The following is a 90,697-nucleotide window of genomic DNA, read 5'->3' as shown; positions in this document are numbered from 1 at the left end:
TTATCCATGGTGACTATTGTCTCCTATTACGGATGTCCACGAAACCCGGGATACCTCAGAGTAGAATTGTTGGGCAATTACCCAAAGTTGCCAAACAATTCGACTCTGACCCTAATTATTTTTAGGGCTTTTCCGACGGTGCGCGGCGTTTCTGATGCCGTCAGTAATTGAATTTTTTCGGAGCATCAAATTACACGCCAAACTGGCAAAAATTAATGAGGGTCAGAGTCGATTTATTGGGCAATTCCTCAAAGTTGTCAAACAATTCGACTCTGACCCTAATTGTTTTTCAAGGGTTTTTGGGCATGGATTTGTGTTGGTGACTGCGGACTCAGGCGGGGATTGGGGATGCGATCAGCGTTGCCGATCGCGGGATGATGCGTCGTCTCAGACTTTCGTCTGAGACAAACCTGCTTCCGTTTGCTCAAGCGTTGCAGTGCTTGAGCCGGTGGCGCGGCGGGCGATCAGGTCGTGGTAGAGGGCGGTGTAGTTGGCGGCCATTTGCTCGGAGGTGAACAGCTCCTCGAAGCGTGCGGCGGCGCGGCGGCCCATCGTGCGTGCCAGTTCGGGGTTGTCCCATAGCGTGCGCATGGCGGCGCGCAAGGCCAGCGCGTCCGATGGCGGCACCACCAGGCCCGTGTCGCCATCGATGTTGATGTACGTGGTGCCGGTGCCGATCTCGCTCGAGATCATGGGCTTGCCGTACATCGCACCTTCGAGCAGCGAGATGCCGAATGCTTCCGAGCGCAGGTGCGACGGGAACGAGACCGCGTAGCACAGCGTCAGCAGCGCGGCTTTATCGGGTTCGTCGATTGCGCCGACGAACAGTACGTTTTTTAAGCCCAGGCGTGCGGCTTGTTCCTTGAGCTCGTGCTCGATCGGTCCCGCGCCGACGATGACGACCGGGTAATCGGTGCCGGCCGCCGCTTCGAGCAGGATGTGCAGGCCCTTGTAGTAGCGCAGCACGCCCACGAACAGGAAGAACTTGGGACCCACGCGCTCGCGCCAGTGCGCCAGGCGATCGGGATCGGGCTGCGGGTAGGTGGTGCGGTCCAGGCCGAACGGGATCACGCTGGTCTTGCCCGGATACCGCGCCAGCACGGTGGATGAGCCCAGGTAATTGGGCGAGGTCGCGACGATGGCGTCGACGCTGCGCAGGAAGCGGTGCTTCAGCGGCTGGTACAGGCGCAGCAAGTGGCGCTGGCGCACGATGTCGGAGTGGTACGTGACCACGGTCGGCTTGTTCACGCGTGCCATGAAATGCGCCAGGTCCATGAACGGCCACGGGAAGTGGTAGTGCACGACGTCGGCTTCACGCGCCAGGCGCGCCAGCGCGCCGATCGACTGGACCGAGATGGCGTTGGACGCGATCTCGGCATTGAGCGGGACCCGGTGCACCATATGGCCTTCGAACTCGAACGGTGCGAGGTTCTGGTGGCGCGACAGCGACAGCACGGTATTGGTCACGCCAAGGCGCCCGGTGCCCACGGCCATCTGGCGGATCACCTGTTCGACGCCGCCGACCGAATCCGGGTGGTAGGTCTTGTAAAAATGAAGGACGCGCATAATCAACTCAGCTTACTGCGAAAGTACGGCTCGGTACACATTTGCCGTCAGGCGTGCGGTGTTTTGCCATGTCAGTTGTTCGGCACGTGCACGCCCGGCGGCGACACAGCGCGTGCGCGCCACGCTGTCCTGTGCCAGCGTGCGCATGGCCTCGGCCAGTTCGCCCGCCGACAGCGGATCCACCAGCAAGGCCGCATCGCCCGCCACTTCGGGCAGCGAGGTCGTGTTGGACGCCACCACCGGCACGTTCGACGCAAACGCTTCAAGCACCGGGATGCCATAGCCCTCGTACAGCGAAGGAAAGACGAATACGCCGGCGCCGGCATACAGGTGGCGCAATTGTTCCTGGTCGGTCAGGCGATCGAGCCAGACGAGGTTTTCGCCCGCCGCGCGCGCCGCTCCCATGCTGGCCACCAGGGCGTCGCTGCGACTGCCCGGCGCGCCGACGATCACGAGCGCGCGCTCGGCGCGCACGGCCGCCGGCAGCATCAGCCAGGCGGCCAGCAAGCGCTCGACGTTCTTGCGCGGCTGCAGCGTACCTACAAACAAAAAATACCCCGGCTGCAGTTTGTGGGCCGCCAGCGTGGCCAACGTCGCCTCCGGCGCGGGCGGCGTCAGCCAGCTTTCGTCGACGCCGCACGGCACCACCGTTACGCGCCGTTCGTCGACGCCAAAGCACTCGACCAGTTCGGGAATGGCAAAGTGAGACAGCGCGATCACGTGGTCGGCCTTGCGCGCAGCCCTGGCCTGCAGCTGGTTTTTCAGCCCGCGCAAGCGCGGATTGCACCACTCCGGGTGCTTGATCGGCAGCGCGTCGTGCAGACTCGCCACCACCGGACAATCCATGCGCACCACGCGATAGTCGGTCACATGGAACACGTCGAGCGGCATATGCACGCGGTGCGCCGCCGGCGTCACCAGGTCGAGCAGCGTAGCGGCTTCGAATGAATAGGGGAATGCCCGGCCAACACTGATGCCGCCAGCACCACCGCGTGCACGCGGCCAGGACCACGGCGTCACGGTGCAGCCGGTGGCCGGCAGGTGGCGCAGCAGTGCATTGGTGTAGACACCGATGCCATCGAGGCGTCCGCCCGTCAGCCCCGGTTCGATCATGGTCGTCCCGAGGCCGACGTTGATCGCTGCGGCGTTCACGCCAGGTACATCCAGCGCAAGGTCTCGTACAGCGGCGTCGGGGCCAGGTCGCCCACCACGGCAGTCAGCTTGCGGTTGCTGCCAGTCAGTTGCAGCACGTCGTTGGCGCGCACGAAGGCCGGATTGACCTGCACGTCGATGCGGTAGCCAGCGATCTCCTCCATCATTTCGATGACGTTCGACAGCGAATGCGGCGTCCCCGAGCAGACGTTGAACGCTTCGCCGGCCGGCGCTGCTGCCAGGATGCGGCGGTAGGCACGCGCCACCATGCGCACATCCGAGAAATCGCGCGCGATCGCGAGATTGCCCAGTTCGATGCGCGCCTCGTTGCGGCGGAAATGCGAAACGATTTTCGGCAGCAGGAAATTGTCCGCCTGCCCCACGCCGGTGTAGTTGAACGGCCGCACGATCGTGATCGGCAATTTGTCCATCCACAGGCGCGCCATGTATTCCATGGCCAGCTTGCTCACCGCGTAATCGTTGGCCGGTGAAGGCGTCACGTCTTCATCGATGACAGGCACGCTGGCATTGCCATAGATGTTGGCCGACGACGCCAGCAGCACGCTGGTTGGCCGATGACTGCCGACAGCAAGCGCCTCGAGCAGATTGCGCGTGCCCACCACGTTGACGCGGTAAATCGCTTCGACGTTGGCGTGGCCGACAAACGCGATACCAGCCAGATGCGCCACGACATCGGGCTGCACCTCGGCCACCATGGCAGCGACCGCATCGCGGTCGCACAGATCCACCGCGACCATGTCGGGGCCGACCTCTTCGCCCGGCATCACGGTGCCGAACACGCGGTAGCCGGCGGCCGTCAGTTCCTGCGCCAGGTAGAACCCGGTAAAGCCGCGCAGGCCCGTGATCAGGGCGCGCCGCCCTTCCCCTTCACGCAGCAGGGTGTCGTCCGTGGCCAGGCGCGTCATATCAGAACGAGAAGCCCAGTTCGTTGCGACGCAGGTCGGCATCGACCATCATCTGGCACAGCTCTTCGAGCGTGGTCTTCGGTTCCCAACCCAGCTCGCGTCTGGCCTTGGCCGGATCGCCAATGAGCAGCTCGACTTCGGCCGGACGATAGAACTTCGGCGAGACGCGCACCAGTTGCTTGCCGCTGGCGGTGCAATGGGCCACTTCGTTGTCGCCGCTGCCGCTCCAGTCGAGCGTCACGTCGACCGCCTTGAAGGCCATGTTGACGAAATCGCGCACGGTCTCGGTGCGGTTGGTTGCCAGCACATAGGTGTCAGGCTTGTCGGCCTGCAGCATGCGCCACATGCCTTCGACGTATTCCTTGGCAAAACCCCAGTCGCGCTTGGCGTCCATATTGCCCAGCTCGAGCACGTCTTGCTTGCCCAGCTTGATCTTGGCGACGGTATCGGTGATCTTGCGCGTGACGAACTCACGGCCGCGCAGTGGCGACTCGTGGTTGAACAGGATGCCCGACGAACCGAAGATGTCATACGACTCGCGGTAGTTGATCGTCATCCAGTGCGCGTACAGCTTGGCCACACCGTACGGGCTGCGCGGGTAGAACGGGGTTTCTTCGATTTGCGGGATCGCCTGCACCTTGCCGAACATTTCCGACGTCGACGCCTGGTAGAAGCGGATCTTCGGGTTGACGATGCGGATCGCCTCGAGCAGGTGGACTGCGCCCAGGCCGGTAATCGATGCGGTGGCCAGCGGCTGGTCGAACGACACGCCGACGAAGCTCTGCGCGGCCAGGTTATAGACCTCGCCCGGCTGCGCGGTTTCGAGCAAGCGGATGCTCGAGGCCAGGTCGGTCAGGTCGTATTCGACCAGCGACAGGTTCGGATGCGTGGTAACGCCGAGCTCATCCATGCGCCAGAAATTGACCGAGCTCGAACGGCGATAGGTGCCGGTGACGTGGTAGCCTTTTTCGAGAAGCAGTTGCGCCAGATAGGCGCCGTCCTGGCCGGTGATGCCGGTGATGAGGGCTCGTTTGTTATGCATAAGATGGATGATTTGAAATTGGTCTTGCAGGCGCAGTGTGATGAAAAAGGCGCCCGGCCAAACGAAGATTGTAACAGAGGAGGTCGCCAGACTGGCTCGCGATCCGGAGTTTCGTGCAATTCAGACAACGCTTATCCGGATAATTATGACGCGAAAATGACGCGGCAAACTGGGCGCTTACGGTTTGTTACGTGTGTCCCGGTGGGGCGACAAACACGCGACAAAGCGGTGACAGCCCGCGACAAAGTGTGTCAACCGCGACGCGTGGACGGCACTGCCATCCACGCGTTCCCATCATCCTCAGCGCGGCGACACGGCCTCGACGACAGCCAGCGCCGTCATGTTGACGATGCGGCGCACGGTCGCTGACGGGGTCAGGATGTGCACCGGCCGCGCGCAGCCCAGCAGGACCGGGCCGATGGCGATGCCGTTGCCGGCCGCCGTCTTGACCAGGTTGTAGGCGATGTTCGCGGCGTCGATATTCGGCATCACGAGCAGGTTCGCATCGCCCTTGAGCGGCGAATTCGGCATGATCTTGGCGCGCATCCTGGCGTCGAGCGCCGTGTCGCCATGCATCTCGCCATCGATTTCGAGGTCGGGCTTCTTTTGCTGCACGAGGGCCAGCGCAGCACGCATCTTTTGCGCCGATTCCGAATTGGCGCTGCCGAAGTTCGAGTGCGACAGCAAGGCTGCGCGCGGGACGATGCCGAAGCGTTCCATCTCTTCGGCCGCCATCACCGTGATCTCGGCCAGTTGCTCGGCGTTCGGGTTTTCGTTGACGTGGGTATCGACCATCGCCAGTTGGCGCTCCGGCGTGATGACGAAGTTCATCGCCGCATACACCTTGGCGCCGGCGCGCTTGCCCAGCACCTGGTCGACGAATTCCAGGTGCATCTGGGTGGTGCCGTAGGTGCCGCAGATCATGCCGTCGGCTTCGCCCTTGTGGATCATCATCGCGCCGATCAGCGTGTGGCGGCGGCGCATGGCCAGCTTGGCCAGGTCCTGCGTGACGCCCTTGCGCATCACCATCTGGTGATAGCTCTGCCAGTAATCGCGGTAACGCTCGTCGAAATCGGGATTGATGACATCGAAGTGCACGCCGAGTTTCAGGCGCAGGCCGAATTTCTCGATGCGCTGCTCCAGCACGGCCGGGCGGCCGACCAGGATCGGGCGCGCCAGTTTTTCGTCGACCACCACCTGCACGGCGCGCAGCACGCGCTCTTCTTCGCCTTCGGCGTAGACGATGCGCTTGAGCTCATCCGGCGCGCTCTTGGCAATCGTAAACAGCGGCTTCATGAAGGTGCCGCTGCGGTACACGAACTGCTGCAGGTTCTCGGCGTAAGCCGCCAGGTCCTCGATCGGGCGGGCCGCAACGCCGCCGTCCATCGCGGCCTTGGCCACGGCCGGCGCGATGTGGGTCAACAGGCGCGGGTCGAACGGCATCGGGATCAAGTATTCCGGACCGAACGACAGGTTCGAAATGCCATAGGCCGACGCCACGATGTCCGACTGCTCGGCGTGCGCCAGATCGGCAATCGCGTGGACCACGGCAATTTCCATTTCGCGCGTGATCGTCGTCGCGCCGCAATCGAGCGCGCCGCGGAACATGTACGGGAAGCACAGCACGTTGTTGACCTGGTTCGGATAATCCGAACGGCCGGTGGCGATGATCGCATCGCTGCGCACGGCCTTCACGTCTTCGGGCAGGATCTCGGGGTTCGGGTTGGCCAGCGCCAGGATCAGCGGGCTCGGGCCCATCGACGCGACCATTTCTTTCTTGAGCACGCCACCAGCGGACAGGCCCAGGAAGATGTCGGCGCCCGGGATGACTTCGGCCAGACTGCGGTGCGGCGTGTCCTGGGCAAAGCGTTCCTTGTCCGGGTCCATCAGTTCGACGCGGCCCTTGTAGACCACGCCGGCCAGATCGGTGACATAGATGTTTTCGATCGGGAAGCCCAGGTCGACGATCAGGTCGAGGCAGGCCAGCGCGGCCGCACCGGCGCCGGACACCACCAGTTTGCACGACGTGATGTCCTTGCCCACGACTTTCAGGCCATTCATGATCGCGGCGCCAACGATGATCGCCGTGCCGTGCTGGTCATCGTGGAAGACCGGGATCTTCATGCGCTCGCGCAGCTTGCGCTCGATGTAGAAGCACTCGGGCGCCTTGATGTCTTCGAGGTTCACGCCGCCAAAGGTCGGCTCGAGCGAGGCGATGATGTCGACCAGCTTGTCGGGATCGGTTTCGTTGATCTCGATGTCGAACACATCGATCGCGGCGAACTTCTTGAACAGCACGCCCTTGCCTTCCATCACCGGCTTGGAAGCCAATGGGCCGATATTGCCCAGGCCCAGCACGGCGGTGCCGTTGGTGATGACTGCCACCAGGTTGCCGCGCGCCGTGTACTTGTAGGCGTTGGCGGGATCCTTGACGATTTCTTCGCATGGCGCCGCGACGCCCGGCGAGTACGCCAGCGCCAGGTCGCGCTGGTTCAGCAGGCCCTTGGTGGGCGTGACGCTGATCTTGCCGGGACGTGGGAACTGGTGATATTCGAGCGCTGCTTGGCGCAATTGCTGACGCAATTCTTCTTTTTTGTCAGATGACGAATCCATGCTGAAAGGCCTTCCTGGTGCGAAACGGGGCTTTCGATTCTATCAGAGAGGGTCTTGGCAACGACTACGTATTTTCAACATGATTATGTGCGGTTGCAGCAAATCGCCCGGGCTGGCTGGCCATTGGCGCCACGGTACAATCGCCGCCATGCTCTCCGAATTCGACCTCATCAAGCGCTACTTCAAGCGCGACCAGCCTGGCCGCGCACCCCTCGGTATCGGCGACGACTGCGCCCTGCTCGCCATCACGCCGGGCCGCCAGCTTGCCATCTCGTCCGACATGCTGGTCGAGGACCGCCACTTCTTTGCCGGCGCCGACCCGCGCATGCTGGGCCACAAGGCGCTGGCCGTGAACCTGTCCGACCTGGCCGCCATGGGCGCGCGTCCCGTCGCGTTCACGCTGGCGCTGGCACTGCCCGAAGCCAACCCGGACTGGCTCGCCGGTTTCTCGCAAGGCCTGTTCGCACTGGCCGACGTGCACGGGTGCGAGCTGATTGGCGGCGACACGACCAAGGGTCCGCTGAACATCTGCATCACCGTGTTCGGCGAACTTGCGCCCGGCCACGCGCTGCGGCGCGATGCGGCGCAGGTGGGCGACGATATCTGGATCTCGGGCACGCTGGGCGACGCCCGGCTGGCGCTGGCGGGGTACTGGAACGAGCTCGAACTCGACCCGGCATTGCACGCACAGGCGGCCACGCGCATGCACCTGCCGACGCCGCGCGTGGCCCTCGGCCTGGCGCTGGCCAGCCTGCCGGTCGCCCATGCAGCGCTGGATATTTCGGACGGGCTGGTGGGCGACCTTGGCCACATCCTGCAAGCTTCGCGGGTGGGCGCGACACTCGACGTCGATGCGCTGCCGGCCGGTCCCGTGCTGGCGCAGCAGGCGCCGGCATTGCGGCGGCGCTTCACGGCAGCCGGTGGCGACGATTACGAGTTGTGCTTTACCGCGCCGCGCGCCGCGCGCGAGGCCGTGCTGGCGGCTGGGGCGCAGGCCGAAACACCGGTGACCCGGGTCGGCAGCATCGACGCCGCGCCAGGCTTGCGCCTCGTCGATGGCAACGGCGCGCCACTGGAACTTGGCGTGGGCGGCTGGGACCATTTCAAGGTTGGCTGAGCCAGAATACGCATGAATGAAGTTGCAAAAAAGCTATAATTAACGGTTTTTGCAATGTTGAAACCGTCTCCTTCATGAGCATCCAACCGGTTAACCGCCTTACCTGGAAAAGCGCCAAATGAGTTTTGTGCAGAATGTTCTTGCTGGTTTGAAAACGCGCTCCCGGCGCTACAGCGCCATGCTGGCGCATCCCCGCGCGCCCGGCATTGCCGTCTGGCTGGTGCCTGTGCTGTATGGCTTGTTGTCAATCGCTCTCGGCCAGGACGACAATTGGGACCTGAGGAACTACCATTGGTATAATGCCTACGCCCTGCTCAACAGCCGGCTCGACCTCGACATGGCGCCGGGCCAGTGGCAAAGCTACTTCAATCCGCTGATCGACGTTCCCTATTATTTGCTGACCATTTCGCTGCCCGGCCCGCTGGTCGGCTTCCTGATGGGCTTTGTTCATGGCTTGAACTTCGTGCTGCTGCTGGCCATCGCGCGCCAGTTGCTGGGCGAGCGCAGCCACGGCGCGCGCCTGCCCATCCTGCTGGCCGCTGCCGGCGTGTGCGGCGCCGGCTTCCTGTCGCAACTGGGCAATACCATGGGCGACAACCTGACCGCGCTGCTGGTGCTCGGTGCGCTGTACCTGGTGCTGCGCGGCTGGAACGCCCTGCACACCGCCTCCGGCCACGTGTTCGCGCTGATGCTGTTGTCCGGGCTGGCGATGGGCCTGGGCACCGGTCTGAAACTGACCAACGCGCCTTACGCGGTGGCCCTGTGTGTTGCTTTGCTGACGGTGCCGGCGTCGTGGGGCGTGCGCCTGGCCCTGGCCTTCACCCAGGGCTGCGCGGTGGCTGTCGGCATTTTGATGGCGGCAGGCTACTGGTGGATGACGATGTGGGAACGCTTCGGCAATCCGCTGTTCCCGCAATTTAATAATATTTTCCGCAGCCCGATGGCACAGCAACTCGGGGTGATCGACAACCACCACATGCCGCAGAATGTGCTCGAAGCACTGGCCTGGCCACTGGTATTCATGGTCCAGACCGTGCGGGTGTCGGAAATTCGGCTTACGCTGGCCGTCCTGCCGGTACTGTACGTGCTTGCGCTGCTGTTCGTGGTGCTGTGGATCGCGCAGAAAATGCGCAACCGTGCGGCGCCGTCTTCCCTGTCGCCACGTGCATGTTTTCTCATGGTGTTCGGCCTGGTCGCCTATCTGCTGTGGATGAAGCTGTTTGGAATCTACCGCTATCTGGTGCCGCTCGAATTGCTCGCACCACTGATGGTCTGGATTCTGGTCGAACGCATGGCTCCCCCCGTCCATGCTGCACGGATCGGCGGCTGGCTGCTGGCGGCCACCACGCTCGTAGCATTCCCGTTCAACTCGTGGGGTCACGCTCGCTGGGCATCGCCGAATATCAGCGCCCAGGTGCCGCCACTGGCGCGGCCGGCCGACACGATCGTCTTCACTGCCCATGGTGACCCACCGATGGGCTGGCTGGCCACGTTCTTCCCGCGTGATGTTCGCGTGATCGCGCTGGCCGGCGGCTTTCCCGAGTCACCGGCCTGGCTTGAACGGATCCAGTCCGCCATCGCGGGCAGGCCCGGACCGCATTACGTGATGCTGGTTGCCGCCCGGGTCGACGCGCGGCACAAACGCAAACCCGAGAACGGCTCTGCCCAATTGCGCGAGCGCCTGATCGCCGATGCGCTGGAAAAGGATCGCGTGACGATGGCGGCCGCGAAGACCAGTCTGGCGCCCTATGGACTGGCCATCAATGACAGCGCCTGCAAGACCTATGTCGCTTCGATTGGCACAACGCCGTTCCCATTCCGCTTCTGTCCCGTCGTCGTCGTCAAGCCGTAATGCTGCCGGGGCGGCCCTGCGGGGCCGCCTCTTGCCCCTCGCCCTCACGCGGCGCCTTGCGGTCGTCATACGGCCCGTGCGTCATCCAGTAATGGCGAAACGCCAGCCGGATATTGTCGCGCAGTTCCATGTCGTCCCAGGGCTTGGTGTAGAAGCGGTAGATCGCGCCCCGGTTGATGGAATCGAGCACCGCCTCCACGCCCGTGTCGCCCGACAGGATGATGCGGATCGTGTCCGGATACATTTCCTTGACCTTGCTGAGGAACTCGGTCCCGCTCATCACCGGCATGCGCTGGTCGCACAGGATCACGTGCACGTGGTACAGCGCCAGCAGTTCGAAGCCTTCGGCGGGCGAGCCTGCGGTCAGCACGCGGTAGCCATCGCGCCGGAACAACCGGTGCAGCGCGGCCAGCACGTTCGCATCGTCGTCGACGATGAGCAGCGTCTGCACATTGTCGACCACCTCCGGCAGCTGGTCGGGACTGGCACGGTTCGACACCACGAGCGTGGCCAGCTGGGCCGCCGGCAGCGCGCGTGAAAAATAGAAACCCTGGATTTCGTCGCAGCGGTTGCGCCGCAGGTAGGCCATCTGGGCGCGCGTCTCGACGCCTTCGGCGACCACCTGCATGTGCAGGCTGTGCGCCATGCTGATGATGGCCAGCGCGATCGCCGCGTCGTCCGGGTTGGTGACGATGTCGCGCACGAACGCGATATCGATTTTCAGTTTGTCGATCGGAAAACGCTTCAGGTAGGCCAGGCTCGAGTAGCCCGTGCCGAAGTCGTCGATCGCGATGCGGATTCCCAGCGCCTTCAGGCGCGTGAGCACCTCGGTGGTGCGCTCGGCACTTTGCATCAGCGCGCTTTCGGTCAGCTCCAGTTCGAGCAGGCCCGCCTCGATGCCGTGGCGTTCGAGGGCATTGCGCACCACCTCTTCGAGGTCGCCCTCAACGAACTGGCGGCTCGAGACGTTCACCGCCACCCGCACGTCGCGCACACCATCCGCGTTCCAGGCCGCGATCTGGCGGCAGGCTTCGTTGATGATCCAGTCGCCCACGCGCACGACCAGGCCCTTCTCTTCCATCACAGGCACGAATTCGGCCGGATACACGAGGCCATAGCCGGGCCGGTTCCAGCGCAGCAGCGCTTCGCTGCCGGCGATGCGGCCGGTATTGAGTTCCATCTTGGGCTGGTAATGCAGCACGAACTGGTTGTCCGCCAGTGCGCCGCGCAGCGCCAGTTCGAGATCCAGGCGCGCCAGCACCTGCACGTTCATGCCGGCGGTGAAGAAGCGGTAGCCGTCGCGCCCTGCTTCCTTGGCCCGCACCATCGCCGTGTCGGCGTACTTGACGAGCGTGCCCGGGTCGATCGTGTCGTCCGGGTACATCGCGATGCCGATGCTGGCCGTGAGCGCGGCCTGCTGGCCGTGCAGGTCGAACGGCAGCCGCAGCGATTCGCGCACTTCGTTGGCCATGTTCACGGCGTCCTGCTGCTCGCGCGGCATCGTCAGGATCAACGCGAATTCATCGCCGCCCAGGCGCCCGACCGAATCGCGTACCTTCACGCAGCGCACCAGGCGCGTGCTGAACTGGCGCAGCAATTCGTCGCCCGGCGCCGTGCCGAGCGAATCGTTGATCACCTTGAAGCGGTCGAGCGTGATGCACAGCACCGCCACGCGCCAGTTCTTGTCCTGGGCCAGCTCGATCGTGCCGCGCAGGTTTTCAAAGAACAGCGTGCGGTTCGGCAGGCCGGTCAGCGCGTCGTAGCTGGCCGCGTGGCGCAGCCGCTCCTGCGCCAGCAGGCGCTCGCTGATGTCACGCGCCACGGCAATCAGCATGCGCTGGGCGTTGCGTTGTCCTTGCGGATCCTGCAGCTTCCAGCTGATTTCCACCGGCACCGAGCCTTCGCCGCCCGCGCGCAGCAGGTCGGTCTCGACGATGTCGGGCTCGGGCGGCCCGCCCTGCGCGGCCGCGCCGATATGGCGTTCGAGCTGCGAGCGCGAGGCCAGGCCCAGCGCCACCGGGTCGATCCGCAGCAGCGCCTCGCGCGAAAAGCCCAGCATGCGGCAGGCGCCTTCGGACACATCGACCATCGCCATATTGGCCGTATCGATCAAAAACAGCGCATCGGGCGTGGCGTCCATCGCACCGCGAAAGCGCGCCAGTTCGGCGGTGCGCTCGCGCACCTGGCGTTCGAGTTCACTGCCGTAGTCGAGGGACTCGCGGTGCAGCAGGCGCACCTCGAGCAGGTTGCGGATGCGCGTCATGACCTCGACCGTGTCGAACGGCTTGCCAATGAAGTCGCGCGCACCGGCTTCGAGCGCCGCCAGTTTCTTGTCCGGTTCGGCCGTCACCACCAGCACCGGCAGCCACGAATCGCTCTCCAGGGGTTTCAATGCCTCCATCACGTCGAAGCCGTCCATGCCGGGCATGTGCAGGTCGAGAATGATCAGGTCGAAGCGGTGCTTCAGGTGCAAGGCCACGACCTGGCGCGGATCGAACGTCGAGGTGACGTTTTCGTAGCCGGTGGTCTTCAGCAGATACTCGAGCAGTTGCACGTTGACCGGTTCGTCATCGACGACCAGGATGCGGGCCCGTCTGATGTCGGACAGGGAAATCATGGGTGGTTCCTTTCGCCTGACGCGGCCAGGTCTGGCCCTTCGGCCAGGGTGCTGTTGATCGCTTCAGTGAATTTCTCGATGTCGATCGGCTTGGTCAGGTAGCGGTGGAAGCCCGCAGCCACGCCGCGCTCGATATCGCGCGGCATGGCGTTGGCGGTCAGCGCAATCACCGGGATGTCCGCGGTTTCCGGGTCCGCACCCAGCTGGCGCAGCACCTCGAAGCCGCTCATGCCGGGCAGGTTCAGGTCCATGAGGATGATGTCGGGACGGTGCGCCCGCGCCAGTTGCAGGCCCAGGTGGCCGTCGTGCGCCGACAGCAGGCGCAGGTCGCGCCGGAACGCCACGATCTCTTCGACCAGGCGCAGGTTGGCCGGATTGTCCTCGACGTACAGCAGCAGGCGCGGCGCGATGTCGGATTCGGAAGCGGATGCCGTGGACCCACTGCCGGCGGGTGCGGCGCGTTCGGCCAGGCTGGACGTGCGCGGCGCGGTGCTGGCCAGCTCGATCCAGAACACGCTGCCCACGCCCGGGCTGCTGGTCACGCCGATCTCGCCGCCCATCAGCTCCACCAGGCGTTTGGTCACCACCAGGCCGATACCGGTACCTTCCTGGGCACCCGACTCCTGGCCCAGCCGGTTGAACGGCTGGAACAGGCTCGCGACCTGCTCGGGATTGAGCCCGTTACCGGTGTCCTGGATCGACAGGCGCATGCGCGTGGGCGTGGTCTGGTCGCACGTGAGCACCACGGCGCCCTCATCGCGGTTGTACTTGACGGCGTTCGACAGCAGGTTGAGCATCACTTGCTTCAGGCGCGTGCGGTCGGCCATGACCACGGCGCCGTCGACATCCGGGAACAGCACCCGCACCTTGCGCGTGGCGGCGATCGGCTCGATCATTGTGCGGCACTCGAGCAGGATGTCGGCCAGCGCGACCGGCTCCATCGACAGCGTGATGGTGCCCGATTCGACCTTGGCCAGGTCGAGGATCTCGTTGATCAGCGTGAGCAGGTGACGGCCCGACTTGAGGATGTGGTTGGCAAATTCCTTCTTTTGCTCGAGCGTCGACGGCAGCGTGTTGGAAGTGAGGATCTGGGCAAAGCCCAGGATCGCATTGAGCGGCGTGCGCAGCTCGTGGCTCATCGATGACAGGAAGGCCGACTTGGCCTGGTTGGCGCTGCGCGCTTCTTCGTTGGCGTTGGCCAGTTCGGCGTTGGCCAGCGCCAGCTGCAGCGTGCGCTCATCGACGCGCTGCTCGAGCTGCTCGTTCAGGCGCATCACCTCTTGCTGGGCGTGCGAGCGTTCGGTGGCCGAGCGCAGTGTGGCGTTGTGCGAGTCTTCGAGCTCGCGCGTGCGGCCTTCGATTTCGGTGAGCATGGCATTGAACGAATCGGCCAGCTCGGCCGCCTCGTCGTCGCCGATGCGCGGTGCGCGGCGCGAATAGTCGCGCGTGGCCACCACGTCGCGCGCCACCTCGGTGATCGCGATGATCGGCGACGTGAGCACGCGTCCGAAGCGTCGCATCATCAGGTAGGCGATCGCCATCGCGATCAGGGTCACGCCAACGGCGATGGCAAGGTAATCGATGAAGCGCGCGAGTATGCGGTTCTCGGCGCGCATCACGACGGTGCCGACCGTCTCGCCATTTTCGACGATCGGCTGGCTGACGACCATGATGCCGTTGCCGCTTTCGTCGATCTGGTCGAGCCGCTCGGGCACGGGCTGCTTTTCACCGGCGGCCGAATACGACGCGAACAGCTGGCCACGCGCATCGTAGATGGCGGCGCCGCGCACCAGGGGACTAGCCCGCAGTAGCAGCAGGTCTTCGTTGGCAAGGCGCGGGTCGTCGAACGTGAGTGCGGCAGACGTCATGTGGCCGACCAGTTCGGCGTCGGTCGACAGGTCATTGACAAGCGTGTGGTGATAGCTGCGCAGGTCGTAGGCCACCACCAGGGCGATCGAGACCAGCAGTGCGACCAGTGTGGTCGTCATCACCATCGCTACCAGCTTCTTGCGAATCGAGCGCTGGCGGCTCATGCTTCCTCCACGAACCGTTTCACGAAACGGCTACGCGTGTGCGCGGGGCGCTGACCCGGTTGGGCTGGCGACTTCACGATCGGGCCAACCCTGGCTGGCCACATGCGATGCGTCCGTACGGCATTGTAAGATCTACGTAAAACAAAAAAGAGGCATCCAGCCACAGAGGCCAGCTGCTTTCCAGCATAGCAGTCCGGCCAAGCCGCATGTCGCACGGAACATCTGTCAGGGTTCGACGATGACTTTGCATACGATGCGTCCATGCCGAGAGCATAGCATCTTTACGCATGGCAACATCCAACCCGTCGCTGCTCTGCAGCCAGCATGCCGTACCGGCGCACTGCGCGCTAGAATGGAATCACCCGGACAGCCCGTCCGCCGACTGCACAAGGAGACGCACGTGACGCATGAACTTACCGATCTTGCAAATCAGGTCAGCCAGACGCTTGGCGCCAAAAAAATGATGCTGGCCACGGCCGAATCCTGTACCGGCGGCGGCATCGCGCAGGCACTCACCGATATTCCCGGCTCGGGCGACTGGTTCGATTGCGGTTTTGTCACCTATTCGAACACGGCCAAGAACGACATGCTCGACGTGTCCGACGCCGTCATCGCGCAATTCGGCGCTGTCAGCGAAGAAGTGGCCGCCGCCATGGCCACAGGCGCCGTCGCCAACAGCAGCGCCGATGTGGCCGTCTCGACCACCGGCATCGCCGGCCCGACCGGCGCCGTGCCCGGCAAGCCGATCGGCACCGTGTGCTTCGGCTGGGCGCAGGGCGACCGCGTGCAGACCGAGCGCCTGGTGTTCCAGGGCGACCGCCAGGCCGTGCGCGCGCAGGCCGTGGCGCATGCGCTGCGTGGGCTGCTGCGCTTCGTCGAATAGCCGGGCAATGGCGGCGCCGGCCCACGCCTTTGCTGCGTATCCGCGATAATAGCGTGTTGTGCGAGGCCAGTTCGACGGTGTCCTGCAGCCCCCCGCCCTGCCGGCTGGCCGGGGCGTCGCCTGGCCGACACCGGCGTCGTTGCCAATGAATTATCTGGAGAATGCTTGAATATTCCTACCCTGATGGTCCCGCTGATGCTGGCCGCTGCGCCGGCCTCCGGCCCGGCCCAGGCGCAGCCCCCCGCCCCTGCATCGTCATCGGCGTCGGCGCCCGTGCCGGCGATCGCCTTTGACAAGCTGGTGCTGCCCAACGGCCTGCAAGTCATCCTGGTCGAAGACAAGCGCCTGCCGATCGTGGCCGTGAACCTGTGGTACCACGTCGGCCCGGCCAACGAGGCGCCCGGCCTGACGGGCTTTGCCCACCTGTTCGAGCACATGATGTTCGCGGCCACCGCGCACATCCCGCGCGGCATGGCCGACCGCCTGCTCGAAGGCGCCGGCGCGACCGACAGCAATGGCGGCACGGGTTACGACAGCACCAGCTACTACGACACCGTGCCGTCGAACCAGCTCGAACTGGCGCTATGGGTGCACGCCGACCGCATGGGTTACCTGCTCGACGTGCTCGACCAGCAGGCGCTGACCAACCAGCAGGACGTGGTGCGCAACGAGCGGCGCCAGACCGTCGAGGGCGAGCCGTACGGCATCGTCGAGGAAGCGCTGGCGCGCACGCTGTTCCCGCAGGGACACCCGTACGCGGCCTCGATCATCGGTTCGCACGCCGACATCCAGAGCGCGCGCCTGGAAGACGTGCGCGCCTTCTTCACCCAATACTATGGCCCCAACAATGCCAGCCTGGTGATCGCCGGCGACATCGACAAGCAGAGCGTGCGTGACCTGGTCACGCGCTACTTCGGCGGCCTGCGCCGTGGGCCGGACGTGGTGCGCCCGCACGTGGTCACGCCCCCGATCACGGCGGAACGCCGCGCCGTCGTGCGCGACCGCGTCGAGCTGCCGCGCGTGTTCATGGGCTGGCTCACGCCGCCCGCGTATCAACCAGGCGACGCCGAACTGATGGTGGCGGCCACGATTCTGGGCGGCGGCAAATCGAGCCGCCTGTACAAGTCGCTCGTCTACGAACGCCAGATCGCGCAGGATGTCTCGGCCTCGCAAGGCTCGCTGGGCCTGGCCTCGACCTTCGTCATCGACGTGACGGCGCGCGCCGGCCACACGCCGCAAGAGATCGAAGCGGCGATCGATGCCGAACTGGCCCTGCTGCGCACCGAAGGCCCGACGGCGCGCGAGGTCGAACGCGCGCGCAACAGCCTGGAAACATCGCTGCTGGCGTCGCTGGAAAAGCTGGGCGGCGATGGCCTGGCCGAGCAGCTCAATCACTACAACCTGTACACGGGCGACCCGGGCTACCTGGACAAGGACCTGGCACGCCTGCGCCGCATCGACGCCGCCGCTGTTCAGCGCGCGGTGCAGACCTGGCTGCCGCAGCAGGCACGTGCGGTGGTCACGGGCGTGCCGGGCAAGCCGAAGGTGGACGATCCGCGCATTGGCAAGGCCGCCCGGACCGCCGCCGCGCCGACACCGGTAGCTCCGGTCAACGTGGCCGAAGCGTGGCGTGCGACGCCGCCCAAGGCCGGCCCGGCGCCGCGCTTCAGGCAGCCGCGCGGCGAGACCTTCACGCTGGCCAATGGCCTGACCGTCATCCACTACCGCAATCCGGCGCTGCCGCTCGTGTCGAGCCAGCTCGTGGTGCGCAGCGGCGGCGCCGCCAACCCACCCGACCTGCCCGGCCTGGCCGGCTTTACCGCCCAGATGCTGGAAGAAGGGACGGCCACGCGCAGCGCGCCGGCCATTGCCGACGACATCGCCCAGCTGGGCGCGTTCATGGACACGGGCAGCAGCGACGACGTCTCCACCGTCTCGCTGCTGGCCCTGACGTCCACCTTTGCGCGCGCGCTGGAAATCGTCGCCGACATCGTCCAGCGCCCGGCGTTCCCTGCCGCCGAGATCGAGCGCCAGCGCCAGGACCGCCTCGGCGCGCTCACGCAGCAGCGCGACGACCCGGAAACCGTTGCTGCGCTGGCGGCGGCAGGCGCGCTGTTTGGGGCCGGCCACCCGAAAGGCTATGGCCAGCTGGGCCTGGAGCCGGCCATCCGGCGCACGACGCGCGACGACATCGTCGGCTTCTGGCGTCGCCATTACGTGCCGTCGAACGCGGCGCTGGTGGTCACGGGCGACATCACGCGCGCCGAACTGGAAGCACTGGCGCAGGCGCAGTTCGGCGGCTGGACGGCGGCCGAGACACCAGCGGCTGCGGTTGGCCCGGCCAGACCGACCGCTGCACGCCTGGTCCTGATCGACCAGCCCGACGCCGGCCAGACGGCGCTGCAGGTGGCGACCATGGGCCCGGCGCGCGACACGCCTGATTTCCCGGCCCTGCAAATCATGAACGGGGTGCTGGGCGGAATGTTCTCGAGCCGGCTCAACAACAATCTGCGCGAGACGCGCGGCCTGACCTACGGCATCCATTCGCACTTCGACTACGACCGCCAGCCGGCGCCGTTTTCGGTGGAAGCCAGCGTGCAGCAGGATGCGACCGGCGAAGCGGTGCGCGAAATCCTGCGCGAAGTCGCGCTGCTGCGCGAGCAGCCGATCTCCAGCGACGAGCTGACAGCGGCGCGCAATGCGCAACTGCTGTCGCTGCCGGGGCAGTTCGAGACGAATGCCGACATCGGCGCGAGCCTGACGGAGTTGTTCGTCTATGGCCTGCCGCCCGATTACTACGACAGCCTGGCCGCGCACCTGGCCAATGTCGGCGTCGACGACGTGCAGGCAGTGGCTCGCCGCTGGCTCGATCCGGACCGAATGATCGTGGTCGCGGTGGGCGAACGGCGCAAGATCCTGCCGCAGTTGCAGAAGCTGGGGCTGGGGCAGCCGGAGATTCGGGATGACGATGGGCAGGTGAGCAACAAACCTCGTCACTGAACCGGTATTGCGCCACACCGTGCACCACACCGTGCTTGCCCGGCACACCTCTTTGCCCTAACATGTGAACACCTATTCACATGTTAGGGTCGCATGCACGAACATCTTCACACGCATCCGGCCGCCCAGCCGATCGCCCCGCCGCCCGAGGAAGCGATCGGCCAGCTGGCCGACCTGTTCCACCTGCTGGGTGACGCAACGCGCCTGCGCATCGTGCTGGCCTGCCTGACGCAACCGACCGCCGTGGGCGACATCGCCAGCACGCTGTCGCTGTCGAGTTCACTGGTCAGCCACCACCTGCGCCTGCTGCGTGCAGCCCGCATCGTCAAGGCCGAGCGCCAGGGCAAGCAAGTCTTTTACGCAGCTGCCGACGCCCACATCAGCAGCCTGCTTTCCACCATGTTCGAGCACATCGCCGAACCCGCCACCGGAATGGACGCATGAGCCAACATCACCAGCACGATCATGACCACGACCACGACCACGATCATGGTCACGACGACAAGCACGACGGCCATGACCATGGCCACGGCTTCGGTCATCACCATCACCACATGCCCTCTCCTGAAGGCAACGGCCGCGCTTTCGCGCTGGCGATCGGGCTCAACATGGCCTTCGTCATCATCGAATTCGCCTACGGCTTCATCGCGCACTCGACGGCGCTGATGGCCGACGCCGGTCACAACCTGTCCGACGTGCTGGGCCTGGTGCTGGCCTGGGGTGCGGCGGTGCTCGCCAAAAGCGTACCCACCGGCCGCTACACCTACGGCCTGCGCGGCTCGTCGATCCTGGCGGCAATGGGCAACGGCCTGCTGCTGATGGTGGCCTGCGGCGCCATCGCCTGGGAAGCGGTGCAGCGCTTCGCCGAACCAGCGCCCGTGGCCGGGGCCACGGTGTCGATCGTGGCCGCCATCGGCGTGCTGATCAACGGTTTCTCGGCCTGGCTGTTCCTGGCTGGCAGCAAGGGCGACCTGAACATCCGCGGCGCCTACCTGCACATGGCGGCCGATGCGGCGCTGTCGCTGGGCGTGGCGGTCTCGGGCCTGATCATCATGTTCTGGGGCTGGACCTGGATCGACCCGGCGGTGAGCCTGGCGATCGTGGTGGTCATCGTGCTGGGTACATGGTCGCTGCTGCGCGAATCGGTGCAGCTGTCGATGGCGGCCGTGCCGCCTGGCGTGGATGCCGACAAGGTGCGCGGCTTCCTGCTCGCGCAGCCCGGCGTGGCTGATCTGCACGACCTGCACATCTGGGCGCTGAGCACGACCGAAACGGCGCTGACGGCACACGTCGTGATGCCCGCCGGGTATCCTGGCGATGCGGCGATCGATGCGATGGTGGACCGGTTAAGCGCGCAATTCGCGATTCATCACTGCACGCTGCAGGTCGAGGAAGGCACGACCCATCATCACTGCACGCTGCACGGGCACCACTAGACTGTTTGCGTTCATTACGGCTGGGTGCATGAGGATTCACGTACTTATGTACATCGCATGCTACCAATCCACGGTGACGATGGGACATTTCACCGTATAGAATTTAAAATTTCAGAATATACGGTGAATTGCTATCGTGAACTACTTTCTACTTTCCGACAACGCAGCCCGACAGTACATGGACTCGGTCACGATTTTTTCCGAGCATGCTCGTACCGCTGAGCGAGCCCGGCAGTACAAAGGCGGGATGTATTGGAAGGTCGAAGGCAAATACGAATATCTCGTCAAAACGACACCAGACAATCGACAGCAGAGGATTGGCCGGCGGTCTGCTGAAACCGAAAAAATTCATGCTGACTTTACGACCTGCAAGCATCAGGTTGAAGAGCGACTAAGGTCACTCAATGAAGCACTACAAGAAGCGGAACGACTGAACAAAGCCTTGAAGGTTGGTCGTACCCCCGCTACTGTCGTATCGGTCCTTCAGGCTCTTCACGAATCGCGCGTGCATGACTACTTTACGGTCGTGGGTACCCACGCACTCTATGCCTATGAGGCTGCGGCGAGCGTACGCATTCAGCAAGGTGCGTTGGCAACGATGGACGTCGATTTGCTATGGGACGCGCGTAAGCGAATGCAGTTCTTGACAACAATGGCGCGTACCCAGACATCGATGCTTGCAGTACTTCAGCGCGCTGACAAAACCTTTCAACGCAAGGAGTCGCAGCTTGAAACTGCCATTAACGAAAAAGGTTTCGAAGTCGATTTTTTGCGCCGTCAGCCCATCCAGCAAGACCCACACCCGTTTCGGTTCACCGATGACGAGGAAGACTTGTGGCGGGTTCAAGCGGAAAGAGCCGGCGTGTTGACGGACTCTCCCCGCTTTGAACAAGTCGTTGTCTCAGTGACCGGGAAGATGGCGATGATGAGAACGATTGCGCCCGAAAGCTTCGTCCAGTTTAAGCTTTGGATGGCCGAGCAAGCCAAACACCGTGACCCTGTAAAGCGACGCCGCGATGTGCTTCAGGCGAGGATTGTGCAGGAATTACTGTCCGAGGCTCTGTTGCTGCCTTCTGCGCCGTGAAACGACCAGCATGCTACCGGCTTGGGGGCGGGCAGCAGCTAGTCCAGCACCATGTAGCTGACCAGCCGTGCCTTACTTCACGTTGAGCAGTTCGACGTCGAAGATCAGGTCCGAGTCCGGCGGAATCATTCCGCCGCCCGCGCCACGCTTGCCGTAGGCCAGCGCGCTCGGGATGATCAGGGTGCGCTTGCCGCCGACCTTCATGCCGGCTACGCCCTGCTCCCAGCCCTTGATCACACGGCCTGCGCCCAGCTGGAATTCCAGCGGATCGCGGCCGTTGTCGAGCGACGAATCGAACTTGCGGCCGCGCTGCTGCTTGGCCAGCGGCTTGTGGAACCAGCCCGTGTAGTTGACGACGACATTGCTGCCGAGCGACGCTTCCTTGCCGGTACCGACCACGCGATCGACGATCTCGACCTGCGGTGCCTGGGTTGCAGCGGCGACCGGCGGCGTGACCGGGGTAGCAGCAGGCGCATTAGCTGGCTGCTGCGCTTCCGGCGGCGGCTGGGTCGCGGGCTTGCTGGCGTCCTGTGCGCCTTCCTGGGCCTGGGCGCTGCCTGCCACCAGGAGCAGGGCGATGACTGCGGATCGACGAATCATGTGTGCTCTTCCATCAAAAGGTCGCAACCGGACGGTTGCATCTGGCACCTATGATAGCAAGGCAGCCTCAGCTTGCACAGTTTGCCCGGCAGCGGCATTGGCAGCCGCAGCAGCCTGGGCATTGGCCGCCTCGGCCAGCCGGCGCAGCACCTGCCCCGCCGTCACCATGCCGAAGGTGGCGGTCACCACCATGCACGAACCGAATCCAGCGCAGTTCAGGCCCGTGATGCCGTTGTCATCGATCTCGCAGGCGTCCCCTGTCTCCGGATACCGCAACGGTTCCATCGAAAACACGGCGTCGATATGGTACTTCTGCTTTTCGCCACGCGAAAAACCGTATTGGGCGCGCAGCAGCTTGCGCACTTTTTTCAGCAGCGGTTCCTGCTCGGTGCGCGCCAGGTCGCGGATCTCGACCTTGGTCGGATCGATCTGGCCGCCTGCGCCGCCCACCACCACGAGCGGCATCCGGTTGGCGCTGCACCAGGCGATCAAGGCGGCCTTCGGCTTGACGCTGTCAATCGCATCGACCACGTAGTCGAAGCCCTGATTGGCCACCAGCGTCTCGATGTTCTCCAGGTCGATGAAGTCCTCGACCAGCGTCACCTGGCAGAACGGATTGATTTCGGCAATGCGCTGGCGCAGCGCTTCGATCTTCGGCATGCCGATGGTCGACGACAGCGCCTGGATCTGGCGGTTGATGTTCGATTCGGCGACGTTGTCGAGATCGATCAGGGTCAGGTGGCCGATGGCGCTGCGCGCCAGCGCCTCGACCACCCACGAACCGACGCCGCCGACGCCGATCACGCAAACGTGCGCCGCGCGGAAACGTTCCAGCGCAGGCTCACCGTACAGGCGTCCGATGCCGCCGAAGCGGCGCGCAAAGTCGATATCATCCGTGGGCGTTGCCGCCGCCCCTTGCTCAAGTAATTGATTCATCCCGATATTGTAGCGGACAGGTGTTTCGCGACTACACTAGAATAATCGTTCGTCAACCAAATAACCTGCGTGTCTCCCACAGAACAATGACCTCTCCCCTGCCCGACACCGCCCCCGATTTCTCCCAGCCAATCGCCGTGCTCAAGCATTGCCATGGCCGCATCCGCAAACAACTGTCGACACTCGAAAAGCTGCTGCCGCACCTGGCCGAACATGGCGTCGACAAGCAGGCACGCGACGCCGCCGGCGCCGTGCTGCGCTACTTCGACAAGGCGGCGCACCTGCACCACGACGACGAAGAACAGGACCTGATCCCGATGCTGCGCGCCACCGCGCAGGGCGACGACGCCGCCACGCTGCAGGCGCTGGCGCCGACGATCGTGCAGGACCACAACGACATGGACGCCCTGTGGCAAGACCTGCACGAGCAACTGACCGCCATCGAAGCCGGCACCGGCACCATGCTCTCCAGCACGGCCGTCGAGCGCTTCGTCGCCCGCTACACGGCGCACATGGAGCGTGAGGAAAGCACGCTGGCGCCGATGGCGATGCGCCTGTTCTCACCCGAGCAGATGGCGCAACTGGGCCAGGCGATGCAGCGCCGCCGCGGCCTGCTGGCGCCCGAGGCGTTTGACCAGCCGGTGGCATCGGCCATCGTATCGGCCACAACATCGGCCACAACAGCGGCCAAGACAGCCGGTGTCGGCCAGGCAGTGGCCGATCTGCGCCAGGATTACGGCCAGGCCAGCCTGAACGAAGACGATGTGCTGGACGACCCGATCGCGCAGTTCACGGCGTGGTTCGAGCAGGCCCTGGCCGCGCAGGTGAACGAGCCGAATGCGATGACGCTGGCGACCGTCGGCCCGGGCAACCGGCCGAGCTCGCGCATCGTGCTGATCAAGCAATTCGATCCGCGCGGTTTTACCTGGTACACCAATTACGACAGCCAGAAGGCGCAGGAACTGCGCGGCAACAACCAGGCCGCCCTGCTGTTCTTCTGGAGCGAACTCGAGCGCCAGATCCGCATCGAAGGCCGCGTCGAGATGACGTCAAGCGAAGAAAGCGACCATTATTTCCGCAGCCGGCCGCTCAAGAGCCGGGTGTCGGCCATTGCTTCGCAGCAGAGCAGCCCGATTGCCAGCCGCGCCGCACTCGAAGCGAATTACGAGGCCGTGGCACAGGTGGCCGGCGACGATCCGGCGCGCCCCGACAACTGGGGCGGTTTCCGTCTGGTGCCGGAGCGCATCGAGTTCTGGCAAGGCCGCCGCTCACGCTTTCATGACCGGATCGTCTACCAGCGCCAGCCGGACGGCAGCTGGACGCGCAGCCGCCTTCAGCCGTAGGGTGGGCGGCTACGCCGCCCACGCGGTGATGGTTGGCAGACAGATCATCCGGCACGAATACGGCGCCGCCAACCATCAACGCGTGGATGGCGAAGCCGACTACGCGTCCGATCCACCCTACCTTAGCCGTTCAGCAAACGTAGTACGAAACTTGGCAACTTTCGGCGCCACCACGAACGCGCAATACCCCTGCAACGGGTGTTGCGCGAAGTAATTCTGATGGTAGTCCTCGGCCTTGTACCAGGTTTCCTGCGGCAATACCTGCGTCACCAGCGGCGCATCCCACACCATGGCCATCTCGGCCATCACGGTGCGCGCAACGGCGTCCTGCTCCGGGGACGTGGTAAAGATCACCGACCGGTATTGCGTGCCGACGTCATTTCCCTGGCGATTCAATGTCGTCGGATCGTGGATCGTGAAAAAAATCTCGAGAATGTCGTGGTAGCTGATGACCGACGGATCGAATTCCAGGCGCACGACTTCGGCGTGGCCGGTGGTGCCGTTGCAGACGGCCTCGTAAGTCGGATGGTCGACATGGCCGCCCATATAGCCTGACTCCACGCGCGTGACGCCGCGCGCTTCGAGAAACACCGCCTCGATGCACCAGAAGCAGCCGCCCCCGAGGATGGCGACGTCGCCCGCTGTTTGCTCACTCATGATGGCCCTTGTATTCGTAAAATTTCGATAAGCTTAATGTAGCGCAAAGCTCGGCTGCCCGCTGTATTGACCCGCTGCCGATGCAGCCAGAGAGCATGGCGCGGCAAGCTTGCACGGGACGGTGGCATAATGAGCGCCACAGTTCCAGGAACGCCATGAATACACTTTCTGCCCGCGCGACCACGCGCGGCTTCGATACGACCCATTTCCGCCAAGCGCTGTCGCAGTTTGCGACCGGCGTCACCGTCATTACGACCCGCCTGGCCGACGGCACCTTCCGCGGCCTGACGGCCAGCTCGTTCAACTCGGTTTCGCTCGACCCGCCGCTGGTGCTGTGGAGCCTGGGCGCCGGGGCGAACAGCATGCCGATCTTCAGCGGCAACTCGCACTACGTAATCAATGTGCTGTCCGCCGGTCAGGAAGACCTGGCGATGCGCTTTGCGCGCCGCGGCGAAAACCCGTTCGAGGGCGTCGACTACGAACTGTCGCGCACCGGCCTGCCGATCCTCAAGGGCGTGTCGGCCTGGTTCGAATGCCACAACCGCAGCCGCTACCCGGAGGGCGATCACGTCATCTTTGTCGGCGAGGTGGAAGAGTGCCAGTTGCAGCCGCAGCCAGCGCTGATCTTCCACGGCGGCAAGTTCGGCAGCACCGCCAGTCAAAAATGAAAATGCCTGTCGCAGTTTGAAAAGATCGGGCTGCGCCACGTTTCTATAATGGTCAGGTAACTTCTAACCAGAATTCAGAGACAGGATTTCCGATGACCCGTACCGACTCGCCCAAGAAAGCCGCTTTTCACTGGGATGACCCGCTGCTGCTGAACAGCCAGCTGACTGACGAAGAGCGCATGGTGCGCGACGCCAGCGCCGCCTATTGCCAGGACAAGCTGCGCCCGCGCGTGCTCGAAGCGTTCCGTCACGAGTCGATGGATGTCTCGATCTTCCGCGAAATGGGCGAACTGGGCCTGCTCGGCCCGACCATTCCTGAAGAATACGGCGGCCCCGCGATGGGGTATGTCGCCTATGGCCTGATCGCGCGTGAAGTCGAGCGTGTCGATTCCGGCTACCGCTCGATGATGAGCGTGCAGTCGTCGCTCGTCATGGTCCCGATCTTCGAATTCGGCAACGAAGCGACCAAACAGAAATACCTGCCGAAACTGGCCACCGGCGAATGGATCGGCTGCTTCGGCCTGACCGAGCCGAACCACGGCTCCGACCCTGGCTCGATGATTTCGCGCGCCCGCAAGGTCGAGGGCGGCTACAGCTTGAGTGGCGCCAAGATGTGGATCACCAATTCTCCAGTGGCCGACGTGTTCGTCGTGTGGGCCAAGGACGATGAAGGCGCGATCCGCGGCTTCGTACTCGAAAAAGGCTGGAAGGGTTTGTCGGCCCCGGCGATCCACGGCAAGTTCGGCCTGCGCGCGTCGGTCACGGGCGAAATCGTCATGGACAATGTGTTCTGCCCGGAAGAAAACGCGTTCCCGGACGTGCGCGGCCTGAAAGGTCCGTTCACCTGCCTGAATTCGGCCCGCTACGGCATCGCCTGGGGCGCGCTGGGCGCGGCCGAAGATTGCTGGCACACGGCGCGCCAGTACACGATGGACCGCCAGCAGTTCGGCAAGCCGCTCGCGGCGAACCAACTGGTGCAAAAGAAGCTGGCCGACATGCAGACCGAAATCACGCTTGGCCTGCAGGGCTGCCTGCGCCTGGGCCGCATGAAGGACGAAGGCACGGCAGCACCCGAAATCACGTCGATCATGAAGCGCAATTCGTGCGGCAAGTCGCTCGATATCGCCCGTATGGCGCGCGATATGCTGGGTGGTAACGGCATTTCGGACGAGTTCGGCATCATCCGCCACATGGTCAACCTCGAGGTCGTCAACACCTACGAAGGCACGCACGACATCCATGCGCTGATTCTCGGCCGCGCACAGACCGGCATCGCCGCGTTCTGATCAGGTAGCGCCCACGGCGCGGCCATCGCTGCGCCGTTCAAGAACCTTCCGCAATCTGCTCCTGCAACAGGTTCAGCATCGCCTGCGCGGCGGGCGTGGGCGCGCCTTCGCTGCGCCGGACCACGCCGATCGAGCGGCGGATGACGGGATCGACCAGCTCGCGCCGTACCAGCGCGGCGCTGGCAATCACATCGGCTGCCAGGCTCGGCAGGGCCGCCACACCCAGCTCCTCGACCACCATGGCGCCAATCGTGGCCAGGTGGTCGACTTCAAACGCCGGATAAAAATTGATCCCTGCCTGCAGCGCAGCCGCGTCCACGTACTGGCGCACGCTGGTGTGGCGCGACATCGAAATATGTGGATACGGCAGCGTCTCGGGCAGGCGGATCGGGCTGCTGTCGCGGCCCAGCGGATGCCCAGGCGCCGCCAGCAGCACGAATTCGTCGGTCGTCAGCGGGATGTATTCCAGATCCTGGTAGGCCGGATTGGCGGCAGTGATGGCGAAGTCGACGCGCCCCTGGCGCACCAGCTCGAACGCAGGTTCGGACAGCGTATCGGCCAGCGACAGCGCGATGTCGGGATGGCGCGCATGAAAGACGCGGAACAGGCGCGGCACGAGCCGCGCCGCCAGCGACGGCATCGCGGCCAATGCCACCCGGCCCCGGTGCAGCGCCGTCACGTCGCGTACCGCCGCGGCCGAGCGCTCGATATCGGCCAACAATTGCTGGGCGTGCACAACCAGCACCTCGCCGGCAGCACTCAGGGCCACCGAGCGCGTGGTGCGCGAGAACAGGCGACTGCCAAAGCCCTCCTCCAAACGACCGATGAGGGTCGACAGGGCTGACTGCGACAGGCAGACCTGCTGCGCCGCCTTGCTGAAGCTGAGCGTGTCAGCCAGGGCGAGGAAGGCACGCAACTCACGTGCGGATAGATTTATTTCCATAATCGATAAGTTTATAGAAAAAATGTGTTTCTCAGATAATTTGATGAAGCGCAAACTAAGTTCATTCTCTTTTCGAAAATGATCATGGAAAACTTGATACTTCCCAAGCCTTCGCAAGCGCTGGCCCTCGTTGCAGGCGGCGGCACGATGGGCGCCGACGTGGCGATCGTGCTGGCGCGCGCTGGCTGCCGCGCGATCGTGCTCGAACCTGGCGCCACGCGCCGCGACGCGCTCGACACCTATTTTGGCGATACCCTGCGCAAGCTGGGACTGGAACACAAGCGCGAGCGCATCACGACCTGCGCCAGCCTCGATGAACTCGACTGGCAGGCCATCGACCTGGTGATCGAGTGCATTCCAGAGAAGCTGGCGCTCAAGCAGGCACTGTTTGCCGAGCTGGTCCAGCGCGCGCGTCCCGATACTCTGCTGTGCAGCAACAGCTCGAGCTTTCCCATTTCGGCCATCGGCGAACACCTGGAAAGCACCGAGCGGATGCTGGGCCTGCACTTCTTCATGCCGGCGCATCTGGTGCCGCTGGTCGAGGTGGTGCTCGGCGCGAACTCATCAAGCAAGCTGGCCGAGTCGTTGATGGCCTTCATGCGTGCCTGCGGCATGGTGCCGGTGCTGGTCCGCAAGGACCTGCCGGGTTTCCTGGCGAACCGCCTGCAGCATGCCCTCGCGCGTGAAGCGTTTGCGCTGATCGATGCCGGCATTGCAACGGCCGAGGATGTCGACGCTGCGGTGCGCTTCGGCTTTGGCTTCCGCTTTCTTGCGGCCGGCCCCGTGCTGCAGCGCGACCATGCCGGCATCGACGTGCACTGCCCGGCCGCGACCACCATGTACCCGTCGCTGGCGGCCAACACCACGCCGGGCCGGGTACTGGCGCAGCGCTACGACGCCGGCCATTACGGGATGAAAACGGGCGAAGGCTTTTATCGCTGGACGCCGGACACCATTGCTGCCGAGCGCGCGCGTTACGATGGCCTGTTGATGGCCGGTTTGCGCCTGCTGGCACCCGAACTGCCACGGATCGAGGACCAATGATCATGTCTGCCCCCCCTTCAGCGGCGAAGCGCCCGGCGCCGCGCATCGCCCTGATCCATGCGCTGAGCCATTCGGTCGAGCCGATCAATGCCTTCATGGCCGAGCAATGGCCCGAAGCCACGCGCATGAATCTGCTCGACGATTCGCTGTCGGCCGACCTGGCGCGATCCGGCCGTGGCCTGGACGCTGCGATGCACAAGCGCTTTGCCGATCTGGCGGACTATGCGCTCGGCAGCGGGGCCGAGGCCATCCTGTTTACCTGTTCGGCCTTCGGCCCCTGCATCGAAGCGGTGGCGCAGCGCTATCCGCACATTCCCGTGCTCAAGCCGAACCAGGCCATGATTGCCGATGCCGAGGCGGGCCAGGCGGCCGGCCCGGTGGGCCTGATCGCGACGTTCGGCCCCACGCTGGCCTCGATGCCGCCCGAATTTCCGGCGCGCGTGGCACTGCGCTGCGCGCTGGCCGAAGGCGCGCTCGATGCGCTCAACCGGGGCGACGTCGAATTGCATGACGAGCTGATTGCCGACAGCGCACGGCGGCTGATCGACGATGGCTGCGCGACGATCGCACTGGCCCAATTCAGCATGGCGCGTGCACATGACGCCTGCGTCCGCGCCGCAGGTGCGCCGGTGCTGACCACGGTGCACAGCGCCGTGCATGAACTGAAACGGCGCCTGGCGCAGCAGGCACCCTGAACGACAACGTACCACCCCACCAAAACAAAACAAGACAACCCGGAGACAAAGCATGCTCAAGAAGGTACTTCTCGCAACGCTGTTCATGACCCAGGCGCTCGTCGCCGGCGCCGCCGACGTCTATCCGTCGAAGCCGATCCGCTTTGTCGTGCCCTACCCGCCAGGCGGGCCGACGGACGCGATGGCGCGCCTGATCCAGGGACCGCTGCAGGCAAAGTTCAAGGTACCCGTGATCATCGACAACCGGGGCGGCGCCGGCGGCAATATCGGCACGGGCATGGTGGCCAAGTCGGCACCGGACGGCTACACGATCCTGCTGGCGGCCAGCGGGCCAATGGCGGTCAACAAGACGCTGTACAAATCGATCCCGTTCGACCCGGACAAGGATTTCGCCCCGGTGATCCAGATCTCGGCGTTCCCGCTGGTGCTCGAAGTGCACCCCTCGGTCACGGTCAAGAACGTCAAGCAGTTCGTTGCCATGGCAAAGGAGCATCCCGAGACGTTGAGCTTTGCCTCGGCCGGCAACGGCACCCCGCAACACCTGGCGGGCGAACTGTTCAATACTGCGGTGGGCACCAGGCTGCAACACGTTCCCTACAAGGGCGCCGGCCCGGCGCTGAACGATGTGCTGGGCGGGCACGTCAAGGTCATGTTCGACATCCTGGGCAGCTCGGTCCAGTACATCAAGACGGGCAAGCTGCATCCGATCGCCGTGACGACGGCCACCCGCGTGCCGAGCTTGCCGGACGTGCCGACGCTGGCCGAATCGGGCTTGAGCGGCTACAACTTCACGGGCTGGCACGGCATCGTGGCGCCGGCCGCCACACCCAAGCCGGTGGTGATGCGCCTGAACGGGGCGCTCAACGAGATCTTCGCCGACCCGGCCTTCCGCAAGAAATGGGAAGAGCTGGGCACGCCGGTCGTCGGCGGCACGCCGGACGCGTTCGGCACCCTGATGCGCACCGAATCGGTCAAGCTGGGCAAAGTGGTCAAGGACGCCGGTGTGACGGTCGACTGACGCGGGGCAGCGCCCGATCACCGCTACCTACCGCCGGTGATCGGAAGCAACCGACCGCGCGTCATCATGACGTCACACGCACTTCTTATCATCCCTTCAATTTTTCGCCTCACCACCATTGAAGGGTCCACATGCATCACGTCGTTCTCCGCCGTCTTCCGCTTGCCGTCGCCATTGGCGCTGCACTTGCCCTGTCCGCCTGCGGTGGTTCCGACCACCATGACGACGCCGCCGCTGCCGATGTCGCCATCGTCATCCCGGCCGCGCCAGCGGACCAGGGCGCGGCCGACACGGCGCCGGCACCGTCCGTGCTCGCTTTTGTCGACACCGCCGCCACCAACCAGCGCGGCGATGCCCGCTACGCCACGCTGGCCACGAATGCCGGCGTGCGCGTGCTGGGCGGCATGCTCGCCATCTGGAAGCCGGTCACTGAACTCGTCGATGCAGGCCAGACGGCCCCGGCCGTCGACGGCTTCCCGGCCGTTGCCGCATCGACCTGGACCGGCGTGCCGAACGACGGCACCAATGGCGGCACGATCGTCAACGCCGCCGTGCACAATGCCAACATCGACTACGTGGTCAAGGCCACCGCGAGCCGCACCCCCGAACAGGCCCTGCTGGCCTACCTGGACGACCGGCGCAGCAAGGGCTACAGCGTCACCGGCGGCATGGGCCCGCTGACCGATGCGTGGCGCAGCGCCACCCGCCAGACCACCACCATCAATGACATGCCGGCGGATGCCATCAAGGTCAAGTATGAAGATGGCGGCAACAACAACGGCGTCGGCGGCGCCGCCAATGCCGAGTTCGGCAAAGTCGTCGACCTGGTCAATGCGATGGGCGGCAACGGTTCGACCGAGCCAGCCAAGCGCTTCTACAAATACGCGCGCCCTTACCGCTGGAGCAGCGCAGTGCAGGTCGTGCCGCAGCTGGAACCAGCCAAGAGCGCGACGCCGAACACCGACGGCGGCTTCACCAGCGGCCACTCGGCCGAAGCCGTACGCAACGCCGTCGCGATGGCCTACGTGCTGCCGGAACGCTACCAGGAACTGGTCGGCCGTGGCCTCGAACTGGGCGAGAGCCGCATCTATGCCGGCATGCACTCGCCACTGGACGTGATCAGCGGCCGCGTGCAGGCGCAAGCCGTCGCCACCGCCAACCTGATCGCTGCCGGCGCCACCACGCGCGCCGCCGCCCGTGAGCAGGCGCAGACCACGCTGATGAAGCTGACCGGCACGACCGCCAGCACCTTCCCGAGCTACGCCATCTCGGGCACACCGGCCAACGACCGCTTTGCCGACTACGCGACCAGCAAAGCCAACTACCTGCGCCGCATGACCTTCGGCCTGCCACTGATCGGCTCGACGACCGCCCCGGCTGTGGTGCCGAAAGGCGCCGAAGTGCTGCTGGAAACGCGCCTGCCGTACCTGACCGACGCGCAGCGCCGCGTCGTGCTGAAAACCACCGCGATTGGTTCCGGCTATCCGGTCCTGGACGATGCTGAAGGCTGGGGCCGCCTGAACCTGTTTGCTGCGGCCGAAGGTTATGCAGTCTTCACCGGCAACGTCGTGCTGAACATGGACGCGAGCAAAGGCGGCTTTCATGCAGCAGACCGCTGGCGCAACGACATCACCGGCAGCGGCAAGCTGGTCAAGCAAGGTTCGGGCGCGTTGAAGCTGGGCGGCAAGAATGCCTGGACTGGCGGCACGCAAGTCGACGCTGGTAGCCTCGAAGCGCTGTCGACAACCGCCTTCGGCAAGGGTGACGTGTATGTCGCTGGCGGCGGCACCGTGATCAGCAACGCACCGGCCACGCTGGTCGTGGGCGGCAAGTACACGCAGCTGACCGGCGCGACGCTGGAACTGCGCCTGGGCGCGGCCCAGGGCGGGCGCATGAGCGTGACTGGCGCGGCCACCATCGGCGGCGGCACCTTGCGCATCAAGTTCCAGGATGGCGTCAAGCCGGCCGTGGGCGACACGCTCACCGTCATCAGCGCGGCGAGCCTGAAGGGCAAGTTCAGCACCATCACGGTCGACGGCTTTACCGTGACGCCGACCTATACCGACACCGGCCTGCAACTGCGCCTGGGTTCGTAAGCGCAGCGCAGGTTCTACAAAGAATGGGGCCGGGTTCGCTGACGAACCTGGCCCCATTGTTTTGCCACGTTGCTGCTGCAGCTTATTCGTCGAACTCTTCGGCCAGATTCTTCCAGCCGCGGCTCTTGGCAAACGCGGAAAATTCTTCCGGCGCCTCGAGCACGATCAGGCGGCTCTCTTGCAGGCCCGGGTCGCTGTGGCCGAAGTCTGGCCCCTTGTACCCGAGCGTGCGCAGGCGCTCGACGAGTTGACGCACCAGGACGGTGTCCTTGTAGGCATCAGGATCGAGCTTGGCAGCAAACTCCACGTACACATCGATGATCCCGTAACCCTCGTCGAAAATGCGGATCTCCTTGACGTCGAGGGTACGGCCGTTGCTGTCCTTGGCCTGGAAGGCGCCGGACAGTTCAATATCGGTATCAGTAGTCATGGTGAAAGCATAGCACCGAGCCGCAGGTTGCGTAGCGCACGTCAAAATCCCAAAGCGGGGTCAGGTCTGACATTCGGACACGGCCTCTGCACTGGCATCTGTTTTTTGATTTCCTGAGCGCGACAATTCCGGGCGGATCATTTAATACCGCCCTCGAATTTCAAGGCGATTCGTCAGTCAAGCAATTAAGGTTGAGGTCGTGTCCGAATGTCAGACCTGACCCCGGCTTTTGACAGCGGCTACACTTCCCATTGCAGCTTGAAGGTCAGCGATCTGCTCCGTTCATCCACCAGCGGCAGCTTGTCATCGACAATGCCCAGCGACACTGTGCGCCCGTGCCGCCACTGGTAGCGGTACAGCAGCGAGCGGTGTACCTGGCGGTCGTTCCATGCTTCGAGTTGCGTTACCCCATCGTCGCGCCGTGCGGCCCACGTGTTTTGCGCCAGCAGCCGCACCGAGTCGCGCGGGCTGAAATGGACGATGGCCAGCGCGCGCCAGGCCGTGTCGGAAAATGCCGGCTGGCCCAGCGTGCCCTGCACCCAGGCGCGATTAACGTGGTTGTCGAGCTCCAGAGACCACCCGCGTGGCAAGGGAAAGCGCAGGCCGACGTCGAGGATCACGTTCCCGCCCGGTCCCACGCGGTCGGCATCGGCGTCCAGCTGGCGCCCGAGCGCCGCTTCCAGTGCGATCTTCGAGATCCATGGTGCGGGCGTTGTCTCGATGCCGACATTGACGACGCGCGTATCATGCAGGCGCCCCAGCGGCCGCGCGCGCTGGCGGTCGAAGCCCAGTTCGGCCCACACATTCGTGCGCCGGGTCGCGGCCAGCCAGACGCCCGGGCGCAACTTGCGCTCGACCGTTTCGCCGCCGGCCTGCCCAGTCACCCGGTCGGCCAGCGTGCGCATCTCGTGCAGGACCAGGTAAGTCTCGAACTCGTACAGCTCGAGCCCTCCCAGGGATTGCGGCCCCAGGATGCGGTTGATCGAGCCGGTGGCGCGGGCGATGCCTGCTTGTGGCACGAAGCCGTTGTCGTTGACGAAGCCGGGCGCGATCGCTTCGACTTCAGCCTCGTACCACCAGCGTTCGGTCTTGTGCAGCGACTTGCCCCACAGGTAGCCGCCCGAGCGCCCCGCCACCCGCGCCGGCACGTCGTCGTCGACAAAGCCCGCCGTCGTGCGCGACACCATCGCCACGCCGGACAGTTGCTGCTGCTCGCCATCCGCCCCTTCGCCGCGCCACTGGGCATCGACGCCGACGACGTCGTTGCCGCCGAAACGGTGGTAGTCGCGCTGCGAGGCAAATGCGCCCAGCAACAAGCCTTCCCCGTGCCAGCGCGCGCGCACGAGGCTCGCGACCGTCCGCTTGGTCTGCCCGTATTCCAGCGTTTCGTACGGCTTGCCGCGCAGGATCAGGCCACCCGGCTCGTCGCGCAGGCTCATCGCCGTGGCGTCGGCATGCGCCGCGCGCCAGGTTGCGCGCAGGCCGTATTCAGGATCGTTCACGGTGCGCGAATAAAAGGCCGGCAGCGGCAGGCCCAGCACGTCCGCACTCTCCAGAAAGAAACCGCGCTTCTCGGGCAGCGACAGCGCGATATTGCCGGCACCCTGCGACACCGGCTCGTCGATCTCGACCTGCGAGTAATCGGGATTGATGGTGGCATTGAACACCCAGTCGGCGCGCGGACGGGCGTTGATCTCCAGGCCCAGTTCGGCCTGGCTGCCGCGCGTGCGCGTCCCCGGCATGGCGGCGCGTTCGCTGCGCACCGTCAGTTCGGGCCGCAGCTCCAGAAAGCTGCGGTCGCGCACTGCCTGCACGGTGGCCTCCATGCCATCGATCTCCTGCAGAAAGCTCAGGTGGCTGAGCGCGTCGATCCTGAATGGCGCCGTCACCAGCAGCATGCCATCGGCATGGGGGATGCTGCGCTCGACCATCAGGCGCCAGTTGCGGCCATCGGCGTATGGGAAGCGCAGGCTCGACAACGGCCAGCGCACTTCCATGCTGTAGCCGTCGGGCAGGATGGTCACGGCTGTCTCGACCGGAAAATCCGGCCCGAGATCCGATTCGTCATCCTCGGCGCGGTGGATGCCGTCGCTGACCACGCCGGTGGTGTTGATGCGTACGAACTGGGCATTGCGGCCATGGCCGGCCGGGTCGATCCAGATGCCGATGAAGTCCTGGTCGACAGCGACCTTGTCGCGCCGCGCCAGGAGGCCCCGGCGCAGGTGCGGCGCGTCATCCCAGGCGCGGATGCCGAACACCAGCGCACCGTCGTCGACCAGCACTTGCACGCTGGTCTTCAATGCATTAGGGGCAGGTGCGCCGTCGCGCGGCTGGTGCTTGTGGAAGTCCTGGTAGACGGGCGCGCGGCGCCATGCGGGATCATCCAGGGCGCCGTTGATCGCCGGCGTGTCGCCCGCCGCGATGCGCAGCGCGCGCAAGCCACTGCCATGCGCATCGCACGCTTGCAGGACAGCACAAAGCAACAAGCCGAGACAGGCGAACGAGGCGGGGGACATGCGTAGCACCATGAAAATCAGCCGTCCAGTCTAGCATGCGACTTGCCAAAGAGAACACTTTTTGGGGCCTGGGATGCCGCGTCTGGATGACATGTGGCGCCAGTCAATTGTGACACCTTGCCAATGCCGCTTTACCTTGCGTGGCATACCGAATGCATCTGATGACGATTCGTCTGGTCACCCGTACTTGGGACTTGCGAGCGGCCCGATTTGCGCTACCATCGAATGCATGTTGCATGGCCTGCACAGGCTGGCGCATTTCACGGCAGAGGCATGATGAGCTTGACCCACCCCGTATCCGATCCATCCGCATCCAGCCGCAGCGATGCCTTGTCGCTCGACCTGCTGCTGAGTAATTTGCCGGGCGCTGCGTACCGCTGTCGCAATGACAGCGAATGGAGCATGGTGTTCATCAGCGACGGCGTCGAAAAAGTAACCGGCTACTCGGCCGCCGCGTTCACCGGCCGACCGGGCCTGTCGTTTGCGAGCATTATCCTGCCAGAAGACCGCGACCAGATGCATGCGGCGGTGGCGATCGCACTGGCCCAGAACCAGCCCTTCCAGGTCACGTACCGGATTCGTACTGCCAACGGGCAAATCCGGTGGATCTGGGAACAAGGCGCCCTGAACCGGCAGGCCGGCACGCTCGAAGGTTTCCTGGCCGATTTCACGCGGGTCAAGCATGCCGATCTGGTCATGCTCGAGCAGGCGTCGTTCCTGCAGCAGGCGCGTGATGCGATCATCGCCATGGACATGGCCTCGCGCATCAGCTACTGGAACCATGGCGCCGAGCGCCTGTACGGCTGGAGTGCGCACGAAGCGATCGGCAAGCGCTTTTGCGAGCTGCTGTGCGACGAGCAGGCCCACTACGAAACCGCGTTCGCCCACACGCTGGCCGATGGCGAATGGTGCGGCGAACTGGCGCACATGCGGCGTGACGGCTCGAAGGTCGACACCGACACGCGCTGGACCTTGCTGGCGCCCGACGCCGTGCCGGGCGCGAGCCAGAAGATTCTGGTGATCGGCACCGACATCAGCGAGCGCAAATCGAGCGAAGCGCGGATCTTCCGGCTGGCGTTCTTCGACCATCTCACCGACCTGCCCAACCGCGCCAACCTGCTTGATCAGCTACGCCGCGCCCTGCTCGGCAGCGCCCGCAGCGGCAAATGCGGCGCGCTGATGTTCTGCGACCTCGACAACTTCAAGTACCTCAACGACAGCCAGGGCCACGCCGCCGGCGACCTGCTGCTGCAGGCCGTGGCGCGCCGGCTCGAAGGCTGCGTACGCGAAGCGGACATGGTGGCGCGTCTGGGCGGCGACGAGTTCGTGGTACTGATCCGGCCCGTCGAGGATTCGCGCGATGTGGCTGCGGCGCAGGCCGAGACGGTCGCCAAAAAGGTGGTCGCAGCGCTGGCGGCGCCGTTCCAGCTGGGCGAACTGCATTACACGCTGTCGGTGAGCGTCGGCGTGGTCACGCTGTGCGGCCTGCACGACACGGTCGAATCGACCTTGCGCCAGGCCGACGCCGCGATGTACCAGGCCAAGGCGGCCGGGCGCAACACGTTTCGCTTCCACGACCCGGCAGTCCAGGCCGCGTGGCTCGCGCGCGCCGAACTCGAAAGCGGCTTGCGCCGCGCGCTGCAGCACCACGAATTCGTGCTGCACTACCAGCCGCAACTCGACCGCTCGGGTCGCGTGATCGGGGCCGAAGCACTGCTGCGCTGGCGCCAGCCCGATGGCAAGGTCGTGCTGCCGTTTGACTTCATCCGCATCGCCGAAGAAAGCGGGCTCATCATCGAAATCGGCGCCTGGGTCATGCGCACCGCCTGCCTCGAACTGGCGCGCTGGCAGCGCCAGCCGGCAACGGCCGGCCTGACGCTGTCGGTCAACGTCGGCGCGCGCCAGTTCACCGAACCGGATTTCGTGACGCTCCTGGCGACGATTTTTGCCGAGACCGGCGTGCAGCCGTCAGGGCTGCGCCTGGAGCTGACCGAAAGCCTGGTCGTCACCGATTTCACGCTCACTGCGCAGACGATGGCCACGCTGAAACGGCAGGGTGTCTCGTTTTCGCTGGACGATTTCGGCACCGGCTACTCGTCGCTGGCCTACCTGCGCAAGCTGCCGCTGGACCAGCTCAAGATCGACCGCTCGTTCATGCGCGAGGTCCTCACCGACCAGAACGACGCCTCGATCGTGCGCTCGATCATCGGGCTAGGCGACAGCCTGGGCTTGCAGGTGATTGCCGAAGGCGTGGAGACGGCGGGCCAGCGCCAGTTTCTGGCCGATGCCGGCTGCCATCTCTACCAGGGCTTCCTGTATCAGCCGGCAATGAGTGCCGAACTATTCGTGCAGTACGCAACCGGCGCGCATTAAAAAAGCCCGCACACGGCGGGCTTGTATCACGCACATCACGTCACGCCGTAGGGTGGACGGCTATGCCGTCCACGCGGTGATGGTTAACTGCAAGATCATCTGGCAAGAACGCAGCGCCGGTGATGGTTAGCTGCAAGATCATCTGGCAAGAACGCAGCGCCGCCAACGATCACCGCGTGGACGGGGAACCCGTCCACCCTACGGCATTGCTGCGCATTGTGCTTAAAACTTGTAACCCACCGCCAGCACGATCGCCACCGGATCCAGTTTCATGAACTGGGTCTGGCCGGTCGAGAAGTGCACGTCGGTGCGCAGGCGCGTCTTGATGACCGTTGCGTCGGCGAACCAGCGCTCGTCGAAGTTCATCGCGATACCCACTTGCGCGCTGTAGGTCAGCTTGTTGTCGATCTTGAAGGTGGTCGGCACGTCGCTGCCAGGATTGGTGATCGAGGTCAGCTTGCCGTTACCGCGTTCCTTCATGAAGTACGCATAGGTCGGGCCCACGCCGATGAACGGACGGAAAGCCGCGGTCGGCGCGAAGAAGCGGTACTGGAAGAACGCGGTCGGCGGCAGCGCCTCGACCGTGCCCACCGAACCCACGCCGGTGATCGCGCCCGCACCGTAGATCTGGTGCTTGTATGGCGTGCCGAGGGCGCCCTCGACCGACAGGTTGTCGGTGAAGCTGTACGACAGGATGACCACTGGCTGCATGTCGTTGCCGACGTCGGCCTTGGTGCCTGGCAGTGCCGGCGCGCTGATGTCACCGCTTTCGACCTTCGGCATCAGGCGGTTGAAACCGACCTTGGCGGTGATCTGGCCGGCCGATTGCGCCGATGCGCCGGTGGCGAACGCCAGTGCGGCAGCGACACCCGCAACCTTGGCGATACTGCTAAAACGAACTTTCATGACTTCTCCTGATAGATGTGTGAGGGCCCGCCGCCAGGGCAGGCCCGCCGCTCGTTGCTGAGAACCTGCTTACAGCCAGCCCTTGATAGCCATGTCCTTGAAGACGTAGCGGGCGATAAGGTCGTTCTCGAACGGGGTCGGATGGATCCCGTCGGCGAACATGTAGCGGCTCACATCACCTGCCACCGTGTTGTTGGCGGTGCAGATCAGCGAGGTCCCACCCAGCGCGTTGTTGGCGCACGCCGGGGTGCTGGTGTTGGTCAAGCCATACGGGCCAGGATTTTTCACCTGGTCGTTGCTGACCGAGTACAGATCGGAGTACAGCACGCGCGCATCGTCGGCGCCCAGGCCGGCCTTGAGCTGTGTGTTGAAGGCATTGACCATCGCGGCGACCAGCGACTGGATTGCAGCCGGACGCGATTTCGCGGTCGGCGTGCTGGCCACGTCAGGCAGGTTGGCAACGATCACGTACTTCGCGCCCTTGGCCAGCAGTTCGTTCTTGACCAGGCCAGCCATCTGCGCACCGGCGGTGCCCAGCGCCGTCACCATCGCCGTGGCGTTGGCAGTAGCGTAAGCGCCGGCGGCGGTGTTGCCGGCAGCGGTGCCGTCCGCTTGCGCGGCGGTCACGAGCGGACCGTACACGGCAGGTGCAGCAACCGCCGAATTGCCCGGCTGGGTGGCGGCAGCGCGCACGGCGGCAGCGACCAGCGTTGCATCGGTCTTGCCTGGGCGGGCATTCTCGGTGGCGATCGCGGCCAGGATTGCCTGGGTGGCGGCTTGCGGGTTGGTGGCGGTGGCGCCCAGGCGGGTGGCCAGGGCGCCGGCGAAGGCTTGTGCACCGGCGGCGGTGCCGGCGCTGGTCACGGCTGCCAGTTGCATCAGCACATCATTGCCGCCCGACAGGACCGTCACGAGCTCGGTGCCGGTGAACTTGTTGCCAGACCGGGCCAGGTGGTTCGCGATCTGGGTAACCATCGGGGTGGTCATTTCGCCGATCGGCGAGCCGGTCGCAGCATTGCCCGGGCCGATCGGGTTGACCACGCGCGAACCGCCCTGGGCGTAGTTGAAGCAATTCGGGTTATTGACGATCGGAACCGAGAAGCCAAGCGATGCGTCGCCTTGCAGGCCGGTCTGCGCAGCGCATGGCGCCGGCAGTTTCAGCTGGGCAGCCATGAAGTCGAGCCAGATCTTGCCGTTCAGGTCTTCGCTCTTGGCAGTGCTGTCACCGTTGATGGTGAATTTGCCGCCACCAGCTGCCGCCACGGCGCCGACGCGGTAGGTACCGACGTCCGACAGGCTGTCGCCGAACGAGACCTGCTTGGTGAACGTGACCTTGGTCGCCTGGTCGCCGCCTGCCGGGCTCGTGCCGCCGCCGCACGCGGACAGCAGCGCTGCCGTCAGCACGGCCAGCGCAAATTTGGTTTGACGCATTGTGTCTCCTGAGTTGAATTTTTTTCTAAACGAACGCTCGTGCTATTCGCTGCCTGCTTACTATGCCAGCGTTCATTACCCATGTATAGCAAAATCCATTGCTTAATGGCCGTTGCGATACGTACCTATCAGATGCGATGGGTCTGGCTGTCGGGGTCGGATTATAACCAGCCTTTACTCGGCAGAAAGTGGGGAATTTGTAACGGGTGGGGCGGCAAGTTGCGGCGTACTTACGCCCCATCAATCGATTCGTTGACGTGAATTAAACGTTTGGGCGATTGTTGAGCAATCCGTGGACGATGCCCGTCGATCCATGCGCAGCGCGGCGCAGGCGATCGTTGACGCCCAGCCACTCGCCCTGCTGTGGCGGGGATTCGACCAGGATGACGTTAGCGCCCTGCCCGTCCATTGCGCGCAGCGCGGCGTACAGCGCGTGGGCGAATCCTGCAGGCTGGGGCGGCAGGCGCTGCGCGGCGTGGGTTTCCGGCATGGTGCTGACGTGGATCAGCGCGACCTTGCGCCCGGCCGCGTGCAGCTGTTCGATCGTCTCGAGCAGCACCGCGCGCTCCTGCATCGCCACCGGCGTGTGCGGCGCGTAATGCGATTCAAGGGTACCCGAGGCGCGCGGCGCGGCTGCATCGGCTGCGGCCGGCATGCGGTCGATCACGGCCGCGATCGCCTCGGCGCTGATGTGGCCAGGGCGCAGCAGCACGGGGCCGAGCGTGGCCAGGCGCGACAGGTCGACGATGGTCGACTCGATGCCGACCTGCGACGCTCCGCCATCGAGCACCATCGCCACCGTGTCGTCCATCGCGAATTCGTCGACGACGTGATCGGCCAGGGTTGGGCTGACGTGCCCGAACTTGTTGGCCGACGGCGCGGCAATGCCGCCCTTGCCGCCCTTGAACGCGCGCAGCAGCGCCAGCGCCACCGGGTGCGACGGGCAGCGCAGGCCAACCGTGTCCTGGCCACCACTGACAGCATCGGGGATATTCGGCGCGCGTTTCAGGATCATCGTCAGCGGGCCGGGCCAGAAGGCCGCGGCCAGCGCGCCAGCCTCTGGCGGGATGTCGCAGGCCCAGTAATCGAGCGGGGCTTCCGGCGCCAGGTGCACGATCACGGGATGGTCTTGCGGCCGGCCCTTGGCAGCGTAGATGGCGGCCACTGCGGCCGGGTTCTCGGCGTCGGCGCCCAGGCCGTACACGGTCTCGGTCGGGAACGCGACCAGCTCACCCGCTTCGAGCAGGCGGGCGGCGGTGTCAATGACCGACTGGTCGATCTGCAGGTCGGTCATGATCAGGGTGCGATGCCGAGGATGGCGCAGGCGGCGCGCAGATTGGCCTGCGCTTCGTCCAGTGTGGGCGCAACGAAGGTCACGTGGCCCATCTTGCGGGCGCGGCGCGGATCGTCCTTACCGTACAGGTGCAGGTTGGCGCCGGGCAGCGCCAGCACGCGGTCCCAGGCCGGTTCGCGCGTCTTGTCAGTGTCACCGTCAAACCAGACGTCGCCCAGGATATTGAGCATGACGCTCGGCGAATGCTGGCGCACGTCGCCCAGCGGCAGGCGCGCCATCGCGCGCACCTGCTGCGCGAACTGGCTCGTGATGCAGGCATCTAACGTGTAGTGACCGCTGTTGTGCGGGCGCGGCGCCATCTCGTTGACGACCAGCGTGCCGTCGTCAAGCACGAAGAACTCGATGCACAGCACGCCGACGTAACCCAGCTGGTCAACGATGGCGCGCGCCGCATCCTGGGCCTGACGCGCGCATGCCGGCGACACGTTCGGGCCCGGCACGGTGGTGGTAAACAGAATGCCGTCACGATGCACGTTTTCGGCGATCGGGTACACGACCGAGGCGCCGTCATGGCCGCGCGCGGTCAGCACCGACACTTCATAGGCCAGCGGCAGCATCTTTTCGAGCATGCAGGTCACGCCGTTCATGTCGTCAAACGCCGCGCGCACGTCGTCGCGCGTGCGCACGCGCACCTGGCCCTTGCCGTCGTAACCCATGCGCACGGTTTTCAGGATGCCCGGCAGCAGGTCGTCACCGATGGCGTCGATGTCGGCGTGCGAGGCGATCGTCTTGTGCGGCGCCGGCATCACCTTCGAGGTTGGCGCGCACTCGACAAAGAAACGCTTTTCGGCGATGCGGTCCTGGGCAATCGACACGCACGACGCACCCGGTGCAACAAAGCTGCCTTCGGCCAGCAGTTGCAGGCTGTCGGCCGGGACGTTCTCGAACTCGGTCGTCACGGCGGCGCACAGCGCGCGCAGTTCGGCCAGCGCCGCCGCATCGTCGTAGTTGCCTTCGATGGTGCGATCGGCAACCTGCCCGGCCGGGCAATCGGTGCTTGGTTCGAGCACGGCAACCTGGTAGCCCATGCTTTGCGCGGCATGCGCGAACATGCGGCCAAGCTGGCCGCCGCCCATCACGCCGAGCCAGGTGGACGGATCGGCCGATGGAAGAATTGGAGAAGTCTGCAGCGCTTGGGTCATCGGATCAAACAGGTAAGGTCATGGCCTGGGCCGCGGCAGTCTGGTCGCGGCGGAACTGCTCCAGCTTGTCGGCCAGCGCCTCGTCATTGGCAGCCAGGATCGCCACGGCGGTCAAGGCTGCGTTGGCGGCGCCCGCTTCACCGATGGCGAACGTCGCCACCGGCACGCCTTTGGGCATCTGCACGATCGACAACAGCGAATCTTCGCCACGCAGATACTTCGATGGCACGGGCACGCCCAGCACCGGCACGATGGTCTTGGCGGCCACCATGCCAGGCAGGTGCGCCGCGCCGCCGGCGCCGGCGATGATCGCGCGCAGGCCGCGCGCGCGGGCTGTCTCGGCGTAGGTGAACATTTCGTCCGGCATGCGGTGGGCCGAAATCACCGACGCTTCGAACGGCACGCCGAACTGCTTCAGGATCGCGACCGCGTTCTGCATCACGTCCCAGTCGGACGACGAGCCCATGATGACGCCGACGAGCGGCTTGGATTGCTCGGTCATCACTTATGCCTTCAGCTTTTCGCCGGTCAGGCGTTCGATGGCCTCGAAATACTTGGCCTGGGTTTTGTCGATGACGTCCTGCGGCAGGTTCGGCGCCGGTGCGGTCTTTGGCCACTCGGTCAGCGTTTCGAGATAGTCGCGCACGAACTGCTTGTCGAACGACGGCGGCGACATGCCCGGCGCGTACGAGTCGGCTGGCCAGAAGCGCGACGAATCGGCGGTCAGCACTTCGTCCATCAGGTGCAGCACGTTGTTGTCGTCCAGGCCGAATTCGAACTTGGTGTCGGCGATGATGATGCCGCGCGTGGCCGCGTATTCGGCAGCGGTCGTGTAGAGCTTGATGCTGATGTCGCGCATTTTGGCGGCCAGCTCGGCGCCAATTTTTTCTTCCATTTGGGCGAACGAGATGTTTTCGTCGTGCTCGCCCAGGTCGGCCTTGGCGGCCGGCGTGAAGATCGGCTCCGGCAGCTTTTCAGCCTGCTGAAGACCGGCTGGCAGCGCGATGCCGCAGATGGCGCCGCTGTGCTGATAATCCTTCCAGCCCGAACCGATGATGTAGCCGCGCACGACGGCTTCGACCATGATCGGTTTCAGGCGCTTGGCCACGACCGCGCGGCCGGTTACCTGCTCGACCTCGTTCGGCGCGACCACGCTTTCGGGCGCAACGCCGGTCAGGTGGTTCGGCACGATGTGGCCAAGCTTCTCGAACCAGAAATCGCTCATCTGGTTCAGTACCTTGCCCTTGCCGGGAATCGGCTCGTTCATGACCACGTCGAAGGCCGACAGGCGGTCGGTGGTGACGATCAGGATCTTGTCGTCGCCAACGGCGTAGTTATCGCGCACCTTGCCGTGACCGAGCAGTGGCAGGGACTGAATGGAGGATTGGTAGAGGCTGTTCATAGATGGGGTATCAGGAAAGCGGAACCGGCGGAACGGGCCGCCGGTTGTGAAAGTCAGGCGGTAAAGCCTGGTCAATGCGATATTTTACGTCAAAAGCTGGTGCAGGCGGCCTATCACAGGGCGATGCAGCCAACGATCAGACGTAGGGTGGACGGCTACGCCGTCCACGCGGTGATGGTTGGCGTCAACATCATCCGGCGCAAAACCGGAGACGCGCACGATCACCACGTCAGCGGCAACGCCGCCAACCCACAGAGCCGTTCGAGATTTATTGAACGATCTGCGCCAGCTCGCCGGCCTTGTAGCGCTCGGCCATCTTGTCCAGCGGGATCGGCTTGATCTTGTCAGCCTGGCCTTCGCAGCCGAACGACAGGAAGCGCGCCTTGCACACGTCCATTGCCGCTTCGCGCGCCGGCTTCAGGTAGTCGCGTGGATCGAACTTCGACGGATTCTGGAACATGTACTTGCGAATCGCTGCCGTCATCGCCAGGCGAATGTCGGTGTCAATGTTGATCTTGCGAACACCGTGCTTGATGCCCTCCTGGATCTCTTCGACCGGCACGCCGTAGGTCTCTTTCATGTCGCCGCCAAATTCGCGGATGATCGCCAGCAGCTCTTGCGGCACCGACGACGAACCGTGCATCACCAGGTGGGTGTTCGGGATGCGTGCGTGGATTTCCTTGATGCGGTCGATCGCCAGGATATCGCCGGTTGGCTTGCGCGTGAACTTGTACGCGCCGTGCGAGGTACCGATGGCGATTGCCAGCGCATCGCACCCGGTGCGCTTGACGAAGTCGGCGGCCTGGTCGACGTCGGTCAGCAGCTGCTCGCGGGTCATGGCGCCGTCGGCGCCGTGGCCGTCTTCCTTGTCGCCCATCATCGTTTCGAGCGAACCGAGCACGCCCAGTTCGGCTTCGACGGTCACGCCGATCGAGTGCGCAAACTTGACGACTTCTTGCGAGACAGCGACGTTGTATTCATAGCTGGCGACGCTCTTGCCATCGGCCTCGAGCGAACCGTCCATCATCACCGACGAGAAACCCGAACGGATCGCGGCCATGCAGACGGCCGGCGACTGGCCGTGATCCTGGTGCATGACGACCGGGATGTGCGGATACGCTTCGACCGCAGCGTCGATCAGGTGACGCAGGAAGGCTTCGCCCGCGTACTTGCGCGCGCCGGCCGAGGCCTGCATGATCACCGGGCTGTTGACAGCGTCGGCGGCAGCCATGATGGCCTGCACCTGTTCGAGGTTGTTGACGTTAAATGCCGGCAGGCCGTAGCCGTTTTCGGCGGCGTGGTCCAGCAACTGACGCAGTGATACGAGTGCCATGGTAGTACTCCAAAACAATAAAGAAACTTGTCGGGAAGTGGCGCGCGCCGAGCGCGGCATGCCGAACTACCGGCATGCCGTGAACGCATCAGGCGCGGCGCCCCATCCCGTTAATCATATTCGCCCACACGCACGATCTTGAGCGCATTGGTGCCGCCGGCCTCGCCCATCGGCGAACCCCACGTCACGACGATCAGGTCGCCCTTGCGCACGTAACCTTCGTTCATCAACAGCTCTTCGGCCTTGCGCAGCACGGCGTGGCTGCCGCCTTCCTGCTCGAGGTGGAAGGCGCGCACGTTGCGGTACAGCGAAGCCTTGCGCTCGGTGGTCTTGAGCGGAGTCAGCGCCAGGATCGGCGTGTCGATGCTGTGACGGCTCATCCACAACGCGGTCGAGCCCGATTCAGTCAGCGCCACGATCGCCTTGACGCGCAGGTGGTGCGCGGTAAACAGCGTACCGTACGCGATGGTCTGGTCGATGCGCGTGAACTGTTTGTTGAGGAAGTCGACGTCGACCTTGTTGTATTCGGACATCTCGGCTTCGAGGCAGACCGCCGCCATCATCTCGACGGTTTCGATCGGGTACTTGCCCGATGCAGTCTCGGCCGAGGTCATGACAGCGTCGGTGCCATCGAGTACGGCGTTGGCGACGTCCGACACTTCGGCGCGGGTCGGCACGGCGTTGACGATCATCGACTCCATCATCTGGGTCGCCGTGATGGCCAGCTTGTTCGAATCGCGCGCCATGCGGATCATGCGCTTTTGCAGCGCCGGCACGGCGGCGTTGCCCACTTCGACGGCCAGGTCGCCACGGGCGACCATGATGCCGTCCGACGCATCCAGAATCTCTTGCAGCAGCGGAATCGCTTCGGCGCGCTCGATCTTGGCGATCATCATCGGCTTGTGGCCGTATGGCTCGCCGGCGATATTGGCCAGCTGGCGCGCCATTTCCATGTCGGTTGCGCTTTTCGGGAACGAAATGGCCAGGTAGTCGGCCTGGAAGCTCATCGCGGTCTTGATGTCTTCCATGTCCTTCGACGTCAGGGCCGGCGCGGTCAGGCCGCCGCCCTGGCGGTTGATGCCCTTGTTGTTCGACAGCTCGCCGCCCACTTTGACGGTGGTGCAGATTTCGTGGCCCGCGACGCGGTCGACGATCAGCACGATCAGGCCGTCGTTGAGCAGCAGTCTGTCGCCCGGCTTGACGTCGCGCGGCAGCGCCTTGTAGTCGAGGCCCACGCGCTCCTGGTTGCCCAGTTCACCGTTCTCGCCCCACTTGGCGTCCAGGATGAACCGGTCGCCATTGTTCAGGAAGATTTTGCCTTCTTCAAACTTGCCGACGCGGATCTTCGGACCCTGCATGTCGGCCATGATGGCCACTTCACGGCCGCACTCGGCGGCGGCGCGGCGTACCAAGGTGGCCCGGTCGATGTGATCCTGGGCCTTCCCGTGCGAAAAATTCAGGCGTACGACGTCGACGCCGGCGCGGATCATTTTGACGAGAATATCGAAGTCGGTCGATGCTGGGCCGATGGTTGCGACGATCTTGGTGCCACGGTACATGAAGTGTCCTTGTAAAAAACAAAGCGCAGCCACGGCTGCGCTAGGGTCTCATTTATGCTGCAGACTGCGCGCTGCGTTGCAGCAGGATATCCACCGCTGGCAGCGTTTTTCCTTCCAGGAATTCCAGGAAGGCGCCACCGCCGGTCGAGATGTAGCCGATCTGATCGGCAATTTTGTATTTTGCGATCGCGGCCAGGGTGTCGCCGCCACCGGCGATCGAGAAGCCCCTGGAACCTGCGATGGCCAGCGCCAGGGTCTTGGTACCCTCGGCAAACTGGTCGAATTCGAACACGCCGACCGGACCGTTCCAGACGATCGTGCCAGCCGTGGCAACCTGCTCTGCCAGCATGGCGGCGGTCTGCGGGCCGATGTCGAGGATCATGTCGTCGTCTTGTACGTCAGCCACCAGCTTGACGGTGGCGGCGGCCGTTGGCGCGAATTCCTTGGCGCACACGACGTCGACGGGAATCGGCACTTGCGCGCCGCGCGCGGCCATCTTGTCGATGATGGCCTTGGCTTCGTTCACCAGGTCGTTTTCAACGAGCGACTTGCCGATGTTCAGGCCGACGGCCTTCATGAACGTGTTGGCGATGCCGCCGCCGACGATCAGGTTATCGACCTTGTCGGCCAGGCTTTGCAGGATGGTGAGCTTGCTCGAGACTTTCGAGCCGGCGACGATCGCCAGCAGCGGACGCTGCGGCTGACCGAGGGCCTTACCCAGCGCGTCGAGTTCAGCGGCCAGCAGCGGACCTGCCGCGACGATTGGTGCAAACTTGGCGATGCCGTGCGTGGTGGCTTCGGCGCGGTGCGCGGTGCCGAACGCGTCGTTGACGTACACATCGCACAGCTTGGCCATTTTCTGGGCCAGTTCGTCGTTGTTTTTCTTTTCGCCCGCATTCACGCGGCAGTTTTCCAGCAACACAACCGAACCCGGCGCGACATCGACGCCGTCGACCCAGTTTTGCTTGAGTTCGACCGGCTGGCCGAGCAGCTCGGACAGGCGCGCGGCGACCGGCGCCAGGCTGTCTTCCGGCTTGAACGCGCCTTCGGTCGGCCGACCGAGGTGCGACGTCACCATCACCGCCGCGCCCGCCTTGATGGCGGCCTGGATCGCCGGCACCGAAGCGCGAATGCGCGTGTCTTCGGTGATATTGCCAGCGTCATCTTGTGGCACATTCAGGTCGGCGCGAATGAAGACGCGCTTGCCCTGCAGGGCGTTCTGATCGATCAGGTCTTGCAAACGGGTGAAACGGCGGGAAGCGTCCATTGGTCAGCGTGGCAATAGTGAAAAAACGTCATTGTACATTAGCCAGGGGCGCCAAAAACGTGCAGGACGCGCAGTGCGGTAAACACAAGCATGCCGAATAAAATCGTCAGCAACATGTTACGGCGCCACACATAGAACGCAAACGCGGCCAACCCCGCCAGCAGCTTCGGATTGGCCAGCGTGAACTGCAGCCCACCCTGCGGATCGATCAGAAAATCGGGGCCGATGATGGCCGCCAGCGCGCAGGCGGGCGCATAGCGCAGCATTTCCTGCACCCGTGGCGGAATCGATACGCGGTGCCCGATCATCCAGAACGAACTGCGCGTGGCGGCCGTGGCCACGCACAGCACGCCAATCACGACCCAGATTTCCCAATCAGCCACGGCGCGCCTTTATCTTGTCCATTGTTTCTTCGATGACCATCGCCGTCACCATCCCGACCAGCACCGCCAGCAGCAAGCCCAGCTTGTAAGGCAACTCATAGGCCAGCACCGAGACCGTGCCCGCCACCAGCACGCCGCACAAGGCGGCGCGGTTGATCATCAGGGGCACCATGATGCAGAGGATGGCCAGCGTGCCGGCAAAACCCAGGCCCCACTCGGCTGGCACGGTGCTGCCCAGGAACACTCCGATCACCGAACCAATTTGCCACGCGCCCCAGTTCGGGAACATCAAGCCCTTCAGGTACGACAGCTTGCCCACCGCCGGCGTCGGACTCGGATATTTCTGCAAGAACAAGGCCACAGAAATATCGCCCGAGATATAGCCGAGATACAGGCGCTGACGCCACGGCAGGTGGGCAAAGTGTGGCGCCAGCAGCGCCGAAAAGATCACGAAGCGCAAATTGACGACCAGCGCCGTGGCGAAGATCACCCAGATCGGCGCCTGCGCGGCGATCAGCGGCAGCGACGCCAGTTGCGCCGAGCCGGCGAACACCAGCAGCGTCATGCCGAGCGCCTGCGGCACGGACAGCCCGCTCTTGACCATGGCGATGCCCACCACCAGGCCCCAGGCGGCGATGCCGAACAGCGTCGGCAGGCCGGTCTTGAAACCGTCACGGAATGCGTCGCGATCGGGCGCGTCGCCAATCGTGACCGGGAGCTGGCCAGCCGGCTCGCCCGCGTTCACGGACATGGAAGTGTGGCGTTCGTGCAACTTCCCAGCAGCGAAATGACGGCTGGGACGACAGCGGCGGTCTGGAAACAGAGGGGCATGAAACGCATGGAATGGGTCGTGGCCTCTTGAGAAAGGGCACTTGGGCTCAATATGTTGAGCGCATTATTTTACGGTCATTTCGACAATAGAGCGAATCCGTTAGAATCCTGTCTTTGCCCACCTGCCAGACGGAGACACCAGATGACCCAAAAGACGATGCCAATCGTGGAACTCACGGCGAAAGACTTGCCGGCGCACTGCCCGAATCCGGCCATGCCGCTGTGGTCGTCGCACCCGCGCATCTTCCTCGATTTCGACCACCACGGCGAGGCGAAGTGCCCGTACTGCGGTACCGGCTACCGCCTGGCGCCAGGCACGGTGCTCAAGAACCACTGATCTTTCGGGGCGTACGCGACTGCGCGCGCCCCTCTCCTCACTTCTTCATGCCCTACCGCGCACCACGCTGGCTGCCTGGCGGCCATCTCCAGACCATCTACCCGGCGACCTGCATCGCCAAGCCGCCCGTTGCCTACCGCCGCGAGCGCTGGACGAGTGCGGACGGTGACTTTGTCGACCTTGATTTTGTCGATGGTCAGCCGGGCCAGCCGCTGGTGGTGCTGTTTCACGGCCTGGAAGGCTCGTCCGACAGCCATTACGCACGGGCGCTGATGGCAGCCCTGGCCGCGCGCGGCTGGTCGGGCGTGGTGCCGCATTTTCGCGGCTGCTCGGGCGAGCCGAATCTGGCGCCCCGCTTCTATCACTCGGGCGACGCCGCAGAAGTCGAGTGGATCGTGCGCTCGTTGCGCGCGCGGCATGACGGCGTGTTCTACGCAGCTGGCGTATCGCTGGGCGGCAACGCGCTGCTGCGCTGGCTGGGCGAATCGGGCCATGGCGCATCGATTGTCGATGCGGCGTGCGCGGTGTCGGCCCCGCTCGACCTGGCGCGCGGCGGCGCAGCGCTGTCGTCGGGTTTCAACATGATTTACACCCGGATGTTCCTGCAGACGCTCAAGCCCAAATGCCTGGCCAAGCTTGATCAGTTTCCGGGCCTGTTCGACCGCGCCGCGCTGCTCGCCGCGCGCGACCTGTACGCGTTCGACAATGTGGTAACCGCGCCGCTGCACGGTTACCGCGACACCGATGACTACTGGCACCGCGCCAGCGCGCGCCACGTGCTGGACGCCATCACCGTGCCGACTCTGGTGCTCAATGCACGCAACGATCCGTTCCTGCCGGGGATGTATTTACCGGCGACGGCATCGGCTGCGGTGACACTTGAGTATCCGGCCACGGGTGGGCATGTGGGCTTTCCGACCGGACCGTTTCCGGGGCGGATCGACTGGCTGGCGCAGCGCATCCTGCAGCATTTCGATGGCGTAGCGGGCACCCGCGCGCTGACCGGCGCCGAACTGTGCGATGCTGGCTGACACTATGGACGATATCGTAAAACAGGCAATGGCCAAGTGGCCAAACGTACCGCACTGCTACGGCTGGCTCGCGCTCGACGCGCGCGGCCACTGGCGCATGCGCGACGAAGCGACCCAGCAGGCCGGCTTGCCCGGTGACCGGCTCGAAAACGAGAAACTGGTGGGGTTCATCAACCGCAATTACCTGCACGACGAGCGGGGCAACTGGTATTTCCAGAATGGCCCGCAGCGCGTGTACGTGAATCTGGAGGCCGCGCCGTTCATTGCACGCACTGATCCGCAGCAGGGTTTGTTGTTGCAGACCGGGCAGGCACTGACGGCTGTCGAGCACGTGTTTCTGAGCGATGCCGGCGCCGTGCTGTTTGCCGCCGGCGAAATCGTGGCGCAGCTCGATGACCGCGATGTGGCGCAGGTGCTGGGCCAGTTCACACTGGATGGCCGAAGCGCATCGGACGACGCCGTGATGGCGTGGCTGGGCGGCGGGGCTGGCACGCTGGCGTTGCCGTGGCAGGGCAAGGTCTTCACTGTGGAACGGGTGGCGGACGCCGACCTCGCGCAGCGGTTCGGGTTCAACAGGATGCCGGCGCCATAAGCAGGTGATGGTGACCAGGTGATCTGGCTGCCAATCCGCCCGCGCCACGTAGGGTGGAAGGCTCCGCCTTCCACGCGGTGATTGTTGCCGGGGCCGCTTCCGGGCCGGATGATCTCGCTGCCAACCATCACCGCGTGGACGGGGAACCCGTCCACCCTACCGTGATGGTCATTACCGGCTCCACGTTCAGGCCGGCTGATCTGGCTGCCCGTCAATCGTCCTTCTCTTCCTTGTCCTTCTTTTGCTGCGCCTCGAGTTCGCGGGCGCGCGCGTCGATCACGGCCTGGTCGTAGAACGATGCGTCACGCGCCTTGCGCGCCAGCTCGAGCTGCGCCATCGCTGCCGGCGTGGCGCCGGCCAGCACATACGATTCGGCCAGCGCCATGTGCTGCAGCGCGATCTTGCCCTGCTTTGCGTAGGCCTTGGCCAACAGATCCTGCAGCTTGTATTCCTCGCGGTATTGCTGCGACTGGTCACGCAGAAAGCGCGTGGCCTCATCGAGTTTGCCGGTGGCGATCATGGCGTCGGCATACTGGTGCGCCAGCGAGCGCGACAGTGGGAAGCGCGCGTGCATCGTCTCGGCTTCCTTCACGGCCTCGGCCAGCACCGACGCCGGCTGGCCCGGCGCCATTTTGATCTCGATCGCCAGACCCGCGTACATGGTCGCGCCATCGCCAACGTTCGACGCCACCGACAGCACGCCTTCGCGTGGCTTCATCGTCTCGCGCGACTTGTCGAGCCAGCTCTGCGCGTCAGCCAGGTTGCCCTGCTTGAGCGCCAGATAGGCCAGGCCATACTGCGCGCCGGCCTGCTGATGGCGGTGCGTTTCCCTGAGCTGCGTGTTGAACGCACTGCGCGTGTTGCGCTGGCCCTGCTCGCTTGGCTCCTGCAGCACGCGGATGCGCGCGCGCACCAGGTGAAAGTCGAGGCTGTCGACGCGCTGCTTCTTGGGCATTTCGCGGATGCGCGCCTGCATGTCGCTGATGCGCTCCTGGGTCAATGGGTGGCTGCTCAGGTTGCTCAAACCTGTCGGCAGTTCGCCATACAACTTTGACGCATTTTGAAGGCGCCGGAAAAACGCGACGATACCGGTGGTGTCGTAGCCGCCCGCCTCCATGATCTGGAAGCCCACGCGGTCGGCCTCGCGCTCGGCGTCACGGCTGAAGTTCAGCTGGCGCTGCACCACCAGGCCCTGGCCGCCCATCAGCACGCCCATCGCCGCATCCGAGCCGGCCTTGGCGGCCAGCGCCGCCAGGATCATCGACGCCAGCGGCAGCAGGATATCCTGGCGCTGCTGGCCCAGCATGCGCGCGATGTGGCGCTGCGTGACGTGGCCGATCTCGTGCGCCACGACGCCGGCCAGTTCGGATTCGGTCTGGGCTGCGATGACCAGGCCCGAGTGCGCACCGATGAAGCCGCCCGGCAGCGCGAACGCGTTCAGCGCCGCATCGCGCACCGCAAAGAAATGAAAATCGGCATTGGTCTCGCCGCGCGCACCGGGCGCCGCAGCCACGAGGCCATTGCCAAAATTATTCAGGTATTCGGAGATCGGTTCGTCGTCGAGGTAATCGCGGTCGCGCCGGATGTCGCGCATGATCTCTTCGCCCAGCTTGCGCTCGACGACCGGCGACAGGTCGACGCGCGCGGTGTCGCCCAGCGTCGGCAAGTGGATGTGGTCGGGGCGCTGGAGCGGATCGGACTGGGCGGCCACGGCAAACGCTGCCGTCGTGCACAGGGCGACGGCGGTCAGGACGGGGCGCCAGCGGCGCACGGATGCTGGTCGGACGACAGATTTCACGGTGCTATCATAACCGTATCCGCACGCACCCTGCTGCTCCCAGAACACTTTGTTACCCAACGATACCAAGCCATTCATGACGCCTTCCACCCCGACCGCAGACCATCTGACCCACTTCGACGCCACCGGCCAGGCCCATATGGTCGATGTCGGCGCCAAACAGGACACGCACCGCATCGCGGTGGCCGCCGGCACCATCCGCATGCAGCCGGCCACGCTGGCCCTGATCACGTCAGGCAGCGCAAAAAAAGGGGACGTGATCGGCATTGCCCGCATCGCTGCGATCATGGCCTCCAAGCGCACGAGCGACCTGGTGCCGCTGTGTCACCCACTACCGATCACGCGCGTGGCGGTCGATTTTGAGATTGATGAGGCTGCCAACAGCGTCCATTGCCGTGCACAGGTGGAAACCATCGGCAAGACCGGCGTCGAGATGGAAGCGTTGACGAGCGTGCAGGTGGGCCTGCTCACCGTGTATGACATGTGTAAGGCAGTCGACCGCGGCATGGTCATGACCAATGTGCGGGTGCTGGAAAAGCATGGTGGCAAGAGCGGTGACTGGACGGCGCAGCCCGAGGACTAACGCTCGGGGGCGCCTCGTTCCAGCGTGTTCAGACTACTGAAACAGTCAGGGTTACGGAGCGGACAAAGTCAGTTTGCGGCCGATCTGCAGTTCCCGTGGATCGTTGATGTTGTTCCACTTCGCCAGATCGCCATGCTGGATATTGTTTTTCTCTGCGATGCTCCACAGCGTGTCGCCCTGGTCGACCACGTACGTGCCCTCGCCGCCGGATGCAGTCATCCCTGCCGCCGATGAGCCCGATGCGGAGGATGACGCCGCCGGCGTGGTTTCGGTAGCCGGCGTCTCGGGCACCAGGACCGCTGCCGGGGTAGGTGCCTCGACCGGCGCTGACGCGACAGGCGGGGTAGCGACTGGTGCGGGAGTGACGGGCTCAGGCGCATCTTTATTACATGCGACCAGCAGGGGGATGCAAGCAAGTGCAGTCAGTAGCGTTTTCATGTCGACCTCTATGGTTGTTGGAAAGGATATGCCTCCACATGACGGCAATGCACCACCGGCTTGTGCAGCCAGAGCAGTGCCGGATACTCTCGAACTCTCATGATAGGCGCTATGATCAAAAAATCAAGACATATTGTACAAATGTAGTTTGATCGACTCTGCTCGTGGCCTGGGTCACCGCCAGCCCAGCTCGCGCATTCGGATGACCTCAGCCTTTCGGCAACGGCAACCCTTCCGTGATGGCCAGATGCTCCATCGCATCTTCCATCACGACGCGCGCCCGCCCTGCCGCCATCTTCAGCCGCGCATGCAGCGCCTCGTCACCCGGATTGCGGTGGGCGCATTGGTCGCTGTAGCGCTCGAAGCTGGAAATCATCATCAGGATCTCGGACAAGTGTCGGGGACATTCGCAATCGAGGCGGATGCCGGCCGCCGTCATGATGTTGCCCAGCGCCTCCTCGTCAAAGCGGGGCGGCGCCACGGGCGGCAGCGGCTGCTCCTGCAGCGGCGGACGGTGGCCCGTCAGGGCCGACTGGCACAGCAACGCCAGTTCGGACAGGTCAGCCGGAATGCGCGCCACCAGGCAGCCTTGGGCGCGCAGGGCGCGAATCGTGGCACTGGAACAAAAGCGGTACAGCACCACGACGGCTGCGACACCGCTGGCCTCGCGCGCGGCGGCAATCGGCGCCAGGCCGGTATCGTCGAGTTCGGACTGCTCGATCACCAGCACGTCAGCCCCGGCATCGCGCGGCAACGCCAGCGCCTGTGCGAGAGTGGCGCAATGACCGCGCACGTCCAGGCCCAGCGCAGCCTGGCCGGTGGCGGCGATCCGGCGCGACAGCATGGCGCCGACCAGCAGCACGCGCGCCGGCGAGGTGGCAATCGCCCTCGCCTGGCCATCCAGGCCCAGCATCGATTGCAGCTGTTCACGGTTCAAGCCGGCCAGCACGCCGATCGAATGGCCCTGGTCGACCAGTTGCTTGAGCAAACCGAGACGTGCGACCTGTTCGGCCGAATACAGGCGCTGGCCGCGCTCCGAGCGCTGCGCATCCGACAGGCTGTAGCGGCGCTCCCAGACGCGTAGCGTTTCTACCGGCAAACCCGCCAGACGCGCAGCTGCGCCGGTTCGGTACATGATCGGTTCATGATGAGATCTTAAAGAGTTTTCCATGATATCGTCCCTTGATTGAACCTTTATTATGCTACACAAACGGTGCACACGTTAGACACGGGAACAAAATAAGCCTACATTTGTCTTAACGCGGTTCACACCGAACTGCAAAAACCACATGGAGTCATACGATGAAAAAATTTCTGATCGCCCTGCCACTCGCTTTCGCCTTCGGCGCCGCCAACGCAGCAGATATCGTTGATACCGCCAAATCGGCTGGCACGTTCAATACGCTGGTCACGGCTGTCCAGGCTGCCGGCCTGACCGACACCCTGAAGGGTCCGGGCCCATTCACCGTGTTCGCACCGACCGACGCCGCATTTGCCAAGATTCCAAAAGCCAAACTCGACGCGCTGCTGAAAGACAAGGCTGCGCTGACCAAGGTGCTGACCTACCACGTGGTGCCAGGCACTGTGAAGGCCGCCGACGTCAAGCCAGGCGACGTCAAGACCGTCGAAGGCAGCGCCTTCAAGGTGAAGGTCGCCGGCGGTAAAGTCATGGTCGACAAGGCCACCGTCACCAAGACCGACATCGTCGCCGACAACGGCGTGATCCACGTGATCGACACGGTCATCATGCCAAAATAATCACAAACTTCCCGTGCGTTAGGGAACGTTGAAGCGCCCCCGCTGACCGGCTTTGCCGGATCGCGGGGGCGTTGTCGTATCGGCTGGCCTGGCGCGCGTGGTACATTCCCGGCTTGCCTGCGGCACCCGGCCGCGGGACTGATCGACGAGGATGGCATGAAATTTCGTTTGATGACGATGGCAGCGGCGACCCTGGCCGCCACCACCGCTATGGCCGCGCCGCGCGGCTTCACCGTGGAAGACCTGGTCAATATGGAACGGGTCGGCAGCCCGGCCGTATCGCCCGACGCCACGCGCGTGATTTACACCGTGCGCAGCACCGACATGGAAAAGAACCGCGGCAACACCCAACTCTGGATGATCGACCTGCGCGCCGCCAAGCCGACGCCGCAGCGCCTGACCGACCATGCGTCGAGCAGCGCCGATCCGGAATGGTCGCCGTCGGGCGACGCTGTGTATTTCCTGTCCGCGCGCTCGGGCTCGTCGCAGGTATGGCGCCAGCCGGTGGCCGGCGGCGCGCCCGTCAAGGTCACTGACCTGCCGCTGGACGTCGACAACTTCCGCGTCGCGCCTACCGGCGACCGGCTGGCGTTCAGCCTGGCGGTGTTCCGCGACTGCGCCGACCTGGCCTGCACCAAGGCCCGGCTCGATGCGAAAGAAAAAGAAAAGGCCACCGGCAAGGTGTATGACCGCCTGTTCGCACGCCACTGGGATACCTGGAGCGACCACCGCAATGCGGTGCTGTTCTCGGCGCCGATCGGCGCGGCAGGCGCGATCACCGGCGAGCCGGTCAGCCTGTCGGGCTCGCTCGACGGCGACGTGCCCTCGAAGCCTTTCGGTGACCGCGAAGAGTACCGCTTCAGCCCGGATGGCAAGACGGTCGTATTCTCGGCCCGCATCGCCGGCAAGACGGAAGCCTGGTCGACCAACTTCGACCTGTACAGCGTGCCTGCCGCAGGCGGCGCTGCCCCACGCAACCTGACGGCGGACAATCCGGCCTGGGACACCAAGGGCACGTTCTCGCCCGATGGCCGCACGCTGGCCTATCTGGCGATGGCGCGCCCCGGCTTCGAGGCCGACCGCTACCAGATCATGCTGATGGATGTGGCGACCGGCCAGAAGCGCCCGCTGGCGGCGAACTGGGACCGCTCGGCCGGCAGCCTGGTCTGGCGCGCCGATGGCAAGGCGCTGATCGTCGATGCGGAAGACATCGGCCAGCATCGCCTGTTCTCCATCGACGTGGCGGGCGGCAAGGTCACCCCGCTGACCGACACCGGCGCCGTGGGTGCCTTCGACCTGCGCCGCGATACGCTGGTCTATACCCATGCGAACCTGTCCGCTGGTGCGCAATTGTTCTCGATGAAGCTGGGCGCCAAGCCGAAGCAACTGACCACGTTGAACACCGAGCTGCTGAAAGATGTGCGCTGGGGCGAGGCGGAGCAGTTCTCGTTTGCTGGCGCCAATGGCGACACCGTGTACGGTTACGTGATGAAGCCGTGGAATGCGCAGCCGGGCCAGAAATATCCGGTGGCATTCATCGTCCACGGCGGGCCGCAAGGCAGCTTCGGCAACAGCTGGAGCTACCGCTGGAATCCGCAGACCTATGCCGGCGCGGGTTACGCGGCCGTGTTCATCGACTTCCACGGTTCGACCGGCTACGGCCAGAAGTTCACCGACTCGATCAGCAACGACTGGGGCGGCAAGCCGCTGGTCGACCTGCAAAAAGGCTACGACGCGGCGGTGAAGATGTTCCCATGGCTGGACCGTTCACGCGATTGCGCACTGGGCGCATCGTACGGCGGCTACATGATGAACTGGATCGCCGGCAACTGGTCGGATGAGTTCAAGTGCATCGTCAATCACGACGGCGTGTTCGACACGCGCGGCATGGCCTACTCGACCGAGGAGCAGTGGTTCACGGACTGGGAAAACGGCGGGCCTTACTACAAGGTGCCGGAGAACCATGAGCGCTTCAATCCGGTTCATCACGTTGCGAAGTGGAAGACGCCGATGCTGGTGATCCAGGGCGATCTGGACTTCCGGATCCCGACAGCGCAGGGGCTGGGGACGTTCACGGCGCTGCAGCGTCAGGGCGTTGAGAGCAAGCTGCTGGTGTTCCCGGATGAGAATCACTGGGTGCTCAAGCCGGCGAACTCGGTGCAGTGGCATCACACTGTCATCGGGTGGCTGGATCAGTATTTGAAGGCGCAGCCGAAAAAATAAGGCTCGAATGCAAAAAGCCCGCTGGGAAGCGGGCTTTTTTTCTGCGCTACTTGAAGATATTAACCGCCTGCTGGAGGAGTAGGGGTAGTGGTAGCAGCAGTTGGATTGTTTTTGGTGATTGCTTCTGCAGCGACTTCGTTGGCGACGGTGGTTTCGTTGGTCCAAACCAAGTTAGCGGCTTCGGCATCCGTCGATGGCTTCATCGTGATGGTGCCAGTGACATCAGTACCGATACCACTAGCCAGAGTGATCAAGATCTCGCCTTCATCGACAGCGACGCTCGCGATTTCTTTGGTGGTGAAGGTCTCTGGAATGCCGTTGTCACCCCCATTGCAATTAGTCAAGGCGCCGCCGTTTTCTTGTGCGCACACACCGACAGCGGTCTTGATCGAAGCGACCGACGACAGCACCGATGCGATCTTCGCCTTGATGGTGTAGTTGCTGTACTGCGGAATTGCCACTGCAGCCAGAATACCGATAATCGCAACGACGATCATCAATTCGATCAGGGTGAAGCCGCCTTCGGCTTTTTTGCTTGGCATTTGCTTGAAGTTCATTTTAAATCTCCAGGGTGAGTATTTCAAAAAAGTGGACCTACGTATCTTGTGCTGCTCACTGCTACGCTTTCTTATATGCAAGCGCTGTGCCAGCCCAAAAATGACGGAAAACGCTCGATTTTATTAATCCGCAGTCAACAAAACCCTGTCTCAGCACAAAAAACGGCACCCTGAATGACAATTTTTGTCAGTGCCGTGCGGCAATTTTTGTCACGTGCGATCTGTATCAACAAAAAGCGGCGCACCAAATAGAAAACGGGGAGCTCACGCTCCCCGTCTTATCTTTCGATCAATAGATCGGCAGAATTACAGCATGGCCTTCAGCAGACGCGCCATTTCCGACGGGTTCTTGGTGACGGTGATGCCGCAGGCTTCCATGATTTCCAGCTTGGCTTGCGCGGTATCCGCACCGCCCGAGATCAGCGCGCCGGCGTGGCCCATGCGCTTGCCTGGTGGCGCGGTGACGCCAGCGATGAAGCCGACGACTGGCTTCTTCATGTTGTCCTTGATCCAGTAAGCCGCGTTGGCTTCGTCAGGACCACCGATTTCGCCGATCATGATGACCGCGTCGGTATCAGGATCGTCGTTGAACATCTGCATGACGTCGATGTGCTTCAGACCGTTGATCGGGTCACCACCGATGCCGACTGCCGACGACTGGCCCAGGCCCAGTGCGGTCAGCTGTGCAACTGCTTCATACGTCAGGGTACCCGAACGCGAGACGACGCCGATGCGGCCCTTGCGGTGGATGTGACCTGGCATGATGCCGATCTTGATTTCGTCAGGGGTGATCAGGCCTGGGCAGTTAGGGCCCAGCAGCAGGGTCTTCGAACCTGCTTTGGCCATACGGTCCTTGATTTCCATCATGTCACGGACTGGAATGCCTTCGGTGATGCAAATTGCCAGGTCCAGCTCGGCTTCGACGGCTTCCCAGATTGCAGCGGCTGCGCCTGCTGGTGGGACGTAGATGACCGACACGTTGGCGCCGGTTTCTTTTTTCGCTTCAGCAACGGTGGCGAAAATCGGGATGCCTTCGAAATCTTCGCCGGCTTTCTTCGGGTTCACGCCAGCAACGAATGCTTCCTTGCCGTTTGCGTACTCGCGGCACATGCGGGTGTGGAACTGACCGGTCTTGCCGGTGATGCCCTGGGTGACTACTTTGGTATCTTTGTTGATCAGAATCGACATTTTTTTATTTCCTTAGCAATTAGGCTTGACCGGCAGCAGCGGCGACGACCGACTTGGCTGCGTCTTCCATCGTGTCTGCGGCGATGATTGGCAGGCCCGATTCGGCCAGCATCTTCTTGCCCAGGTCTTCGTTGGTGCCCTTCATGCGCACGACCAGCGGCACTTGCAGCGAAACGGCTTTCGATGCAGCGATCACGCCTTCGGCGATGACGTCGCAACGCATGATGCCGCCGAAGATGTTGACCAGGATGGCTTTCAGGTCAGGGTTCTTCAGCATGATCTTGAACGCTTCGGTCACTTTCTCAGCCGTGGCGCCACCGCCGACGTCGAGGAAGTTGGCTGGCTCGCCGCCGAACAGCTTGATGGTGTCCATGGTGGCCATGGCCAGGCCGGCGCCGTTCACCAGGCAGCCGATGTTGCCGTCGAGCGAGATGTAGGCCAGGTCGAATTTCGATGCTTCGACTTCAGCTGGATCTTCTTCGTCCAGATCGCGGTAAGCGACGATTTCAGGACGGCGATACAGGGCGTTCGCGTCGAAGTTGAATTTGGCGTCCAGAGCGATGATCTTGCCGCTGCCGGTGACGATCAGCGGGTTGATTTCGGCCAGCGATGCATCGGTTTCCCAGTAGGCTTTGTACAGGCCCTGCAGGTTCGCGCGTGCGTCGGCGATCGAGCCGGCTGGCACACCGATCTTGGCGGCGACGTCATCAGCCTGCTCATCGGTCAGGCCGACTTTTGGGTCGATGATGACGTTGTGGATTTTTTCCGGGTTGCTGTGCGCGACTTCTTCGATGTCCATGCCGCCTTCCGACGAGGCCATCAGCACGACTTTCTGGCTGACGCGGTCGGTGACGAGCGAGACATACAGTTCTTGTTTGATGTCGGCGCCCTCTTCGACCATCAGGCGACGGACTTTCTGGCCTTCCGGGCTGGTCTGGTGCGTGATCAGCTGCATGCCCATGATCTGGTCAGCGTATTCCTTGACCTGCTCGAGCGATTTGGCGACCTTGACACCGCCGCCCTTGCCACGGCCACCAGCGTGGATCTGTGCCTTGACGACCCAGACCGGACCACCCAGTTCTTCAGCAGCTTTGACAGCCTCTTCGACCGACATGCACGGAATGCCGCGCGGAACGGTCACCCCGAATTTTCGGAGGATTTCTTTGCCCTGATACTCATGGATCTTCATGCTGGCTTCCCTTCTATCTATTACTGAATTAGAAACGGTTGAACTACAGAAAAAACAAACGACGACTTAACCCGCCACGGCCTTGATGGACCAGCGCGGGTAATATTTGGCCACGGCGGGGCCGTCGCTGCGCAGGGCATGGCAACGGTCGAGCTCAAATGGACGGTCGGATGACGTGACGCCTTGCCCGCCTGGGGCATCGACGGTGTCGTCAGCAAAGGCTTGTAGCGCTGCAGTGGGCAGCACCTGGGCCAGTTCGGTCAGATGGGTGCAACCGAGCACGCCAGACAGGCGGTCTTTCAGATGCAACCGGAAATGGTTCACGAGCGAGAGCCCGATCAACTTCTTGTAGGCAGGGCCGATGGTATCGCAAAAGCCCGGATACGGGACGGCATCGGATGCGGCTTCGGCATCAACGATGTTCAGGTCGCGGTCGATCGTGACGCGCAGCTTCAGGTCGTGCACTGGCGTGCCGCCGGGCCGTTCGCCGGAAGCAAGTTCAACAGTACGCGTTTTCACATCGCGGATGCTGGCATCAAGATCCCACATGCCATCGTCGCGCGCATAGGCATCGACTGTGATGGCGCGCGTATGCCGGAGCGAGCGCGATACGGGAAGAGACAAAGGCATAAATACCAGTGCCGTCGAGACGGCGGTTAGTGATGCAGCCGGTGTGCTAGTGCACGTCACCGCAGCTTCTGCGGCAACAACCGCTCATGCGGCGCTGCTTAAACCCGTAAAGTTTATCACAGCGTCCCGCCCGGCGCATCGCTAAAAGGGGACATCACGGCCAACGTCGACGGAGATGCCGGCACTTGGCAGGCGCTTGACGGCGTGTTTGACGCATATGGTATGCGCATGAAGGACAGCCTCCAGGGGCTACCATTCATGCTGTGAATGAGAGATATGGATTTTCGTTGTGAATGCTGCAGACGTAAGAAAGCGCCAGCGTGCAGCGCCATCGCCCGTTGAGGAATATGCCTTGGCATATCGGGGATGACGCTCCACGCTGGCGCCTGGGGCAGCCTGGAGTCGAACTTCTTGACTGCAAGCGATTACGAGAACGTTAATTAGTCGGGAAACTCATCGTCATCGGGCGCGCCCTGCATCGCCGCACGCGCCGCGCGCTGGGAAAAACCCCGCTGCAGCAGGAATCGCATCTGCTTGGCGCGCGCCGCGGCATCCTCGGCGACCGTGCCAAATTTGCGTTGCCAGACTTCGACCGCACGCGCGGTCTCGCTGTCGGACAGCCCGGCCTTGATCTCGACCAGGGCGTCGCTTGTTAAACCATGATTTTTCAATTCGGCCATCACGCGACTGTCGCCATAACGGCTCGCTTTACGGTTGACCAGGGATTCGGCAAAGCGCTCCTGCGACAACCAGTTATTTTTTTCAAGAAAATCGAGCAGGGCATCGACGTCATCCCCCTCTTCCGCATACTTGGACAGCTTGCGGCGCAGTTCGAAGCGGCTGTGCTCGCGCTGGGACAGATAGCGCAGCGCGCGGCCCTTGAGACTCAGTACGGGTGCTCGCATGGGTAACGTCAGCCCATCAGCATGGCGCCAGGCGCCGGTGGCAAGCTGCTGCCACCGCGCCCTGCGCCGGCTGATTATTCACCAACCGCCTGCAGCTTCGGCTTGTCGTCGCCACCGATCGTCGGCGGCAGTTCGCGCACACCCAAGGCGGTACGGACCTTGTTTTCGATCTCGCGCGCCAGGGCTGGACGGTCACGCAGGAACTGACGCGCGTTGTCTTTACCCTGACCAATACGCTCGCCGTTGTAGCTGTACCACGAGCCCGACTTCTCGACGATTTTGTTATCTGCGCCGAGATCCAGAATTTCGCCTTCACGGGACGTGCCTTCTCCATAAAGAATGTCGAAGTGCGCTTCTTTAAATGGCGGGGCGATCTTGTTCTTGACGACCTTGACCTTGGTTTCGTTACCGATCACTTCGTCGCCCGACTTGATCGAGCCGGTACGACGGATGTCCAGGCGCACCGATGCGTAGAACTTCAGCGCGTTACCACCGGTGGTGGTCTCGGGGCTGCCGAACATGACACCGATCTTCATGCGGATCTGGTTGATGAAGATGACCAGCGTGTTGGTGCGGTTGATCGAGCCAGTGAGCTTGCGCAGCGCTTGCGACATCAGACGCGCCTGCAGGCCGGGCAACGAGTCACCCATGTCGCCTTCGATTTCGGCGCGTGGCGTCAGGGCCGCGACCGAGTCGATGACGACCAGGTCGACACTGCCCGAGCGCACCAGCGCGTCGGTGATTTCAAGCGCCTGCTCGCCGGTATCCGGCTGCGAAATCAGCAGTTCGCTCAGGTTGATACCCAGCTTTTGCGCGTAGGTGACGTCGAGTGCGTGCTCGGCGTCGATGAACGCGCAGGTGCCACCCAGTTTTTGCATCTGGGCGATGGTCTGCAGCGTCAGGGTGGTTTTACCCGACGATTCAGGACCGTAGATCTCGACGATACGGCCGCGCGGCAGGCCGCCGACGCCCAGCGCGATGTCCAGGCCCAGCGAGCCGGTGGAGACCGTTTGTACTTCTTCGACCGGCGTGTTCGCATCCATGCGCATCACCGAGCCCTTGCCGAACTGCTTTTCAATCTGCGCCAGGGCGGCAGCCAGCGCCTTGCCCTTATCAGCGGCGTTCAATGCGGTTTTTTTGTCGTCCATGGTGTACTTTCTGTCGTGGAGTAGGCAAGGTGTGGGCGGTCACGCGCACTTCAAGAGCCAGTACTGTATAAAAATCCAGTGGTTTTTGCAAGCAAAAAGACGTGGTTATCTTACCAACAATCGCTCGGGACTCGCATTGTGGCGGTAAATCCAACACAATGAGAACCGGTTCGATCACGCGTGTTCGATGAACAAGCGACAACGTCAATAAGAGGTGCCCATGCGAATTCTGCTTGCCGAAGATGATAGCGTACTTGCCGATGGCCTGACGCGCTCCCTGCGCCAGTCCGGCTATGCCATCGATTGTGTCAAGAACGGCCAGGATGCCGATACCGCCCTGTCCACGCAGGAGTTCGATCTGCTCATTCTCGACCTGGGCCTGCCGAAGATGTCCGGGCTGGAAGTGCTGCGCCGCCTGCGCGCGCGCGCTTCGCTGCTGCCTGTATTGATCCTGACTGCGGCCGATTCCGTCGAGCAGCGCGTCGAGGGTCTCGATCTGGGCGCCGACGACTACATGGCCAAGCCGTTTGCGCTGTCCGAGCTCGAAGCGCGGGTGCGGGCGCTGACCCGCCGCGGCGCCGGCGGGGGCGCGGCCGTCGTGCGCCACGGCCCGTTGGTCTATGACCAGGTCGGCCGCAGCGCCTACATCAACGACCAGATGCTCGACCTGTCGGCGCGCGAGCTGGGCCTGCTCGAAGTGCTGCTGGCGCGCACCGGACGCCTCGTCTCCAAGGAGCAACTGGTCGACCACCTGTGCGAATGGGGCGAAGAAGTTTCCAACAACGCCATCGAGGTCTACGTGCACCGCCTGCGCAAGAAGATCGAGGTCGGCGGCGTGCGTATCGCCACCGTGCGCGGCCTGGGCTATTGCCTCGAGAAATTCTCCGAGGCCAGCGCGGCCGCTGCAGCCGCTGCCGCCGCGAACGACGCCCGCATCCCCGCCACTGCCGCCGCCGACAAGTGAACGCCGGCTTCACGCCCGAGCCCGCGCATCAGCAGCCGCAGCAGCAGTTCGAGCCGCTCTACGTTCCACCCAACCCCGAGCCGGACGAAAACATCCGTCACTCGCTGTTCGGGGAAATCCTCGACTGGATGCTCGCGCCGCTGCTGCTGCTGTGGCCGATGAGCATTGCGATCACCTATCTGGTGGCGAAATCGATCGCCAATCAGCCGTTCGACGACGCGCTCGAAGACCGGGTCACGGTGCTGGGCCAGCAGATCCGCACCGTGGACGGCAAGACGGTCGGCCAGCTGCGCACGGCCGGACGCGACATCCTGCGCGCGGACGACGTCGACAGCGTGTATTACCTGCTGGCCGGGCCGGCTGGCGAACACCTGGACGGCGACCGCGACCTGCCGCGTCCACGCGCCAACCGCGCCGGCGAACCGGCCCGCAGCGGCACCGTCGAATTTCGCAACGACACCATTCACGGCACGCCGATCCGCGTGGCCTACGCGTATGTGAATCTCGATCCGCTGCACGAACGGACGGCCTCGCCGACGACGCCGCCGCTGGCACTGGTGCAGGTGGCCGAGACGCTCGACAAGCGCGCGCACCTGGCCAATGAAATCATCAAGGGCGTGATCCTGCCCCAGTTCATCATCCTGCCGGTGATCCTGGCGCTGGTCTGGTTCGCGCTCTCGCGCGGCCTGAGTCCGCTGGCCGAGCTGCAGCAGCGCATCCGCGCGCGGCCGCAGGACGATCTGTCGCCGATCGATCCGCGCCAGGTGCCCGAAGAAATCTCGCCGCTGGTGGGCTCGTTCAACGACATGCTCGAGCGCCTGGGCAAGACGGTGGAGATGCAGAAACGCTTCATCGCCGACGCCGCCCACCAGATGAAGACGCCGCTGGCCGGCATGCGCATGCAGTCCGAACTGGCCCTGCGCGAAGTCGATCCGGCCGAGATCCACCGCTCGCTCGAGCAGCTGGCCAAGAGCTCCGAATCGGCCACGCGCCTGATCAACCAGTTGCTGGCCCTGGCGCGCGCCGAGAACCAGCCGCAGGCGGGCCTGGCGTTCGACGAGATCGACCTGGCCGCAGTGGCGCGCGAGACCGTGCAGGACTGGGTGCAGGCGTCGTTCGCCCATCAGATCGACCTGGGTTTCGAGCCGCCCGCCAATGACGACGAGCGGGTGATGATCGCCGGCCAGCCCCTGATGCTGCGCGAGATGCTGTCGAACCTGATCGACAATGCGCTGCGCTATACGCCTGCCGGCGGCAGCGTGACGGTGCGCGTGCGCAGCAGCGGCGAGCACGCGCTGCTCGAAGTCGAAGACACCGGCCCCGGCATCGCGCCGGCCGAACGCCTGCACGTGTTCGAACGCTTCTACCGCATCCTGGGCAGCAATACCCAGGGCAGCGGCCTGGGGCTGGCGATCGTGCGCGAAATCGTGCAGCAGCACGGCGCCGACATCGACATCTTCAATAATCCACGCAGCGTGTCCCCGCGCTTTCCGGGCAGCCTGTTTCGCCTGACCTTCCCACCGCCTGTGGGCGAACCCGATCATGCCGACTGATTACATCCCCGAACCGACCCCCGACACCATGGCGCGTGCGCGCCTGGAACACGCCCGCGCGATCCACTGGAACCGCACGCGGCGCATGTCGCTGCTGTTGCTGGCCGTCTGGCTCGTCACGGGCTTCGGCACCGTGTTCTTCGCGCGCGAGCTGGCGCGCTTCGAGGTGTTCGGCTGGCCGCTGTCGTTCTACATGGCCGCGCAAGGCGCCGCGCTCGTGTCGCTGACGATCATTGCCATCTACGCCTGGCGCATGCGCCGGCTCGATCGCGATTACCACGCCGCGCTGGCGCCGCGCCCATGAGCACGAACCCCGCGCCTGGTGTGAAGCACGGCTATTTCAAGAAGCTCTCACGCTACTACCTGTCATACACCGGCGCCTTCGCGGTGTTCCTGGCGGCCCTCGCCCTGCTCGAGCAGGAAGGCATGCCGCGCCTGTGGATCGGCTACCTGTTCATGTTCGCCACGATCGCGCTGTACGCGATCATCGGCGTGATCTGCCGCACCTCGAACGTCACCGAATACTACGTCGCCGGCCGGCGCGTGCCGGCCATGTTCAACGGCATGGCAACGGCGGCCGACTGGATCTCGGCGGCCAGCTTCATCAGCCTGGCCGGCGGCCTGTATCTGCAGGGCTTCGACGGCCTGGCCTTCATCATGGGCTGGACCGGCGGCTTCGTGCTGGTCGCGCTGCTGATCGCGCCCTACCTGCGCAAATTTGCGCAGTACACGGTGCCCGATTTTCTGGCGGCGCGCTATGGCGGCGGCGCGGGCGGGCGCGGTGGCCCGGTGCGGGCGCTGGCCGTGAGCGCCACCATCCTCGTCTCGTTCACGTACGTGGTGGCGCAGATCTATGCGGTCGGCCTGATCGCGTCGCGCTTTACCGGTGTCGATTTTTCGGTCGGGATTTTCCTGGGCCTGGCCAGCATCCTGGTCTGCTCGTTTCTGGGCGGGATGCGCGCCATTACCTGGACCCAGGTGGCGCAGTACATCATCCTGCTGGTCGCGTTTCTCATTCCGACCATGTGGCTGTCGGTGAAACACGCCGACAATCCGATCCCGCAGGTGGCGTACGGATCGCTCCTGCCCAAGCTCACCGCGCGCGAAGCCGAACTGGCGAAGGACCCGCGCGAAGCCCAGGTGCGCGCCGAGTTCCTGCGCCGCGCCGACGGCTACGCGGCGCGCGTGGCGGCCCTGCCCGAATCGTGGGAAGCCGGCAAGCTCGATGCCCAGCGCCAGCTGGCCGCAGCCCGTGCACGCAACGCGTCACTGACCGAAGTGCGCCAGGCCGAACGCGCGCTGACCACGTATCCCAACTCGGTCGACGATGCGCGAGCGCTGTGGCTCGAACGGCGTGACGCTAACCTGGCGCGGGCACGCCCGCCCGAGCCGCATGCGCAGCCGTTCCCCGGCGCGACGCCGGAAGAATCCGACGCGCGCCGCAACAATTTTCTGGCGGTGGTGTTCTGCCTGATGTTCGGCACCGCCGCCCTGCCCCACATCCTGATGCGGGCCTACACCACGCCCTCGGTGCACGAGACGCGCGTGTCGGTGTTCTGGACGCTGTTCTTCATCCTGCTGGTGTACCTGACGATTCCGGCGCTGGCCGTGCTGGCCAAGTACGACATCTATACGTCGCTCGTGGGCAGCGATTTCTCGTCGCTGCCCACCTGGATTTCGTACTGGGCCAATGTCGACAAGGCCAATCCCCTGATCAGCGTGGCCGACATCAATGGCGACGGCATCGTGCAGCTGGCCGAATTCGCCATCGATGCCGACGTGCTGGTGCTGGCCACGCCCGAAATCGGCGGCCTGCCTTACGTGATCTCAGGCCTGGTCGCCGCCGGCGGCCTGGCGGCGGCGCTGTCCACGGCCGACGGCCTGCTGCTGGCCATTTCCAACGCGCTGTCGCACGATGTGTATTACAAGATGGTGGAACCGGGCGCGTCGACCCAGAAGCGGGTGACGATCTCGAAGCTGCTGCTGCTGGCGGTGGCCTTCATCGCGGCGTACGCGGCGTCGCAAAAGCCGGCTGACATCCTGTCGCTGGTGGCGGCGGCGTTCTCGCTGGCCGGCTCCACGCTGTTCCCGGTGCTGGTGCTGGGGGTGTTCTGGAAGCGCGCCAACCACATCGGCGCCATTACCGGCATGGTCACGGGATTTGCTGTGTGCCTGTACTACATGCTGCGCGCCAGCCCGGTCCTGGGCGGCAATGCGCAGGAAGCCTGGTTCGGCATCCTGCCGATGGCGGCCGGCGTGTTCGGCGTGCCGGCAGGCCTGTTCACGGTGGTCGTGGTGAGCCTGCTCACGCCCCGCCCGAGCCGCGCCAGCGCGGGCATGGTCGACTATATCCGGGCGCCCGAATGACACAAACAGGTGGGAATTGAAGAGATTTTCCCGGTGAAGCAAATGCTATTCTGGGCCGCGCCAACACAGGCGAACCATACCAACACCAAGCATTTCACGGAAAACTTCATGCCTGCATTTCACCGCGTGCTGGGAAGGGCCACCTTCGCTGCGCTCGTCCTCTTCGCTTCGCCACTGACCCTCGCACAAACCCCGCCAGCAGCGCCACCCGTCGCGGCCTTCTTCGGCAACGCCCCGTTCGGCGACGCCAGGCTGTCCCCCAGCGGCCGCCATCTGGCCGTGCGCGCCAGCGCGCCAGGCAAGCGCGACTTTTTGACGGTCATCGACCTGGACACCAACAGCGCGAAGATCGTCGCCCATTACAACGACGCCGATGTCCGCAATTTTTACTGGATCAACGACCGGCGCCTGGTGTTCGACACGCATGACAAAGGCGTCGGTCCGGGCGACCAGCGCTTCATGCCCGGCATGTACGCGGTCGACTTCGACGGCGGCCGGTTTATTGAACTGGCCAGCCGCAACCTCGTCAACAAGGTCACCGGCACGCGCATCGTGCGCCGGCTGCTGCCGCCGTCGAGCCAGATGGCCGGCAACACCCCATGGGTCGACTCGGATGAGACCTACGCGCTGGCGCCAGTCGGCGACACCCGCAATGAACTGAGCCATGTCGACCTGCTGCAAGTAAACACCGTGTCGGGCCAGTACAAGACGGTGCCGCGCCCCGGCGCCACGCGCGGCTGGCTGCTCGACCACAAGGGCGAACCGCGCCTGGCGATCACCTACAAGGACCTGACCACGACGCTGCAGTACCTCGACCCGGCCACCGGCAAGTGGCGCGAACTGTCCAGTTTCCCGGCATTCAAGGAAACCGCCGCGACGATCGAACCGGTGGCCTTCGGGCCGACCGGCACGCTGTTCGTGACGGCGCGCGGCAAGGCCGGAACGACCGCCATGCACACGTTCGATGTGAACACCGGCAAGCTCGATCCGCAACCGCTGCTGTCGGCGCCCGGCTACGATATCGACGGCGAGCTGGTGATCAACCGCGACAAGGTGCTGGGCATGCAGTTCCGCACCGATGCGGTATCGAATGAATGGTTCGACGCCGGCATGAAGGCAATCCAGCAGGATGTCGACAAGCTGCTCCCGACGACGGTCAACCTGATGTCGGTGCCGGCGCGGGGTGACTCACCCCTGCTCGTGGTCACCGCCTATTCGGACGTGGTGGCGCCGGTGTTTTTCTTGTACAACAGCAAAACCAAGTCGCTGAACAAGGTCGGCGAAGCGCAGCCGGGCATCGATCCGACCCAGATGGGGCGCCAGCAGTTCCTGCGCTACAAGGCGCGCGATGGCCTGGACATTCCTGCCCTGCTCACCCTGCCGCCGGGCGCAAAGCGCACCGGCCTGCCGCTGGTGGTGATGGTCCATGGCGGCCCCTGGGTGCGCGGCAAATCCTGGGGCTGGGCCCCCGACTCGCAATTTCTGGCCACGCGCGGCTACGCCGTGCTCGAACCCGAATTTCGTGGCAGCACGGGTTTCGGGTCCAGGCATGAACGTGCCGGCTACAAGCAATGGGGCCTGGCCATGCAGAACGACATCGCCGACGGTGTGCGCTGGGCCGTCGACAAGGGGCTGGTCGACCCCAAGCGCGTCTGCATCGCCGGCGCCAGTTACGGCGGCTACTCGGCACTGATGGGACTCGTCAACGACCCGGACATGTTCCGCTGCGGTATCAGCTTTGTCGGCGTGACCGACATCGGCCTGCTGTTCGACAATGGCGCGCATTTCAGCAGCGACACGTCACGCGAAGTCAAGCAGCACAGCCTGCCGGAACGGATCGGCGACCCGGTCAAGGATGCCGACCAGTTCAAGGCCACGTCACCGCTGCAGCAGGCGGCGCGCATTACCCAGCCGCTGCTGCTGGCCTACGGCGGCGTCGACCGGCGCGTGCCGATCAACCATGGCACCGCGCTGCGCAACGCCGTCATGCGCACCAACAAGCAGGTGGAATGGATCGAGTACCCGGAAGAAGGCCACGGCTGGGCGCTGGAAAAGAACCGCATCGATTTCTGGGGGCGGGTCGAGAAGTTCCTCGACAAGAATATCGGTAGCGGGGCGGTGCGCTGACATCGCGGTCGTTCACTAGAGCACGACGACCAGATCGATTTTCAGTCCGGGGATCCCGTCCGGCGCATACACTGCCAGCACGCCTGCCTCGAGTGCCTTGTCGTACAAGGGATTTTTGGTGGACAGCGAAAAATAGTAGGTGTTGGGCCGCACCGGGATCGCCGGGGGCACTTGCGGCATGTGCGCGATCGGTATGCCTGGCAATGCTGACCCGATGATACTTTCCATATTCTCAGGCGCAGCGACCTTGAGCCGGATCGGCACCGTCGCCACCAGATCAAGGCCCGCCATATCGGCAGTGATCGCCAGATAAAGCTGGCTTTGTTGCGTGACCTTGGCCGGATCCAGGATCGCCTGCGAGAACGTGCGCCGGCTCTTGTCGGCCACAAACGGAATGATGAGATAGTTGGTGCCGATCGCCGTATCGACCAGATCGCGCAGCAACGCGTCGAGCTCGGCGAATGCATCGCCCATCGCCTCGTGGCGGTAGGCGGGCAAGTCGGCCGTCTTGTAGCGATCGGAAAACGTCATCAGTCCGCCTGCGGCGGCAAGCATTTGCCGAAACATCACCTCGGGATGAAACCCGGGCGACCTGGCGCAGTGCATCAGCAGCGCATTGGCCGTGCTCAGGATGTTGAGCATCCACCACGACGAGATATCGCCCGCACCGGCTTCGTACATACTGTTGTTCGTCATGCGGTGCGTGCGCTGGAGCGATTCGATCTTTGTCGTGATCACACTGATCAAGCCATCGAGCATGCGCACCAGGCCTGGCGCTGCGCCCACCGTGACGCTCGGCGGGATGAACTCCGGCACCAGCTCGAAGCCCCCTTCCGCTACCCGCCGCAGCCGCACCACCGGGATGCTGGCACGCGCCCCATGCGGCTCGGCCTGCAGCAACAGCCGCACCTGCTTTTTAAGGAAAGGCACCTCGATCGCCAGCGCATCACTGAACAGGTCAGTGGTATCCAGGTCGCAGCGCACGTAACGGCTGTTGTCATCGGCATTGCCCCCATGCGGCTTGACCAGGGCGAGGGCTGCGTAGAACGTGAACGATTCTTCCTCTGGCGGCAGGCGTGTGAGATCCACCGGTTCGGGCAGCAGGTCGGCGCCGGGCGCTTCGACGATGTCCCCGTCGGGATAGATCAGCGACATCGTGTTCGCGCTCAGGCGGTTGTGTCCCAATCCGTCCACATTCCACGTCACCTTGCACACCCCCCAACAGTACGGATGGAGGGCTGAAGCGATGCGCTGGAGCCGGGTTTCGTGATAGAGATCCTGACGCTGAAAGTGCTGCGGCCCCAGCGTCAAGCCTTCCGACCACAGGACCTTCGATGTTGCGCTCATGGTTCCTCCCGTTGAAGTTTCGCTGGACACATTCTCGGAAGGATGGCGTTGCGCCTGAGGCGCGATATTGATTTCGCGCAGCCAGGCAGCGTATCGATCAACCGGTGCATTCCCTTGTGGCGGCGCAACATTGCTGAGATTCACGACCCGACAATGGCTCCCTTGGGTATTGTCCGGCTTTGGCGAGAGGAGTGTGATGCGCGGCTTTACTTCCGGTCTGTTCGACCGCCTGGACGACACTGGTGAGCCCCCATCGGGTAACCGGCGCGAGGCCCGTGCACGCTCTGTCGAGCATGCGCTGCGCAGCGTCACGCGTGATCTGCAGGCGTTGCTCAATACGCGCTGCGGCGTGCACCAGGCGTCGTTCAGCCCGCTCCCGGCGGTATCGGGCTCCATCCTGAACTATGGCCTGATCGACTTCGCCGGCATGTGCATGAACAGCGATACGGACCAGCAGGAAATCTGCAAGGCCGTCCAGCTGGCCATCCAGCGCCATGAACCCCGGCTGCACAAGGTCCTCGTGTCACTGCGGGGCGCCAAGAGCGCCAGGGGCACCATCAACCGCGTGGAATTCGTGATCACGGCGCAGCTGAAACATGCGTCGATGCCCGAGGCGATGTCGTTCAATGCGGTATTTCGTCCCTCGCTCCAGCAGTATTCGATCGAAGGTGCCAACTAGAGGGCGCAAGCGCTGATCCCATGGACGAATTGTTGACAAAGTACGAGCGCGAACTCGTCATTCTCAGGTCGCTGTGCAGGGAATATGCGCAGCGCTATCCCAAGGTTGCCGCCAGGCTGCAAATGGGTGGCGATACCTGCGACGATCCGCATGTCGAACGCCTGATCCAGAGCACGGCCCTGCTCAGCGCGCGCGTGTCGAAGCGACTGGACGATTCGTATCCCGAATTCACTGAAGCCCTGCTCAACCTGCTCTATCCCCACTACCTGCGCCCGTTTCCGTCGTGCGCAATCGTGCGCGTTTCCAGCACACTCGATCGCCCGGACACGATCCCCGCCATGCCGCGCGGGACGTTGCTGGAATCAAAGCCAGTACACGGCGTGGCATGCCACTTCAGGACCATCCACGACGTCAGACCGTCGCCTGTCGCACTGCGCGCCGCAAGTTTCGAAACCGTCATCCAGGCGCCGGTCGCAACACGCCTGCCGGACGACGTTACATCGTCGCTGACGCTGACATTCGGCGCCGCCGGATGGGGCCCGCTGCCGGCGCCGGATGCGGCGAGCGTGCTGCGCGTGTATGCCGATGGCAATGCCTCGTTCTGCGCCACGCTGCGCGATGCGCTCTTCATGCACACGGTGGCAGCGTACGTGCAGATTGACGAGGACGGCCCGTGGGAACGGTTACCTTGCATACCGGTCGCACCGGCTGGCTTTGCCCCTGACGACGCCCTGATTCCGTTCGACGCCCGCTCGCATGGGGCTTACCGCATTCTTGCCGAGTATTTCGCCTTTCCCGAGAAGTTCAATTTTTTCGACATCGATATTGCCATGCTGCTGGCACGCTTACCTGCCGGCTGCACCAGTGTCATGTTACGCCTGGGCCTTGCCGGCATCCGGCCCGACGCCGACAAGGCTCGCATGCTCGCCAGCCTGTCGACACAGCATCTGGTGCAAGGTTGCACGCCCGTCGTCAATCTGTTCCAGCAGCCTGGCGTGCCGATCACGTATGACCAGCGCGCGGCTGACTACACCCTTCTCGCGCACGCCAATTTTCCGCAGGCATATGAGGTGTATTCGGTCGATGCGGTGCACCTGGTGCGCCAGAACGGCAACGACACGTCGATCACGGCATTCCAGCCGTTCTATGCGCTTCGGCACGGCGCACAATACGCCAGCGAGCAAGGACGTTACTGGTTCCTGCGGCACGACGAGACGCTTGCCTTGTGCAGTCCGGGCCATGAAACATCGATCACGCTCGTCGGCACCGATTGCGACCCGTTCGAGATCGAACGAAATATCCTGTCGGTTGAACTGAGCTGCACCAACCGCGATCTGCCCTGCTCACTGGCCATCGGTGCGCCTGAAGGCGACCTGTTCATCCCCGGCGCAACACGCAACGCAGCGATCCGCATGGTGCGCAGGCCAACCCGCCCTGCCCGCTTGACGAATGACGCAGGCATGCACTGGCGCCTGATCTCGCACCTGGCGCTGAACCATCACTCCCTGATGGACGACGGCGTGCACGGCCTGCGCGAAATGCTGTCCCTGTACGACCTGGCCTCGTCGTCCGTCTCGCGGCGGCAAATCCGCGGCATCATCGCGCTCGACCAGCAGGACACCACGGCGTGGATCAGGCACAAGAACGGCACATCGCTGGTGCACGGCCTTGAAGTGCGCGTCACGCTCGACGAAGAAGCGTATGCCGGCGCAGGCCTGCATCTGTTCGTCCAGGTGCTGCACCAGTTCTTTGCGCTGTACGTGCACCTGAACAGCTTCGTCGAACTCGTCGCTCTCTCGCATCAAAGCGGAAAGGATCTGATCCGATGCGCCCCACGAAGCGGAAGCATGAGCCTGCTGTAATGGCCCGGCTCCTGGCCGAGCCGTACCGGTTCAGCTTCACCCAGCTGGTCAGCATCCTGCTACGCGCGCTGCAGCGCCATGGCATCGGCCGCGAACGCGCCTTGCGCACCGTGCTGTCGTTTCGCAACAGCCTGTCGCTGTCGTTTCCTGCCAGCGAAGTCGAAGCGCTCGACGTCGAGCCGGCAACACAAGATCCACTTGGCGCGCTGCGCTCGGGAACATTACGCCGCGTCCGGATCACGCCTGCATTCATCGGCCTGCTCGGCGCCAGTGGCACCCTGCCGGTGCACGATACCGAACGGATCGCAGCGCGCAAGTCGCTTGGCGACGATGCCAGCCAGCGCGAACTGCTCGATGTCATGTCGACCCGGTTGATCGGCCTGTTTTATGAGGCATCGGTCAAGTACCGGGTCGAGCACGATTTGTCGATTGGCGATGGGGACCGGTTGCTGCCGATGATGACTGCCCTGGCAGGCACGTGCCCGCCACGGGCCGCAAGCGCCGGGCAACCCGTCAGGCACGTCAGACCGGACACTGCAGCCTGTTTCGCCGGGCTGTTGCGCACCCGCCCGGTGGCGGCCGGCACAGTCGAACAGGTGTTGAGCAGCTATTTCGACGTGCCGGTCAGACTCGAACAATTCGTTGGCTGCTGGGATCCGATTCCCGAAAACCGGCGCAGCACACTGGGCGTCACCAGGCCCGTGCTCGGCATCAGTACGGCGCTGGGCACGCGCCTGTGGCGGCATGACATCTGTGCGCGTCTGCATGTCGGGCCACTGGACGAAGCGCAAGCACGCAGTTTTCTTCCCGGTGGCACGGCGCTGGCGGCACTGCGGGAAATGACAAAAATGTTTGCGGTGCCGACCTTGCACTACGAACTACGGTTGCTGCTTGCACCGCCTGTCATCAAACCGCTCACGCTGAGCACGAAGACGCCGTCGCGTCAGCTTGGCTGGAATACGTTTCTTACCGCGACACCAGGCGTTACGGATCGTCCCGACGTCCGGTTGATGCTACAGACCCCGATGAATCGAAAAAGAGACAGACAGGAAAACAGTGACGTGGCTTAAAAAACGGCGTTGATGCCAGTCAATTGAGGCTGCGTGACGGCGAGCTAACGTGGTCGCTGACCATGTCGATTATTTCAACTGCGGCCGTGCAGCGGCCATCGGGAGCAACGCAATGGGCGAGAGCCAGACCATCGCAGCCGGCGCCGCACTATCGGCATTTCGCGGCAACGCGCAGCACAACCGGCTGATGCGACTGGACTTTCCTTTCGAGGATGGGCCGCCCGCGATTTTGCTGCCAAACAAGCTGGTCGCACGAGAGGAGATCTCGCGCGGGTTCCGGTTCGAGGTCGATGTGCTGTCGGACGATCCGCGCATCCCGCTCAAGATGCTGATGGGCCGCATGGTGACGATTTCGCTGGTGCGCCAGGACGGCTCGCTGCGTTACTTCAACGGGTACATCACGCAGCTGTCGTTCTTGCGTGCCGATGGCGGCTTTGCCTTTTACCGGATGGTGCTCGAGCCCTGGCTTGCCTTCGCGCGACTGCGCAAGGACAACGTGTCGTTCCATGGCAAGAGCGTGCAGCAGATCACCGAAGCAACGCTCAAGCACTACCGCCAGGCCGACTGGCACATGCATGTGTTTGAAGAAGATCCGCCCCTGACCGTCGCCAATCAATATAACGAGACCGACTACAACCACCTGCACCGCCGTTGGGAAGCGCGGGGCATGCATTACTGGTACGAACACCGCTTTGATGGTCACAAGCTCATGCTCTCCGACAAGAGCTTCCATAACGAGCCGATCGACGGCACCAGCTACGACGACGTGGACGTCATCGCGTTTCACGACAAGAGCGGTTCGCTCGAAGATGACGGCATTCATCAATGGAGCGCGAGCCGGCGCCTCGGCTCCGGCACGACCACGCTGGCCAGCGTCGATTACAAGAATCCCGGCGCACAGCGCGCCACTGGTTACTCCGCCAACCGGCAAGGTGACATAGTCGCCTATGAAGTGTACGAAGACAGCGGCGCCTACGGCTTTCGCATGCGCAGCGATGGTGAACGGCTCGCAACGCAGCGCATGGTGGAGCAGGACAAGGATACGCAGACGTTCGATGCCACCAGCAATGCCCGCAGCGTCCAGCCTGGACGCACCTTCAAACTCGGCGGGCATTTCAGCGCCGAGCCGCGCTCGCTGGACTACGACCCGGAACCGCGCCGCGGTATTGGTGACCGCAGCTACCTGATCCTGTCTGTCGAGCACGAAGCGACCAACAACTATCAGGCCGGCGCAGGCGCCCCATCGCACTACGAGAACCGGTTCACCTGCATCAACAGGGACATCCGCTGGCGGCCGGGTCGCGACTTCCATAGCGAACCAGGCGCCTACATGGGCTTGCACACGGCGACGGTCGTCGGTCCGGCTGGCGCCGACATCCACACCGATGGCTTCGGCCGGGTCAAGCTGCAATTTCACTGGGACCGGCTGGGCCAGCACGACGAAAACAGCTCGCCATGGATTCGGGTGCTGAGCCCGTCCGCAGGAAAGGAGTTCGGCCACATCCGCTTGCCGCGCGTGGGCGAAGAAGTCGCCGTTGTCTATCCGAACGGGAATATCGACCATCCACTGATACTGGGCGCGCTGTACAACGGCACACACATGCCGCCATGGGCGCTGCCGGCGCAATCGGCCCTGGCAGGCTTGCGCAGCCGCGAACTTGGTGGTGGTGCACGCGGCAATCACCTGGTTCTGGATGACACGAAGGAGATGATCCAGGCACAGCTGAAGAGCGATCACCAGTGCAGTCAGCTGTCACTCGGGCATATCACGCGGATCGAGGACAACGCCGGGCGCAAGGATGCGCGCGGGGAAGGTTGGGAACTGCGTACGGACGGGCATGGCGTCGCGCGGGCAGCCAAAGGGCTGTTGATCACGACCGAAACGAGGCAGGCGGCGCGTGGGGCGATCAAGGATATGGATGAGACGGTTAAACGACTCGACGCCGCGCACAAACTGCACGACGCGCAAGCAACAGCGGCAATGGAAGGGATGGCGCAGGAAAGCGGCCAACAGGACATCATTGCCGATGCACTCGGGGCACAGAACGACGTAGTGCGCGGCGCTGGTAAAGAATTCCCGGAGCTGGCCCAACCTCACCTTGTACTGGCCAGCCCGGCGGGCATTGAGACGACCACGGCGCAATCAACCCACATTGCCAGTGCCCAGCACACGGCGCTGACCGCTGGTCGCAGTCTGTCGATCGCAACTGGCGAGAGCCTGTTTGCAAGCATCAGGCAGACACTGCGCCTGTTCGTTCACAAGGCCGGCATGAAGTTGATTGCAGCATCCGGAAAAATCACAGTGCAGGCACATGACGACGACATTCAGGTCATCGCCAACAAGGTCCTGTCGCTGATCAGCCAGGCCGATTGGGTCGACATCAAGGGACGAAAAGGCGTGCGCCTTCACGGCACCGAATGCATGGTTGAAATCACCGACCGCTTGCAGGTCTTTGCACCCAGGCCGGCACTGTTTCACGGCAACCTCGAAACGCTCCCTCCACAAAACCGTCCGCATCCGTCAACCGAGCACAAGATCAATATTGCAGAGCCGACGACGCCGGAAGACCCGAAGCAGCTGGTCTTCACTTTGCTGACACATTCCAAAAATGGCCGTCCATTTGCCAATGTTCCTTACTCGCTCCTGAAAAACGGGACAAAAGTCGAAGATGGCATCACTGACGATCTCGGCCAGATCGCCGTCGAGCACAAGACGGGAACCAGGGACTATCAGGTTGAACTTCCAAACGGCGAGATCTATGACCTTTCCGCAGTGCCCGAATTCGCGCCGCCTCAGGCACCGGAGTATCTGGAACAGTCGCTTTCCAATAAGGGCGCACGGGCGCTCGATGGCTCGACTGACAGCCGCAAGCATCTCTGACGACCAACACAACCGTTCCTTGGAGGACGCCATATGCCTGATCCGATCAAGCGTGCTGAAAAAGTTTTTATTGACGAGCTAAGTTGCCAGGCGACGAGCACAGTGCAGTGGTTTCTGGAGAAGCGCAGCAAGACCCACCCCATCACCCACAACAACCAACTAGAAGTGTTTGTATGTGGTGAAACAGCGTTTATCGATATCGCAGCGCACATCAAGGCTGCAAAAAAATCAATCGATATCTGTTGCTGGGGGTTCGACCCAGGTATGGAATTGGAACGTAAAAAAGGGACATGGCCGCGTGGTGAAACATATGGTGATTTATTGATTGCGGCAGGCAAAAGGCACGTGAGCGTCCGTCTGCTTGTCTGGTACAGCAAGCTTGGCAGCCCGCTTGCAATGAACATGCCCGGATATTCGCATGGTACACATCCGTGGCGCTGTATCACCGGCGGTAACGAAGCTGAAAGGATCGGGGCGCCCCGAAGCCTTGCTTTGGCTAAAGAAGCTTTCAGAAAACCCAAATTCACACTGTTTGCATCGGGCTCACCGCTGCGGGGCATGGGCACACCGCGGCCCGCCAACCCGGATTCGATACCATCCATCGCGCGGGAAGAATACTGCCATGGCTGGTACGAGGCGGCGTTCTCGGGCCTTTTCCAGGGGATCAAAATCCTCACCCGCCCCGGAGACGCAGCTGCGATAAAGGCGAACTTGGTCGATGAAAAATATCAACCTGATGGCCTCGACAAATGGGAAGTCGAGCGGCATGGCATGGTGTGGGTTGGCACCCACCACCAGAAAACAATTCTCATCGATTACGACTTCAATGCTGGCGCCGAAGCAGTAGGCTATGTGAAAGGCCTGAACTCGGTCACAGACTACTGGGATACCGAAGAGCATCTTCTGGAGAATCCGAAACGCGAGGCCAGTGGTGCACGCGAAGTCACTGAAGCAGTTCAGGTTGATGCAGGTGCCAAGGCAGATACCGGCTTCGACACCTTCAAACCATATCGGGACTATGCATGTCGCATCAAAGGTGGTGCACTTGCCAGTGTGCAAGCGAACTTTATCCGCGCCTGGGACCGGGCTGGCGGCGAAACGCGCTTTGATCACACCGAGATACCCTCTGCCCTGCAGCGCGAGGGTGCGCCAGGCGCAAATTCATCAGTCCAGATCATTCGCACCCAGCCCGATGAAAAGGACAAAACCGCCAAGGAAATGTACTTTGTCGCCACCGACGTGGCCGCAGCAGCGACCGGTTATCTCTACATCGAAAACCAGTACTTCCAATATCAGGAATGGTCGGAACGTTTGATACAGGCGCGCAAGAACGTCATGGCACGGTGGAAGGCCGCCGCAGCCAAGGGCTGCAGGACCAAGGGCGACATGCCACTACTGCACGTATTCGTCGTTATCCCCGTTCCAGAACGTGCCCAGATGGTCCCAAGAACCTATGACGCGCTTGCTGTGCTTGGCCAGCAGAGCGGCATGACTGGGCAGTCGACATTCATCGAGCAGGAAAACAAAAAAACGTACACGGGCGTGATGTGCGACGAGATGGGGAACTCGACCGGTGCCCTGTACACGAAGCCGGCGGTTGTGGAATTCGCAAATGACATCGACAAGCCGAGCGTTGATGCGCTGGAAAAGAAATACGGTCTGAAGGTGGCGGTGGCGATGTTGCAAACATCTGCGCTGGACAAAGGCCGCATGCGTTATCGCGAAATCTATATTCACTCAAAACTACTGCTGGTGGATGACAGCTTTTTCAGTCTGGGCAGTGCTAATTTAAATCAACGCAGTATGGCGGTTGATAGTGAGATTAATTTGGCGACGGATGATGCGAACAAGGCAGCTGATTTGCGGAAAAAAATTTGGGATAAGTTGAGTGGTAAAGCCACTGACGGAAAAAGTGGCTCGGCTAGTGATATTAAAAAGGCATTTGCTGCGTGGACTGAAGTTATGAAAATTAATTCGGAAAAAAAACGTGAGTTAAAGCCTATGAATGGATTCTTGCTGCCAATAAAAGACAATCGAAAATCTGTGCTCAGACTAGGCTAATGATGAAAATTACTTCAACCCGAATTTTTTTCTTCATTTTACTAACAGTAGCCTTATTTTTTGTCTCCTTCAGAGGGTATAGCGTGGCACACGATAAATACAAAAAATTACTAGATCTTCCGCGCAATGAAGACCTGCCGCTCTTTAATCCACACAGGCTCAGCTTCACTTGCGAGATTGAAGCAATCAAAGTTCCGCCTGTCGATGCACAGGCCGAATTATGGTTCCAACAAGCCCAATCACTGGACGATCCTGACAAATGGGAAGAAGACCGAGACTATAAAAAAATCGTCCAGTTAACACGCCACGCAGCAGAACGGCGCCATTGGAAAGCAATGCTCAACTTAGCCAGCCTTTATCTGGAAAATAGAGATCCACCTTACGGCGAATCTGAAGCACTGCTTCTGGTCGAGCAAGCAATGCGGCTCGGCATTCCAGCCGCCTATGACCGCATGGGGACCTTTTACATGAATGGCACCGGGGTTTCTAGAGATGTGACCAAAGCCCATGCCTTCTGGCAAAAGGCAGCTGAATTGGGGAATCCGCAAGCGATGGCCTATCTCGGAGACATGATATCTGCCACATGGGATAGCCCAAACGATGGTTTCTGGGCCAATATTCCTATTGCAACCAAAATGCTGGATTGCGCGCTGCTTCAAGGTTATGGCCCGGCTGCTCTTACTCTTGCCCGGCTTCGAGGATCGCCTCGTGCAACAGACGGTAAAATTTCGGGAGAGCAAACATCCGAAGACAAAGCGTTAGCCCTGCTGATTTTGCAAAAGGGTGTGAAATTTGGCTGCAATGATTGCGCGAGAAGGCTGTCAGTTCAGTTCGGGAATCCACATGACTTAGCCGATATGCTAGTTCCGCATCTCGATCAAGCCCGATCCGAGCGCTATGGCGTACTTCACGACGCCCTTGATCTCAATCCACTGCTGCGCTTTCCTAACCTTGACAAGGTACTTCCCTTACCGCCCGCACCGCTGTCGCCGTGGGATGGCGACAAACAAACTCTTATCGATGCCGCAAAAGGCGTGACAAGTCGACCATCGGAAATAAAATCAAGCGCTGCCTCTCAACGGCAAGGCCGGTACTACCTTGATGCCACATATGATTTGATCCTGAGCGAAGACAAGGCAAGGGGAACCGAAGCGCCATTCACAGGATACTGGCAAGCCACCGCGCCATCCGAGTCGGCGCAGGTGCAGACCTGGCTCGAAGACATTCCGCCAGGCCTGTATCAGCCAGGAGAGGCGTTCGACCTGCCGCGATATCCGCAAGGAATGAGAAGCAGAGCCATCCCGGAGCTAACGTGGCAGCGTTTCCTCACAGTTCGCCACGACCATGGCATAGTCAACCCAGTAGCCGCTACCGGCATGACGCGCGAAGTCATACGCACACAACCGCAACGGTCCTGCAATGCGCTCAAGACGTGTCCGGTCACTGGCACCTGGCAACCTTGGCTTTCAACAGAACACCCGCTACATCAAGTCGTCAACCAACCGTGGCGCCAGGCCTGGGTGGTCGCCGAGCAACCGTTTCCGCAGTTTGTAGATGGCAGCTACCCTCCCTTCGATCCGGATGAGCTGACATGGCATCTGATGGACAGCGCTGCACCGAACCTGGGTTGACCGGGAAAAGCTCCCACCTCTCAACGAGACATCGAACTGCCAATGACATTACCTCTGCTTCGCAAGATCGCATACGGCCTGCTGACGGTGGTTTTCCTGGTCTGCTCTTTCAACGCATTAAGCATTGTACGAGACCAATACAAGGCGACCCAAGCCCTGCCCCGCAACGAAAAACTGCCCCTCTTCAATCCGCACCGCTCTAGCTTCACTTGCCAGATTGAAGCAACCAAGGTGCCGCCCCTTGATGCACAAGCCGAATTATGGTTCCAGGAAGCCAAGTCGCTGGACGATCCAGATGCATGGGAAGAGGACCGCGACTATAAAAGAATTGTTCAGTTGACGCGTCAAGCTGCGGAGCGTCATCACTGGAAAGCGATGCTCAACTTGGCCAGCCTTTATCTCGAAAATCGTGATCCACCTCATGGCGAAGCAGAAGCGCTCGCTCTGGTCGAGCAGGCGATGCGGCTCGGTGTTCCTGCCGCCTATGATCGAATGGGCACCTTTTATTTGAACAATGTCGGCGTGGTTGGTGACACTACCAAGGCATATTCATTCTGGCAAAAGGCGGCCGAGATGGGTAATCCACAGGCAATGGCCTATCTCGGCAATATGACCTCCGCAACATGGGATAGCCCGATCGATGGATTCTGGGCCAATATCCCGGTTGCGACCAAGATGCTGGAGTGCGCGTTGCTTCAAGGCTATGGCCCTGCTGCATATAAATTAGCAAACCTTCGAGGAAAACCACGTGCACCAAACGGTAAAATCTCAGGGCCACGAACAGCTGAGACTAAAGCGCTAGCATTAACGACTTTGCACGACGGAGTAAGCCTCGGCTGCTCGGATTGCGCGCGAAGTCTGTCCGTCGAGTTCCGAAACCCACACGACTTGGCCGATATGCTCGTTCCACATCTCGATGAAGCCCGCTCCGAGCGTTATGCTGTACTTCACAACGCTCTCGAGCTGAATCCGTTGCTGCGCTTTCCCAACCTCGACAAGGTACTTCCCTTACCACCGGCACTGCTCTCGCCGTGGGATGGCGACAAACAGACGCTCATTGATGCCGCGAAAGGCGTGACAAGCCGACCCTCGGAGCCAAAATCAAGCGCTGCCTCTCAACGGTAAGGCCGGCACTACCTTGATGTCGCATGTGACTTGATCACGAGCGAAGACAAAGCAAGGTGAACCAAAGGGTGATTCGCAGGAAACCAACCCGGAGAAGCGTTCGACCTGCTGCGGCATCCGCAACGAATGAGGAGCAGAGCAGAGCCATCCACTCGCTCCTTAGAGGAAGTGACCGCCATGTTGCAAGACCTTGCCCAATAGTGGCGGAACTGGGCAAGAACCCGATTCCAGATTCTCACTTTGCACACCATAAGGAGCAGTCATGAAACACATGGGCCGCGGCGTCATTCGCCTCAACGATATGACCGATCATGGCGGAAAGGTCATCGCCGTATCTTCAGGAACCATTGTCATGGGAGTCGAGGCGGCGCTGTCCGCCGACATGACTTTTTGCCCAAAGTGCAAAGGTAATTTCGCGATCAAACCTGACGGCAGCGGCGCGCGGCACAAAGGCAAACCATATGCATACGATGGTGACTCAACAGCGTGCGGTGCTCATTTGATAGCGTCCATAAAATAGGCGCGTTGGCGGTCAACAAAAGCTGAAGACGTTTATTTGCCAGCACTGAAAGTGCATCAATGCACGCAAGGACTGGATGTAAGGCCGTCGATCCTGCGCTGCCCTGAACAACCTTCAAGTTAAGACAGCAACATCGACAAATACGCCAACAAGAAGCTGTGGCAGAAATCTACTCGCCTTGGTATTGGGGGCCTTGATAATCTTCATCTGCCGCAGCCTGGCCAACACCTTCCCCACCCCATCATCAACCGAAGCCGCAGCACTATCGACAACCACCTCAGCCGCCTCCGGCGCCTCATACGGCGATGAAATCCCCGTAAACTCCGCCAACTGCCCTGCCCGTGCCCGCCGGTACAACCCTTTCGGATCGCGCGCCTCGCATACCGCCAGCGGGCAGCGGCAATACACTTCGATGAACTGCGGCGCCGGCACCAGCGCGCGCACGCGGTCGCGGTCGGCGCGCATGGGCGAAATGGCCGAGACGATCACGATCTGGCCGGCCTGGCAAAACAGGTGCGCCACTTCGCCGATGCGGCGAATGTTTTCGGAACGTTCAGGGAGAGAAAACCGAGATCGGCGCACAGGCCGTTGCGGACCTTGTCGCCATCGAGCGCGAATACATGGCAGCCCAGGTCGAACAGCGTGCGTTGAAGTACGTCGGCCAGCGTGGTCTTGCTGGCGCCGGACAGGCCGGTGATCCAGACCACGGCGCCGCCGTGGCCGGCCCGCTGGCGCCGTTCCTCGTCGCGAATCGACAAGGACGGCGCCAGGGGTGTCATCGCGGTTTATACGACGATGGTTTGCGCTTCGCCGTCGGCGCGGGCGCGGATTTCGCCGATGCGGTAGACGGTCTCGCCGGCCGCTTCGAGCTGGGCGAAGGCGGCGTCGGCGTTCTCTTTCGAGACGATGACGGTCATGCCGATGCCGCAGTTGAACACGCGGTGCATTTCGGCGTCAGCCACGCCGCCGTGCTGCTGCAGCCACTGGAACAGCGGCGGCATCGTCCACGACGAACCATCCAGCACGGCCGTCAGGTGATCCTGCAGCACGCGCGGGATGTTCTCGACCAGGCCGCCACCGGTGATGTGGACCAGGCCCTTGACTTCCATCGACGCCATCAGCGCCAGCAGCGGCTTGACGTACAGGCGGGTTGGCGCCATCAGCACGTCAGCCAGCTTGCGGCCGTGGAAGTCGCCGTCGAGGTCAGGCTTGGCCACTTCGATGATCTTGCGCACCAGCGAATAACCGTTGGAGTGGATGCCCGACGAGGCCAGGCCCAGCACCACGTCGCCCGGCACGATCTTGCTGCCGTCGATGATCTGCGATTTTTCGACGGCGCCGACGGCGAAGCCGGCCAGGTCGTATTCGCCGTCCGGGTACATGCCCGGCATTTCGGCGGTTTCGCCGCCCAGCAGCGCGCAGCCCGACTGTTCGCAGCCCAGGGCGATGCCCTTGACCACGGCGGTGGCGGTGGCCACGTCCAGCTTGCCGCAGGCGAAGTAGTCGAGGAAGAACAGCGGCTCGGCGCCCTGGACTAGGATGTCGTTGACGCTCATGGCCACCAGGTCGATGCCGACCGTGTCGTGGCGGTTCAGCTCGAACGCGAGGCGCAGCTTGGTGCCGACGCCATCGGTGCCCGAGACCAGGACCGGCTCCTTGAACTTCTTGCTGATTTCGAACAGACCGCCGAAGCCGCCGATGCCGCCCAGTACGCCCTCACGCATGGTGCGCTTGGCAAGTGGCTTGATCGCTTCGACCAGCGCGTCGCCGGCATCGATATCAACACCCGCATCGCGGTAGGAGAGAGAAACATTAGATGGTTGGTTCATGGTATTTGGCAGCGGAGGCGGTAAAATAGGAGGCGACCGGCGAAACTGGTCAATCCACTATTTTAGCAAAACGGCTTCCCCTGTATTCCTTTTATGGGTCGATCGCCGCCGTTTAACGTACATAACAACGAAAACTTATCCTTACTGGCATGCCCATTCCTCCATCTTCCGGCATGAATCGGCCCTCGCGATGAAACAGCTGGTGCTCGATTTAGGCGCCGAACCGGCCCAGAGCCTCGACACCTTCCAGGTCGGGGCCAATGCCGAGCTGACGCACCTGATGCACCTGTTCGCCGAGCGCAGCTCGCGCGAGCATTTCGCCTATCTGTGGGGTGACACCGGCGCCGGCAAGACCCACCTGCTGCAGGGCCTGGCCGCCAGTCCGGGCGCGCGCTACATCCCGTTCGATGCGCCGGCCAGCCAGTTCGTGCATGCCGCCGGCACCACGCTGTACCTGCTCGACGACTGCCATCGCCTCAGTGCCCGGCGCCAGATCGACGCCTTTGCCCTGTTCAACCAGATCCGCGAGCACGGCGCCTACATGGTCTGCACCGGGCCCGTGCCGCCAGCGGTGCTGCAGGTGCGCGAAGACCTGCGCACGCGCATGGGCTGGGGCCTGGTGTACCAGATCCACGGCCTGTCCGACGACCAGAAGATCGAAGCGCTGACGCACGCCGCCGAGGCGCGCGGTTTGACGCTGTCGGCCAGCGTGTTACCCTATTTGTTGTCTCATTTCAAACGCGACATGCGTTCCCTGTCGACGATGCTCGATGCGCTTGACCAGTATTCGCTTGAAACCCAGCGGCCGGTCACGCTGCCGCTGCTGCGCGACCTGCTGTTGCAAGAAAACCTGCCGCTCGAATCCAAAGAATGAAAAACCTCGCCCTGTTTGACCTCGACCACACGCTGCTGCCGATCGACTCCGATCACGAATGGGGCGAATTTCTGGCGCGGGTCGGTGCGGTCGATGGCGACGCCTACCGCGCCCGCAACGACGCCTTCTTCGCCCAGTACAACGCCGGCGTGCTGGATCCGGTCGAGTACCTCGAATTCGCACTTGGCACCCTGGCGGCATTCCCGCGCGCGGAACTCGACGCGCTGTATGCGCGCTATCTGCGTGAAGTGATCGAGCCGGCCATCACGCCGCAGGCCCTCCAGCTCGTGCGCGATCATCAGGCAGCCGGCGACCTGGTGGCGATCATCACCGCCACCAACCACTTCATCACGGCGCCGATCGCGGCGGCCTTCGGCGTCGAGCACCACATCGCCGCCATGCCCGAATTTGATTCTGCCGGCATGCTCACAGGGCGCCTGGCCGGCACGCCGACATCGGGCCCCGGCAAGGTCGTTCACATGCACGCCTGGCTCGAACGCCTGGGGCAGCCGTTCGAGAGCTTCGGGCGCAGCTACTTCTACAGCGATTCGCACAACGACATTCCGCTGCTGTCGATCGTGTCTCACCCGGTCGCCACCAATCCCGGCAAGGCGCTCGCAAGCCACGCGCGCGAACAGGGCTGGCCAACCATCCAACTATTCAATGATTAAAACCTTCATCCGTAAAATCCTGGGTGTGAAAGACCAGCGCGACCCGACCGAGCCGGTCATCCTTGGCCCCGACGAACACGGGATCGACCCGCGCAGCGTGTCGTCCAACGCGATCCGCGTGACACAGGCGTTGCAGGAAGCCGGCTACCAGGCCTTCGTCGTCGGCGGCGCCGTGCGCGACATGCTGCTGGGCGTCAAACCCAAGGACTTCGACATCGCCACCGACGCCACGCCCGAACAGGTGAAAAAACTGTTCCGGCGCGCCTTCATCATCGGCCGGCGCTTCCAGATCGTGCACGTGATGTTCGGTCAGGACCTGCTCGAGGTGACCACCTTCCGCGGCAACGGCAGCGACAACGCGCCCAAGGACGAACATGGCCGCGTCCTGCGCGACAACAGCTTCGGCCCGCAACACGAAGACGCCGCGCGCCGCGACTTCACCATCAACGCCCTGTACTACGATCCGGCCAGCCAGCAGGTGCTCGATTACCACGGCGGCATGGAAGACATCCGCAACAAGCTGCTGCGCATCATCGGCGTGCCCGAAGAACGCTACCGCGAAGACCCGGTGCGCATGCTGCGCGTGGTGCGCTTCGCGGCCAAGCTGGGCTTCTCGATCGAGCAGGCCACGCTGGCGCCGATCCCTGTCATGGCCCCGCTGATCGATAACGTGCCGGCTGCGCGCGTGTTCGACGAGATGCTCAAGCTGCTCATGTCCGGCCACGCGCTGGCATGCCTGCAGCAACTGCGCTCGGCCGGCCTGCACCACGGCCTGCTGCCGCTGCTCGACGTCGTGCTCGAACAGCCGATCGGCATGAAGTTCGTCACGCTGGCACTCGAATCCACCGACAACCGCATCAAGGCCGGCAAGGGCGTCTCGCCGGGCTTCCTGTTTGCGGCGCTGCTGTGGCACCAGGTGCTCGAAAAGTGGACGGCCTATGTTGCCGGCGGCGAGTCGCCGATCCCTGCCCTGCACCTGGCGGCCGACGACGTGCTCGAAACGCAGACAGAAAACCTGGCCCTGCAGCGCCGCATCGCCACCGACATGCGCGACATCTGGGCCATGCAGCCGCGCTTCGAGCGCCGCGCCGGCCGCGCGCCGTACAAGCTGCTCGAACACCCGCGCTTCCGCGCCGGCTACGACTTCCTGCTGCTGCGCTGCGAATCAGGTGAACTCGACATGGAAATCGGCGACTGGTGGACCGATTTCTATGCCGCCGAAGGCGGTGACCGCGAGCGCCTGGTCGAAGTGGCCGTCTCGCGCGAGCGTGAAGGCGGGCCGGCCAAGAAACGCCGGCCACGCCGCGCGCCGCGCAAGAGCGGCGGCGAAGGCGATGTCGGCGGCGCCGTGCGCGGCCCGGACCCTGACGACGGCCTGACCGCTGAAGACCGGGCCCGCGACGCTGCCTACGCGGCGCACGAAGAAGCCAAGTACCGGGCCATGCGCGGCAAATGATCGCCTACATCGGCATCGGTGCGAACCTGGGCGACGCACGTGGCAACGTGCTCGATGCGCTTGCGCGCCTGGCACGCATGGACGGCGGCATGCTGCTGCACACGTCCAGCATGTACCGCACCGCCCCGATCGACTCGAGCGGCGATGATTACATCAACGCCGTGGCGTGCCTGGATACGTCGCTTGGCGCGCACGAACTGCTGGCGGCCCTGCAAGCCATCGAACAGGCGCATGGCCGCGAGCGCCCGTACCACAACGCCCCGCGCACGCTCGACCTCGACCTGCTGCTGTACGGCGACGAGACGATCGCCACCGACACCTTGAGCGTGCCGCATCCGCGCATGCACGAACGCGCGTTCGTGATCGCGCCGCTGCTGGAAATCGCACCGGACATCGTCATTCCCGGCCACGGCGCCGCGCGCGACTTCGCGCAACTGGTGGCCGGCCAGACAATCGCCAAACTCGACTGACACCCGGGCGTCAGTCGCAGCGTGCCGGTCGTGGCCTTGCCACCACGGCGCCCACTTTAACGAAGTACCAGGAGCTTTTGTGACGCTGCTGCATACACTGACCCATCCCGGCGTCTCGCTCGAAGGCACTATCTTCGAACGGCAGGCCGTGCGCGCCATCATCCTGCGCGGCCGAGACATTCTGCTGCTCTATACCCGCCGTTACGATGACTACAGCTTCCCGGGCGGGGGACTGGATGCGGGCGAAGACCCGATCGACGGCCTGCGCCGCGAACTGCTGGAAGAAACGGGCGCCGCCAACGTCACCGTCGAAGGTTATATCGGCTATCTCGACGAGCATCGCCCGCCGCTGAAAAGTGGCTACGACGTGCTGTTCATGCGCTCGCACTTCTATCGCTGCCACGTTGACGGCGAATTGGGCGCGACCTCGCCCGAAGCGTACGAAGTGGCCAACGGCATGGTGCCGCGCTGGATCGATATCGATGCCGCCATCGAACACAACGAGCGGATACTCGGCACCAAACCGGCGCACATGGGGCTGTCGATCGCGCGTGAAACGTGGATGCTCAGGTACGCGCTTGCCATGCTGGCGGCAGGCGCTGCTGTGGGCGAACAATAAAGGTCGACACAAGACCGGCTATGAGGCGAAAGATGTCGAAATGCTGGGTACGCAAAAAAGTTTGATACAAACGCAAGTCGAAGCTCGGCAAATCTTAGGTTTGCAACAACACAACCTGCTGGTTCCCTCACCCTACTCGACCGGCCGCTTTCGACCCGAAGCGGACGTATGGCTACATGTCGTCGTCAAAACCCGCTGAGCGTGCGAGCTGATGTCTGTTGATGTAGAGATAAAGTAGGCACATCATGGCCGTAGGAAAGCCGCAAAAGAGAAGCGCATTAACCTCACCGAGATCAAACACCCATTTGAGAGCGCCGGCAACGACTGCTCCCCAAAAGATCGACGCCGCTAGCGAAAGCGATACCAGTGCTACATACTTTCTGATTCGCTTGAAGTATCGCTGTCTCGGTGGTTGCAGTTCGTATCTCTTCAATTTCACTCCAATGTTCTAGCCCATCAATCGTCAAGATCAGGTCTGCTGTTGGCCGAACCTAGCCGGCCAAGGCAACATAGCAGGTTGCCAGGCTGAAAATTGAACGGTGGCCGCGACAGGCCGCTTCCGACCTTGGATTCAACCGATCGACGCAACACACTAAACTCTGGATAAGCAGAAGGAGTGTTACGGATGAAGCAGAGAGCAAGGATTTACTATACGGAATCCCAGAAGGCGTTGATGTGGG

The 90,697-nt window shown here is 63.3% G+C and carries 74 protein-coding genes and 1 pseudogene; 39 read left to right on the top strand and 36 right to left on the bottom strand.

What is annotated here, in order from left to right:
• Window positions 1–387: 387 nt before the first annotated feature.
• The 5 genes from AC56LV_RS24125 to AC56LV_RS24105 all read right to left on the bottom strand — a co-directional run bounded on the left by AC56LV_RS24125 (window position 388) and on the right by AC56LV_RS24105 (window position 7,299).
• Window positions 388–1,566, bottom strand: coding sequence for a glycosyltransferase family 4 protein (locus tag AC56LV_RS24125; protein WP_499561452.1), 1,179 nt, complete (start codon window positions 1,564–1,566; stop codon window positions 388–390).
• A 12-nt stretch (window positions 1,567–1,578) separates the two neighbouring features.
• A complete protein-coding gene (locus AC56LV_RS24120; RefSeq protein WP_499561450.1) occupies window positions 1,579–2,718 on the bottom strand; it encodes a glycosyltransferase family 4 protein in 1,140 nt (379 codons plus the stop codon).
• Complete coding sequence (locus AC56LV_RS24115; protein WP_499561448.1) at window positions 2,715–3,644, bottom strand: NAD-dependent epimerase/dehydratase family protein; 930 nt, start codon at window positions 3,642–3,644, stop codon at window positions 2,715–2,717. Before AC56LV_RS24115 ends, AC56LV_RS24120 begins: the two co-directional genes overlap by 4 nt.
• Before the next feature lies 1 nt (window position 3,645).
• A complete protein-coding gene (gmd, locus tag AC56LV_RS24110; RefSeq protein WP_499561446.1) occupies window positions 3,646–4,686 on the bottom strand; it encodes a GDP-mannose 4,6-dehydratase in 1,041 nt (346 codons plus the stop codon).
• A 300-nt stretch (window positions 4,687–4,986) separates the two neighbouring features.
• A complete protein-coding gene (locus AC56LV_RS24105) occupies window positions 4,987–7,299 on the bottom strand; it encodes an NADP-dependent malic enzyme (protein WP_499561444.1) in 2,313 nt (770 codons plus the stop codon).
• 148 nt (window positions 7,300–7,447) lie between these two features.
• Here AC56LV_RS24105 and thiL point away from each other — a divergent pair, with 148 nt between their 5' ends.
• Both thiL and AC56LV_RS24095 read left to right on the top strand, forming a co-directional pair.
• Window positions 7,448–8,416: a thiamine-phosphate kinase gene (thiL, locus tag AC56LV_RS24100; protein ID WP_499561443.1), complete on the top strand. Its 969-nt coding sequence runs from the start codon at window positions 7,448–7,450 to the stop codon at window positions 8,414–8,416.
• Window positions 8,417–8,534: 118 nt separating this feature from the next.
• Window positions 8,535–10,268 carry a hypothetical protein gene (locus AC56LV_RS24095; protein WP_499561441.1) on the top strand — a complete coding sequence of 578 codons (1,734 nt, stop codon included), beginning with the start codon at window positions 8,535–8,537 and terminating at the stop codon, window positions 10,266–10,268.
• On the opposite strand, the gene AC56LV_RS24090 is transcribed toward AC56LV_RS24095, so the two are convergent.
• The gene (locus AC56LV_RS24090) at window positions 10,258–12,885 is read right to left on the bottom strand and encodes an EAL domain-containing protein (protein ID WP_499561439.1); all 2,628 of its coding nucleotides are present in this window, start codon (window positions 12,883–12,885) and stop codon (window positions 10,258–10,260) included. The genes AC56LV_RS24095 and AC56LV_RS24090 overlap by 11 nt on opposite strands.
• On the bottom strand, window positions 12,882–14,918 hold the full coding sequence (locus tag AC56LV_RS24085; RefSeq protein ID WP_499561437.1) for a sensor histidine kinase, YfiR-like protein-associated: 2,037 nt from the start codon (window positions 14,916–14,918) through the stop codon (window positions 12,882–12,884). Before AC56LV_RS24085 ends, AC56LV_RS24090 begins: the two co-directional genes overlap by 4 nt.
• Before the next feature lie 400 nt (window positions 14,919–15,318).
• On the opposite strand from AC56LV_RS24085, the gene AC56LV_RS24080 reads away from it, so the two are divergent.
• From AC56LV_RS24080 to AC56LV_RS24060, 5 genes are all read left to right on the top strand, one after another.
• Window positions 15,319–15,801, top strand: coding sequence for a CinA family protein (locus AC56LV_RS24080; RefSeq protein ID WP_499561435.1), 483 nt, complete (start codon window positions 15,319–15,321; stop codon window positions 15,799–15,801).
• 165 nt (window positions 15,802–15,966) lie between these two features.
• Window positions 15,967–18,801 carry a M16 family metallopeptidase gene (locus AC56LV_RS24075; RefSeq protein WP_499561433.1) on the top strand — a complete coding sequence of 945 codons (2,835 nt, stop codon included), beginning with the start codon at window positions 15,967–15,969 and terminating at the stop codon, window positions 18,799–18,801.
• Window positions 18,802–18,894: 93 nt separating this feature from the next.
• On the top strand, window positions 18,895–19,245 hold the full coding sequence (locus AC56LV_RS24070; RefSeq protein ID WP_499561431.1) for an ArsR/SmtB family transcription factor: 351 nt from the start codon (window positions 18,895–18,897) through the stop codon (window positions 19,243–19,245).
• Entirely contained in the window at window positions 19,242–20,237 is a 996-nt protein-coding gene (locus AC56LV_RS24065) for a cation diffusion facilitator family transporter (RefSeq protein WP_499561429.1), read from the top strand. Before AC56LV_RS24070 ends, AC56LV_RS24065 begins: the two co-directional genes overlap by 4 nt.
• A gap of 136 nt (window positions 20,238–20,373) precedes the next feature.
• On the top strand, window positions 20,374–21,321 hold the full coding sequence (locus AC56LV_RS24060; RefSeq protein WP_499561427.1) for a GSU2403 family nucleotidyltransferase fold protein: 948 nt from the start codon (window positions 20,374–20,376) through the stop codon (window positions 21,319–21,321).
• 72 nt (window positions 21,322–21,393) lie between these two features.
• Here AC56LV_RS24060 and AC56LV_RS24055 read toward each other — a convergent pair whose 3' ends face one another.
• On the bottom strand, window positions 21,394–21,921 hold the full coding sequence (locus tag AC56LV_RS24055) for an FKBP-type peptidyl-prolyl cis-trans isomerase (protein WP_499561425.1): 528 nt from the start codon (window positions 21,919–21,921) through the stop codon (window positions 21,394–21,396).
• 48 nt (window positions 21,922–21,969) lie between these two features.
• A complete protein-coding gene (tcdA, locus tag AC56LV_RS24050) occupies window positions 21,970–22,857 on the bottom strand; it encodes a tRNA cyclic N6-threonylcarbamoyladenosine(37) synthase TcdA (protein WP_499561423.1) in 888 nt (295 codons plus the stop codon).
• 86 nt (window positions 22,858–22,943) lie between these two features.
• On the opposite strand from tcdA, the gene pdxH reads away from it, so the two are divergent.
• Entirely contained in the window at window positions 22,944–24,200 is a 1,257-nt protein-coding gene (gene pdxH / locus AC56LV_RS24045) for a pyridoxamine 5'-phosphate oxidase (RefSeq protein WP_499561421.1), read from the top strand.
• Window positions 24,201–24,317: 117 nt separating this feature from the next.
• Here the strand turns inward: pdxH and msrA are convergent, their stop codons facing one another.
• Complete coding sequence (gene msrA, locus AC56LV_RS24040; protein WP_499561419.1) at window positions 24,318–24,857, bottom strand: peptide-methionine (S)-S-oxide reductase MsrA; 540 nt, start codon at window positions 24,855–24,857, stop codon at window positions 24,318–24,320.
• 155 nt (window positions 24,858–25,012) lie between these two features.
• On the opposite strand from msrA, the gene AC56LV_RS24035 reads away from it, so the two are divergent.
• Entirely contained in the window at window positions 25,013–25,525 is a 513-nt protein-coding gene (locus tag AC56LV_RS24035; RefSeq protein ID WP_258835791.1) for a flavin reductase family protein, read from the top strand.
• A 92-nt stretch (window positions 25,526–25,617) separates the two neighbouring features.
• Window positions 25,618–26,811: an acyl-CoA dehydrogenase gene (locus AC56LV_RS24030; protein ID WP_183556159.1), complete on the top strand. Its 1,194-nt coding sequence runs from the start codon at window positions 25,618–25,620 to the stop codon at window positions 26,809–26,811.
• Window positions 26,812–26,848: 37 nt separating this feature from the next.
• On the opposite strand, the gene AC56LV_RS24025 is transcribed toward AC56LV_RS24030, so the two are convergent.
• Window positions 26,849–27,727, bottom strand: a complete 879-nt coding sequence (locus tag AC56LV_RS24025; protein WP_499561417.1) for a LysR family transcriptional regulator — start codon at window positions 27,725–27,727, stop codon at window positions 26,849–26,851.
• A 111-nt stretch (window positions 27,728–27,838) separates the two neighbouring features.
• Here AC56LV_RS24025 and AC56LV_RS24020 point away from each other — a divergent pair, with 111 nt between their 5' ends.
• From AC56LV_RS24020 to AC56LV_RS24005, 4 genes are all read left to right on the top strand, one after another.
• Window positions 27,839–28,798, top strand: a complete 960-nt coding sequence (locus AC56LV_RS24020) for a 3-hydroxyacyl-CoA dehydrogenase NAD-binding domain-containing protein (RefSeq protein ID WP_499561415.1) — start codon at window positions 27,839–27,841, stop codon at window positions 28,796–28,798.
• A 2-nt stretch (window positions 28,799–28,800) separates the two neighbouring features.
• Window positions 28,801–29,493: an aspartate/glutamate racemase family protein gene (locus AC56LV_RS24015; protein ID WP_499561413.1), complete on the top strand. Its 693-nt coding sequence runs from the start codon at window positions 28,801–28,803 to the stop codon at window positions 29,491–29,493.
• 52 nt (window positions 29,494–29,545) lie between these two features.
• Window positions 29,546–30,511, top strand: a complete 966-nt coding sequence (locus AC56LV_RS24010) for a Bug family tripartite tricarboxylate transporter substrate binding protein (protein ID WP_499561411.1) — start codon at window positions 29,546–29,548, stop codon at window positions 30,509–30,511.
• Between the two features lie 131 nt (window positions 30,512–30,642).
• Window positions 30,643–32,607, top strand: coding sequence for a phosphatase PAP2 family protein (locus tag AC56LV_RS24005; RefSeq protein WP_499561409.1), 1,965 nt, complete (start codon window positions 30,643–30,645; stop codon window positions 32,605–32,607).
• Window positions 32,608–32,689: 82 nt separating this feature from the next.
• On the opposite strand, the gene AC56LV_RS24000 is transcribed toward AC56LV_RS24005, so the two are convergent.
• Window positions 32,690–33,037 carry a hypothetical protein gene (locus tag AC56LV_RS24000; RefSeq protein ID WP_258835797.1) on the bottom strand — a complete coding sequence of 116 codons (348 nt, stop codon included), beginning with the start codon at window positions 33,035–33,037 and terminating at the stop codon, window positions 32,690–32,692.
• A 239-nt stretch (window positions 33,038–33,276) separates the two neighbouring features.
• Entirely contained in the window at window positions 33,277–35,553 is a 2,277-nt protein-coding gene (locus AC56LV_RS23995) for a DOMON domain-containing protein (RefSeq protein ID WP_499561407.1), read from the bottom strand.
• 273 nt (window positions 35,554–35,826) lie between these two features.
• Here AC56LV_RS23995 and AC56LV_RS23990 point away from each other — a divergent pair, with 273 nt between their 5' ends.
• The gene (locus tag AC56LV_RS23990) at window positions 35,827–37,926 is read left to right on the top strand and encodes a putative bifunctional diguanylate cyclase/phosphodiesterase (RefSeq protein WP_499561405.1); all 2,100 of its coding nucleotides are present in this window, start codon (window positions 35,827–35,829) and stop codon (window positions 37,924–37,926) included.
• Window positions 37,927–38,148: 222 nt separating this feature from the next.
• On the opposite strand, the gene AC56LV_RS23985 is transcribed toward AC56LV_RS23990, so the two are convergent.
• The 11 genes from AC56LV_RS23985 to AC56LV_RS23935 all read right to left on the bottom strand — a co-directional run bounded on the left by AC56LV_RS23985 (window position 38,149) and on the right by AC56LV_RS23935 (window position 49,454).
• Complete coding sequence (locus AC56LV_RS23985) at window positions 38,149–38,832, bottom strand: OmpW/AlkL family protein (RefSeq protein ID WP_499455764.1); 684 nt, start codon at window positions 38,830–38,832, stop codon at window positions 38,149–38,151.
• A gap of 69 nt (window positions 38,833–38,901) precedes the next feature.
• The gene (locus tag AC56LV_RS23980; protein WP_499561403.1) at window positions 38,902–40,263 is read right to left on the bottom strand and encodes an SGNH/GDSL hydrolase family protein; all 1,362 of its coding nucleotides are present in this window, start codon (window positions 40,261–40,263) and stop codon (window positions 38,902–38,904) included.
• Window positions 40,264–40,525: 262 nt separating this feature from the next.
• Entirely contained in the window at window positions 40,526–41,557 is a 1,032-nt protein-coding gene (locus AC56LV_RS23975) for an L-threonylcarbamoyladenylate synthase (protein WP_499561401.1), read from the bottom strand.
• Between the two features lie 2 nt (window positions 41,558–41,559).
• Entirely contained in the window at window positions 41,560–42,759 is a 1,200-nt protein-coding gene (locus AC56LV_RS23970; RefSeq protein ID WP_499561399.1) for a 5-(carboxyamino)imidazole ribonucleotide synthase, read from the bottom strand.
• A 4-nt stretch (window positions 42,760–42,763) separates the two neighbouring features.
• On the bottom strand, window positions 42,764–43,261 hold the full coding sequence (purE, locus tag AC56LV_RS23965; protein WP_332532801.1) for a 5-(carboxyamino)imidazole ribonucleotide mutase: 498 nt from the start codon (window positions 43,259–43,261) through the stop codon (window positions 42,764–42,766).
• Window positions 43,262–43,264: 3 nt separating this feature from the next.
• Complete coding sequence (locus AC56LV_RS23960; RefSeq protein ID WP_499561397.1) at window positions 43,265–44,161, bottom strand: phosphoribosylaminoimidazolesuccinocarboxamide synthase; 897 nt, start codon at window positions 44,159–44,161, stop codon at window positions 43,265–43,267.
• A 268-nt stretch (window positions 44,162–44,429) separates the two neighbouring features.
• Window positions 44,430–45,494, bottom strand: coding sequence for a class II fructose-bisphosphate aldolase (gene fba / locus AC56LV_RS23955; protein WP_499561395.1), 1,065 nt, complete (start codon window positions 45,492–45,494; stop codon window positions 44,430–44,432).
• A gap of 110 nt (window positions 45,495–45,604) precedes the next feature.
• Window positions 45,605–47,053 carry a pyruvate kinase gene (gene pyk / locus AC56LV_RS23950; protein WP_183556143.1) on the bottom strand — a complete coding sequence of 483 codons (1,449 nt, stop codon included), beginning with the start codon at window positions 47,051–47,053 and terminating at the stop codon, window positions 45,605–45,607.
• A gap of 52 nt (window positions 47,054–47,105) precedes the next feature.
• Entirely contained in the window at window positions 47,106–48,320 is a 1,215-nt protein-coding gene (locus AC56LV_RS23945) for a phosphoglycerate kinase (RefSeq protein ID WP_499561393.1), read from the bottom strand.
• Window positions 48,321–48,358: 38 nt separating this feature from the next.
• Window positions 48,359–48,703 carry an AzlD domain-containing protein gene (locus AC56LV_RS23940; RefSeq protein WP_499561391.1) on the bottom strand — a complete coding sequence of 115 codons (345 nt, stop codon included), beginning with the start codon at window positions 48,701–48,703 and terminating at the stop codon, window positions 48,359–48,361.
• Window positions 48,696–49,454 (bottom strand): AzlC family ABC transporter permease, encoded by a 759-nt coding sequence (locus AC56LV_RS23935; RefSeq protein ID WP_183556140.1) that lies wholly within the window; start codon window positions 49,452–49,454, stop codon window positions 48,696–48,698. The genes AC56LV_RS23940 and AC56LV_RS23935 overlap by 8 nt, the downstream gene beginning before the upstream one ends.
• 222 nt (window positions 49,455–49,676) lie before the next feature.
• Here AC56LV_RS23935 and AC56LV_RS23930 point away from each other — a divergent pair, with 222 nt between their 5' ends.
• The 3 genes from AC56LV_RS23930 to AC56LV_RS23920 are packed head-to-tail and all read left to right on the top strand — an operon-like array spanning window position 49,677 to window position 51,494.
• The gene (locus AC56LV_RS23930; RefSeq protein WP_499561389.1) at window positions 49,677–49,871 is read left to right on the top strand and encodes a zinc-finger domain-containing protein; all 195 of its coding nucleotides are present in this window, start codon (window positions 49,677–49,679) and stop codon (window positions 49,869–49,871) included.
• Window positions 49,872–49,918: 47 nt separating this feature from the next.
• Window positions 49,919–50,902, top strand: coding sequence for a YheT family hydrolase (locus AC56LV_RS23925; protein WP_499561387.1), 984 nt, complete (start codon window positions 49,919–49,921; stop codon window positions 50,900–50,902).
• A 4-nt stretch (window positions 50,903–50,906) separates the two neighbouring features.
• Window positions 50,907–51,494 (top strand): DUF2946 family protein, encoded by a 588-nt coding sequence (locus AC56LV_RS23920; RefSeq protein WP_499561385.1) that lies wholly within the window; start codon window positions 50,907–50,909, stop codon window positions 51,492–51,494.
• A 211-nt stretch (window positions 51,495–51,705) separates the two neighbouring features.
• Here the strand turns inward: AC56LV_RS23920 and AC56LV_RS23915 are convergent, their stop codons facing one another.
• Window positions 51,706–53,244, bottom strand: a complete 1,539-nt coding sequence (locus tag AC56LV_RS23915) for a M48 family metalloprotease (protein WP_499456809.1) — start codon at window positions 53,242–53,244, stop codon at window positions 51,706–51,708.
• A 124-nt stretch (window positions 53,245–53,368) separates the two neighbouring features.
• Between AC56LV_RS23915 and moaC the strand changes: the two genes are divergently transcribed.
• On the top strand, window positions 53,369–53,875 hold the full coding sequence (gene moaC / locus AC56LV_RS23910) for a cyclic pyranopterin monophosphate synthase MoaC (RefSeq protein ID WP_499561383.1): 507 nt from the start codon (window positions 53,369–53,371) through the stop codon (window positions 53,873–53,875).
• Between the two features lie 51 nt (window positions 53,876–53,926).
• Here the strand turns inward: moaC and AC56LV_RS23905 are convergent, their stop codons facing one another.
• On the bottom strand, window positions 53,927–54,313 hold the full coding sequence (locus AC56LV_RS23905; RefSeq protein WP_499561381.1) for a LysM peptidoglycan-binding domain-containing protein: 387 nt from the start codon (window positions 54,311–54,313) through the stop codon (window positions 53,927–53,929).
• Between the two features lie 208 nt (window positions 54,314–54,521).
• Entirely contained in the window at window positions 54,522–55,448 is a 927-nt protein-coding gene (locus AC56LV_RS23900; protein WP_499561379.1) for a MerR family transcriptional regulator, read from the bottom strand.
• Window positions 55,449–55,615: 167 nt separating this feature from the next.
• On the opposite strand from AC56LV_RS23900, the gene AC56LV_RS23895 reads away from it, so the two are divergent.
• Together AC56LV_RS23895 and AC56LV_RS23890 are read left to right on the top strand one after the other, a co-directional pair.
• The gene (locus tag AC56LV_RS23895) at window positions 55,616–56,071 is read left to right on the top strand and encodes a fasciclin domain-containing protein (protein ID WP_183556134.1); all 456 of its coding nucleotides are present in this window, start codon (window positions 55,616–55,618) and stop codon (window positions 56,069–56,071) included.
• A gap of 156 nt (window positions 56,072–56,227) precedes the next feature.
• On the top strand, window positions 56,228–58,294 hold the full coding sequence (locus AC56LV_RS23890; RefSeq protein WP_499561377.1) for a S9 family peptidase: 2,067 nt from the start codon (window positions 56,228–56,230) through the stop codon (window positions 58,292–58,294).
• 59 nt (window positions 58,295–58,353) lie between these two features.
• Here AC56LV_RS23890 and AC56LV_RS23885 read toward each other — a convergent pair whose 3' ends face one another.
• The 6 genes from AC56LV_RS23885 to recA form a co-directional block, all read right to left on the bottom strand.
• Window positions 58,354–58,851 (bottom strand): pilin, encoded by a 498-nt coding sequence (locus AC56LV_RS23885; RefSeq protein ID WP_499561375.1) that lies wholly within the window; start codon window positions 58,849–58,851, stop codon window positions 58,354–58,356.
• A gap of 306 nt (window positions 58,852–59,157) precedes the next feature.
• Window positions 59,158–60,039 (bottom strand): succinate--CoA ligase subunit alpha, encoded by an 882-nt coding sequence (gene sucD / locus AC56LV_RS23880; RefSeq protein ID WP_332532790.1) that lies wholly within the window; start codon window positions 60,037–60,039, stop codon window positions 59,158–59,160.
• Between the two features lie 19 nt (window positions 60,040–60,058).
• Complete coding sequence (gene sucC / locus AC56LV_RS23875) at window positions 60,059–61,228, bottom strand: ADP-forming succinate--CoA ligase subunit beta (protein ID WP_183556131.1); 1,170 nt, start codon at window positions 61,226–61,228, stop codon at window positions 60,059–60,061.
• Window positions 61,229–61,294: 66 nt separating this feature from the next.
• The gene (locus AC56LV_RS23870; RefSeq protein ID WP_332532788.1) at window positions 61,295–61,858 is read right to left on the bottom strand and encodes a DUF2889 domain-containing protein; all 564 of its coding nucleotides are present in this window, start codon (window positions 61,856–61,858) and stop codon (window positions 61,295–61,297) included.
• A 440-nt stretch (window positions 61,859–62,298) separates the two neighbouring features.
• Window positions 62,299–62,763, bottom strand: coding sequence for a recombination regulator RecX (gene recX / locus AC56LV_RS23865; protein WP_499561373.1), 465 nt, complete (start codon window positions 62,761–62,763; stop codon window positions 62,299–62,301).
• Between the two features lie 74 nt (window positions 62,764–62,837).
• Window positions 62,838–63,911, bottom strand: coding sequence for a recombinase RecA (gene recA / locus AC56LV_RS23860; RefSeq protein WP_183556129.1), 1,074 nt, complete (start codon window positions 63,909–63,911; stop codon window positions 62,838–62,840).
• A gap of 220 nt (window positions 63,912–64,131) precedes the next feature.
• Here recA and AC56LV_RS23855 point away from each other — a divergent pair, with 220 nt between their 5' ends.
• From AC56LV_RS23855 to AC56LV_RS23835, 5 genes are all read left to right on the top strand, one after another.
• The gene (locus AC56LV_RS23855) at window positions 64,132–64,875 is read left to right on the top strand and encodes a response regulator (protein ID WP_499561371.1); all 744 of its coding nucleotides are present in this window, start codon (window positions 64,132–64,134) and stop codon (window positions 64,873–64,875) included.
• Window positions 64,872–66,428 carry a sensor histidine kinase gene (locus AC56LV_RS23850; protein ID WP_499561369.1) on the top strand — a complete coding sequence of 519 codons (1,557 nt, stop codon included), beginning with the start codon at window positions 64,872–64,874 and terminating at the stop codon, window positions 66,426–66,428. The genes AC56LV_RS23855 and AC56LV_RS23850 overlap by 4 nt, the downstream gene beginning before the upstream one ends.
• The gene (locus AC56LV_RS23845) at window positions 66,418–66,732 is read left to right on the top strand and encodes a DUF4212 domain-containing protein (RefSeq protein WP_499561367.1); all 315 of its coding nucleotides are present in this window, start codon (window positions 66,418–66,420) and stop codon (window positions 66,730–66,732) included. Before AC56LV_RS23850 ends, AC56LV_RS23845 begins: the two co-directional genes overlap by 11 nt.
• Complete coding sequence (locus AC56LV_RS23840) at window positions 66,729–68,795, top strand: sodium:solute symporter family protein (protein ID WP_499561365.1); 2,067 nt, start codon at window positions 66,729–66,731, stop codon at window positions 68,793–68,795. Before AC56LV_RS23845 ends, AC56LV_RS23840 begins: the two co-directional genes overlap by 4 nt.
• A gap of 108 nt (window positions 68,796–68,903) precedes the next feature.
• A complete protein-coding gene (locus AC56LV_RS23835) occupies window positions 68,904–70,922 on the top strand; it encodes an alpha/beta hydrolase family protein (RefSeq protein WP_499561363.1) in 2,019 nt (672 codons plus the stop codon).
• A 15-nt stretch (window positions 70,923–70,937) separates the two neighbouring features.
• Here AC56LV_RS23835 and tssK read toward each other — a convergent pair whose 3' ends face one another.
• Window positions 70,938–72,269, bottom strand: coding sequence for a type VI secretion system baseplate subunit TssK (gene tssK / locus AC56LV_RS23830; protein ID WP_499561361.1), 1,332 nt, complete (start codon window positions 72,267–72,269; stop codon window positions 70,938–70,940).
• A gap of 196 nt (window positions 72,270–72,465) precedes the next feature.
• Between tssK and tssE the strand changes: the two genes are divergently transcribed.
• From tssE to AC56LV_RS23790, 8 genes are all read left to right on the top strand, one after another.
• Window positions 72,466–72,948 (top strand): type VI secretion system baseplate subunit TssE, encoded by a 483-nt coding sequence (tssE, locus tag AC56LV_RS23825; protein WP_499561359.1) that lies wholly within the window; start codon window positions 72,466–72,468, stop codon window positions 72,946–72,948.
• A 20-nt stretch (window positions 72,949–72,968) separates the two neighbouring features.
• Window positions 72,969–74,810 (top strand): type VI secretion system baseplate subunit TssF, encoded by a 1,842-nt coding sequence (tssF, locus tag AC56LV_RS23820; RefSeq protein WP_499561357.1) that lies wholly within the window; start codon window positions 72,969–72,971, stop codon window positions 74,808–74,810.
• Window positions 74,810–75,880, top strand: coding sequence for a type VI secretion system baseplate subunit TssG (gene tssG / locus AC56LV_RS23815; protein WP_499561356.1), 1,071 nt, complete (start codon window positions 74,810–74,812; stop codon window positions 75,878–75,880). Before tssF ends, tssG begins: the two co-directional genes overlap by 1 nt.
• A 49-nt stretch (window positions 75,881–75,929) precedes the next feature.
• Complete coding sequence (locus AC56LV_RS23810) at window positions 75,930–78,761, top strand: type VI secretion system Vgr family protein (protein WP_499561354.1); 2,832 nt, start codon at window positions 75,930–75,932, stop codon at window positions 78,759–78,761.
• A 33-nt stretch (window positions 78,762–78,794) separates the two neighbouring features.
• On the top strand, window positions 78,795–80,822 hold the full coding sequence (locus AC56LV_RS23805) for a phospholipase D-like domain-containing protein (RefSeq protein WP_499561352.1): 2,028 nt from the start codon (window positions 78,795–78,797) through the stop codon (window positions 80,820–80,822).
• A complete protein-coding gene (locus tag AC56LV_RS23800; protein WP_499561350.1) occupies window positions 80,822–82,453 on the top strand; it encodes a tetratricopeptide repeat protein in 1,632 nt (543 codons plus the stop codon). The genes AC56LV_RS23805 and AC56LV_RS23800 overlap by 1 nt, the downstream gene beginning before the upstream one ends.
• Window positions 82,454–82,495: 42 nt before the next feature.
• Window positions 82,496–83,578, top strand: coding sequence for a tetratricopeptide repeat protein (locus AC56LV_RS23795; protein ID WP_499561348.1), 1,083 nt, complete (start codon window positions 82,496–82,498; stop codon window positions 83,576–83,578).
• Window positions 83,579–83,840: 262 nt separating this feature from the next.
• Complete coding sequence (locus AC56LV_RS23790) at window positions 83,841–84,098, top strand: PAAR domain-containing protein (RefSeq protein WP_499455791.1); 258 nt, start codon at window positions 83,841–83,843, stop codon at window positions 84,096–84,098.
• A gap of 114 nt (window positions 84,099–84,212) precedes the next feature.
• Here the strand turns inward: AC56LV_RS23790 and cysC are convergent.
• Together cysC and purM are read right to left on the bottom strand one after the other, a co-directional pair.
• Window positions 84,213–84,877, bottom strand: a pseudogene (gene cysC, locus AC56LV_RS23785) (adenylyl-sulfate kinase).
• Window positions 84,878–84,883: 6 nt separating this feature from the next.
• Window positions 84,884–85,927 (bottom strand): phosphoribosylformylglycinamidine cyclo-ligase, encoded by a 1,044-nt coding sequence (gene purM / locus AC56LV_RS23780; protein WP_258835832.1) that lies wholly within the window; start codon window positions 85,925–85,927, stop codon window positions 84,884–84,886.
• 190 nt (window positions 85,928–86,117) lie between these two features.
• Here purM and hda point away from each other — a divergent pair, with 190 nt between their 5' ends.
• The 5 genes from hda to AC56LV_RS23755 all read left to right on the top strand — a co-directional run bounded on the left by hda (window position 86,118) and on the right by AC56LV_RS23755 (window position 90,017).
• Window positions 86,118–86,801 carry a DnaA regulatory inactivator Hda gene (gene hda / locus AC56LV_RS23775; protein WP_183556114.1) on the top strand — a complete coding sequence of 228 codons (684 nt, stop codon included), beginning with the start codon at window positions 86,118–86,120 and terminating at the stop codon, window positions 86,799–86,801.
• On the top strand, window positions 86,798–87,472 hold the full coding sequence (locus AC56LV_RS23770) for an HAD family hydrolase (protein WP_499561346.1): 675 nt from the start codon (window positions 86,798–86,800) through the stop codon (window positions 87,470–87,472). Before hda ends, AC56LV_RS23770 begins: the two co-directional genes overlap by 4 nt.
• Window positions 87,465–88,928 carry a polynucleotide adenylyltransferase PcnB gene (gene pcnB / locus AC56LV_RS23765; protein ID WP_499561344.1) on the top strand — a complete coding sequence of 488 codons (1,464 nt, stop codon included), beginning with the start codon at window positions 87,465–87,467 and terminating at the stop codon, window positions 88,926–88,928. Before AC56LV_RS23770 ends, pcnB begins: the two co-directional genes overlap by 8 nt.
• Complete coding sequence (folK, locus tag AC56LV_RS23760) at window positions 88,925–89,398, top strand: 2-amino-4-hydroxy-6-hydroxymethyldihydropteridine diphosphokinase (protein ID WP_499561343.1); 474 nt, start codon at window positions 88,925–88,927, stop codon at window positions 89,396–89,398. The genes pcnB and folK overlap by 4 nt, the downstream gene beginning before the upstream one ends.
• A 79-nt stretch (window positions 89,399–89,477) precedes the next feature.
• Complete coding sequence (locus tag AC56LV_RS23755) at window positions 89,478–90,017, top strand: NUDIX hydrolase (RefSeq protein ID WP_499561341.1); 540 nt, start codon at window positions 89,478–89,480, stop codon at window positions 90,015–90,017.
• The last annotated feature ends 680 nt before the right edge of the window (window positions 90,018–90,697 follow it).

Source organism: Telluria sp. RB2R28, from assembly GCF_059685835.1.
The sequence above is the reverse complement of the archived record's forward strand: the minus strand, read 5'-3'. Positions and strand labels throughout refer to the sequence as shown.

Bases quoted from the DNA above. Each gene is read 5' to 3' on its own strand.
- AC56LV_RS24125 (WP_499561452.1), bottom strand. From the start codon at position 1,566: ATGCGCGTCCTTCATTTTTACAAGACCTACCACCCGGATTCGGTCGGC.
- AC56LV_RS24115 (WP_499561448.1), bottom strand. From the start codon at position 3,644: ATGACGCGCCTGGCCACGGACGACACCCTGCTGCGTGAAGGGGAAGGG.
- gmd (WP_499561446.1), bottom strand. From the start codon at position 4,686: ATGCATAACAAACGAGCCCTCATCACCGGCATCACCGGCCAGGACGGC.
- AC56LV_RS24105 (WP_499561444.1), bottom strand. From the start codon at position 7,299: ATGGATTCGTCATCTGACAAAAAAGAAGAATTGCGTCAGCAATTGCGC.
- thiL (WP_499561443.1), top strand. From the start codon at position 7,448: ATGCTCTCCGAATTCGACCTCATCAAGCGCTACTTCAAGCGCGACCAG.
- AC56LV_RS24095 (WP_499561441.1), top strand. From the start codon at position 8,535: ATGAGTTTTGTGCAGAATGTTCTTGCTGGTTTGAAAACGCGCTCCCGG.
- AC56LV_RS24090 (WP_499561439.1), bottom strand. From the start codon at position 12,885: ATGATTTCCCTGTCCGACATCAGACGGGCCCGCATCCTGGTCGTCGAT.
- AC56LV_RS24085 (WP_499561437.1), bottom strand. From the start codon at position 14,918: ATGAGCCGCCAGCGCTCGATTCGCAAGAAGCTGGTAGCGATGGTGATG.
- AC56LV_RS24070 (WP_499561431.1), top strand. From the start codon at position 18,895: ATGCACGAACATCTTCACACGCATCCGGCCGCCCAGCCGATCGCCCCG.
- AC56LV_RS24065 (WP_499561429.1), top strand. From the start codon at position 19,242: ATGAGCCAACATCACCAGCACGATCATGACCACGACCACGACCACGAT.
- AC56LV_RS24055 (WP_499561425.1), bottom strand. From the start codon at position 21,921: ATGATTCGTCGATCCGCAGTCATCGCCCTGCTCCTGGTGGCAGGCAGC.
- tcdA (WP_499561423.1), bottom strand. From the start codon at position 22,857: ATGAATCAATTACTTGAGCAAGGGGCGGCGGCAACGCCCACGGATGAT.
- pdxH (WP_499561421.1), top strand. From the start codon at position 22,944: ATGACCTCTCCCCTGCCCGACACCGCCCCCGATTTCTCCCAGCCAATC.
- msrA (WP_499561419.1), bottom strand. From the start codon at position 24,857: ATGAGTGAGCAAACAGCGGGCGACGTCGCCATCCTCGGGGGCGGCTGC.
- AC56LV_RS24035 (WP_258835791.1), top strand. From the start codon at position 25,013: ATGAATACACTTTCTGCCCGCGCGACCACGCGCGGCTTCGATACGACC.
- AC56LV_RS24030 (WP_183556159.1), top strand. From the start codon at position 25,618: ATGACCCGTACCGACTCGCCCAAGAAAGCCGCTTTTCACTGGGATGAC.
- AC56LV_RS24020 (WP_499561415.1), top strand. From the start codon at position 27,839: ATGGAAAACTTGATACTTCCCAAGCCTTCGCAAGCGCTGGCCCTCGTT.
- AC56LV_RS24015 (WP_499561413.1), top strand. From the start codon at position 28,801: ATGTCTGCCCCCCCTTCAGCGGCGAAGCGCCCGGCGCCGCGCATCGCC.
- AC56LV_RS24010 (WP_499561411.1), top strand. From the start codon at position 29,546: ATGCTCAAGAAGGTACTTCTCGCAACGCTGTTCATGACCCAGGCGCTC.
- AC56LV_RS24005 (WP_499561409.1), top strand. From the start codon at position 30,643: ATGCATCACGTCGTTCTCCGCCGTCTTCCGCTTGCCGTCGCCATTGGC.
- AC56LV_RS24000 (WP_258835797.1), bottom strand. From the start codon at position 33,037: ATGACTACTGATACCGATATTGAACTGTCCGGCGCCTTCCAGGCCAAG.
- AC56LV_RS23995 (WP_499561407.1), bottom strand. From the start codon at position 35,553: ATGTCCCCCGCCTCGTTCGCCTGTCTCGGCTTGTTGCTTTGTGCTGTC.
- AC56LV_RS23990 (WP_499561405.1), top strand. From the start codon at position 35,827: ATGATGAGCTTGACCCACCCCGTATCCGATCCATCCGCATCCAGCCGC.
- AC56LV_RS23985 (WP_499455764.1), bottom strand. From the start codon at position 38,832: ATGAAAGTTCGTTTTAGCAGTATCGCCAAGGTTGCGGGTGTCGCTGCC.
- AC56LV_RS23980 (WP_499561403.1), bottom strand. From the start codon at position 40,263: ATGCGTCAAACCAAATTTGCGCTGGCCGTGCTGACGGCAGCGCTGCTG.
- AC56LV_RS23975 (WP_499561401.1), bottom strand. From the start codon at position 41,557: ATGACCGACCTGCAGATCGACCAGTCGGTCATTGACACCGCCGCCCGC.
- AC56LV_RS23970 (WP_499561399.1), bottom strand. From the start codon at position 42,759: ATGACCCAAGCGCTGCAGACTTCTCCAATTCTTCCATCGGCCGATCCG.
- purE (WP_332532801.1), bottom strand. From the start codon at position 43,261: ATGACCGAGCAATCCAAGCCGCTCGTCGGCGTCATCATGGGCTCGTCG.
- AC56LV_RS23960 (WP_499561397.1), bottom strand. From the start codon at position 44,161: ATGAACAGCCTCTACCAATCCTCCATTCAGTCCCTGCCACTGCTCGGT.
- fba (WP_499561395.1), bottom strand. From the start codon at position 45,494: ATGGCACTCGTATCACTGCGTCAGTTGCTGGACCACGCCGCCGAAAAC.
- pyk (WP_183556143.1), bottom strand. From the start codon at position 47,053: ATGTACCGTGGCACCAAGATCGTCGCAACCATCGGCCCAGCATCGACC.
- AC56LV_RS23945 (WP_499561393.1), bottom strand. From the start codon at position 48,320: ATGGACGCTTCCCGCCGTTTCACCCGTTTGCAAGACCTGATCGATCAG.
- AC56LV_RS23935 (WP_183556140.1), bottom strand. From the start codon at position 49,454: ATGTCCGTGAACGCGGGCGAGCCGGCTGGCCAGCTCCCGGTCACGATT.
- AC56LV_RS23930 (WP_499561389.1), top strand. From the start codon at position 49,677: ATGACCCAAAAGACGATGCCAATCGTGGAACTCACGGCGAAAGACTTG.
- AC56LV_RS23925 (WP_499561387.1), top strand. From the start codon at position 49,919: ATGCCCTACCGCGCACCACGCTGGCTGCCTGGCGGCCATCTCCAGACC.
- AC56LV_RS23920 (WP_499561385.1), top strand. From the start codon at position 50,907: ATGGACGATATCGTAAAACAGGCAATGGCCAAGTGGCCAAACGTACCG.
- moaC (WP_499561383.1), top strand. From the start codon at position 53,369: ATGACGCCTTCCACCCCGACCGCAGACCATCTGACCCACTTCGACGCC.
- AC56LV_RS23905 (WP_499561381.1), bottom strand. From the start codon at position 54,313: ATGAAAACGCTACTGACTGCACTTGCTTGCATCCCCCTGCTGGTCGCA.
- AC56LV_RS23900 (WP_499561379.1), bottom strand. From the start codon at position 55,448: ATGTACCGAACCGGCGCAGCTGCGCGTCTGGCGGGTTTGCCGGTAGAA.
- AC56LV_RS23895 (WP_183556134.1), top strand. From the start codon at position 55,616: ATGAAAAAATTTCTGATCGCCCTGCCACTCGCTTTCGCCTTCGGCGCC.
- AC56LV_RS23890 (WP_499561377.1), top strand. From the start codon at position 56,228: ATGAAATTTCGTTTGATGACGATGGCAGCGGCGACCCTGGCCGCCACC.
- AC56LV_RS23885 (WP_499561375.1), bottom strand. From the start codon at position 58,851: ATGAACTTCAAGCAAATGCCAAGCAAAAAAGCCGAAGGCGGCTTCACC.
- sucD (WP_332532790.1), bottom strand. From the start codon at position 60,039: ATGTCGATTCTGATCAACAAAGATACCAAAGTAGTCACCCAGGGCATC.
- sucC (WP_183556131.1), bottom strand. From the start codon at position 61,228: ATGAAGATCCATGAGTATCAGGGCAAAGAAATCCTCCGAAAATTCGGG.
- AC56LV_RS23870 (WP_332532788.1), bottom strand. From the start codon at position 61,858: ATGCCTTTGTCTCTTCCCGTATCGCGCTCGCTCCGGCATACGCGCGCC.
- recX (WP_499561373.1), bottom strand. From the start codon at position 62,763: ATGCGAGCACCCGTACTGAGTCTCAAGGGCCGCGCGCTGCGCTATCTG.
- recA (WP_183556129.1), bottom strand. From the start codon at position 63,911: ATGGACGACAAAAAAACCGCATTGAACGCCGCTGATAAGGGCAAGGCG.
- AC56LV_RS23855 (WP_499561371.1), top strand. From the start codon at position 64,132: ATGCGAATTCTGCTTGCCGAAGATGATAGCGTACTTGCCGATGGCCTG.
- AC56LV_RS23845 (WP_499561367.1), top strand. From the start codon at position 66,418: ATGCCGACTGATTACATCCCCGAACCGACCCCCGACACCATGGCGCGT.
- AC56LV_RS23840 (WP_499561365.1), top strand. From the start codon at position 66,729: ATGAGCACGAACCCCGCGCCTGGTGTGAAGCACGGCTATTTCAAGAAG.
- AC56LV_RS23835 (WP_499561363.1), top strand. From the start codon at position 68,904: ATGCCTGCATTTCACCGCGTGCTGGGAAGGGCCACCTTCGCTGCGCTC.
- tssK (WP_499561361.1), bottom strand. From the start codon at position 72,269: ATGAGCGCAACATCGAAGGTCCTGTGGTCGGAAGGCTTGACGCTGGGG.
- tssE (WP_499561359.1), top strand. From the start codon at position 72,466: ATGCGCGGCTTTACTTCCGGTCTGTTCGACCGCCTGGACGACACTGGT.
- tssF (WP_499561357.1), top strand. From the start codon at position 72,969: ATGGACGAATTGTTGACAAAGTACGAGCGCGAACTCGTCATTCTCAGG.
- tssG (WP_499561356.1), top strand. From the start codon at position 74,810: ATGGCCCGGCTCCTGGCCGAGCCGTACCGGTTCAGCTTCACCCAGCTG.
- AC56LV_RS23805 (WP_499561352.1), top strand. From the start codon at position 78,795: ATGCCTGATCCGATCAAGCGTGCTGAAAAAGTTTTTATTGACGAGCTA.
- AC56LV_RS23800 (WP_499561350.1), top strand. From the start codon at position 80,822: ATGATGAAAATTACTTCAACCCGAATTTTTTTCTTCATTTTACTAACA.
- AC56LV_RS23795 (WP_499561348.1), top strand. From the start codon at position 82,496: ATGACATTACCTCTGCTTCGCAAGATCGCATACGGCCTGCTGACGGTG.
- AC56LV_RS23790 (WP_499455791.1), top strand. From the start codon at position 83,841: ATGAAACACATGGGCCGCGGCGTCATTCGCCTCAACGATATGACCGAT.
- purM (WP_258835832.1), bottom strand. From the start codon at position 85,927: ATGAACCAACCATCTAATGTTTCTCTCTCCTACCGCGATGCGGGTGTT.
- hda (WP_183556114.1), top strand. From the start codon at position 86,118: ATGAAACAGCTGGTGCTCGATTTAGGCGCCGAACCGGCCCAGAGCCTC.
- AC56LV_RS23770 (WP_499561346.1), top strand. From the start codon at position 86,798: ATGAAAAACCTCGCCCTGTTTGACCTCGACCACACGCTGCTGCCGATC.
- pcnB (WP_499561344.1), top strand. From the start codon at position 87,465: ATGATTAAAACCTTCATCCGTAAAATCCTGGGTGTGAAAGACCAGCGC.
- folK (WP_499561343.1), top strand. From the start codon at position 88,925: ATGATCGCCTACATCGGCATCGGTGCGAACCTGGGCGACGCACGTGGC.